This window comes from Metapseudomonas resinovorans, from assembly GCF_002003485.1.
Taxonomy (GTDB): domain Bacteria; phylum Pseudomonadota; class Gammaproteobacteria; order Pseudomonadales; family Pseudomonadaceae; genus Metapseudomonas; species Metapseudomonas resinovorans_D.
Window position 1 is genome coordinate 52,014 of the sequence record NZ_BDMA01000001.1, and the last position, 112,578, is coordinate 164,591.

General features: G+C 64.9%; 102 protein-coding genes and 2 pseudogenes (1 of these 104 cut by a window edge). 64 read left to right on the forward strand and 40 right to left on the reverse strand.

Features of this window, described 5'->3' with window-relative positions; genetic code table 11:
* From MnOB_RS00210 to MnOB_RS00225, 4 genes and pseudogenes are all read left to right on the forward strand, one after another.
* On the forward strand, positions 1-466 hold a 466-nt coding region (locus MnOB_RS00210; RefSeq protein WP_199824415.1), incomplete at its 5' end, for an L-serine ammonia-lyase, iron-sulfur-dependent, subunit alpha.
* 451 nt (positions 467-917) lie between these two features.
* Positions 918-1,226: pseudogene (locus MnOB_RS29865) on the forward strand (helix-turn-helix domain-containing protein); the annotation flags it as partial.
* Positions 1,227-1,773: 547 nt separating this feature from the next.
* Entirely contained in the window at positions 1,774-2,985 is a 1,212-nt protein-coding gene (locus MnOB_RS00220) for a M24 family metallopeptidase (protein WP_077520507.1), read from the forward strand.
* 294 nt (positions 2,986-3,279) lie between these two features.
* A complete protein-coding gene (locus tag MnOB_RS00225) occupies positions 3,280-4,623 on the forward strand; it encodes an MFS transporter (protein WP_077520510.1) in 1,344 nt (447 codons plus the stop codon).
* A 172-nt stretch (positions 4,624-4,795) separates the two neighbouring features.
* Here MnOB_RS00225 and MnOB_RS00230 read toward each other — a convergent pair whose 3' ends face one another.
* Positions 4,796-5,815: a GlxA family transcriptional regulator gene (locus tag MnOB_RS00230; protein WP_077520513.1), complete on the reverse strand. Its 1,020-nt coding sequence runs from the start codon at positions 5,813-5,815 to the stop codon at positions 4,796-4,798.
* 380 nt (positions 5,816-6,195) lie between these two features.
* Here MnOB_RS00230 and glyA point away from each other — a divergent pair, with 380 nt between their 5' ends.
* From glyA to fdhA, 7 genes are all read left to right on the forward strand, one after another.
* Positions 6,196-7,449, forward strand: a complete 1,254-nt coding sequence (glyA, locus tag MnOB_RS00235) for a serine hydroxymethyltransferase (RefSeq protein WP_077520516.1) — start codon at positions 6,196-6,198, stop codon at positions 7,447-7,449.
* 15 nt (positions 7,450-7,464) lie between these two features.
* Positions 7,465-8,715 carry a sarcosine oxidase subunit beta gene (locus MnOB_RS00240; RefSeq protein WP_077520519.1) on the forward strand — a complete coding sequence of 417 codons (1,251 nt, stop codon included), beginning with the start codon at positions 7,465-7,467 and terminating at the stop codon, positions 8,713-8,715.
* 133 nt (positions 8,716-8,848) lie between these two features.
* Positions 8,849-9,175, forward strand: coding sequence for a sarcosine oxidase subunit delta (locus tag MnOB_RS00245; protein WP_077520522.1), 327 nt, complete (start codon positions 8,849-8,851; stop codon positions 9,173-9,175).
* Positions 9,172-12,189 (forward strand): sarcosine oxidase subunit alpha, encoded by a 3,018-nt coding sequence (locus MnOB_RS00250; protein WP_077520525.1) that lies wholly within the window; start codon positions 9,172-9,174, stop codon positions 12,187-12,189. The genes MnOB_RS00245 and MnOB_RS00250 overlap by 4 nt, the downstream gene beginning before the upstream one ends.
* Positions 12,182-12,811, forward strand: a complete 630-nt coding sequence (locus MnOB_RS00255) for a sarcosine oxidase subunit gamma (RefSeq protein WP_077520528.1) — start codon at positions 12,182-12,184, stop codon at positions 12,809-12,811. Before MnOB_RS00250 ends, MnOB_RS00255 begins: the two co-directional genes overlap by 8 nt.
* Before the next feature lie 213 nt (positions 12,812-13,024).
* Entirely contained in the window at positions 13,025-13,888 is an 864-nt protein-coding gene (purU, locus tag MnOB_RS00260; RefSeq protein ID WP_077520531.1) for a formyltetrahydrofolate deformylase, read from the forward strand.
* A 183-nt stretch (positions 13,889-14,071) separates the two neighbouring features.
* Positions 14,072-15,271, forward strand: coding sequence for a formaldehyde dehydrogenase, glutathione-independent (gene fdhA, locus MnOB_RS00265; RefSeq protein ID WP_077520534.1), 1,200 nt, complete (start codon positions 14,072-14,074; stop codon positions 15,269-15,271).
* Between the two features lie 216 nt (positions 15,272-15,487).
* On the opposite strand, the gene MnOB_RS00270 is transcribed toward fdhA, so the two are convergent.
* A complete protein-coding gene (locus MnOB_RS00270) occupies positions 15,488-16,741 on the reverse strand; it encodes a peptidase MATCAP family protein (RefSeq protein WP_077520536.1) in 1,254 nt (417 codons plus the stop codon).
* Between the two features lie 250 nt (positions 16,742-16,991).
* Between MnOB_RS00270 and MnOB_RS00275 the strand changes: the two genes are divergently transcribed.
* Positions 16,992-17,669 carry a DUF2780 domain-containing protein gene (locus tag MnOB_RS00275; protein WP_077520539.1) on the forward strand — a complete coding sequence of 226 codons (678 nt, stop codon included), beginning with the start codon at positions 16,992-16,994 and terminating at the stop codon, positions 17,667-17,669.
* A gap of 19 nt (positions 17,670-17,688) precedes the next feature.
* Here the strand turns inward: MnOB_RS00275 and MnOB_RS00280 are convergent, their stop codons facing one another.
* A complete protein-coding gene (locus MnOB_RS00280) occupies positions 17,689-18,588 on the reverse strand; it encodes an acyltransferase (protein ID WP_077520541.1) in 900 nt (299 codons plus the stop codon).
* Between the two features lie 153 nt (positions 18,589-18,741).
* Here MnOB_RS00280 and MnOB_RS00285 point away from each other — a divergent pair, with 153 nt between their 5' ends.
* The 7 genes from MnOB_RS00285 (at position 18,742) to MnOB_RS00315 (ending at position 25,263) form a co-directional block, all read left to right on the forward strand.
* Positions 18,742-19,980 (forward strand): HD-GYP domain-containing protein, encoded by a 1,239-nt coding sequence (locus tag MnOB_RS00285; RefSeq protein ID WP_077520544.1) that lies wholly within the window; start codon positions 18,742-18,744, stop codon positions 19,978-19,980.
* 62 nt (positions 19,981-20,042) lie between these two features.
* A complete protein-coding gene (gene rloA2 / locus MnOB_RS00290; RefSeq protein ID WP_077520547.1) occupies positions 20,043-20,555 on the forward strand; it encodes a retropepsin-like aspartic peptidase RloA2 in 513 nt (170 codons plus the stop codon).
* A gap of 59 nt (positions 20,556-20,614) precedes the next feature.
* Positions 20,615-21,301 carry a two-component system response regulator CreB gene (gene creB / locus MnOB_RS00295; protein WP_077520550.1) on the forward strand — a complete coding sequence of 229 codons (687 nt, stop codon included), beginning with the start codon at positions 20,615-20,617 and terminating at the stop codon, positions 21,299-21,301.
* Positions 21,301-22,731 (forward strand): two-component system sensor histidine kinase CreC, encoded by a 1,431-nt coding sequence (creC, locus tag MnOB_RS00300; protein ID WP_077520553.1) that lies wholly within the window; start codon positions 21,301-21,303, stop codon positions 22,729-22,731. Before creB ends, creC begins: the two co-directional genes overlap by 1 nt.
* A gap of 186 nt (positions 22,732-22,917) precedes the next feature.
* A complete protein-coding gene (locus MnOB_RS00305; protein WP_077520556.1) occupies positions 22,918-23,352 on the forward strand; it encodes a CBS domain-containing protein in 435 nt (144 codons plus the stop codon).
* Between the two features lie 231 nt (positions 23,353-23,583).
* On the forward strand, positions 23,584-24,933 hold the full coding sequence (gene creD, locus MnOB_RS00310) for a cell envelope integrity protein CreD (protein ID WP_077520559.1): 1,350 nt from the start codon (positions 23,584-23,586) through the stop codon (positions 24,931-24,933).
* Between the two features lie 12 nt (positions 24,934-24,945).
* The gene (locus MnOB_RS00315; protein WP_077520561.1) at positions 24,946-25,263 is read left to right on the forward strand and encodes a hypothetical protein; all 318 of its coding nucleotides are present in this window, start codon (positions 24,946-24,948) and stop codon (positions 25,261-25,263) included.
* Between the two features lie 340 nt (positions 25,264-25,603).
* Here the strand turns inward: MnOB_RS00315 and MnOB_RS00320 are convergent, their stop codons facing one another.
* The 4 genes from MnOB_RS00320 to MnOB_RS00335 all read right to left on the reverse strand — a co-directional run bounded on the left by MnOB_RS00320 (position 25,604) and on the right by MnOB_RS00335 (position 29,996).
* Positions 25,604-26,227 carry a glutathione S-transferase family protein gene (locus MnOB_RS00320; protein ID WP_077520564.1) on the reverse strand — a complete coding sequence of 208 codons (624 nt, stop codon included), beginning with the start codon at positions 26,225-26,227 and terminating at the stop codon, positions 25,604-25,606.
* Positions 26,228-26,324: 97 nt separating this feature from the next.
* The gene (locus MnOB_RS00325; RefSeq protein WP_077520567.1) at positions 26,325-27,275 is read right to left on the reverse strand and encodes a Vgb family protein; all 951 of its coding nucleotides are present in this window, start codon (positions 27,273-27,275) and stop codon (positions 26,325-26,327) included.
* 85 nt (positions 27,276-27,360) lie between these two features.
* Positions 27,361-28,065, reverse strand: a complete 705-nt coding sequence (locus tag MnOB_RS00330; protein WP_077520571.1) for a 3'-5' exonuclease — start codon at positions 28,063-28,065, stop codon at positions 27,361-27,363.
* On the reverse strand, positions 28,062-29,996 hold the full coding sequence (locus tag MnOB_RS00335; protein WP_077520574.1) for a DUF294 nucleotidyltransferase-like domain-containing protein: 1,935 nt from the start codon (positions 29,994-29,996) through the stop codon (positions 28,062-28,064). Before MnOB_RS00335 ends, MnOB_RS00330 begins: the two co-directional genes overlap by 4 nt.
* A 248-nt stretch (positions 29,997-30,244) precedes the next feature.
* Here MnOB_RS00335 and MnOB_RS00340 point away from each other — a divergent pair.
* From MnOB_RS00340 to MnOB_RS00355, 4 genes and pseudogenes are all read left to right on the forward strand, one after another.
* Positions 30,245-30,676 (forward strand): annotated as a pseudogene (locus MnOB_RS00340) (response regulator); the annotation flags it as partial.
* Between the two features lie 285 nt (positions 30,677-30,961).
* Positions 30,962-31,393, forward strand: coding sequence for a PaaI family thioesterase (locus tag MnOB_RS00345; protein WP_077520580.1), 432 nt, complete (start codon positions 30,962-30,964; stop codon positions 31,391-31,393).
* Positions 31,393-31,800: a PaaI family thioesterase gene (locus tag MnOB_RS00350; RefSeq protein ID WP_077520583.1), complete on the forward strand. Its 408-nt coding sequence runs from the start codon at positions 31,393-31,395 to the stop codon at positions 31,798-31,800. Before MnOB_RS00345 ends, MnOB_RS00350 begins: the two co-directional genes overlap by 1 nt.
* Positions 31,801-31,862: 62 nt before the next feature.
* Positions 31,863-32,432 (forward strand): TetR/AcrR family transcriptional regulator, encoded by a 570-nt coding sequence (locus tag MnOB_RS00355; RefSeq protein WP_077520586.1) that lies wholly within the window; start codon positions 31,863-31,865, stop codon positions 32,430-32,432.
* Positions 32,433-32,491: 59 nt separating this feature from the next.
* Here MnOB_RS00355 and MnOB_RS00360 read toward each other — a convergent pair whose 3' ends face one another.
* Together MnOB_RS00360 and MnOB_RS00365 are read right to left on the reverse strand one after the other, a co-directional pair.
* Positions 32,492-34,012, reverse strand: coding sequence for an NCS1 family nucleobase:cation symporter-1 (locus tag MnOB_RS00360; protein ID WP_077520589.1), 1,521 nt, complete (start codon positions 34,010-34,012; stop codon positions 32,492-32,494).
* Positions 34,013-34,351: 339 nt separating this feature from the next.
* Positions 34,352-36,529, reverse strand: a complete 2,178-nt coding sequence (locus MnOB_RS00365) for a malate synthase G (RefSeq protein ID WP_077520591.1) — start codon at positions 36,527-36,529, stop codon at positions 34,352-34,354.
* A gap of 307 nt (positions 36,530-36,836) precedes the next feature.
* On the opposite strand from MnOB_RS00365, the gene MnOB_RS00370 reads away from it, so the two are divergent.
* Together MnOB_RS00370 and MnOB_RS00375 are read left to right on the forward strand one after the other, a co-directional pair.
* Positions 36,837-37,283: a GNAT family N-acetyltransferase gene (locus MnOB_RS00370; protein ID WP_077520594.1), complete on the forward strand. Its 447-nt coding sequence runs from the start codon at positions 36,837-36,839 to the stop codon at positions 37,281-37,283.
* 38 nt (positions 37,284-37,321) lie between these two features.
* Positions 37,322-37,840, forward strand: a complete 519-nt coding sequence (locus MnOB_RS00375) for a glycine cleavage system transcriptional repressor (RefSeq protein ID WP_077520597.1) — start codon at positions 37,322-37,324, stop codon at positions 37,838-37,840.
* A 121-nt stretch (positions 37,841-37,961) separates the two neighbouring features.
* Here MnOB_RS00375 and rarD read toward each other — a convergent pair whose 3' ends face one another.
* From rarD to MnOB_RS00400, 5 genes are all read right to left on the reverse strand, one after another.
* Positions 37,962-38,849: an EamA family transporter RarD gene (gene rarD / locus MnOB_RS00380; protein WP_077520600.1), complete on the reverse strand. Its 888-nt coding sequence runs from the start codon at positions 38,847-38,849 to the stop codon at positions 37,962-37,964.
* Between the two features lie 262 nt (positions 38,850-39,111).
* Positions 39,112-40,086 carry a serine/threonine protein kinase gene (locus MnOB_RS00385; RefSeq protein WP_077520604.1) on the reverse strand — a complete coding sequence of 325 codons (975 nt, stop codon included), beginning with the start codon at positions 40,084-40,086 and terminating at the stop codon, positions 39,112-39,114.
* A 170-nt stretch (positions 40,087-40,256) separates the two neighbouring features.
* Positions 40,257-41,021, reverse strand: a complete 765-nt coding sequence (locus MnOB_RS00390; protein WP_077520607.1) for a TOBE domain-containing protein — start codon at positions 41,019-41,021, stop codon at positions 40,257-40,259.
* A gap of 66 nt (positions 41,022-41,087) precedes the next feature.
* A complete protein-coding gene (locus tag MnOB_RS00395) occupies positions 41,088-41,816 on the reverse strand; it encodes a ComF family protein (protein WP_077520610.1) in 729 nt (242 codons plus the stop codon).
* Positions 41,817-41,840: 24 nt separating this feature from the next.
* Positions 41,841-42,134, reverse strand: coding sequence for a hypothetical protein (locus MnOB_RS00400; protein WP_077520613.1), 294 nt, complete (start codon positions 42,132-42,134; stop codon positions 41,841-41,843).
* A gap of 224 nt (positions 42,135-42,358) precedes the next feature.
* On the opposite strand from MnOB_RS00400, the gene bioB reads away from it, so the two are divergent.
* From bioB to MnOB_RS00450, 10 genes are all read left to right on the forward strand, one after another.
* On the forward strand, positions 42,359-43,417 hold the full coding sequence (bioB, locus tag MnOB_RS00405) for a biotin synthase BioB (RefSeq protein WP_077520615.1): 1,059 nt from the start codon (positions 42,359-42,361) through the stop codon (positions 43,415-43,417).
* Between the two features lie 98 nt (positions 43,418-43,515).
* On the forward strand, positions 43,516-44,697 hold the full coding sequence (bioF, locus tag MnOB_RS00410) for an 8-amino-7-oxononanoate synthase (RefSeq protein ID WP_077520618.1): 1,182 nt from the start codon (positions 43,516-43,518) through the stop codon (positions 44,695-44,697).
* Positions 44,690-45,415, forward strand: a complete 726-nt coding sequence (locus MnOB_RS00415; protein ID WP_077520622.1) for an alpha/beta fold hydrolase — start codon at positions 44,690-44,692, stop codon at positions 45,413-45,415. Before bioF ends, MnOB_RS00415 begins: the two co-directional genes overlap by 8 nt.
* Complete coding sequence (gene bioC / locus MnOB_RS00420; RefSeq protein ID WP_077520625.1) at positions 45,408-46,223, forward strand: malonyl-ACP O-methyltransferase BioC; 816 nt, start codon at positions 45,408-45,410, stop codon at positions 46,221-46,223. Before MnOB_RS00415 ends, bioC begins: the two co-directional genes overlap by 8 nt.
* 1 nt (position 46,224) lies before the next feature.
* Positions 46,225-46,920: a dethiobiotin synthase gene (bioD, locus tag MnOB_RS00425; protein WP_077520628.1), complete on the forward strand. Its 696-nt coding sequence runs from the start codon at positions 46,225-46,227 to the stop codon at positions 46,918-46,920.
* 12 nt (positions 46,921-46,932) lie between these two features.
* Positions 46,933-47,229: a hypothetical protein gene (locus MnOB_RS00430; protein WP_371578663.1), complete on the forward strand. Its 297-nt coding sequence runs from the start codon at positions 46,933-46,935 to the stop codon at positions 47,227-47,229.
* Between the two features lie 281 nt (positions 47,230-47,510).
* On the forward strand, positions 47,511-49,316 hold the full coding sequence (locus MnOB_RS00435) for a phenylacyl-CoA dehydrogenase (RefSeq protein WP_077520634.1): 1,806 nt from the start codon (positions 47,511-47,513) through the stop codon (positions 49,314-49,316).
* A gap of 174 nt (positions 49,317-49,490) precedes the next feature.
* On the forward strand, positions 49,491-50,786 hold the full coding sequence (locus MnOB_RS00440) for a GGDEF domain-containing protein (RefSeq protein ID WP_077520637.1): 1,296 nt from the start codon (positions 49,491-49,493) through the stop codon (positions 50,784-50,786).
* 108 nt (positions 50,787-50,894) lie between these two features.
* Complete coding sequence (locus MnOB_RS00445; protein ID WP_077520639.1) at positions 50,895-52,688, forward strand: acyl-CoA dehydrogenase C-terminal domain-containing protein; 1,794 nt, start codon at positions 50,895-50,897, stop codon at positions 52,686-52,688.
* A 186-nt stretch (positions 52,689-52,874) separates the two neighbouring features.
* Positions 52,875-54,653, forward strand: coding sequence for an acyl-CoA dehydrogenase C-terminal domain-containing protein (locus MnOB_RS00450; RefSeq protein ID WP_077520642.1), 1,779 nt, complete (start codon positions 52,875-52,877; stop codon positions 54,651-54,653).
* Between the two features lie 218 nt (positions 54,654-54,871).
* On the opposite strand, the gene MnOB_RS00455 is transcribed toward MnOB_RS00450, so the two are convergent.
* Positions 54,872-55,522, reverse strand: a complete 651-nt coding sequence (locus tag MnOB_RS00455; protein WP_077520644.1) for an endonuclease I family protein — start codon at positions 55,520-55,522, stop codon at positions 54,872-54,874.
* A 376-nt stretch (positions 55,523-55,898) separates the two neighbouring features.
* Positions 55,899-56,792 carry a LysR family transcriptional regulator gene (locus MnOB_RS00460; protein WP_077520647.1) on the reverse strand — a complete coding sequence of 298 codons (894 nt, stop codon included), beginning with the start codon at positions 56,790-56,792 and terminating at the stop codon, positions 55,899-55,901.
* Positions 56,793-56,895: 103 nt separating this feature from the next.
* Between MnOB_RS00460 and MnOB_RS00465 the strand changes: the two genes are divergently transcribed.
* Genes MnOB_RS00465 through MnOB_RS00480 form a run of 4 tightly spaced genes read left to right on the forward strand, consistent with a single transcriptional unit; the run spans position 56,896 to position 59,725 of the window.
* Positions 56,896-57,594 carry an MOSC domain-containing protein gene (locus MnOB_RS00465; RefSeq protein ID WP_077520650.1) on the forward strand — a complete coding sequence of 233 codons (699 nt, stop codon included), beginning with the start codon at positions 56,896-56,898 and terminating at the stop codon, positions 57,592-57,594.
* Positions 57,591-57,830 (forward strand): hypothetical protein, encoded by a 240-nt coding sequence (locus MnOB_RS00470; RefSeq protein ID WP_077520653.1) that lies wholly within the window; start codon positions 57,591-57,593, stop codon positions 57,828-57,830. The genes MnOB_RS00465 and MnOB_RS00470 overlap by 4 nt, the downstream gene beginning before the upstream one ends.
* Positions 57,823-59,019: an aminotransferase class III-fold pyridoxal phosphate-dependent enzyme gene (locus MnOB_RS00475; RefSeq protein WP_077520655.1), complete on the forward strand. Its 1,197-nt coding sequence runs from the start codon at positions 57,823-57,825 to the stop codon at positions 59,017-59,019. Before MnOB_RS00470 ends, MnOB_RS00475 begins: the two co-directional genes overlap by 8 nt.
* Before the next feature lies 1 nt (position 59,020).
* Positions 59,021-59,725, forward strand: coding sequence for a type 1 glutamine amidotransferase (locus MnOB_RS00480; protein ID WP_077520658.1), 705 nt, complete (start codon positions 59,021-59,023; stop codon positions 59,723-59,725).
* Positions 59,726-59,931: 206 nt separating this feature from the next.
* On the opposite strand, the gene MnOB_RS00485 is transcribed toward MnOB_RS00480, so the two are convergent.
* The 3 genes from MnOB_RS00485 to MnOB_RS00495 form a co-directional block, all read right to left on the reverse strand.
* Positions 59,932-60,726: a carbon-nitrogen hydrolase family protein gene (locus tag MnOB_RS00485; protein WP_077520661.1), complete on the reverse strand. Its 795-nt coding sequence runs from the start codon at positions 60,724-60,726 to the stop codon at positions 59,932-59,934.
* 15 nt (positions 60,727-60,741) lie between these two features.
* Positions 60,742-62,424, reverse strand: a complete 1,683-nt coding sequence (locus MnOB_RS00490) for a flavin monoamine oxidase family protein (RefSeq protein ID WP_077520663.1) — start codon at positions 62,422-62,424, stop codon at positions 60,742-60,744.
* 276 nt (positions 62,425-62,700) lie between these two features.
* Positions 62,701-63,471, reverse strand: coding sequence for an AraC family transcriptional regulator (locus MnOB_RS00495; RefSeq protein ID WP_077520666.1), 771 nt, complete (start codon positions 63,469-63,471; stop codon positions 62,701-62,703).
* 301 nt (positions 63,472-63,772) lie between these two features.
* Between MnOB_RS00495 and MnOB_RS00500 the strand changes: the two genes are divergently transcribed.
* The 6 genes from MnOB_RS00500 to MnOB_RS00525 all read left to right on the forward strand — a co-directional run bounded on the left by MnOB_RS00500 (position 63,773) and on the right by MnOB_RS00525 (position 71,326).
* Complete coding sequence (locus tag MnOB_RS00500) at positions 63,773-65,401, forward strand: APC family permease (RefSeq protein ID WP_077520669.1); 1,629 nt, start codon at positions 63,773-63,775, stop codon at positions 65,399-65,401.
* A 23-nt stretch (positions 65,402-65,424) separates the two neighbouring features.
* Positions 65,425-66,438, forward strand: coding sequence for an Ldh family oxidoreductase (locus tag MnOB_RS00505; protein ID WP_077520671.1), 1,014 nt, complete (start codon positions 65,425-65,427; stop codon positions 66,436-66,438).
* A gap of 41 nt (positions 66,439-66,479) precedes the next feature.
* A complete protein-coding gene (locus MnOB_RS00510; RefSeq protein WP_077520674.1) occupies positions 66,480-67,406 on the forward strand; it encodes a 4-hydroxyproline epimerase in 927 nt (308 codons plus the stop codon).
* 43 nt (positions 67,407-67,449) lie between these two features.
* Positions 67,450-68,397 carry a dihydrodipicolinate synthase family protein gene (locus MnOB_RS00515; protein WP_077520676.1) on the forward strand — a complete coding sequence of 316 codons (948 nt, stop codon included), beginning with the start codon at positions 67,450-67,452 and terminating at the stop codon, positions 68,395-68,397.
* A gap of 63 nt (positions 68,398-68,460) precedes the next feature.
* Entirely contained in the window at positions 68,461-70,038 is a 1,578-nt protein-coding gene (locus MnOB_RS00520) for an aldehyde dehydrogenase (NADP(+)) (protein WP_077520679.1), read from the forward strand.
* 4 nt (positions 70,039-70,042) lie between these two features.
* A complete protein-coding gene (locus MnOB_RS00525) occupies positions 70,043-71,326 on the forward strand; it encodes an NAD(P)/FAD-dependent oxidoreductase (RefSeq protein WP_077520682.1) in 1,284 nt (427 codons plus the stop codon).
* A 21-nt stretch (positions 71,327-71,347) separates the two neighbouring features.
* Here MnOB_RS00525 and MnOB_RS00530 read toward each other — a convergent pair whose 3' ends face one another.
* Complete coding sequence (locus MnOB_RS00530; protein WP_077520686.1) at positions 71,348-71,815, reverse strand: Lrp/AsnC family transcriptional regulator; 468 nt, start codon at positions 71,813-71,815, stop codon at positions 71,348-71,350.
* Between the two features lie 179 nt (positions 71,816-71,994).
* On the opposite strand from MnOB_RS00530, the gene MnOB_RS00535 reads away from it, so the two are divergent.
* A complete protein-coding gene (locus MnOB_RS00535; RefSeq protein ID WP_077520690.1) occupies positions 71,995-72,447 on the forward strand; it encodes a YMGG-like glycine zipper-containing protein in 453 nt (150 codons plus the stop codon).
* Here MnOB_RS00535 and MnOB_RS00540 read toward each other — a convergent pair.
* Positions 72,444-73,175, reverse strand: a complete 732-nt coding sequence (locus MnOB_RS00540) for a tellurite resistance TerB family protein (RefSeq protein WP_077520693.1) — start codon at positions 73,173-73,175, stop codon at positions 72,444-72,446. The two genes, MnOB_RS00535 and MnOB_RS00540, sit on opposite strands and share 4 nt — an antisense overlap.
* Positions 73,176-73,395: 220 nt before the next feature.
* Here MnOB_RS00540 and MnOB_RS00545 point away from each other — a divergent pair, with 220 nt between their 5' ends.
* Positions 73,396-73,653, forward strand: a complete 258-nt coding sequence (locus MnOB_RS00545; RefSeq protein WP_077520695.1) for a DUF2790 domain-containing protein — start codon at positions 73,396-73,398, stop codon at positions 73,651-73,653.
* Between the two features lie 436 nt (positions 73,654-74,089).
* On the opposite strand, the gene MnOB_RS00550 is transcribed toward MnOB_RS00545, so the two are convergent.
* Entirely contained in the window at positions 74,090-74,998 is a 909-nt protein-coding gene (locus tag MnOB_RS00550; protein WP_234358179.1) for an NmrA family NAD(P)-binding protein, read from the reverse strand.
* A 100-nt stretch (positions 74,999-75,098) separates the two neighbouring features.
* Here MnOB_RS00550 and MnOB_RS00555 point away from each other — a divergent pair, with 100 nt between their 5' ends.
* Positions 75,099-76,058, forward strand: coding sequence for an AraC family transcriptional regulator (locus tag MnOB_RS00555; protein WP_077520701.1), 960 nt, complete (start codon positions 75,099-75,101; stop codon positions 76,056-76,058).
* A gap of 124 nt (positions 76,059-76,182) precedes the next feature.
* Positions 76,183-78,267: a TonB-dependent receptor gene (locus tag MnOB_RS00560; RefSeq protein ID WP_077520704.1), complete on the forward strand. Its 2,085-nt coding sequence runs from the start codon at positions 76,183-76,185 to the stop codon at positions 78,265-78,267.
* A 344-nt stretch (positions 78,268-78,611) separates the two neighbouring features.
* On the opposite strand, the gene MnOB_RS00565 is transcribed toward MnOB_RS00560, so the two are convergent.
* Positions 78,612-79,184: a tetratricopeptide repeat protein gene (locus MnOB_RS00565; RefSeq protein ID WP_077520706.1), complete on the reverse strand. Its 573-nt coding sequence runs from the start codon at positions 79,182-79,184 to the stop codon at positions 78,612-78,614.
* A 131-nt stretch (positions 79,185-79,315) separates the two neighbouring features.
* Entirely contained in the window at positions 79,316-80,116 is an 801-nt protein-coding gene (gene dkgB, locus MnOB_RS00570) for a 2,5-didehydrogluconate reductase DkgB (protein ID WP_077520709.1), read from the reverse strand.
* A gap of 119 nt (positions 80,117-80,235) precedes the next feature.
* Here dkgB and MnOB_RS00575 point away from each other — a divergent pair, with 119 nt between their 5' ends.
* The 4 genes from MnOB_RS00575 (at position 80,236) to MnOB_RS00590 (ending at position 84,567) form a co-directional block, all read left to right on the forward strand.
* Positions 80,236-81,138 (forward strand): LysR substrate-binding domain-containing protein, encoded by a 903-nt coding sequence (locus tag MnOB_RS00575; protein WP_077520712.1) that lies wholly within the window; start codon positions 80,236-80,238, stop codon positions 81,136-81,138.
* Between the two features lie 166 nt (positions 81,139-81,304).
* Positions 81,305-82,594 carry an NAD(P)/FAD-dependent oxidoreductase gene (locus tag MnOB_RS00580; protein ID WP_077520714.1) on the forward strand — a complete coding sequence of 430 codons (1,290 nt, stop codon included), beginning with the start codon at positions 81,305-81,307 and terminating at the stop codon, positions 82,592-82,594.
* A 37-nt stretch (positions 82,595-82,631) separates the two neighbouring features.
* Positions 82,632-83,189 carry a helix-turn-helix domain-containing protein gene (locus MnOB_RS00585; RefSeq protein WP_077520717.1) on the forward strand — a complete coding sequence of 186 codons (558 nt, stop codon included), beginning with the start codon at positions 82,632-82,634 and terminating at the stop codon, positions 83,187-83,189.
* 25 nt (positions 83,190-83,214) lie between these two features.
* Entirely contained in the window at positions 83,215-84,567 is a 1,353-nt protein-coding gene (locus tag MnOB_RS00590) for a glutamine synthetase family protein (protein ID WP_077520720.1), read from the forward strand.
* Between the two features lie 415 nt (positions 84,568-84,982).
* Here MnOB_RS00590 and MnOB_RS00595 read toward each other — a convergent pair whose 3' ends face one another.
* The gene (locus MnOB_RS00595) at positions 84,983-85,882 is read right to left on the reverse strand and encodes a LysR family transcriptional regulator (RefSeq protein WP_077520876.1); all 900 of its coding nucleotides are present in this window, start codon (positions 85,880-85,882) and stop codon (positions 84,983-84,985) included.
* Between the two features lie 110 nt (positions 85,883-85,992).
* On the opposite strand from MnOB_RS00595, the gene MnOB_RS00600 reads away from it, so the two are divergent.
* Together MnOB_RS00600 and speB are read left to right on the forward strand one after the other, a co-directional pair.
* Positions 85,993-87,075, forward strand: a complete 1,083-nt coding sequence (locus tag MnOB_RS00600) for a polyamine ABC transporter substrate-binding protein (RefSeq protein WP_077520723.1) — start codon at positions 85,993-85,995, stop codon at positions 87,073-87,075.
* 69 nt (positions 87,076-87,144) lie between these two features.
* Complete coding sequence (gene speB / locus MnOB_RS00605; protein WP_077520726.1) at positions 87,145-88,107, forward strand: agmatinase; 963 nt, start codon at positions 87,145-87,147, stop codon at positions 88,105-88,107.
* A gap of 154 nt (positions 88,108-88,261) precedes the next feature.
* Here the strand turns inward: speB and MnOB_RS00610 are convergent, their stop codons facing one another.
* The 3 genes from MnOB_RS00610 to MnOB_RS00620 form a co-directional block, all read right to left on the reverse strand.
* Positions 88,262-89,818 (reverse strand): acyl CoA:acetate/3-ketoacid CoA transferase, encoded by a 1,557-nt coding sequence (locus MnOB_RS00610; protein ID WP_077520729.1) that lies wholly within the window; start codon positions 89,816-89,818, stop codon positions 88,262-88,264.
* Between the two features lie 142 nt (positions 89,819-89,960).
* The gene (locus MnOB_RS00615) at positions 89,961-91,349 is read right to left on the reverse strand and encodes a GntP family permease (protein WP_077520733.1); all 1,389 of its coding nucleotides are present in this window, start codon (positions 91,347-91,349) and stop codon (positions 89,961-89,963) included.
* A gap of 324 nt (positions 91,350-91,673) precedes the next feature.
* Positions 91,674-93,143 (reverse strand): sigma-54 interaction domain-containing protein, encoded by a 1,470-nt coding sequence (locus MnOB_RS00620; protein WP_077520735.1) that lies wholly within the window; start codon positions 93,141-93,143, stop codon positions 91,674-91,676.
* A 116-nt stretch (positions 93,144-93,259) separates the two neighbouring features.
* Between MnOB_RS00620 and MnOB_RS00625 the strand changes: the two genes are divergently transcribed.
* The gene (locus tag MnOB_RS00625; RefSeq protein ID WP_077520738.1) at positions 93,260-93,418 is read left to right on the forward strand and encodes a YqaE/Pmp3 family membrane protein; all 159 of its coding nucleotides are present in this window, start codon (positions 93,260-93,262) and stop codon (positions 93,416-93,418) included.
* Between the two features lie 119 nt (positions 93,419-93,537).
* On the opposite strand, the gene MnOB_RS00630 is transcribed toward MnOB_RS00625, so the two are convergent.
* Positions 93,538-94,386, reverse strand: coding sequence for an EamA family transporter (locus MnOB_RS00630; protein ID WP_352230855.1), 849 nt, complete (start codon positions 94,384-94,386; stop codon positions 93,538-93,540).
* A gap of 117 nt (positions 94,387-94,503) precedes the next feature.
* Here MnOB_RS00630 and MnOB_RS00635 point away from each other — a divergent pair, with 117 nt between their 5' ends.
* Positions 94,504-95,388: a LysR substrate-binding domain-containing protein gene (locus tag MnOB_RS00635; protein WP_077520741.1), complete on the forward strand. Its 885-nt coding sequence runs from the start codon at positions 94,504-94,506 to the stop codon at positions 95,386-95,388.
* A gap of 285 nt (positions 95,389-95,673) precedes the next feature.
* On the opposite strand, the gene MnOB_RS00640 is transcribed toward MnOB_RS00635, so the two are convergent.
* From MnOB_RS00640 to MnOB_RS00680, 9 genes are all read right to left on the reverse strand, one after another.
* Positions 95,674-96,453, reverse strand: coding sequence for a lysine/arginine/ornithine ABC transporter substrate-binding protein (locus tag MnOB_RS00640; RefSeq protein WP_077520744.1), 780 nt, complete (start codon positions 96,451-96,453; stop codon positions 95,674-95,676).
* A 25-nt stretch (positions 96,454-96,478) separates the two neighbouring features.
* Positions 96,479-97,666, reverse strand: coding sequence for an amidohydrolase family protein (locus tag MnOB_RS00645; RefSeq protein WP_077520747.1), 1,188 nt, complete (start codon positions 97,664-97,666; stop codon positions 96,479-96,481).
* A 23-nt stretch (positions 97,667-97,689) separates the two neighbouring features.
* On the reverse strand, positions 97,690-98,352 hold the full coding sequence (locus tag MnOB_RS00650; protein ID WP_077520750.1) for a flavin reductase family protein: 663 nt from the start codon (positions 98,350-98,352) through the stop codon (positions 97,690-97,692).
* 4 nt (positions 98,353-98,356) lie between these two features.
* Positions 98,357-99,862: an amidohydrolase family protein gene (locus MnOB_RS00655; protein WP_077520753.1), complete on the reverse strand. Its 1,506-nt coding sequence runs from the start codon at positions 99,860-99,862 to the stop codon at positions 98,357-98,359.
* Positions 99,859-101,055: an amidohydrolase family protein gene (locus MnOB_RS00660; RefSeq protein ID WP_077520756.1), complete on the reverse strand. Its 1,197-nt coding sequence runs from the start codon at positions 101,053-101,055 to the stop codon at positions 99,859-99,861. The genes MnOB_RS00655 and MnOB_RS00660 overlap by 4 nt, the downstream gene beginning before the upstream one ends.
* Before the next feature lie 74 nt (positions 101,056-101,129).
* Complete coding sequence (locus MnOB_RS00665; RefSeq protein ID WP_077520759.1) at positions 101,130-102,182, reverse strand: extracellular solute-binding protein; 1,053 nt, start codon at positions 102,180-102,182, stop codon at positions 101,130-101,132.
* Between the two features lie 49 nt (positions 102,183-102,231).
* Positions 102,232-103,023, reverse strand: coding sequence for an ABC transporter permease (locus tag MnOB_RS00670; RefSeq protein WP_077520762.1), 792 nt, complete (start codon positions 103,021-103,023; stop codon positions 102,232-102,234).
* Positions 103,023-103,937 (reverse strand): ABC transporter permease, encoded by a 915-nt coding sequence (locus MnOB_RS00675; protein ID WP_077520765.1) that lies wholly within the window; start codon positions 103,935-103,937, stop codon positions 103,023-103,025. Before MnOB_RS00675 ends, MnOB_RS00670 begins: the two co-directional genes overlap by 1 nt.
* A gap of 1 nt (position 103,938) precedes the next feature.
* Complete coding sequence (locus MnOB_RS00680; RefSeq protein ID WP_077520767.1) at positions 103,939-105,027, reverse strand: ABC transporter ATP-binding protein; 1,089 nt, start codon at positions 105,025-105,027, stop codon at positions 103,939-103,941.
* Positions 105,028-105,169: 142 nt separating this feature from the next.
* On the opposite strand from MnOB_RS00680, the gene MnOB_RS00685 reads away from it, so the two are divergent.
* Both MnOB_RS00685 and MnOB_RS00690 read left to right on the forward strand, forming a co-directional pair.
* Complete coding sequence (locus tag MnOB_RS00685) at positions 105,170-105,859, forward strand: GntR family transcriptional regulator (RefSeq protein ID WP_077520770.1); 690 nt, start codon at positions 105,170-105,172, stop codon at positions 105,857-105,859.
* Between the two features lie 8 nt (positions 105,860-105,867).
* A complete protein-coding gene (locus tag MnOB_RS00690) occupies positions 105,868-106,605 on the forward strand; it encodes an aspartate/glutamate racemase family protein (RefSeq protein ID WP_077520773.1) in 738 nt (245 codons plus the stop codon).
* A 240-nt stretch (positions 106,606-106,845) separates the two neighbouring features.
* On the opposite strand, the gene MnOB_RS00695 is transcribed toward MnOB_RS00690, so the two are convergent.
* Positions 106,846-107,160, reverse strand: a complete 315-nt coding sequence (locus MnOB_RS00695; RefSeq protein ID WP_077520776.1) for a helix-turn-helix domain-containing protein — start codon at positions 107,158-107,160, stop codon at positions 106,846-106,848.
* Positions 107,157-107,501: a type II toxin-antitoxin system RelE/ParE family toxin gene (locus MnOB_RS00700; protein WP_077520779.1), complete on the reverse strand. Its 345-nt coding sequence runs from the start codon at positions 107,499-107,501 to the stop codon at positions 107,157-107,159. The genes MnOB_RS00695 and MnOB_RS00700 overlap by 4 nt, the downstream gene beginning before the upstream one ends.
* A 223-nt stretch (positions 107,502-107,724) precedes the next feature.
* Between MnOB_RS00700 and MnOB_RS00705 the strand changes: the two genes are divergently transcribed.
* The 5 genes from MnOB_RS00705 to metE form a co-directional block, all read left to right on the forward strand.
* Complete coding sequence (locus tag MnOB_RS00705) at positions 107,725-108,108, forward strand: DUF2946 domain-containing protein (protein WP_077520781.1); 384 nt, start codon at positions 107,725-107,727, stop codon at positions 108,106-108,108.
* 190 nt (positions 108,109-108,298) lie between these two features.
* Complete coding sequence (locus MnOB_RS00710) at positions 108,299-108,682, forward strand: DUF2946 domain-containing protein (RefSeq protein WP_077520881.1); 384 nt, start codon at positions 108,299-108,301, stop codon at positions 108,680-108,682.
* A gap of 111 nt (positions 108,683-108,793) precedes the next feature.
* The gene (locus MnOB_RS00715) at positions 108,794-110,833 is read left to right on the forward strand and encodes a TonB-dependent receptor family protein (protein WP_077520784.1); all 2,040 of its coding nucleotides are present in this window, start codon (positions 108,794-108,796) and stop codon (positions 110,831-110,833) included.
* A gap of 190 nt (positions 110,834-111,023) precedes the next feature.
* Positions 111,024-111,794, forward strand: a complete 771-nt coding sequence (gene cobF / locus MnOB_RS00720; protein WP_077520787.1) for a precorrin-6A synthase (deacetylating) — start codon at positions 111,024-111,026, stop codon at positions 111,792-111,794.
* A 120-nt stretch (positions 111,795-111,914) separates the two neighbouring features.
* Positions 111,915-112,578: the 5' end (the start) of a 5-methyltetrahydropteroyltriglutamate--homocysteine S-methyltransferase gene (gene metE, locus MnOB_RS00725; protein WP_077520789.1), read on the forward strand. Its footprint extends 1,631 nt past the window's final position; the window shows 664 of its 2,295 coding nt (coding positions 1-664); the start codon lies at positions 111,915-111,917; its stop codon lies beyond the right edge, outside the window.

Consider the following 112,578-nt stretch of genomic DNA (forward strand, 5'->3'; position numbering starts at 1 on the left):
CATGCGCTTCAACCCCGAAGCCAATGACGACGACGTGGTGAATTTCCTCCTCGGCGCCGCCGCCGTCGGCATCCTGTGCAAAAAGAACGCCTCGATCTCCGGTGCCGAAGTCGGCTGCCAGGGCGAAGTCGGCTCGGCCTGCGCGATGGCGGCGGCCGGCCTGGCGGAAGTGCTGGGAGCGACCCCGGCGCAGCTGGAGAACGCCGCCGAGATCGGCCTGGAGCACAACCTGGGGCTGACCTGCGACCCGGTCGGCGGGCTGGTGCAGGTGCCGTGCATCGAGCGCAACGCGATCGCCGCGGTGAAGGCGATCAACGCCGCGCAGATGGCCCTGCGTGGCGACGGCGAGCACTTCATCTCGCTGGACCAGGTGATCCGCACCATGCGCGACACCGGCGCCGACATGCACGACAAGTACAAGGAAACTTCGCGCGGCGGCCTGGCCGTGAGCGCCGTGGAGTGCTGATGCCATGACCGCCTATCAAGCCCTGCCGCCGTCTGAACACTGCCTCCAATCCATCGGCTTCCTGTTGTTGGAGGACTGCAGCCTGATCGCCCTGGCCGGCTCACTCGAGCCACTGCGCCTGGCCAACCAGCAGCCCGGAGCGGGCCGTTATCGCTGGTGCATGCTGACGTTCGACGGCAACCCGGTGCGCGCCGGCAACGGCATGCAGCTGACGCCCGAAGGCAATCTCGCCGAGGCAAGTGCGTTGGACGCCCTGATTCTGTGCGGCGGCGACAGCGCTCCGCTCGCTCACGCCGGATTGCTCGCGCAACTCCGCGACCTGGCCGCCCGCGGCGTGAAGCTGGGCGCGCTGGAATCCGCCCGTGCACTGTTGCTCGAGGCCGGTGTGCTTCCGGGCAGCGAAAGTGTCCCGGCCTGGGCCAGCCGGATGACTTTGCGCGACGCCCTGGCCAGCGCCCAGCCCAAGCTGCAGGAGGTGATCGCGCTGATGGAGGCCAACCTGGAAGAGCCCATCGAGCTGGATGATCTGGCCAGCTTCATCGAGCTGTCCCGTCGTCAGCTGGAAAGGCTGTTCCAGAAGTACCTGCGCTGCTCGCCATCGCGCTACTACCTGAAACTGCGCCTGCTTCGCGCCCGCCAGCTGCTGCGCCAGACCGCGATGCCGGTGGTGCAGGTAGCCTTTGGTTGCGGCTTCCTTTCCCCGCAGAACTTCTCCAAGTGCTACCGCGAGCACTTCGGCATCCCGCCCAGCACCGAGCGGCTGGACAAGCCGCAGCTCTGCCGCGCCGCTATGCACTGAGATCCCATGGCACCACTTCGGGCCCGCCCGTGCCTGGCAGCACGGTTCGGGCCTGTTTTTTTGGTGGGCTGGGCTCGGAGTAGGGCGTTTCCCTTGTAGGGGCGAATTCATTCGCCAAGCAGGCCGAAGGTCTGCCAATGGGTGTAACAGGGGGCAGCTACGCCGCCCTTGGCGAATGACTTCGCCCCTACAGAAGAGCGGTAGTCCGCGCTAATCCCACCTTCCCTCACCCCCGGCCCCTCTCCCGGAGGGAGAGGGGTGACGCTAGATCATGCCCTTGCACGGACAGCTCCCTCTCCCTATGGGAGAGGGTTGGGGTGAGGGTGCCCAATCCCCCGCTCGCAGTCATCAAAGACACCTCGGATCGCAACCAAGCCACCCCAGCGGATCTGACCAATTTCGGGTCGGATTCGTACAAAAAGTGGCGGGGGGCTTCTGTTGCAATGCTGTCCAACGGCCCACTAATCCGGTGTGTCGAGTCAGTGGAAAACAACAAGGGTTCACCGCCATGCAAATGCCCAAGACGCTCCGCATCCGTAACGGCGACAAGGTCAAATCCACCTTCTCCGCCCAGGAATTCGCCAATCGCCACGCCAAGCTGCGCGCGCATCTGGCGGCGGAGAACATCGACGCTGCGATCTTCACCTCGTACCACAACATCAACTACTACTCCGACTTCCTCTACTGCTCCTTCGGCCGCCCCTATGCGCTGGTGGTGACCCAGGACGACGTCATCAGCATCAGCGCCAACATCGACGGCGGCCAACCGTGGCGCCGCACTGTCGGCACCGACAACATCGTCTACACCGACTGGCAGCGCGATAACTACTTCGTCGCCATCCAGCAGGCCCTGCCCAAGGCTCGTCGCATCGGCATCGAACATGACCACCTGAACCTGCAGAACCGCGACAAGCTGGCCGCGCGCTATCCGGACGCCGAGTTGGTGGACGTGGCCGCTGCCTGCATGCGCATGCGCATGATCAAGTCCGCGGAAGAGCACGTGATGATCCGCCACGGCGCGCGCATCGCCGACATCGGTGGCGCGGCGGTGGTTGAAGCCCTGCGCGACCAGGTGCCGGAATACGAAGTAGCGCTGCACGCCACCCAGGCCATGGTGCGCGCCATTGCCGACACCTTCGAGGACGTGGAGCTGATGGACACCTGGACCTGGTTCCAGTCCGGCATCAACACCGACGGCGCGCACAACCCGGTGACCACCCGCAAGGTGAACAAGGGCGACATCCTCAGCCTCAACTGCTTCCCGATGATCGCCGGCTACTACACCGCGCTGGAGCGCACCCTGTTCCTGGACCATTGCTCCGACGACCACCTGCGCCTGTGGCAGGTCAACGTCGAGGTGCATGAAGCCGGCCTGAAGCTGATCAAGCCGGGTGCGCGCTGCAGCGATATCGCCCGTGAGCTGAACGAGATCTTCCTCAAGCACGATGTGCTGCAGTACCGCACCTTCGGCTACGGCCACTCCTTCGGCACCCTCAGCCACTACTACGGCCGCGAGGCCGGGCTGGAGCTGCGCGAGGACATCGACACCGTGCTGGAGCCGGGCATGGTGGTGTCCATGGAGCCGATGATCATGCTGCCGGAAGGCCTGCCGGGTGCCGGCGGTTATCGCGAACACGACATCCTGATCGTCAACGAGAACGGTGCTGAGAACATCACCAAGTTCCCCTACGGCCCGGAGAAAAACATCATCCGCAAATGATCCAGCCCACGCCCGCGCAGAGCCGACCTCCTGCGCGGGCCGTGGTTACACGCATCACCACAACAAGAATCGACGCGCGGAATTCACGGGGCCCCGACCCCGCGCACGCGCCGCCCTTTGACTACCCGCTGCCGAACTACACGACATAACAATAGAGGTACAGGCGATGGTCAGGTTTATTGCAGGAACGCTCCCCTGGGGAGCGGCCGATAGTGTGTCTTTCAACAACGGTCGGGGCGCTCCCGTCCATAATCCAGGCATCCAGGTGCATCTCCCCAGCGAAGGGGGTGCCCGATGAGCCTATCCAACCAGTCCCTGGCCTACGGCCAGGCCGGCAGCCAGATGGCCAGCAGCGAGCGCAGCACCCTCCGTCGCGCGGCGACCGCCAGTTTCATCGGCAACTTCGTCGAGTGGTTCGACTACGCCGCCTACGGCTACCTGGCCGCGGTGATCGCGGTGGTGTTCTTCCCCGCCACCGACAAGACCACCGGCCTGCTGGCGGCCTTCGCGGTGTTCGCCATTTCCTTCATCATCCGCCCCATCGGGGGCATCGTCTGGGGTCATATCGGCGACCGTTACGGCCGGCGTAACGCCCTGTCCCTGTCCATCCTGATCATGTCCGGCGCCACCTTCTGCATCGCGCTGCTGCCGACCTACGCCCAGGTGGGCATGTTGGCGCCGCTGTTGCTCCTGCTGATCCGCCTGGTGCAGGGCTTCTCGGCCTCAGGGGAATACGCCGGCGCGGCGGCCTTCCTCGCCGAATACGCCCCGGACAACAAGCGCGGTTTCTACACCTGCCTGGTGCCGGCCAGCACGGCGGCAGGGTTGCTGTTCGGCTCGCTGTTCGCGGCACTGCTCTATTCGCAACTGGATACCGAGCAACTGCACAGCTGGGGCTGGCGCATTCCGTTCCTGCTGGCGGCGCCGCTGGGGCTGATCGGCCGCTACATTCGCCTGCACCTGCAGGACACGCCCAAGTTCCGTGAAATGGAGCAGGCGATGGAGCAGAAGGAAGCCGGGCACAAGGTGCCGATCCGCGAGCTTATGGGCGTGCACCGCAGGAAGGTGCTGGTGGCCATCGGCGTCACCTGCCTCAACGCGGTGGCCTTCTACCTGATCCTCAGCTACATGCCGACCTACCTCTCCACCGAGATGGGCATGACCGAGACCGACTCCTTCCTGGCGTCCACCGTGTCGCTGGCGACCTACATCGGTTTCATCTTCCTGATGGGCAAGCTGTCCGACCGTTTCGGCCGCAAGACCATGCTGATCGCCGCGTCATTGCTGTTCCTCGGGCTCACGGTGCCGCTGTTCGGTCTGCTGGAAGGGCAGGGCTTCGCCTTCATCCTGCTGATCCAGATCGCCTTCGGCCTGATGCTGGCGATGAACGACGGCACCCTGCCGTGCTTCCTCGCCGAGGTCTTCCCGACGCGGGTGCGCTACAGCGGCTTCGCCTTCAGCTTCAATACGGCCAACGCCCTGTTTGGCGGGACGGCGCCCTTCATCGCCACCTGGCTGATCAGCCAGACCGGCGACAAGCTCGCGCCAGCCTGGATGCTGGTGACGGCAGCGGCCGTGGCCCTGCTGGCGATGCTCTGCATCAGCGAGACGGCGCATAAGGCCCTGGCGGACGACTGAGGGCAGTCCTGAATAGAAAACGCCGCCCCCGAGAGGAGGGCGGCGTTTTTGTTTTGGCTGAAGGGGAGGCTCGATTTCCTTGTGGGGGCGAATTCATTCGCCAAGCAGACCGCAGGTCTGCCCTACGAGTCCGACGGGGCAGCTGCGCCGCCCTTGGCGAATGAATTCGCCCCTACAAATGCAACGGACTCTGCTTGCGCTCCCCGCGCGGCGAATGGCCGAAGAAGCGGCTGTAGCACTTGGAGAAGTGCGCCGGTGAGGCGAAGCCGCAGGCCAGGGCGATGTCGCGGACCTGGGATTCGCTGCGCAGCAGCAGGTCGCGGGCGCGGTTCAGGCGCAGTTCCAGGTAGTACTGGCTGGGGGTGCGGTCCAGGTACTTGTGGAACAGCCGTTCAAGCTGGCGTACCGACACTTCGTTGAGCTGCGCCAGTTCTTCAAGCTCCAGCGGTTCCTCCAGGTTGGCTTCCATGATCGCGACGATCTGGCTCAGCTTCGGCTGGGCGTGGCCGAGCTTCTGTCGCAGCGGAACGCGCTGTTGCTCGCGGGCGCCGCGCATGCGGTCGCAGAGCAGGAGTTCGGCGGCGCGGGTGGCGATCTCCACACCACCCGGCTCGCGGGCGATCAGTTGCAGGGTCATATCCATGGATGCCGTGCCACCGGAGCAGGTGTAGCGGTCGCGATCCAGCTCGAACAGCTGGTTGGAAATGACGATGCCGGGAAACTTGTCCTTTACCTGTTCGATGTCTTCCCAGTGCACCGTGCAGCGATAGCCCTTGAGCAGCTCGGCGCTGGCCAGCAGGTGACTGCCGGTGCAGATGCCGCCCAGCGCCACGTCGTGCTGGGACAGCTTGCGCACCCAGTTGAGCAGGCGCCGGTCGTAGCGAGTTGGCATGGGGTTGGAGCCGACGACGAACAGGGCGTCCAGTGCGGGGGCGTCCTCGAGGCTGTAGTCGGGGACCACGCGCATGCCATTGCTGGCTTGCACCGGCTCGTGGTCGGCGGCGATCAGCAGGGTACGGAATAGGGTGCGCTTGGCGGCCAGGTTGGCCATGCGCAGGGTCTCGATAGCCGAAGCGAAGCCGATGGTGGTGAAGTTGGGGATCAGCAGGAAACCGAAGGTCTTCACTGCGGCAGGCTGGGATTGGGCCTGGATTTCGTCGACGGACGGCGGCGCAAGATTCGCAACAGCCATGGGTTCTTCCTCCACTGCATCGACTGTCGTTTTTGGGTATTGGCGGGTGAGGCAGAAGTCGAAATGCAGTTCTGTCTTTTTATTGTTCTGCGGCGTGGGAGCAGGCCTGCGCCGGGGTCCAGCTTACACCCATTCCAAGCCCGCACCAGTGGCGTCCCTGCGCGATATCCGGGGGCTGGCGGAGAGGTCTTGGGTAATCGAACGGTTTTACCTCGCTGCCAGGGTAGGTTTGGGCATTTACACGTCGCAAACAGGCAAACGGGGTGTCGGACTAACTCGCACAATCGGCCGCAACAGGCTGGCACCGACCGTATTGCAGCGGCAGGCGCCAAGCCCCCAAAACAACAGAGACGACAGCGGGTTGTCGCAGGAGATCATCGATGTTCAGCAAGCAAGACCAGATCCAGGGTTACGACGACGAACTGTTCAGCGCGATTCAGGAAGAAGAGCAGCGTCAGGAAGACCACATCGAGCTGATCGCCTCGGAGAACTACACCAGCAAGCGCGTGATGGAAGCCCAGGGCAGCGGCCTGACCAACAAGTACGCCGAAGGCTACCCGGGCAAGCGCTATTACGGTGGCTGTGAGTTCGTCGACAAGGTCGAACAACTGGCCATCGACCGTGCCAAGCAACTGTTCGGCGCCGACTACGCCAACGTCCAGCCGCACTCCGGCTCGCAAGCCAACAGCGCCGTCTACCTGGCCCTGCTGAACGCCGGTGACACCATTCTCGGCATGAGCCTGGCCCACGGCGGCCACCTGACCCACGGCGCGAAGGTGTCGTCCTCCGGCAAGCTGTACAACGCCGTGCAGTACGGCCTGGACACCGCCACTGGCCTGATCGATTACGACGAAGTCGAGCGCCTGGCTGTCGAGCACAAGCCGAAGATGATCGTCGCCGGCTTCTCCGCCTACTCCAAGACCCTCGACTTCCCGCGCTTCCGCGCCATCGCCGACAAGGTGGGTGCGCTGCTGTTCGTCGACATGGCCCACGTTGCCGGCCTGGTCGCCGCTGGCCTGTACCCGAACCCGCTGCCCTACGCCGACGTGGTCACCACCACCACCCACAAGACCCTGCGCGGTCCGCGTGGCGGCCTGATCCTGGCCAAGTCCAACGAAGAGATCGAGAAGAAGCTGAACTCCGCCGTCTTCCCCGGCGCCCAGGGTGGCCCGCTGATGCACGTGATCGCCGCCAAGGCCGTGTGCTTCAAGGAAGCGCTGGAGCCCGGCTTCAAGGAGTACCAGGCCCAGGTGATCCAGAACGCCCAGGCCATGGCCAAGGTGTTCATCGATCGCGGCTACGACGTGGTCTCCGGCGGTACCGACAACCACCTGTTCCTGGTCAGCCTGATCAAGCAGGGCAAGACCGGCAAGGAAGCGGACGCCGCCCTCGGCCGCGCCGGCATCACCGTGAACAAGAACGCCGTACCGAACGACCCGCAGTCGCCCTTCGTGACTTCCGGCGTGCGCATCGGTACCCCGGCCATCACCAGCCGTGGCTTCAAGGAAGCCCAGAGCATCGAGCTGGCCGGCTGGATCTGCGACATCCTCGACCACCTCGGCGATGCCGACGTCGAAGCCCAGGTGGCCAAACAGGTCGCCGGCCTCTGCGCCGACTTCCCTGTCTACCGCTAATCCAGGAGTCCGAACATGCAACGTTATTCCGGCTTCGGTCTGTTCAAGCACTCCCTGAGCCACCACGAGAACTGGCAACGCATGTGGCGCAACCCGACGCCGAAGCCGGTCTATGACGTGATCATCGTCGGCGGTGGCGGCCATGGCCTGGCCACTGCCTACTACCTGGCCAAGGAATTCGGCGTGAAGAACGTCGCGGTAGTGGAGAAGGGCTGGCTGGGCGGCGGCAACACTGCGCGCAACACCACCATCGTCCGCTCCAACTACCTGTGGGACGAGGCGGCGCAGCTGTACGAGCACGCGATGAAACTGTGGGAAGGCCTGTCCCAGGACCTGAACTACAACGTGATGTTCTCCCAGCGTGGCGTCTACAACCTCTGCCACACCCTGCAGGACATGCGTGACTCGGCACGCCGGGTCAACGCCAACCGCCTGAACGGCGTGGATGGCGAACTGCTGGATGCGCGTCAGGTAGCCGAGGAGATTCCCTTCCTCGACTGCAGCAAAAGCACCCGTTACCCGATCATGGGTTCCACCGTTCAGCGTCGTGGGGGCGTGGCCCGCCATGACGCCGTAGCCTGGGGCTACGCTCGCGCCGCCGACGCCCTGGGCGTCGACCTGCTGCAGAACACCGAGGTGCTCGGTTTCCGCAAGCAGGATGGCGCGGTGATCGGTGTCGAGACCAATCGCGGCTTCATCGGCGCCAAGCGCGTCGGCGTGGTCACCGCTGGTAACTCCGGCCATATGGCCAAGCAGGCCGGTTTCCGCCTTCCGCTGGAATCCCACCCGCTGCAGGCCCTGGTGTCCGAGCCGATCAAGCCGATCATCCACAGCGTGATCATGTCCAACGCCGTGCATGGCTACATCAGCCAGTCGGACAAGGGCGACCTGGTCATCGGTGCCGGTATCGACGGCTACAACGGCTACGGCCAGCGCGGCTCCTACGGGACCATCGAGCACACCTTGCAGGCCATCGTGGAGATGTTCCCGATCCTCTCCCGCGTGCGCATGAACCGTCAGTGGGGCGGCATCGTGGATACCACTCCGGACGCTTGCCCGATCATCTCCAAGACCCCGGTGAAGAACCTGTTCTTCAACTGCGGCTGGGGCACCGGCGGCTTCAAGGCCACGCCGGGTTCGGGCCACGTCTTCGCGGCGAGCCTGGCGCGTGGCGAGATGCACCCGCTGGCCAAGCCCTTCTCCATCGACCGTTTCCATACCGGCGCACTGATCGATGAACACGGGGCTGCCGCGGTAGCGCACTGATCAAGCTCCCTCTCCTTCGGGGAGAGGGCTGGGGTGAGGGGACCGGCTACCGCGCCAAGGCCGACATCCCTCACCCCCGGCCCCTCTCCCAAGGGGAGAGGGGAGATAAAGAGATTCACCGGAGACCACCACCATGCTGCACATCTTCTGCCCCTACTGCGGGGAGCTGCGCTCCGAAGAGGAATTCCATGCCAAGGGCCAGGCGCACATCCCGCGCCCCCTGGACGCCAACGCCTGCACCGACGAGGAGTGGGGCGACTACATCTTCTTCCGCGACAACCCGCGCGGCATCCACCACGAGCTGTGGGTGCACGCCGCCGGCTGCCGCAAGTATTTCAACGCCACGCGCCACACCGTGAGCTACGAAATCCTCGAAACCTACAAGATCGGTGAGAAGCCCACTGTCACCGAGGCCAACGTCGGCGAGAAGAAAGCCGCGACCGCAGGAGTAACGGCATGAGCCAGGTCAATCGCCTTCCCAAGGGTGGTCGCGTCGATCGCAGCCAACCGCTGACCTTCACCTTCAACGGCCAGAACTATCAGGGCTTCGCCGGCGACACCCTGGCCGCCGCCCTGTTGGCCAACGGCGTCGATATCATCGGCCGCAGCTTCAAGTACTCCCGTCCGCGCGGCATCGTCGCCGCCGGTGCGGAAGAGCCCAACGCCGTGCTGCAGATCGGCTCCACCGAGAGCTCCCAGGTGCCGAACGTGCGCGCCACCCAGCAGGCCCTCTATGCAGGCCTGGTGGCGACCAGCACCAACGGCTGGCCGAGCGTGAACAACGACGTCATGGGTATCCTCGGCAAGGTCGGCGGTTCCATGATGCCGCCCGGGTTTTACTACAAGACCTTCATGTATCCGCAGAACCTGTGGCTGACCTACGAGAAGTACATCCGCAAGGCCGCTGGCCTCGGTCGTGCCCCTCTGGAAGTCGACCCGGATATCTACGACCACATGAACCAGTACTGCGACGTGCTGGTGGTCGGCGCCGGCCCTGCCGGTATCGCCGCCGCCCTGGCCGCCGGCCGCAGCGGCGCCCGTGTGATCCTGGCTGACGAGCAGGAAGAGTTCGGCGGCAGCCTGCTGGACACCCGTGAGACCCTGGACGGCAAGCCCGCCTCGGAGTGGGTGACCAAGGCCATTGCTGAACTGGCGAAGCTGCCGGAAGTGACCCTGTTGCCGCGCGCCACGGTGAACGGCTATCACGACCACAACTTCCTCACCATCCACCAGCGCCTGACTGACCACCTGGGCGAAGTCGCGCCCCATGGCCAGGCCCGTCACCGTGTCCACCGCGTCCGCGCCAAGCGCGTGGTGCTGGCCGCCGGCGCCCACGAGCGTCCGCTGGTGTATTCGAACAACGACGTGCCCGGCAACATGCTCGCGGGTGCCGTCTCCACCTACGTGAACCGCTACAGCGTGGCCCCGGGCCGCCAACTCGTGCTGTCCACCAACAACGATTACGCCTACCGCGTGGTGCTGGACTGGCTCGACGCCGGCCAGAAAGTGGTAGCCGTGGCCGACGCCCGCAGCAACCCGCGTGGCGCCTGGGTCGAAGAGGCCCGTGCCCGTGGCGTGCGTATCCTCACCGGCAGCGCCGTGGTCGAGGCTCGCGGCAGCAAGCGCGTCACCGGTGCCCGCATCTGTGCCATCGACCTGAAGAGCCACAAGGTCACCAGCCCCGGCGAAGTGGTGGACTGCGACCTGATCGCCAGCTCCGGCGGCTACAGCCCGGTGGTACACCTGGCGTCGCACCTGGGCGGCAAGCCGATCTGGCGTGAAGACATTCTCGCCTTTGTGCCCGGTGAAGGCTTCCAGAAGCGCATCTGCGCCGGTGCCGTGAACGGCGTGTTCGGTCTGGGCGATGCCCTGGCTGACGGTTTCGAGGTCGGTGCCAAGGCTGCGGCCGAAGCCGGCTTCAAGTTGGTCGAAGGCACCGTGCCGAAGACCGAGAAGCGCAAGGAAGAAGCGACCGTGGGCCTGTTCCAGGTGCCGCACGACAAGTCCACTTCCCGCGCGCCGAAGCAGTTCGTCGACCTGCAGAACGACGTCACCTCCGCCGGTATCGAACTGGCCACCCGTGAAGGCTTCGAGTCGGTCGAGCACGTCAAGCGCTACACCGCGCTGGGCTTCGGTACCGACCAGGGCAAGCTGGGCAACATCAACGGTCTGGCCATCGCCGCTCGCTCGATGGGCATCTCCATCGCCGAGATGGGCACCACCATGTTCCGCCCGAACTACACCCCGGTGACCTTCGGCGCCGTCGCCGGTCGTCACTGCGGCCACCTGTTCGAGCCCAAGCGCTATACCGCGATGCACCGTTGGCACCTGGAGCAGGCCGCTGAGTTCGAAGACGTCGGCCAGTGGAAGCGCCCGTGGTACTTCCCCAAGCGTGGCGAAGACCTGCACACCGCCGTAGCCCGCGAGTGCAAGGCCGTGCGTGACAGCGTGGGCATCCTCGATGCGTCCACCCTCGGCAAGATCGACATCCAGGGCCCGGATGCCCGCGAGTTCCTCAACCGCGTGTACACCAACGCCTGGACCAAGCTGGACGTGGGCAAGGCCCGCTACGGCCTGATGTGCAAGGAAGACGGCATGGTCTTCGACGATGGCGTGACCGCCTGCGTCGGCGAGAACCACTTCATCATGACCACCACCACCGGCGGTGCCGCCCGGGTGATGGAATGGCTGGAGATCTACCACCAGACCGAATGGCCGGAGCTGAAGGTGTACTTCACCTCGGTCACCGACCACTGGGCCACCATGACCCTGTCCGGTCCCAACAGCCGCAAGCTGCTGGCCGAAGTCACCGACATCGACCTGGACAAGGACGCCTTCCCCTTCATGACCTGGAAGGAAGGCCAGGTAGGCGGCGTTCCGGCGCGGGTGTTCCGCATCTCCTTCACCGGTGAGCTGTCCTACGAAGTGAACGTGCAGGCCGACTACGCCCTGGGCGTGTGGGAAAAAATCATCGAGGCCGGCAAGAAGTACAACCTGACCCCGTATGGCACCGAAACCATGCACGTACTGCGGGCCGAGAAGGGCTTCATCATCGTCGGCCAGGACACCGATGGCTCGGTGACCCCGGACGACCTGAACATGGGCTGGTGCGTTGGTCGCAACAAGGCCTTCTCGTGGATCGGCTGGCGCGGCATGAACCGCGAAGACTGCCTGCGCGAAGACCGCAAGCAACTGGTAGGCCTCAAGCCCATCGACCCGAACAAGGTGCTGCCGGAAGGCGCCCAGCTGGTGTTCGATCCGAAGCAGTCCATCCCGATGAAGATGGTCGGCCACGTCACCTCCAGCTACATGAGTTCGACCATGGGTTATTCCTTCGCCATGGCCGTGGTCAAGGGTGGCCTCAAGCGCATCGGCGAGCGCGTCTTCGCGCCGCTGGCCGATGGCAGCGTGATCGAAGCCGAAATCTGCAGCTCCGTGTTCTATGACCCGAAAGGGGACCGCCAGAATGTCTAACGTGAACGTCTACAAACAGCGCCCCGACTCCGCCCACGCCGAATCGCCGCTGTTCCATGCCGGCCTCGATGAGCTTGCACGCAAGGGCAAGAGCAGCGCAGGGGTGACCCTGCGCGAGAAGAAGCTCCTCGGTCACCTGGTGATCCGTGGCGACGCCAAGGACCCGGCCTTCGCGGGCGGCGTGCACAGCGCCCTGGGCCTGGAGCTGCCGGTGGCCCTGACCCTGGTGGCCAGTGGCGATACCTCGCTGCAGTGGCTGGGCCCGGATGAGTGGCTGCTGATCGTGCCGAGCGGCCAGGAGTTCGAGACCGAGCAGCGCCTGCGCAAGGCACTGGATGGCCAGCACATCTCCGTGGTCAACGTCAGCGGTGGCCAGACCATCCTCGAGCTCTCCGGGCCCAAAGCCCGCGAGGTGCTGATGAAGTCGACCCCCTACGACGTGCACCCGAGCAACTTCCCGGTGGGCAAGGCCGTGGGCAGCACCTTCGCCAAGGCCTCGCTGGTGATCCGCCATACCGGCGAAGACACCTGGGAACTGCTGATCCGCCGTAGCTTCTCCGACTACTTCTGGCTCTGGCTGCAGGACGCCAGCGCGGAGTTCGGACTGGCAGTGAAGGCCTGATCGGAAGCACGGATAGCCCCCTCTCCCTCTGGGAGAGGGTTGGGGTGAGGGATACCCCGTGCCACTCGGACCTTCCCTCACCCCCGGCCCCCGCTCTGCGCCCCGGCCAGATTGCTCCGCAATCTGGCGTTCAGGGGCACTGGAGGCGGTGCCTCCAAAAGCGTCCCCCTTCACCCCAGAGGGAGAGGGGAGATAAAACATCGGAGTCCGCATATGAGTCGCACACCCGATACCTGGATTCTCACCGCCCAATGCCCGAGCGTGCTCGGTACCGTGGATGCGGTGACGCGCTTTCTCTTCGAGCAGCGTTGCTACGTCACCGAACACCATTCCTTCGATGACCGGCTGTCTTCGCGCTTCTTCATCCGCGTCGAATTCCGCCAGCCGGACGACTTCGATGAGCAAGCCTTCCGCGCTGGCCTCGCGGAGCGCTTGGCGCCGTTCGACATGCAGCTGGAACTGACGCCGCCGGGCTATCGCGCCAAGGTGGTGTTGATGGTCTCCAAGGCCGACCACTGCCTGAACGACCTGCTCTATCGCCAGCGTATCGGCCAACTGGCCATGGACGTGGTGGCGGTAGTGTCCAACCACCCGGACCTGGAGCCGCTCGCCCGCTGGCACGGGATTCCCTATCACCACTTCCCCCTCGACCCGAACGACAAGCCGTCGCAAGAGCGCAAGGTGCTGCAGGTGATCGAGCAATCCGGCGCCGAACTGGTGGTGCTCGCCCGCTACATGCAGGTGTTGTCGCCCGAACTGTGCAAGAAGCTCGATGGCTGGGCGATCAATATCCACCACTCGCTGCTGCCCGGCTTCAAGGGCGCCAAGCCTTATCACCAGGCCTACCAGAAGGGCGTGAAGCTGGTGGGCGCCACGGCGCATTACATCAATAACGACCTCGACGAAGGCCCGATCATCGCCCAGGGCGTCGAGGCGGTGGATCACGCGCACTACCCCGAGGACCTGATCGCCAAGGGCCGCGACATCGAGTGCCTGACCTTGGCCAAGGCCGTCGGCTACCACATCGACCGCCGCGTGTTCCTCAACGCCAACCGCACGGTGGTGCTCAACGCCTGAACCCGTAGGGTGCGCTGTGCGCACCTTCGGGACCCATTGGTGCGCACGGCGCACCCTACTTTCACGGAACCCGCCTCTGCCAGGCTCCACCGGCGGGTTCCGGCAACAGACGCAAGCTCCAGTGCAAGGCCGCGTGGCCGTCGGTCGCGCCTTTGTGTTCACAACAACAACGGAGAATTACGCATGTCTGGTAATCGTGGTGTCGTTTATCTCGGTTCGGGCAAAGTCGAAGTCCAGAAGATCGACTACCCCAAAATGCAGGACCCTCGCGGCAAGAAGATCGAACACGGGGTCATCCTCAAGGTGGTCTCCACCAACATCTGCGGCTCGGACCAGCACATGGTGCGCGGCCGTACCACCGCCCAGGTCGGCCTGGTGCTCGGCCACGAGATCACCGGTGAGGTGATCGAGAAGGGTAGCGATGTCGAGAACCTGAAGATCGGCGACCTGGTTTCCGTGCCCTTCAACGTGGCCTGCGGCCGCTGCCGCTCCTGCAAGGAAATGCACACCGGCGTGTGCCTGACCGTCAACCCGGCCCGTGCCGGCGGCGCTTACGGCTATGTCGACATGGGCGACTGGACCGGCGGCCAGGCCGAATACGTGCTGGTTCCCTACGCTGACTTCAACCTGCTGAAATTGCCGGATCGCGACAAGGCCATGGAGAAGATCCGTGACCTGACCTGCCTCTCCGACATCCTGCCCACCGGCTACCACGGTGCGGTCACCGCCGGCGTTGGTCCGGGCAGCACCGTGTATGTCGCTGGCGCCGGCCCCGTCGGTCTCGCCGCTGCCGCCTCCGCCCGTCTGTTGGGCGCTGCCGTGGTCATCGTGGGTGACGTGAACCCGGTGCGCCTGGCCCATGCCAAGGCCGTCGGCTTCGAGATCGCCGACCTGTCGCTGGATACCCCGCTGCACGAGCAGATTGCTGCGCTGCTGGGTGAACCGGAAGTGGATTGCGCGGTGGATGCCGTGGGCTTCGAAGCTCGCGGCCACGGCCATTCCGGCGCCCAGCACGAGGCTCCGGCCACCGTGCTCAACTCGCTGATGCAGGTCACCCGCGTGGCCGGCAAGATCGGTATCCCCGGCCTCTACGTCACCGAAGACCCGGGCGCGGTGGATGCTGCCGCCAAGATCGGCGCCCTGAGCATTCGCTTCGGCCTCGGCTGGGCGAAATCCCACAGCTTCCACACCGGCCAGACCCCGGTGATGAAGTACAACCGCGCGCTCATGCAAGCGATCATGTGGGACCGCATCAACATCGCCGAAGTGGTGGGCGTGCAGGTCATCAGCCTGGACGACGCACCGCGCGGCTACGGCGAGTTCGATGCTGGCGTACCGAAGAAATTCGTCATCGACCCGCACAAGACCTTCAGCGCGGCCTGATCGACTGCAATACCCCGACGCCGTGGGTGTGACAGCCGCGGCGTCTGTCCCTCAAGGGGCCCTTCGGGGCCCCTTTTTTTACTCCGGGGCAGGCTTCCTTGTAGGGGCGAATTCATTCGCCAAGGGCTGCGAAGCTGCCCCCTGAGGCCTGACGGGCAGACCTGCGGTCTGCTTGGCGAATGAATTCGCCCCTACAGATGTTTTCGCCCCCACACCTCATTCTTCTTCCAGCTCGACAAAGCGCTCGAGACTCACCACATCCAGCTTGATCCGCCCGACGAAGGCGGAGAAGGCCAGGGTGGCGGCCAGGCGGCGCAGGTCGGCGGCCCAGGGTGGAACGTAGCGCGGCTGCTCCAGCCAGCCGGACTCGAACAGTGGCGCCAGGCGCACCACGTCGCCTGCGCTCATGCGCCCAGCGAACAGCTGGCGCAGCAGCTCCGGGCGGTTGTCGCGCACCGCTACGCGCAACAGGGTGTGCACGCCGAGCATGCCGATCACGTAGCAGGCGTCCTTGGTGAAAGCACCGCCACCGCGCACATCGGCCCCCCGGAACACGCGCTGAGTGGAACGGAATGACTCTTCTTCTGACTGTCCTGCCTCCAGGAAGCCCTTGAACACCTCGATGAAGTCGGCACCATCGAGTGCCTGCTGCACCGCCACCACCCGCAGGGCGATGCGGCGCAGGCGCTGGATGTCGATGCTGCCGGTGAGCAACTCGGCGAGCATGGCGATGCCTTCCTGGGTCAGGGTGGTGCGCGGTGCGCCAAGGGCCAGGCTGGTCAGGCGTTTCTGCGCCCGGCCGTTCAGTGCGGTGCCGACATGGACGAACGCCTCGTGTTGCAGCAGCTGGGCCTTGTCCAGCTCGGAAAAGAGTGCCGAAGCCCGCAGGCGGATACGCGTGGCGCCGGCAATGGCTTTGGAGGCGAGGTCCGGGTCCACCACGACGCGAACCTGGTCGGGACCGAAGAAGGCGTCCACTTCGGTGCGCATCCAGGTGGCGAATTCCTCGGCGGGAATGCAGGCATCGGTGGCCGGAATACAGCGACTGTCCAGCAGCGCGTCGGTGGTATCGAGGAAGAAACGCGCCGCATCCAGGGGCGTCATTTTCTGCCGTTCGTAGTAGTGGTCGGGACGCTGGTAGAGACGCGCGGAGAAGTCGCTGAAGGCCGGTGTACCGATGGCGCCGAGCATCTGCCCGGCGCAGGCATAACTGCGTGCGGTGGCGGCGAGGAAGGCGCCGGCCGGGTGGCCCGCGTCGCATTGGCCTGCGAGGGTTTCCAGGGATTCGATTTCGGTGCGGTGATCCCGGGGTTTCAGCGCCACATCCGGGAGCCTGGGTCGCCCGGCGCGCCAGTCGTCGAGAAAGCGTTCCTCAATGCCATCGGGCCAGGCGATGGCTTCCAGTACACGGATCTTGCGGGCGAGGCCGGGGAGGGCGGCATCGAGTTCGGCGATGCGGGTTTCGCTCATGGAGGCTGACCGGGGAGGGTGGTCTTTGAAGGCTAGTTCACGGGCAGGCGTGTGTTGGTCCGGTAGGGTGCGCTGTGCGCACCGAGACCCACGCGCGAGATTGCCGGTGCGCACAGCGCACCCTACGGGGATATTCTGCAACCGACGGACTGCCGGGAACGCAGACCCCGGTGCCGCAGTCATAGCTTCGAGCTTCCGCTCACCGGCCGGTACGCAGTGTTCCGGCGTGGATCATCTTCGAGGTCGACCTATGCACATTTCCCGAAGCCTGACTCTGGCAACCCTGCTGAGCCTGGCGGCCAGCCCGGTATTCGCCGTCACCCTGGGCGATGTCATTTCCGCCGCTGCAACCAGTGGAACGGGCAGTCAGGAGGACAGCGCGCCGGGTATCGCACCGGCGGAGTCGGCGGCCTTGCTGGGGCAATTGGGTAACCAGTTGAACATCACCCCGGAGCAAGCCATTGGTGGCCTCACTGCGTTGTTCGGCGTGGCGCGCAACAACTTGCCGGCCGACCAGTTCGCCCAGCTGGACCAGGCGGTGCCGGGCGTGGGCATGCTCACCGATCCCAATACCCAGGGCCTGCTCAGCAGCATCGGCGGCCTGCTCGGCCAACAGTCGGGCAATGCGCTGGGCGGTCAGCCGGGCGTGCTCGCCGGACAGCAGATGAACAACATGACGGACGTGGGCCAGGCCTTCGGTTCGCTTGGGATGGATAGCGGCCTGATTGGCCAGTTCGCCCCGCTGATCCTGTCCTTCCTGGGTCAGCAGGGGCTGGCCAACAACCTGCTGGAAAGCCTGGGCAATCTGTGGAAGTGGACCATTCCGCCAGTAACGCCGGGATTGCAGCAGGCACCCATTCAACAGACTCCGGTACAGCAGATGCCGGTCAATCCGGCTCCGGCTCCGGTGAGCGGCCTGTCGACCTGAGCCCTCATTCGAGGCCCGCTCAGCGGGCCTCTGGCAGTTCTCCGCGCAATTGGTTGATGCGCGCATCCTTCTCCAGCCAGAGCTGGCTGACCCACGTCTGCACGTACTGGCGGAATTTCCCGTCGTTCTCGTAATCACCCTGCCACAGGACGGGGTCCAGCGGACGCGTCTGGATGTCGATGATCACTTTCGGCACCCGGCCGGATAGCAGCGCCCAGAAACCCGGCACGCCCTCGCCGGGGTAGACCAGGGTGACGTCGAGAATGGCATCCAGCTGCTCGCCCAGCGCCGCCAGGACGAAGGCGACGCCGCCGGCCTTTGGCTTGAGCAGGTGCTGGTAGGGGGAGCCCTGGTTGGCGTGCTTCACCGGAGTGAAACGGGTGCCTTCGAGGTAGTTCACCACTGTCACCGGCATGCGCTTGAACTTCTCGCAGGCGGCTTTGGTGATTTCCAGGTCCTTGCCCTTCATCTCCGGGTGCTTGTCCAGGAAGGCCTTGCTGTAGCGCTTCATGAAGGGGTAGTCCAAGGCCCAGAAGGCCAGCCCGAGAAAGGGCACCCAGATCAGCTCTTTCTTCAGGAAGAACTTGAAGTAGGGCGCCTTGCGATTGAAGGCCTGGACCAGCGCGGGGATATCCACCCAGGTCTGGTGGTTGCTGATGACCAGGTAGGACGTGTCGCTGCGCAGCCCCTCGCCGCCCCGGATGTCCCAGCGGGTCGGGGTGAACGCGGCGAACACACGTTTGCAGTTTTCCGCCCAGGCCTCGGCGATCCACATCACGCCCCGGGAGCAGGCGTCGCGCAGGGCCTGGCCGGGCAGGATGAGCTTGAGCAGGGCAACGGCCAGCATCGGGCCGATCAGGATCAGGGTGTTGAGCAACAGCAGCAGGGTGTTGGCGATTCCGGTCAGCAACGGCCGCATGGGTCCTCGGCTCCTCGTCCTCTGGTGTGCGGGCCATGATACCCAGTCGCTGCCGATGCGACGAGCGGTCGGCCCCGGGTACGGGTGCCGGTGTGCAGCTGGCGGCGCTGGATTATGCTGTCGCCCTGATATCGCCTGCCTTGCGAAACCGTCGTGCTCAAACGAATAGCCGTGGCCGATCTGCGAATCGGCATGTACATCCAGGAGTTGTGCGGCTCCTGGATGGACCATCCCTTCTGGAAAACCAGCTTCCTCCTGGCCAGCGCCAAGGACCTGCAGCGCATTGTCGACAGCACCGTGGGCGAAGTCTGGATCGATACCGCCAAGGGGCTGGATATCGACGCGGGGGAAAGCACCGAGGAAGTCGAAGCGCAGGCCGAAAGCCAGTTTCAATCGGCAGAGGCGCAGCCCCAGGTCGAGCGTGCCGAGCCGGTCAGCCTGGAAGAGGAAGTGGGCCGCGCCCTCCAGCTGTGCGCCCGCTCCAAGCAGGCAGTGGTGGCGATGTTCACCGACGCTCGCCTGGGCCACGCCGTGGAGGTGACCCAGGCCGCCGCCCTGGTGGAGCAGATCACCGAATCGGTGATCCGCCATCCCAACGCCCTGATCAGCCTCGCGCGGCTGAAGACCAGCGACGAATACACCTACATGCACTCGGTGGCCGTTTGCGCCCTGATGGTGGCCCTGGCGCGCCAGTTGGGGATGGCCGAAGACCAGGTGCGCGAGGCGGGCCTGGCCGGCCTGCTGCACGACATCGGCAAGATGGCGGTACCGCTGGAGCTGTTGAACAAGCCGGACAAACTCACGGACGGCGAATTCACCGAGGTGCGCAAGCATCCTACGGCGGGCGCACGCATCCTGCTGGACAGCCGCCAGGTCAGCGCCGCCGTGCTGGATGTCTGCCTGCACCATCACGAGAAGTTCGATGGGACCGGCTATCCGCATCGTCTTGCGGGCGAGCGGATCAGCCTGCTGGCCCGAATGGGGGCGATATGCGATGTGTATGACGCCGTCACCTCCGACCGCCCCTACAAGAAGGGCTGGAGTCCGGCCGAGGCACTGCGCAAGATGGCCGAGTGGACCAAGGGCCACTTCGATTCCCATGTGTTCCAGGCCTTCGTCAAATCCGTCGGTATTTACCCCACCGGCTCACTGGTGCGTCTGGAAAGCGGTCGCCTCGGCGTGGTGCTCGAGCAGCATCCGCAGTCGCTGCTGACGCCCCGAGTGAAGGTGTTCTTCTCGGCCCGGTCCAAGGTGCCCATCCCCCAGGAAGTGGTCGACCTGTCTCGCGGTGATCGCATCGAAAGCCGCGAGTCGCCGGAGGATTGGGGCTTCAAGAAACTCGATGAACTCTGGAGCGGCGTGACAACCGGACGCGGCTCCCTCTTCGATTGATTCCGAACCATTGGCGTCCCAGCCAGTCCCAGAACCGTACCCCTCAACCAGGAGAGACTGCGTTGAAATCCCTGATTGCCCTGCTTGCCCTAGTGGCGCTCCCCGCCGTCGCCGCCGAGGACCCGAACATCTACGGTCGTTACGAATACGTGCGCCTGCCGGAAATCGGCCAGACCATGAAGGCCAAGATGGACACCGGCGCCCTGACCGCTTCCCTCTCAGCCAAGGACATCGAACGCTTCAAGCGCGATGGTGAGGATTGGGTGCGTTTCCGCCTCGCCACCAAGGACGCCGATGACACGGTGTTCGAGCATCGCCTGTCGCGCATGAGCAAGATCAAGAACCGCGCCGACGAACTCGGCGAGGAAGACGAGGCGCCCTCGGCGGAGATTTCCAAACGCCCGGTGGTGGACATGGAAATGTGCCTGGGTGGCGTCAAGCGCACGGTAGAGGTCAACCTCACCGACCGTTCCAGCTTCAACTACCCGCTGCTGATCGGCGCCAAGGCCCTGCGCGAGTTCAAGGCTGCCGTCTACGCCGGACGCAAGTTCACCGCCGGCAAGCCGCAGTGCTGATTGACGGGGAGAGGGCCGTGCGGCACTTTCCCCTGTCACCTCCATGAGCCGGGACGCCCATGCCGCACATCCTGATCGTCGAAGATGAATCGTCCATCGCCGACACACTGGTCTATGCCCTCGAGGCGGACGGCAACGCCACCACCTGGCTGAGCCTCGGCGGTCCGGCGCTGGAGCTGCTGCGCCAGCATCCGGTAGACCTGGTTATCCTCGACGTGGGCCTGCCTGACACCAGTGGCTTCGAACTGTGCAAGGCATTGCGGCGTTTCTCCGAGGTACCGGTGCTGTTCCTCACCGCGCGCAACGCCGAGATCGACCGCGTGGTCGGCCTGGAGATCGGCGCTGACGACTACGTGGTGAAACCCTTCAGCCCCCGCGAAGTGGCGGCGCGCGTGCGCGCCATCCTCAAGCGCACGGTCCCCCGTGAAGCGACCCCGGCGCCCACTGCCGGCGGGCCATTCCAGGTGGACGGCGAGCGTGTGCGCATTCATTACCACGGCCAGCTGCTCGGGCTGACCCGCCATGAATTCCGCCTGCTCCAGGCCCTGCTGGCGCAGCCCGAGCGCGTGTTCAGCCGCGAGCAGTTGCTGGATGCCCTGGGCGTCGCCGCCGACGCCGGCTACGAGCGCAACATCGACAGCCATATCAAGAGCCTGCGCGCCAAGCTGCGCCAGGTGGCGCCCAGTGCGGAACCCATCCAGACCCATCGCGGCCTGGGCTACAGCTATTCGCCGGATCACGCCTGATGCCGCTGGGCATTCGTATTTTCCTGGCCTATTTCCTCTTCGTCGGGTTGGCCGGCTGGTTCGTGCTCAGCACGGTGATGGATGAAATCCGCCCCGGCGTGCGCCAGACCACCGAAGAAACCCTGGTGGACACCGCCAACCTGCTGGCGGAAATACTTCGCGACGAAGTGCGCGCCGGCACCCTCGACCAGGGCCGCTTGCCCGAGCTGCTGCGCGCTTACGGCCAGCGTCAGCCAGGGGCGGATATCTGGGGTGTACGCAAGACGCAGGTGAACCACCGCATCTATGTCACCGACGCGCGTGGCGTGGTGCTGCTGGATTCCAGCGGCGCAGCGGTGGGGCAGGATTATTCGCGCTGGAACGACGTCTACCTGACCCTGCGAGGCCAGTACGGCGCCCGCTCCAGCCGGGAAGACCCGAACGATCCGGACTCCTCGGTGATGTACGTTGCCGCACCGATACGCGATGGCGAGCGCATCATCGGCGTCGTATCGGTCTCCAAGCCCAACGCTTCGCTGCAGCCTTATATCGAGCGTTCGCAGACTCGCCTGACCTGGTTGGGCGTCGGACTGATCGGCCTCGGCCTGCTGGTGGGCGGACTGCTTTCCTGGTGGCTGAGCCGCTCGCTCCGTCGCCTGCGCAACTATGCCCAGGCGGTGAGCGAGGGAGCGCGCGCGGAGCTGCCGGCCATGAGCGGCGGCGAGCTGCGCCAACTGGCGACTGCTGTGGAGCGCATGCGTACCCAGCTGGAAGGCAAGGCCTACGTCGAGCGCTACGTGCACACCCTGACCCACGAGCTGAAAAGCCCGTTGGCGGCCATTCGTGGCGCCGCCGAACTGCTGGAGGGCGAGATGCCGGCCGAGCAGCGGCAGCGCTTCGTGGCCAACATCGGCAATGAGGGCGCGCGCCTGCAGCAGCTGGTCGAGCGGCTGCTCAACCTGGCCCAGGTGGAGCAGCGCCAGGGGCTGGAGGAGCGGGTGCCGGTGCCGCTTCGCGAACTGGCCGAAGAGCTGTTGCACGCCCAGGCGGCGCGAATCGAAACGGCGGGCCTGAAGGTGGAGAACCGAATCGCACCAGGACTGTGCGCGACCGGCGAGCGCTTCCTGCTCAGTCAGGCACTCGCGAACCTCTTGGACAACGCCCTGGATTTCACCTCGCCCGGCGGCCTACTCCGGCTTGAAGCGGCGCAACAGGGCGACTGGCTCGAACTGCGCGTGTTCAACCAGGGCGAACCCATCCCCGAGTTCGCACTCTCGCGCCTCACCGAGCGCTTCTATTCCCTGCCGCGCCCTGCAACGGGGCGCAAGAGTACCGGCCTCGGCCTCAATTTCGTGCAGGAAGTGGCGGGGCTCCATGGCGGCGACCTTTGCGTGGCGAATGTCGAAGGCGGCGTGGAAGCCTGCTTGCGACTACCTGCCGTCGCGGATTGATATGCGGCTGCCGCCCGGCGACTTCGGTCGCATCGTGCATCGACTATAAATTGACCAGGACAACGCCCTGACTTTCGGCGGGTGTCGCCACCCTGTAACCAGGTTTTGGCTTGATTCTTGATTCGGTCGATTTGCAGAGCACCGAGCTTCGACTACAAGAACCACAGGCCCTTCAGGAGCTGCCGGATGAAAACCGTCGCCGAGATTCTCAGAGCCAAATCCCATACCCAACTGTTCAGCGTCGATCCCACCACCACCGTGTTGGAAGCTGCCCTGCTGATGGCCGAAAAGGACATCGGCGCGCTGGTGGTGATCCAGGGGGGCGAACTGGTGGGCATCGTCACCGAGCGCGACTTCGTGCGCCGCGTGGCTGCACTGGAGCGTTCGGCTTACGCCACCACCATCGAAGAAGTAATGACCTCCAACCTCTTCGTGGTGACCCCGCGCGACAGCAATCAGTACTGCATGCAGCTGATGACCGAAAAGAACCTGCGCCACCTGCCGGTACTGCAGGACGGCAAGCTGGTGGGCCTGCTCTCCATCCGCGACCTGGTACGCGACATCACCGCCGAACAGGAAAGCCTGATCCATCATCTGGAGCAGTACATTCGCGGGGCGTGATCATTTCATGAACACTTTGTAGGAGCGAATTCATTCGCGAAAGGGACGCACAGTGTCCCCAGGGAAAGAAGGGCAAGCTTCGCCTGCCATCGCGAATGAATTCGCTCCCACAAACAAGCCAATGGTTTGAATCCGTCGCCACGCTTTCCCCACACAGTCTCCACACATCCCCCATAAGCCCACCTCGTGCGCTCCCCAGACTCTCCTCATCCCGACACAAGGAGAGTCGCCATGACCCGAACCCTCGGATTCAAGCTGGGCACCATCGCCCTGTTGATGCTGTTGTTGATGATCCCGCTGATGCTGATCGATGGCCTGATCGGCGAGCGCCAGACCGCGCGTGATGGCGTGCTGGCGAACATTGCCCAGAGTTCCAGCTACAGCCAGCGGATCACCGGGCCGATCCTGGTGGTGCCTTACAAACGCACGGTGCGCGAGTGGAAGACCTACGAGCAGACCGGCCAGCGCCATCTGGAAGAACGCGAGGTGAGCAGCCGGCTGTACTTCCTCCCGGAGCGCTTCAACCTGACCGGCAGCGTCGACACCGAGCTGCGTGCGCGGGGCATCTACAAGGCGCGGCTGTACAAGAGCGACAGCCAGATCAGCGGGCAGATCCTCGTTCCGGCCAACTACGGCATCGGCGAAAACCTCGCGGACTACCGCTTCGAACAGCCTTTCCTCGCGGTCGGGATCAGCGATATCCGCGGCATCGGCAATGCGCTGAAGCTGCGCTTGAACGGCCAGACCCTGGACTTCCAGCCCGGCAGCGGCGACCGCCTGCTGAATGGGGGCGTGCATGTGCCGCTGGCGTCGCTGCAGGCGGGAGTCGTGCAGAGCCTCGACTTCGCCTTCGACCTCAAGCTGCAGGGCACCTCCAGCCTGAGCGTGACCCCGGTGGGCCGCGATTCGCGGGTGGAATTGAGTTCGACCTGGCCGCATCCGAGCTTCATCGGCGAGTTCCTGCCCAGCGAGCGCAGCATCGATGCCAAGGGCTTCAGCGCGACCTGGCAAACCAGCTTCTTCGCCACGAACCTGCAGGAAGCGCTGGCCCAGTGCACCGGTGGCGAGCAGTGCGACGCGTTCTACTCGCGGGACTTCGGCGTGAGTTTCGTCGACCCGGTGGACCAGTACCTGAAGACCGACCGCGCCATCAAATACGCCTTGTTGTTCGTCGCCCTGACATTCGCCGGTTTCTTCCTGGTGGAAGTGCTCAAGCGTCTGGCGGTGCACCCGGTGCAGTACGGGCTGGTGGGGATGGCCCTGGCGTTCTTCTACCTGTTGCTGCTGTCGCTGTCCGAGCACCTGGAGTTCGCCGTCGCCTATGTCATTTCCGCGTCCGCCTGTGTGGCGTTGGTGGGGTTTTACGTCAGCCATGTGTTGCACAGCTGGTTGCGCGGCGGCGGTTTCACCCTGGGACTGGCGGCACTCTACGGGATGCTCTACGGCCTGCTGAGCGCCGAGGACTACGCCCTGCTGATGGGCTCGCTGCTGGTGTTCGGCCTGCTCGCCTGTGTAATGGTGCTGACCCGCAAACTCGACTGGTACGGCGTCGGCCGTGCCCAGCCGGCCAGCGGCAATTGAGGAGGAACGGCCATGCGTGCACTGGTGCAATTCGGCGGCTGTTTCCTGCTTGGCCTGGTGATTTCGATCCTGCTCCTCGGCGGCCTGATGTTCGTCGGCGCCTTCGGTTTCATCGATCTCTGGCTGTTCACGGGGAAACCCCTGGCGGGGCTGGCCCTGTGGTTGTTCCCCGGTGGTTTCTGGCAAGGGCTGACCGGCGTGGTGGATGCCGCCCGCAATCCCGCGCTGCGGTCCTTTCTCGAACTCTGTGCGGCCCTGGGCCAGGGCGCGCTATTGCTGGCGGTGGGTTTCTTCCGCCTCTGGTACTGGCGCGCCGGAGGTGAGCAATGAGCTGGTTGGGGTTGCGTGAGGACCAGGCGAAGGGAGCCGAACTGGCCGCAAGGATCGCGAGGTTGTTTCCTCGGCCGTGGTTGCGACGCCAGCAACGACGTCTAACTGATTGGCATCCGCGACGACCGCCGTAGTTCGGCCTGGCATACGCCAACTACTGATGGACCGAGCTCGCGTAGTGGTGGATGGAAAAGCGCCATCCACCCTACATGGGAGATCCGGAAGTGGGAGGTGAGCCTTTGTAGGGTGGAAGTCGCTCTTCACTTCCACCAGCGGAGCCGTGATTGCGCTCGTGGTGGTGGATGGAAAAAGCGCCATCCACCCTACGGAACGCAGGGCGTCAGGGCGCCGGGGCGGTGGCTTTGAGAGAGGGGCGCTGGCTGGCCGTGGCGTACCAGGCGGCCAGTTTCGGGCAGTCGCGGCGCCAGTTGAGGTCGGGCATGCGGAAGTCCAGGTAGCCCAGGGCGCAGGCGGCGCTGATGGCGGCGACGTCGAAGCGCTCGTCCAGTTCGCCAGCGGATTTCTCGAAGCTTTCCAGGGCTCGGTCGATCTTGCCGCACTGGCCCAGCACCCAGTCGTCCCAGCGCTTGTCCTCGGGACGCAGGAAGGTTTCGTAGCGCACCAGGATGGCCGCATCCGTTACCGCGTCAGCCAGGGAGGCCAGGGTCATGCGCCGCCAGCGTTCCGCTCCCTCACGGGGAATCAGCGGCTGGCCAGCATGCTGGTGATCGAAATAATCGAGGATCACGCGGCTGTCGTGCAGCACGCTGCCGTCGGCCAATTGCAAGGCGGGGATCTTGCCGGCCGGGTTGTGCTCGTTCACATCGGCGCTGGGGTTGATCGGGGTGAGGGTCACGCCATGCAGCGTCACCGTATCCAGCTGACCGGTTTCGTGGAGCAGCACCATGACCTTGCGGACGTAGGGGGACGTGGGGGAGAAGAACAGGATCTGGCTGGCGCTCATGCGGATTCCTCGGCGTCTGCAGCGGTCAATGGCGCAGTTATACCGCATTGGAATGCCGCCGGGCATGTGGGGTCTGCTGTCGCACGGTGTCCGCTGATCAGTACCGGATCATCACCAGACGATCCTGGGCCGACTCGGCACCCCAGACTTCGCCGGTGCGCCCGGAGAGGTGGGTCACGCGGGCGGCGGGGCGGTCGTTGGGGAAGCTGGCGAAGATACGGCTGAACGGATTGAAGCGCAGGATCGCATTGGCGCGATAGTCGCTCAGCCATACCCGTTCCTGCTCATCGACGTACAGCGCATGGGCGTCGGCGTTGCTGCCCGGAATCTCCCAGCTGCTCCAGGTCTCTCCCAGTGGATCGAAACGACTCAGTCGCCCGCTGCCGGCTTCGCCGACCCAGAGGGTGCCGCGCGAGTCACTCCATATCAGGCGTGGGCCGGCACTTTCTTCCGGTACATCCACCAGGGTCGGGCTCCCGGATTCGGGGTCGATCCGGCCGATGTGCCGGGCTGTCTCATTGGCGTACCAGACTTCGCCATTGGGCGTCACGGTGATGCCTTTGGGACCGGGGCCACCCGGCGCTGGCCAGATTTGCAGGCTGTCGCTGGCCGGTCTGAAGGGCCCGAAGAAACCTCGCTGGCCGGTGAACCAGAGGTCGCCGTTGCGATCCATCGCCAGCCCTTCGAGGCCGATGCCGGTGGTGCTGCCCTTGAGGGGAAACGTGCGCACGGAGCGGTCTAGCGGGTCGACCCGTACCAGCGCATCCAGGCCGACGTCGGTGATCCAGGCAGCACCGTCCTGGTCCACCACCAGGGCGCGGGGCGAGGAACCCACGCCCAGGGTGATCAACTGGGTTTCGCCAGTCAGTGGATCGAGGAGGCCGACCGAGCCCAGGTGCTGGGCGGTGAACCACACGCGTCCGTCGGTGGCGGGGGCGACATCGCGCGGGCCGGTTCCCGTCGGAACCGGATAGTAGGTGACCTCCGCCGCCGTGGTTGTTGCGCAAAACAGCGAGGCGCACAGGGCGAGCACGTATGGTCGGATCATTGGGAAGACCTCCGCTTCCGGGAGTGGTCTTCAGTCGACGTTGGATCAGCGGAGAGGGTTCGAAGAAATCGACCGGGCGGTGCGTCTAGAGGGCGGGAGCGTGCTGCCGACGCTGCCAGCGCGCGAGGGCGGAGGCCAATGCTGCCGGGGTTTCCAGACCCTGGCGACGGGCTCGGCTGAAGAGGATCAGGGCGATCTCGGCGGTCACCAGGGCATCGGCGCTGGCGTTGTGGCGTTGCTGCACCTGCAGTCCGAAATACTCCACCCACTGGTCCAGGCCGCCATTGCGGATGCCGGATTCCGGGCAGAGCATGGGCGCCAGTTCGGCGATGTCGAGGAAGCAGTGGCGCAGTCTATGGTCGAGGTCCTGCTTGAGGGCGCGGCTCAGCATGCGCTGGTCGAAGGTGGCGTGGAAGGCCAGCAGTGGGCTGTCGCCGACGAACTCCATGAAGCCCAGCAGTGCCTCGGCGGGTTCCACGCCGGCTGCCAGTTCGCTCGGCGCGATGCCATGGATCAGCACGCTGGCGCTGAGCTTGCCGGTCTCGCGTTGAAGGGTGCATTCGAACTGGTTGCCAAGGTCGATGGCGCCGTCGTCGATGCTCACCGCGCCGATGGACAGTACGAGGTCCCGGCTCATGTTCAGGCCGCTGGTTTCCAGGTCCAGCACCACGAAGCGCTGTTGGCGCAGGGGGCGTTCGTCGAGCGTCTGCGGGTCGGGCAGGGCGTCGCGACGGGATGCGATATCCGGGGCCAGCGGCGTGCGACGGGAGAACCAGGGGAAACCATTCATAGCTGATAGCGTAGCGCCAGGCTGGATTGCAGGCGCTGGGCCTGTCGGAAGGACTCGCGCAGGATGCGCCGGTCCAGGTGGTTGAGGGTATCCGGGTCGAGCCGGTTGGAGTAGGGCAGGCCCTGCCGCGCTTGATGCTGGTGCTGCTGCATGCGGGTGAGCTGGATGAAGTGGTAGGCCTCTTCGTAAGCCGCGCCGTCGAGTGCATCCACCACCTCACGGGCCACCAGCTGACGCAGGCGCTCCAGGGTGCCGCTGGCGCTGATGCCGTTGGCCAGTGCCAGCAGCCGGGCACCGTCGACGAAGGGGGTGAGACCCTGGACCTTGAGGTCGAGGGTGTCTTTTTCAGCCCCCTTGCGCGCAACCACGAAATCACGGAACCGCCCCACTGGCGGTCGCTGGCGCAGGGCGTTGTCGGCCAGCATGCGCTGGAACAGGCTGTTGTCGGCCACCAGCACCAGCAGTTCCCGTTGCAGCGCGGCGCACCCTTCGCTGGGGCCCCAGACCGCGCGCAGGTCGAAGTAGATGGAGGAACCCAGCAGGTTCTCCGGCGTCGCTTCGCGGACGAAGCTGGCGAAGCGACGACTCCACTCGCTGCGGGACAGGCAGAGCTCAGGGTTGCCGGCCATGATCCCGCCCTTGCACAGCTCGAAGCCGCATTGTGCGAGGGACTGGTTGATGCGCTCGGCAAGCGGCAGCAGCCGGCCGCGAATGGCGGCGGCCTCCACCGCATCGGCCGCTTCGAAAAGGATGCCGTTGTCCTGGTCGGTATGCAGGGTCTGTTCGCAGCGGCCTTCGCTACCGAAGCAGAGCCAAGTGAAAGGAATGCCCGGGTCGCCCATCTCTTCGAGAGTCAGCTCAATGACCCGGCACACGGTGTGGTCGTTGAGCAGGGTAATGATGCGGGTGATCTGGGTGGAACTGGCGCCGTGGGCGAGCATGTTGTCCACCAGGCGCTGGATTTCTCCACGCAGGGCGGCAAGGGTTTCGACCCGTCCGGCGTGGCGGATGGTCCGCGCCAGGTGCACCAGGTCGACCCGTTGCAGGGAGAACAGGTCACGCTCGGATACCACCCCCAGCAGGCGGTTGTCGCTGACTACGCAAACGTGGGCGATGTGCCGCTCGGTCATGGCCAGGGCGGCGTCGAAAGCGCTGGCCTCCGGCGGCAGGTGGAACGGCGCCTGGGTCATGACTTCGGCGATGGGCTGGGCCAGGTCGGCGCTGGCATCGGCGATCACTCGTCGCAGGTCGCGCAGGGTGAAGATGCCCAGCGGCCGCTGCCTGGCGTCGACGATCACGATGCTGCCCACCTGTTGTTCGTGCATCAGCCGCACGGCGTCGCGCAAGGGCAGTTCCGGCAGGCAGGCGATGGGATGACGCACCGCCAGTTCACCCAGGCGGGTGTCCAGGGAGTACTGGGCGCCAAGGGTTTCCGTGGCGCGCAGCTGGACCTGCTGGTTGACCTGGTCGAGCAGGCTGCTGACGCCGCGCAGGGCGAAGTCGCGGAACGGGTTGGACAGGGCGAACAGTTTGATGAAGGCGGCCTTGCCCAGCAGCAGGCAGAAGGTGTCTTCGCCGGCCAGGTGTTCCGTGCGCGTCGCGCGCTCGCCGAGCAGGGCGGCCAGCGGGAAGCATTCGCCGCTGGCGATCTCGAACGTGGTTTCGGTGCCGCGCCGGGCCGAGTGCGGGCGTTCGCCCACCACGCGCCCCTGCTTGACGATGTAGAAATGCTCCACCGGCCCGTCCTGGGGCTTGATGATGGATTCGCCGGCGGCATAGAAGCGCAGCAGGCAATGCTCGACGAGGAAGGCGAGGTGGGCGCTTTCCATCTGATTGAAGGGCGGGTACTTCTGCAGGAACTCCATGGTGCCATGGACGTTCTGCATCACCGCTTGTTTGCCGGCCTGGGCGAAGGCATCTGCCTTGGTCATCTTGCTGCCCGTCGTTCTTGTTAGGAGAGCCATGCTGCGCGTGGCGGCAGGGGACACAAATTGGACGTAAGTCTAAGGGATGGGATGCAGATCGTCGGAAATCCCGATAGGCCACTACCGTTCGGCGGATGCTGCAATCTGCATGGGAACTTGCTTGCATTTTGCCTATCCGACCTGCGTACCCCGTGCTACAGCTAGTAGTGAGGGGAGTTGGGCCTGCTAGGGAAGGCCCCTTTGAGGACGACCCCATGAGTTACGGTGACCTGCTGAGCGACGCTGAGCTGCAAGCGCTTGATGAAATCATGCGCGTACCCAGCGCGCCGCCCAGTGTTCTGCTGGTGGATGACGACGAGTCCGGGCGCGATGCCCTGGCCGACGCCCTGGTTGCCCAGGGGATTCCGTGCATCACTGCTGACAGTGGCGAACAGGCGCTGGCTCTGCTGGTCACCCGTCCCTCCATCGGCCTGATGATCACCGAGTTGCACATGCAATGCGGCAGTGGCCTCGAAGTGGTACGTCAGGTTCGCCAGTCGGCACGGGCGACCCTCCCGGTCATCATCATTTCCGGCGACGCCGACGTGCAGGACGCCATTGAGGCAATGCACATGAAAGTGGTCGACTTCATGCTCAAGCCGGTGGACATGAGCCGCCTCACCAATTTGGTAAGCAACGAGATTGGCACCCCGCCAGAACCCAAGGCTCCGCCACCCGAGGTGCGGCCCAGGCCGGCGAAAGCGAAAGCCAAAGCGAAGGTCATCGCGCTGAAAAGCGCCTGAAAAAACCGCCACGGAAAGGCGGTTTTTTTATGTCTGCGCGGCGATCGGGGTGCTGACTACCCGTCCATTCACAATCTCTATTCAGCCTCGAAGCGCATTGCGTTTGGTTGGTTTCTGATCGAATTATTTAGACCGGTCTATATAAATAGCCCGGAAAGATCACTCTCCGCCAACAGAAGGATTCCAGCAATGGCACACGATCAAGGCATGCAGGAACGGCTTGAGGCCGTGATAAACGTCACCCCGTTCGCGCGAGTGATGGGCGCACGGGTCACTTCGATCGGGGGCGGCGCCGTCGAGTTCGAGATCGACGTGAAGCCCGAGTTGATGCACCAGCACCACGGCTTCGTGCATGGCGCCGTAGTTGGCTTCATGGCCGACAGCGCCTGTGCCTGGGCGGCGGCCTCGGTGGCGGGGGATGTGGTGACCTCCGAGTACAAGCTGAATCTGCTGGCGCCGGCGGTGGGCGAGCAATTGCTGGCGAAAGGACGAGTGGTGAAGTCCTCGGGGCGGGTACTGGTCGCTCTGGCGGAGGTCTTTGCGCTGCGAGGCGGGGAGCAGACTCTGGTCGCCATGGCGCTGGCGAGTGTGACCAAAGTTGGCGGCGAGGGTGGCCGCTGATGGAAAGCACGCTTCCTGCGGGTTATGCACCGCTGTTCCGCAGCAGCCCCTTTCTGGACCTGCTCGGATCGCTGTATTACCGCCGCGATGAAGAGGAGGGGATGGTCATTGCCCTGCGGGTTGAGCAGAAACACTGCAACCAGCGTGGCACCGCCCATGGCGGACTGCTCTGCAGCCTGGCGGATGTTGCTCTCGGCTATTCCACGGCCTTTTCCGGGGAGCCTCCGCTGCACATGGCAACGGTCAATCTCCGCGTGGATTTCTGCGGTGCGGCCCGCCTGGGGGATCTGCTTGAGGTGCGAACGCGCATCGAAAAGATCGGCCAACGCCTGGCCTTCGCCAGCGCGGCGATCGACGCGGGAGAACAGCCGGTAGCCCGCGCCAGCGCCGTGTTTCATATTCCCTGACGCTGGGGCATCCTTGGCGCGCGCCGGCCAGGCGGCGCGCCGTTCCCGGATGGAGAGATGTCTTGCCGAAAAAATCCAACGCCGCCGACCGCGTAGTTCGAGCCACCGCCTCGTTGTTGGCCAGCCGCGGCTATTTCGGTACAGGCCTGGGCGACATCATCGCCCGCTCGGAGACGCCCAAGGGCTCGCTCTACCATTACTTTCCCGACGGCAAGCCGGCGATCGTCAGTGCCGCCGTCGATTTCGTCGCCGACGAGGTGCTGCAGCACCTCGACCATGCCGGCGAGAGGGCTCCGCACGCCCGCAATGCCCTACGTCGTTTTACTGCGACCTTGCGAGGCTGGTTGGAGGCTTCGGCGTTCGCCGAGTCCTGCCCGATTTTCGCCACGACCCTGAGCATTGACGACGAGTTGCAACAGGTCCACCTGCGCTGTCGCAGGGCCTTGCAGGCCTGGCAGGGGAGTTTCGAGCGGTCATTGTGTGCCGATGGTCTGGACAGCGTTTCGGCCCACAGTCGGGCCTGGCTGATCATCGCGGCTCTGGAAGGGGCACTGGGGATCGCCAAGGCGCAGCAATCTCTGGTCGCGCTGAATCTGGTGGAAGAAGAGCTGCTGGGCTTGCTGCCAGGGTAGTCAGGCGGGGTTGTCAGGAACTGCTGGGGGCCGGCGACCTTGCGCCTGCCCCCCATGCCTCAGTGGTGCGCGCTGTCCACTGCGATCTCTTCACCGGAGACATCCAGGTGCTCGGTGCGGCGGTCGGCGATGGCGTAGTGGATCAGTGCACCAAGGCCGGCGCCGAAGAACCAGGAGAACTGCGACAGCGACTCGAAGGCCGGTACCAGTGCCAGCACGATGGCGATCAGCGCCGAGGGAACGAACGCCGCTACTGCGCGCAGGTTGATGCCACGGCGATAGTGGTAGGCGGCGTCGCTGCTTTCGCTGTAGAGCTCCGGCAGGTTCACCCGGCCACGGCGCACCAGGTAGTAATCGGTGACGATGATGCCGTACAGCGGGCCGAGCAGGGCGCCGAGGCCGCCGAGGAAGTACAGGATCACCGCCGGGCTGTTGTACAGGTGCCAGGGCAGGATGAGCACGGCGATGGTGGCGCTGAGCAGGCCGGCGCGCCGGAAGTTCAGCAGCTTCGGCGCCAGGTTGGTGAGCACATAGGCCGGGGCGACGAAATTGGCCATGATGTTCACCGCCACGGTGACGATCAGGAAGGCCAGGCAGGCCAGCACCAGGCCTGCGGTGTTGGGGATGCTGGCGACAATCTCGGTCGGGCTCTGCACCAGCTTGCCGTCGATGCTGAATTGCGCGCCGGCGAGTACCACCGCGATCACCGCGAAGCCCAGCATGTTTACCGGCAACCCCCAGAAGTTGCCCACGCTGATGGTGCGGCGGTCCGGGCAGTTACGGGTGAAATCGCAGAAATTGAGAATCATGGTGCCGTACAGCGACACCCAGAGTGCGGCCGCGCCCAGCACCTTCAACCACATCGTCGAGCCCGTGAAGCCTTCACCGGTGGACCAGGTGATGGAGAAGCCGCTGCGCTGGTACATCCAGAAGGCCAGGGCGGCGAAGGTCACGAGAATCACCGGACCGGCGAAGGATTCGTAGCGGCGCACCATTTCCATGCCATAAGCGAAGATCGCCAACTGCACCAACCAGATGCCGAGGAAGGTGATCCAGCCGAGTGTCGACAGTCCGAGAATCGAATCCTGGTCGAGTGCGCTCAGCCCCGGCGCCACGGCCGCCAGCAGCACGCGCAGGACGACCGAGGCCAAATAGGTCTGGATGCCGAACCAGGCGATGGCGATGACCGCGCGGATCAGTGCCGGAATCTGTGCGCCGTGGATGCCGAAGCTGATCCGGCACATCACGGGGTAGGGCAGGCCGGTCTTCTGGCCCATGTAACCGGACAGGTTCATAAGGCCGTAAATCACCAGCGCGCCGAGGGCGAATGCCGCGAGGATCTGTGCGCCACTCATGCCCAGGGCGAACAGGCCGATGGCGAAGGAGTAGTTGGCGATGTTGTGCACATCGTTGGTCCACAGCGCGAACAAGCTGTAGCGCCCCCAGCTGCGGTTGGCCGCGCGGGTCGGCGCCAGATCGGCGCTGTACAGGCGCGGACTCAGGTCCACCGCACCGGGAGCGGCCGAATCGACCTTGGGGGGATCGAGCTGGGTAACAGCGGAAACGGGAGTGGGCGCCATGGGGCCTCCGTGAATTTGTGTGCACTGTTTTTGTGTTTTTTGTATGCAAGCCAGTTTCGTGCCACCCGGAGCCGGCGCTTATCCCTACACAGAGATTGGCCCTTTCGTGCACCACTAGAGGTCATCGCCAGCCCAGTTCTGGCGCCCCTTACGTCCATCTATCGGATAATTGTCTTTATATTTCATTGACTTGAAAGTCAGCTTTGCATGGGTAAGTGGAGCTTCGGGAATGGGGATTTTGTACACAAAGTTTGTATGCAAGCGTTACGTCGACGCCCGCCCGACTTTTCTGCAGGCAATAAAAAACCGCCCCGAAGGGCGGTTTTTCATGGGCAGGTCTTAGAGACCGTTCTTCGCCTTGAACTCGCGGCGACGACGGTGCAGGACCGGCTCGGTGTAGCCGTTGGGCTGCTTGGTGCCTTCCACTACCAGTTCCAGCGCGGCCTGGAAGGCCACGTTGTCGGCGAAGTTCGGCTCCATCGGACGATACAGCGGGTCATTGGCGTTCTGGCGATCCACCACGGCGGCCATGCGCTCCAGGCTCTCGACGATCTGCGCCTGGCTGACGATGCCATGGCGCAGCCAGTTGGCCAGCAGCTGGCTGGAAATACGCAGGGTGGCGCGGTCTTCCATCAGGCCGACATCGTTGATGTCCGGCACCTTGGAGCAACCGACGCCCTGGTCGATCCAGCGCACTACATAACCGAGGATGCCCTGGGCGTTGTTATCCAGTTCGTTCTGGATCTCTTCGCGGGTCCAGTCGGTGTTCGGCGCCAGCGGGATGGTCAGGATGTCATCCACGGAGGCCGCGGAACGCTTGGCCAGTTCGGCCTGACGGGCGAACACGTCGACCTTGTGGTAGTGCAGCGCGTGCAGGGTAGCGGCGGTCGGCGACGGTACCCAGGCGGTGTTGGCGCCAGCCAGCGGGTGGCCGATCTTCTGTTCCAGCATGGCGGCCATCAGGTCCGGCATGGCCCACATGCCTTTGCCGATCTGCGCTTTGCCCTGCAGGCCGGTCGCCAGGCCGACGTCGACGTTGTTGTTCTCGTAGGAACCGATCCACTTCTCAGCTTTCATGGCGCCCTTGCGCACCATGGCGCCGGCTTCCATGGAGGTGTGGATTTCGTCACCGGTGCGGTCGAGGAAGCCGGTGTTGATGAACACCACGCGCTCGGCAGCGGCCTTAATGCAGGCCTTGAGGTTGACGGTGGTGCGGCGCTCTTCGTCCATGATGCCGACCTTCAGGGTGTTGCGCGGCAGGCCCAGGACGTCTTCCACGCGGCCGAAGATTTCGGTGGCGAAGGCCACTTCTTCAGGGCCGTGCATTTTCGGCTTCACGATGTACATCGAGCCGGTGCGGGTGTTCTTGCGGCTGGTGTTGCCCTTCAGGTTGTGCAGGGCGATCAGGCCGGTGAACAGGCCGTCTTGGATACCTTCCGGTACTTCGTTGCCAGCGGCGTCGAGGATGGCCGGGTTGGTCATCAGGTGACCGACGTTACGCACGAACAGCAGGGAGCGGCCGTGCAGGGTCAGCTCGGAGCCGTCAGCCTTGGTGTAGGCGCGGTCCGGGTTCATGGTGCGGGTGAAGGTCTGGCCGCCCTTGCTGACGGATTCAGCCAGGTCGCCCTTCATCAGGCCGAGCCAGTTGCGATAGACCACGACCTTGTCGTCGGCATCGACGGCGGCGACGGAGTCTTCGCAGTCCATGATGGTGGTCAGCGCGGATTCCATCAGCACGTCTTTCACGCCGGCGGCGTCGGTCTGGCCGATGGGGCTGGTCGGGTCGATCTGGATCTCGAAATGCAGGCCGTTGTTCTTCAGCAGCACGGCGGCCGGCTTGGCGGCGTCGCCCTGCAGGGCGATGAACTGGGCGGCGTTCTTCAGGCCGACTTCGCTGCCATTCTTCAGGGTCACGGCCAGGCGACCGTTCTTCACGGTGTAGGCGGTGGCGTCGACGTGGGAAGCACCTTCCAGCGGCGCGGCTTCGTCGAGGAAGGCGCGGGCGAAGGCGATCACCTTGTCACCACGGACCTTGTTGTAGCCCTTGCCCTTCTCGGCGCCGCCTTCTTCGCTGATGGCGTCGGTGCCGTAGAGGGCATCGTAGAGCGAACCCCAACGGGCGTTGGCGGCGTTCAGGGCGAAGCGCGCATTCATCACCGGCACAACCAGCTGCGGGCCGGCCATGGTGGCGATTTCTTCGTCGACATTCTGGGTAGCGGCCTGGAAGTCTGCCGGTTCCGGCAGCAGGTAGCCGATCTCCTGGAGGAACGCTTTGTAGCTCACAGCGTCGTGGGCCTGGCCGGCACGTGCCTGGTGCCAGGCATCGATCTTGGCCTGCAGTTCATCGCGTTTGGCGAGGAGGGCTTTGTTCTTCGGAGCCAGGTCGTTGATGACGGCTTCCACACCGGCCCAGAACTTTTCGGCCGCAATGCCGGTTCCGGGGATGGCTTCGTTATTCACGAAGTCGAACAGGACTCTGGCGACCTGAAGGCCACCGACTTGAACGCGCTCAGTCATTGCTTGCCTCACTCTGCTCAATATCCGCTCGGACCGGGGGTTTCCCTTCTTGTAGTCCGAAGCGCGGCATACTACATGAAGCCGTTGTGAAAATCAGTGGGGTCGCGTCGCTATGCGACTAAAAGCTGGTTTACGGTCACAACGGCGGGCAGAATGTTCGCAAAAAAATGACGCTTTGTTCCAGTTAAATCTGAAAAATGTACACGATTTATTTTTCATTAGAACTGCGACAGGCCGTCGCACGGGATTCCGCGCGGGCTTTCCGGCGCTTTCCTATACTCCAGCGCATTCTTCCCGGAGTTCTTCCATGTCTGTAAATGCCGCCACGTTCAGCGATCTTGACGATCTCTCCCTGCTTTTCGCCGGCTACCTCGATTTCTATCAGGTGCCGAGGCCCCAGCCGGACATCCGTGCGTTCCTCGAACAGCGGCTGGATCGCGGTGACTCCACGTTGTTCATCGCCCGTGGTGACGGTGGCGCCCCTCTCGGGTTCACACAGCTCTATCCCTTTCTCTCGTCGCTGGCGCTGGCACCGGCCTGGTTGTTGAGCGATCTTTATGTAGTGCCCGCCGCCCGGCGCCAGGGCGTGGGCGAAGACCTGATGAACGCTGCCCGCGCCCATGCCGAACGCACCGGCGCTTGCGGCATCCAGTTGGAAACCGCGAAGACCAATCTTGCCGGCCAGGCGCTTTATGAACGACTCGGCTATGTGCGGGACGAGATTTACTTCACCTACTGGCTGAGCCTGGCCTGAGGCCGGGCGCCGGTTCCCCTACCGATAAGGAGTCGAGCGTGGATCATCTGGTACTTACCGTCATCGCGGCGGACCAGCCCGGGCTGGTGGAACGCGTCGCGCAGTGCATCGCCGCCCACGGCGGCAACTGGCTGGAAAGCCGCATGTCGCGCATGGCCGGGCAATTCGCCGGGATATTGCGCGTAGCGGTCCCGGCCGAAGGCTACGACGAGCTGGTGGAGGGATTGCAGGGCCTCAGCGCCCACGGCATCCGCGTGATGCTGGCACAAAGCGGTATCGAGCCGGCCTGCACCTGGAAGCCGATCCTGCTGGACCTGGTGGGCAACGACCGGCCGGGCATCGTCCGAGACATAACCCGCCTGCTGACGGAACTGGGCGTGAACCTGGAAAGCCTCATCACTGAAGTGATGCCCGCCCCCATGAGCAGCGAACCGCTGTTCCACGCCGAAGCGGTGCTGGCAGTGCCGTTGACGCTGTCGCTGGAAGTTCTGCAGGCCAAGCTGGAAACCCTGGCCGATGACCTGATGGTGGAGCTGAACCTGCATCAGGAGAAGTGAGCGCTTTGGCGCATGCCGCGCTTGTCTGAACTCGCGAAGCCCAACGTGCCCCTTCAAGGGCGTTCGTTGGGCTTCGCTTCGCTCTGACGGAACGCCGCCCGCACCAACCTACGGTAGCGCCTCAGGAGTTACGGCGGAGGGTGAGCCAGGCGTCGACGCTGTAGATCGCCAGACCCGCCCAGATGAAGCAGAAGGCGAGCAGCTTGCTCGGGTCGAAGTGCTCGTCGAACAGGAAGATCGCCTGCAGCATCACCAGGGTCGGTGCCAGGTACTGGAGGAAGCCCAGGGTCGTGTAGGGCAGGTGACGGGCAGCGGCGTTGAAGCACACCAGCGGCACCAGCGTGATGGGGCCGGCGGCGAGCAGCCAGAGCGCCTCGGAACTGGTCCAGAAGCTTGCCTGCGTGGACGCTGCCTCCGGGCTCAGCAGCAGCCAGCCCACTGCCAGCGGCAACAGCAGCCAGGTTTCCACGACGAGGCCGGGCAGGGCGGCCACCGGTGCCTGCTTGCGAATCAACCCATAGAAACCGAAGGTCAGTGCCAGGGTCAGGGAGACCCAAGGCAGTGCGCCGACCTGCCAGATCTGCTGGGCCACACCGACGGCGGCAAGCAGCACGGCGACCCATTGCAGGCGACGCAGGCGCTCGCCGAGGATCAGCATCCCCAGCAGCACATTCACCAGCGGGTTGATGTAGTAGCCAAGACTCGCTTCCAGCATGCGCCCGTTGTTCACCGCCCAGACGTATACCAGCCAGTTGCCGGCGATCAGCATGCCGCTGGCGGCCAGCACACCGAAGCGCTTGGGATTTTCCCGCAACTCGCGGAACCAACCGGGATGCTTCCACACCAGCAGCAGTGCCGCGCCGAACAGGGCTGACCACAGCGCGCGATGAACGATGATCTCCAGCGCCGGAACGTTCTGGATGACTTTGAAATAGAGCGGAAAGAGTCCCCAGATGATGTAGGCGGAGAGCCCCAGAATGTACCCGCGGCGCGGGTCGGCGGTGGCCATGGAATGTCCTTGCTTAGGCAGCTATCGAGTGGTGCGACATTCTAGTTGGCGCCGTCACGAGTTGTCTGTGCGCTCAGGTTTTTTCAGCGGGGCCGTGCAAGCGAAACACGTAAGGGGTTCTTTACGGTCGGGAGCAGGTGGCGCCTGTTGTAGGGGCGATTTCAATCGCCAAGCGGGCCGAAGGTCCGCCCTGAGAGGCCCCACGGGGCAGCTGCGCTGCCCTTGGCGAATGAATTCGCCCCTACAGGAGGTGAGGAGGGGCTCAGAACAGCTTCAACGGTTCTTCGTCCAGCGCCGAGAGTTGCTCGCGCAGGGTGAGGATCTGATCGCCCCAGTAGCGTTCGCTGCCGAACCAGGAGAAGTGCATGGGGAAAGCCGGATCGTCCCAGCGGCGGGCGATCCAGGCGCTGTGGTGCATCAGGCGCAGGGCGCGCAGGCCCTCGATCAGCGGCAGCTCGCGCGGGTCGAAGTCGTGGAACTCCTGGTAGCCATCCATCAACTCGGATAGCTGGCCGAGGCGCTCGTGACGTTCACCGGCCAGCATCATCCAAAGGTCCTGGACTGCCGGGCCCATGCGGCAGTCGTCGAGGTCGACCATGTGGTAGACGTCGTCGCGGCATAGCAGGTTGCCGGGGTGGCAATCGCCGTGCAGCCGGATCGGCTGGTAGCGCACTTCGGCAAACAGCTTGTCCAGGCGCTTGAGCAGGTCGCGGGCCACCGACTCATAGGCTGGCAGCAGGCTGCGGGGAACGAAGTTGCCTTCCAGGAGGGTAGCCAGCGATTGGTGACCGAAGTTGTCTACCGCCAGGGTTTCGCGGTGTTCGAACGGGCGCGTGGAGCCCACTGCATGCAGGCGCCCAAGGAGCTGGCCGAGGCGATAGAGCTGGTCCAGGTTGCCCGGTTCCGGCGCGCGGCCGCCGCGGCGGGGGAAGAGGGCGAAGCGAAAGCCGGCATGTTCGAACAGGCTTTCACCGTCGCGTTGCAGCGGCGCCACCACCGGTACTTCGCATTCGGCGAGCTCGGCGCTGAAGCTGTGCTCTTCGCGTATCGCCGCGTCGCTCCAGCGTTGCGGGCGGTAGAACTTGGCAATCAGCGGCTCGGCGTCCTCGATGCCCACCTGGTAGACGCGGTTCTCGTAGCTGTTCAGCGCGAGGATGCGCATGTCGCTGAGGAAGCCGAGGCTTTCCACTGCGTCGAGTACGAGGTCGGGGGTGAGCTCATCAAAAGGGTGGGACATAGGAAACTCCGGCAGCAAGGCGCCCAGTCTATCCCCGGGAGCGATTTGCTGCGCGTCGGAATAACTGCGTTGCAAACGGCTTCGGACTGCTCATTTACAACTCGTAAACTCCGCGTCCTCAGCCGCTTGCGCCTTGTTCTTCTCTAGCTCGCGAAATCGCCCGCTGAGCTTCAGAGCGCGGTGCCGAGCAGCACCTGGCCGGCGGCGAATTGAGCGCGCACCGCGTGGCCGGTCTTCAGGCCAAGCGCGGCCAGCCGCTCGGGTTCGACCAGGGCGCAGAGGGTCTGGCCGCTGGCGAGGGCGATGCGCACTTCGCTGGGGCCGTCATCAGCGTCGAAGATTTCTTCGATCCGGCCCTCCAACTGGTTCAAGGTTTCGTCTGCCTGTTCGGAAATGGTCTGAAGCCGCAACCAGCCCGCCTTGATCAGGGCGACCACGCTGCGTCCCGGGGCCAGTTCCAGCTTCTCGGTGCTGTCGTGGGTGATCTGTGCCGCGAGGCAGGTACCGCCGGCCAGTTCGACGCGCACCAGGTCGTTGCGCCCCCTTGATTCGATGTCGAGAACGCGGCCGCTCAGCTGGTTGCGTGCGCTGGTGCGCAGCATCAGGCGGCCGAGCAGTTCCAGGTCCCGCTCGCTTTCGGCGCTTTCCAGCAGGCGCGCTTGCAGGCTTTGCAGGCGCTTGTAGAGCGCCAGCAGGCGTTCCCCTTCGGCCGACAATCGCGCGCCACCGCCGCCCTTGCCGCCCACCGAGCGTTCCACCAAGGGGCGTTCGGCGAGGTTGTTGAGCTCGTCGATGGCGTCCCAGGCGGCCTTGTAGCTCAAGCCCGCAGCCTTGGCGGCGCGGGTGATGGAGCCTTGCACGGCGATCTGTTCCAGCAGGGCCAGGCGCTGCGGGCGGCGGGTGAGTTGCTGGGTGAGGGCACTGGTCAGGCTCATGGGCGGATGGGTTCCTCCGGGCTTCTGGCGCGCAGGCTGCTCCCGCGGGTGCGCCACGTCAAGACTTCAGCGGTCGCCGGGACGGGGCGTGCGCGCGAGGCAGTAGACGTCCACCCGCGAGGCTCCCGCGCGCTTCAGCAGGCGGGCGAGGAAATGCGCAGTGGTGCCGGTGGTCAGCACGTCATCCACCAGGGCCAGATGCTGGTCTTTCACGTCGGCGAGAACGTCCAGGGCGAACGCACGTCGCAGGTTGCGGCGCCGTTCGGCCGCGTCCAGCCCCTGCTGGGGCGGGCCGTCCTCGATGCGCTGTAGCCATCGCTCCTGCAACGGGATATGCAGTTCGTCGCTCAGCCAGCGTCCCAGCATCTGTGCCTGGTTGAAGCCGCGTCGACGCAATCGGGGGGCTGCCAGAGGTACGGGCAGTAGCGCCCGTGGCCGGGGCAGGCCCTCGTTGAACGCATGGGCGAGGTGACGCGCCAGCAACTCCCCCAGCAAGCGCCCCTGGGGCCAGTTGCCCTGGTGCTTGAAGCGGGTAATCAGGCTGTCTACCGGAAAGCCATAGCGCCAAGGCGCTTCAACCCGGGTGAACGGCGGCGGGCGCTTCAGGCAATCGCCGCAGGGCAGCCCATGGGTGGGCAAGGGCAGGGCACAAACGGAGCAATGTCCGTTGAGCCAGGGCAGCTCCGCTTCACAGCCGCTGCAAATCGGCAGGGCGTCGCCCGGCGCGTGGCAGAGCAGGCAGGCGGGTGTGTGGAGAAGCCAGGCCGGCCGTAGCCGGGCGAGCAGTGCGAACATGGTCCCCTCCGTGGGACATGCGGTTCAGACGATCAGCCAGCTCATCACCACCAGTCCGAGGAAAGTGAGCACCAGGCCGCCGATGATGGACTTGCGAATGAAGGCGCGGATGCCGCTGTAGAGCAGGAGCAGGCCGATAACCAGCAGGAACAGGCTGAAGAAGGACACGTCCATGCCGATGGCCCGCGCCAGGCCGTTGAAAAAATCGTCGATGGCCTGGCCAATGCCGCCGAGCACGCCTGAAAGCAGGTCGACGACGAAGCGGATGACGGTTCCGATAATCTGACCCAGCCACTCAAAAAATCCTTCGGTGCGCATTGCAGTGTGATGCTCCTTCAGCGGCGAGCTGCCCTGGATTTGAGCCTCGCCGGTGATTCTGGTTCATTGATCGATCTGGCTAATAAATAATCAATTGTCAACCTGTGTCGCAAATCTGGTTGACAGCGTCATAGCTCAACTTATGATGCCCTAAGCCTGAATTCCCGGACTCCCGGTCCGGGTATCCCTGACAAAGGCGCCCTACAGCGTCGAAGGAAACCTACATGAGCGCAACCGCATCCATCGCTACCCGCCACGATTGGTCCCTCGCTGAGGTGAAGGCGCTGTTCGAGCAGCCGTTCAACGACCTGCTGTTCCAGGCCCAAATCGCTCACCGGGCACACTTCGATCCGAATCGGGTACAGGTTTCCACCCTGCTGTCGATCAAGACCGGCGCCTGCCCGGAAGACTGCAAGTACTGCCCGCAGTCCGGCCACTACAACACCGGCCTGGACAAGGAAAAGCTGATGGAAGTGCAGAAGGTCCTCGAGGCCGCTGCCGAAGCCAAGGCCATCGGCTCCACACGCTTCTGCATGGGCGCTGCCTGGAAGCATCCTTCGGCGAAAGACATGCCTTACGTCCTGGAAATGGTCAAAGGCGTGAAGAAGCTTGGCCTGGAAACCTGCATGACCCTGGGCCGACTGGACCAGGAGCAGACCCAGGCGCTGGCCGAAGCTGGCCTCGACTACTACAACCACAACCTGGATACCTCGCCGGAGTTCTACGGCAACATCATCACCACCCGCACCTACAGCGAGCGTCTGCAGACCCTGGCCTACGTGCGCGAAGCGGGGATGAAGATCTGCTCCGGCGGCATCCTCGGCATGGGCGAGTCGGTGGACGACCGCGCCGGCCTGCTGATCCAGCTGGCCAACCTGCCGGAGCATCCGGAGTCGGTGCCGATCAACATGCTGGTGAAAGTGAAGGGCACTCCGCTGGCGGAAGAGAAGGACGTCGATCCGTTCGATTTCATCCGCACCCTGGCGGTCGCCCGGATCATGATGCCGAAGTCCCATGTGCGCCTGTCCGCCGGCCGCGAGCAGATGAACGAGCAGATGCAGGCCCTGGCCTTCATGGCGGGCGCCAACTCGATCTTCTATGGCGAGAAACTGCTGACCACCAAGAACCCGCAAGCGGACAAGGACATGCAGCTGTTCGCGCGCCTCGGCATCAAGCCGGAAGAACGCGAAGAGCATGCCGACGAAGTGCACCAGGCTGCCATCGAGCAAGCCCTGGTCGAGCAGCGCGATTCGCAGATGTTCTACAACGCCGCCTCTGCCTGATACCGCGTTATCGAACCCTGTAGGAGCGAGCTTGCTCGCGAAGGGCGGCTCCTGCAGGTTCGCCAGCACGCTGGCTCCTAAGAAAAACCGAACCGCCCATGCCTTTTGATCTCGCCTCGCGCCTCGCCGCCCGCCATGCCGACAACCTCTATCGCCAGCGCCCATTGCTGGAAAGCCCCCAGGGGCCGGAGGTGGTGGTGGACGGCCGCCCCATGCTGGCCTTCTGTTCCAACGACTACCTTGGCCTGGCCGCCCATCCCGAGGTGAAGGCTGCCTTGCAGTCTGGCGTGGAGCGCTGGGGGGCCGGAGGTGGCGCTTCGCATCTGGTGATCGGCCATAGCGGACCGCATCACGATCTCGAACTGGCCCTGGCCGAGTTCACCGGCAGGCCTCGCGCACTGCTGTTCTCCACCGGCTACATGGCCAACCTGGGCGCGGTCACCGCGCTGCTGGCCAAGGGCGATACCGTGCTGGAGGACCGTCTCAACCACGCCTCCCTGCTGGATGCTGGACTGCTCTCCGGGGCGCGCTTCTCGCGCTATCTGCACAACGACGTCGGCAGCCTGGAAAGCCGTCTGGAGAAAGCCGAGGGCAATACGCTGGTCGTGACCGATGGCGTCTTCAGCATGGACGGCGACCTCGCGGAACTGCCGGCCATCTGCGCCGCCGCGAAAGCCCGTGGTGCCTGGGTGATGGTGGACGATGCCCATGGCTTCGGGCCGCTGGGGGCCAATGGCGGCGGCATCGTCGAGCATTTCGGCCTGGGCCTGGAGGATGTACCGGTGCTGGTCGGCACCTTGGGCAAGGCCTTCGGTACCGCTGGTGCATTCGTCGCCGGTAGCGAGGAGCTGATCGAAACGCTGATCCAGTTCGCCCGCCCCTACATCTACACCACCAGCCAGCCCCCGGCGGTGGCCTGCGCCACCCTGAAAAGCCTGGAGCTGCTGCAGCGCGAAAACTGGCGCCGTGAGCACCTGAACGCCCTGATCCGTCGCTTCCGCGAAGGCGCGACCGAAATCGGTCTGACGCCGATGGACAGCCCGACACCGATCCAGCCGATCCTGGTCGGTGACAGCGCCCGCGCCATGGAACTGTCCGCCATGCTGCGCGAGCGCGGAATCCTGGTCGGCGCCATTCGCCCGCCCACCGTGCCGGCCGGCAGCGCGCGACTGCGCGTCACTTTCTCCGCCGCCCACAGCGAAGAGCAGCTTGAATCCTTGCTGAGTGCCCTGGCGGAATGCTGGGAGAAACTGGCGAAGGAGAATGCCCCCGATGCGTGAGCGCCTGATTCTGCTGCCAGGCTGGGCCATTGGCCCCGCCGCCCTCGAACCCTTGCGCGAAGCTTTGCTGGAGCGCGCGCCGCACCTGGTGGTTGAGGTCGAGCCGCTGCCCGCCCTGGAACAGGCCGGTGCCTGGCTCGATGAGCTGGATTCCCGCCTCGCCACCGACAGCTGGCTGGCCGGCTGGTCGCTGGGTGGCATGCTCGCCGCGCAGCTGGCTGTGCGCCGGGGCGGTGCCTGCCGTGGCCTGATCGGCCTGTGCAGCAACATGAGTTTCCGTGATCGCGACGACTGGCCCTGCGCCATGTCCCAGGAAGTCTTCGCGGCTTTCCACGAGGCTTGCCGTCTCGATCCGGCACAGACCCTCAAACGCTTCACCATGTTGGTGGCCCAGGGCGCTCGGGACGCCCGCACCCTGGCCCGACAGCTGCAGGTCACCCAGGTGCCCACCGAACCCAAGGTGCTGGACGCGGGCCTGCGCTTGCTGGATGTGCTGGATATCCGAGCGGCTATCCAGGGGTACGGCGGACCGCAACTGCATCTGTTCGCCGGGCGCGATGCGCTGGTGCCAGCGACCGCCGCCGATGCGCTGCTGGAATGGCTGCCGGATGTGGAGGTGCAGGTATTTGCCGACGCCAGTCACGGCCTGCCGCTGGAGAGGCCGGACGAGGTCGCCGCGGCCATCCTCGGGTTCATGCGTGAGGGTGATGATGTCTGACGCCCGAAACGCTAAAGACGCCGAGGGCCATCTGCCGGACAAGCGCCAGGTAGCGGCTTCCTTCTCCCGCGCGGCGGACAGCTACGACAGCGTTGCTGCACTGCAGCGGGCGGTTGGCAACGAACTGCTGCGCCGGCTGCCGGAAGGCTTCACGCCGGACAACTGGGTGGATATGGGCTGCGGCACCGGCTACTTCTCGCGGGCTCTGGCCGAGCGATTCCCGCAAAGCGACGGCCTGGCGCTGGACATCGCCGAGGGCATGCTGCGCCACGCCCGTCCGCAGGGCGGCGCCAAGCGATTCGTCGCCGGCGATGCCGAGCACCTGCCGCTGGCCGGCGGCACTCAGCAATTGATCTTCTCCAGCCTGGCCGTGCAGTGGTGCGCCGACTTCGCCGCCGTGCTCGCCGAGGCCCGCCGCGTGCTGCAGCCGGGTGGCGTGTTCGCCTTCAGCAGCCTGTGCGTCGGCACCCTGCAGGAGTTGCGTGACAGTTGGCAGGCAGTGGACGGCTTTGTCCACGTCAACCGCTTCCGTCGCCTGGAGGATTACCAGGACCTCTGCGCCGCCAGTGGCCTGCTTCCACTGGAACTGGACAGTGAGCCCCAGGTATTGCACTACGCCGACCTGCGCACCCTCACCCACGAACTCAAGGCCCTTGGCGCGCATAACCTCAATCCGGGCCGCCCCGGCGGGCTCACCGGGCGGGCGCGCATCCTCGCGCTGGTGGAGGCTTATGAGCGCTTCCGCCAGTCACAGGGCCTGCCGGCCACCTACCAGGTGGTCTACGGCGTCATGAAAAAGGAAGACTGACATGCCAGTGGCCTATTTCGTCACCGGTACCGACACGGAGATCGGCAAGACCACCATCGCCGCGGGCCTGCTCCATTGCGCTCGGTCCCGGGGACTGTCCACGGCGGCGGCGAAGCCGGTGGCGTCAGGTTGCGAAGAAACCGCCGACGGCCTGCGCAACAGTGACGCGCTGGCGCTGTTGGGCGAATGCTCGTTGCCTCTGACTTACGACGAGGTCAATCCGCTGGCTTTCGCGCCGGCCATCGCACCGCACCTCGCCGCTCGGGAAGCGGGCGTCCAGTTGGACGTCGATGCGCTTGCCGCTCCGGTGCGCCGTGTGCTGGCGATGGGTGCCGACTTCAGCCTGGTTGAAGGCGCTGGCGGTTGGCGTGTCCCGCTGGCGGGGCAGGCCAATCTGTCCGACCTGCCCATCGCCCTCGGCCTGCCGGTGATCCTGGTGGTCGGTGTGCGCCTAGGCTGCATCAATCACGCCGTGCTGACTGCCGAGGCCATCCAGCGCGACGGCCTGACCCTGGCCGGCTGGGTGGCCAATGTGGTCGCCCCGCACACTTCTCGCCTGGAAGAGAATCTTGCGACCCTGGCCGAGCGCCTTCCAGCACCCTGCCTGGGCCGTGTACCACGCCTGGACGAGGCGACTCCGGCCGCTGTGGCTCGTCATCTCGACCTGGCACCGTTGGGCGCACTCATCCGACGTTGATTGCGCAAGACGATGCCGGCTGCTTCAATTGCCGGCATCGTCCATCGAGCTTCGGTATCCGACATGGAAATCCAGGGAAGTGGCTTCAGCGCAGGACTCGGCGCCATCCAATCCGGCCAGCGCATGATCCAGCAGGCAGCCGGTGAAATAGCCAGCAAGACTGTCAGCGGCGAGGGGGCTCAACAACCAGCCGACCTCACCAGCATCCTGCTCGCCCTGGAGGCCGGCAAGGTCCAGGCCGAGGCCGGCAGCATGGTCGCCAAGGCCACCGACCAGATGATCGGCAGTCTCATCGATACCTTCGCCTGATCCCCCCAAGGGCCGCTTAACGCGGCCCTTTTTTCATCCGCTCCTTCCTGACTCGTTCCGGCGCTGTCGCGCTGTTTCTTGATCTTTACTGTCTTCAGGCAGGGCCTTCGGCTGTCTGCCAGGGAGATGACCGGTCGGTCGGGCGCAGCGCTTGACAGCGAATTAGCATAAACGTATGTTTCAAACGCCTGTTTGATTGCTCTCGCAATTACCACAAGATGCCGTTAGCGACCGGCGCTCCGGTCAGCTGAACCAGGAACCCACTGCAGAGGTTTACCGCTATGCCTGATTACAAGGCCCCCTTGCGTGATATTCGCTTCGTTCGTGACGAACTGCTCGGCTACGAAGCGCACTATCAGAGCCTGCCTGGCTGCCAGGACGCTACCCCGGACATGGTCGACGCCATCCTTGAAGAGGGTGCCAAGTTCTGTGAGCAGGTGATCGCTCCGCTGAACCGTGTGGGTGACATCGAAGGCTGCACCTGGAGCGAGTCCGGCGTTAAGACCCCGACCGGCTTCAAGGAAGCCTACAAGCAGTTCGTCGAAGGCGGCTGGCCGAGCCTGGCCCATGACGTCGACCACGGCGGCCAGGGTCTGCCGGAATCCCTCGGCCTGGCCATCAGCGAGATGGTCGGCGAGGCCAACTGGTCCTGGGGCATGTACCCCGGCCTGTCCCACGGCGCGATGAACACCCTGTCCGCCCACGGCACCGACGACCAGAAGCACACCTACCTGACCAAGCTGGTATCCGGCGAGTGGACTGGCACCATGTGCCTGACCGAACCGCATTGCGGTACCGACCTGGGCATGCTGCGCACCAAGGCCGAGCCCCAGGCTGATGGTTCCTACAAAGTCACCGGCACCAAGATCTTCATCTCCGCCGGCGAACACGACATGGCCGACAACATCGTTCATATCGTCCTGGCCCGCCTGCCCGATGCACCGGCCGGCACCAAGGGTATCTCCCTGTTCATCGTTCCGAAGTTCATGCCCACTGCCGAAGGCAATGTGGGCGAGCGCAACGCCGTTTCCTGCGGCTCCATCGAGCACAAGATGGGCATCCACGGCAACGCCACCTGCGTGATGAACTTCGACGGCGCTACCGGTTTCCTGATCGGCCCGGCGAACAAAGGCCTGAACTGCATGTTCACCTTCATGAACACCGCTCGCCTGGGTACCGCGCTGCAAGGCCTGGCCCACGCTGAAATCGGTTTCCAGGGTGGCATCAAGTACGCTCGCGATCGTCTGCAGATGCGTTCCCTGACCGGCCCGAAAGCGCCGGACAAGGCTGCCGACCCGATCATCGTCCACCCGGATGTGCGTCGCATGCTGCTGACCATGAAGGCCTTCGCCGAAGGCAACCGCGCCATGGTCTACTTCACCGCCAAGCAGGTGGACATCGTCAAGTACAGCCAGGACGAAGAGCAGAAGAAAGCCGCTGACTCCCTGCTGGCCTTCCTGACCCCCATCGCCAAGGCCTTCATGACCGAAGTGGGCTTCGAGTCCGCTTCCCACGGCATGCAGATCTACGGTGGTCACGGCTTCATCAGCGAGTGGGGCATGGAGCAGAACCTGCGTGACTGCCGTATCTCCATGCTGTACGAAGGCACCACCGGTGTTCAGGCTCTCGACCTGCTGGGCCGCAAGATCCTGATGACCCAGGGCGAAGCGCTCAAGGGCTTCACCAAGATCGTGCACAAGTTCTGCCAGTCCAATGAAGGCAACGACGCCGTCAAGGAATTCGTCGAGCCGCTGGCCAAGCTGAACAAGGAGTGGGGCGACCTGACCATGAAGGTCGGCATGGCTGCCATGAAGGATCGCGAGGAAGTGGGTGCCGCTTCGGTGGATTACCTGATGTACTCCGGTTACGCCTGCCTGGCCTACTTCTGGGCCGACATGGCTCGCCTGGCTGCCGAGAAGCTGGCTGCCGGCGAAGGCGATGCTGCCTTCTACAAGGCCAAGCTGCAGACCGCGCGCTTCTACTTCAAGCGCATCCTGCCGCGTACCCGCACCCACGCTGAAACCATGCTGTCTGGTGCCAACAACCTGATGGACCTGGCCGAAGAAGATTTCGCCCTGGGTTACTAAGGTTCGGTGCTACACGAAAAGCCCGCCATCTGGCGGGCTTTTTCGTTGTACGAACCGTCTTCGCGTCGGGATATGGAGAAGTTCGCACTGGCCTCGTGCTTTGTGATTCGCGCCTGTGCAATCATATCGCCACCTCGATTTTTCCCCGTCTTTCGAACCCCAGGATCAGACCTCGTGCGGCCTCGTGCGTCCTATCGCGTCAGCCATTTCCTGCCTCCCTTGTCGTTGGTGGTCGGGGGCGGAGTGGTGGGCTCGCTGTCGGGAATGAACGAGTTCTTCACCTCCTTGTTCAATGTGCTTCCGACCCTGCTCCTCTTGCTGGGTGGCGCCTTTTGCTCGGCCTACGGTCGCGTGCGCCAGGTGGCGCTGCTGCTGGTGGTCTACCTGGCCTACTACCAGTTGGATACCCAGGTTGACTACTACCAGGCCGAGCGGGTGGTTCGGGAGGACGCCGGACTGGTCTTCCATCTGACCAGCCTGCTGCTGCCCCTGCTCTATGGCCTGTATGGCTGCTGGGAGGAACGCACCCACCTGTTGCAGGATTTCGTTGCGCGGGGCGCGGTGTTGATGGCCGTGCTCGGCGTGGTGGTAGCGCTCGGCAGCAGCTACCCGGATGCGATGCTGGGCGTGATCGGCAAGATCTACTGGCCCTTGCTGCATGGCGGCTGGATGACCCTGGTGCAACTCGCCTACCTGGCGTTCGCCATTGCCCTGGTGGCACTGATAGTCATCTATGTGCGTCAGCCTCGACCGCAGCATGCCGCGCAATTGCTCGGACTGTGCGGCCTGCTCTGGATGCTGCCCAAGACCTTCATGCTGCCCCACGCGCTGCACGTGATGAGCAGCCTGGTGATGCTCGCCCTCACGGCCTCGGTGGTGCAGGAGGCCTACCAGATGGCTTTCCGTGACGAGCTCACCGGCCTGCCCGGTCGTCGCGCGCTGAACGAGCGGTTGCGGCGTCTTGGTCGCAACTACGTGCTGGCGATGACCGACGTCGATCACTTCAAGAAATTCAACGACACCTACGGCCATGACGTGGGCGACCAGGTGCTGCGCCTGGTGGCCAGCCGCCTGCGTAAGGTCGGTGGTGGCGGCAAGGCCTATCGCTACGGCGGCGAGGAATTCACCATTCTCTTCCCCGGCAAGTCGGTGGACGACTGCATGCCGCATCTGGAGGCCGTGCGCCAGGCCATCGAGCAGTATCAGATGCACCTGCGAGACCCGGTTAGCCGACCGAAGAGCGACGACACCGGCCGTTCCCGGCGAGGTGCTGCCAGCGGGCAGGCGGTGTCGGTGACCATCAGCATCGGCGTGGCCGAGCGGGATGCCGAACAACGGACGCCGGAAGAGGTGATCAAAGCCGCTGACCAGGCGCTCTACAGTGCCAAGAGCGCCGGGCGTAACCGGGTCTTCCGTCACGGCGAGAATCGTCGTGGCGCGGTGCGGGTCAAAAGGGTCGCCCGTAGCTGAGGCAGCCAGTTATGACACTGCATTCAGCATCGGCAGCGTCATTGTGAGCAGGGCAGGGGCGCAGTAGGGTCAGACGATCGAGTGCTGCCCTCACAAGGAGAATCTGCCATGCCCGAATACAAGGCCCCACTTCGCGACATCCGTTTCCTCATCGACGAAGTCTTCGACTACCCGGCCAGCTACGCGGCACTGGGCGCCAGCGATGCCACACCGGACATGGTTGCCGCCATTCTCGAGGAAGGCGCCAAGTTCTGTGAGCAGGTGCTCTCGCCCATCAACCGCTCCGGCGATGAAGAAGAGTGCCAGTGGCGCGACGGCGTGGTGACCACGCCCAAGGGCTTCAAGGAAGCCTTCGCCCAGTACGTCGAAGGCGGCTGGAACGGCCTGGCGGCGGACCCGGCCTACGGCGGCCAGGGCCTGCCCCATTCCCTCGGACTGATCATCAGCGAGATGGTCGCCTCGGCCAACCAGTCCTGGGCCATGTACCCGGGCCTGACCCACGGCGCCATGTCGGCGATTCACGCCCATGGCACCGAAGAGCAGAAGCAGACCTACCTGACCCGCCTCACTGAAGGCCGCTGGACGGGCACCATGTGCCTGACCGAGCCCCATTGCGGCACCGACCTCGGCATCATCAAGACCCGCGCCGTGCCACAGGCCGATGGCAGCTACGCGATCTCCGGCACCAAGATCTTCATCTCCGCCGGCGAGCACGACATGAGCGAGAACATCGTCCACCTGGTGCTGGCCAAATTGCCCGACGCGCCGGCCGGCACCAAGGGCATCTCCCTGTTCATCGTGCCCAAGTTCCTCCCGGCCGGAGAGGGCGTTGGTGAGCGCAACGCCGTTTCCTGCGGCTCCATCGAGCACAAGATGGGCATCAAGGCTTCGGCGACCTGTGTGATGAACTTCGACAGCGCCAAAGGCTTCCTCATCGGCGAGGCCAACAAGGGCCTGAACTGCATGTTCACCATGATGAACCATGCGCGCCTGGGCACCGGCATGCAGGGCCTCTGCCTTGGCGAAGCCAGCTACCAGGGCGCCGTGCGGTACGCCAATGACCGTCTGCAGATGCGTGCCCTCACCGGGCCCAAGGCGCCGGACAAGGCGGCCGACCCGATCATCGTGCACCCCGACGTGCGCCGTATGCTGCTGACGATGAAGGCCTTCAACGAAGGCAACCGCGCGCTGGCCTATTTCACCGCCCAGCAACTGGACATCGCCCATCGCAGCGACAGCGCCGAGCAGCGCGAAGAAGCCGAGAACCTGCTCGCCTTCCTCACCCCGATCTGCAAGGCATTCATGACCGATTCCGGTCTCGAAGCCACCAACCTCGGCATGCAGGTGTTCGGCGGCCACGGCTACATCCGCGAATGGGGCATGGAACAGCTGGTGCGCGATTGCCGCATCGCCCCCATCTATGAGGGCACCAACGGCATCCAGGCGCTCGACCTGCTAGGCCGCAAGGTACTGGGCAGCCAGGGCAAGCTGCTGCGCGGCTTCACCAAATTGATTCACAAGCTCTGCCAGGCCCAGGCCGAGCACCCGCGATTCAAGGCGCAGGTAGCCGAGCTGGCGCGCCTCAACCAGCAGTGGGGCGAGTTGACCCAGAAGGTCGGCATGGCCGCCATGAAGAACCCGGACGAAGTGGGCGCCGCCGCGCTGGATTACCTGATGTACTCCGGCTACATCACCCTGGCCTGGTTCTGGTTGCGCATGGCCCTGGTGGCGGAAGCCAAGCTGCAGGCGGGCGAGGGCGACAGCGCCTACTATCAGACCAAGCTGGCGACCTGCGACTTCTACTTCAAGCGCCTGCTGCCGCGCACCGAGGCCCACCGGGCGGCGGTGGAGGCAGGCAGCGATTGCCTGATGCAGTTGCCTGCGGAGAACTTCTCGCTCTGACCCGCCGATGGACGGTTCGAAGGCCCGCCTGGAGCGGGCCTTTTACTTTCTACCGGGGTGCGTGACCGACTGCGACTGTATAGTCACTAAGTGACACTATGTCTCCAAAAAGTTGTTCATGTACACTCCGGGTCTATCCGTGAAACCGGCCCCACTGGCCACCTGTGAGTGATTACGAGGTTTGCAATGGCTGACTACAAAGCGCCCCTGCGCGATATGCGCTTCGTCCTCAATGAAGTCTTCGAGGTCGCCAAGCTCTGGGCTGAGCTGCCTGCCCTGGCCGAAGTGGTCGACGCCGATACCGCCTCCGCCATCCTGGAAGAAGCCGGCAAGGTCACCGGCGGCGTGATCGCCCCGCTGAACCGCAGCGGCGACGAAGAAGGCTGCCAGTGGAAAGATGGCGCCGTGAGCACCCCGGCCGGCTTCCCCTCGGCCTACAAGACCTACGCCGAAGGCGGCTGGGTCGGCGTGGGCGGTGACCCCGTATTCGGCGGCATGGGCATGCCCAAGGTGATCTCCGCCCAGGTGGAAGAAATGGTCAACGCGGCCAACCTGTCCTTCGGCCTGTACCCGATGCTGACCGCCGGCGCCTGCCTGTCGATCAACGCCCACGCCAGCGAAGAGCTGAAGGAAAAGTACCTGCCGAACATGTACGCGGGTGTCTGGGCCGGCTCCATGTGCCTGACCGAACCGCATGCCGGTACCGACCTCGGCATCATCCGCACCAAGGCCGAACCCCAGGCCGACGGCAGCTACAAGATCACCGGCACCAAGATCTTCATCACTGGCGGTGAGCACGATCTGACCGAGAATATCATCCACCTGGTACTGGCCAAGCTGCCGGATGCCCCGGCTGGTCCGAAGGGCATCTCGCTGTTCCTGGTGCCGAAGGTGATGGTCAACGCCGACGGTTCGCTCGGCGAGCAGAACGCCGTTTCCTGCGGCTCCATCGAACACAAGATGGGCATCAAGGGTTCGGCCACCTGCGTGATGAACTTCGACGGCGCCACCGGCTACATCGTCGACGCCCCGAACAAGGGGCTGGCCGCCATGTTCACCATGATGAACTACGAGCGCCTGGGCGTTGGTATCCAGGGCCTGGCCTCCGGCGAGCGTTCCTACCAGAGCGCCGTGGAATACGCCCGCGAGCGTATCCAGAGCCGCGCGCCGACCGGCCCGGTCGCCAAGGAAAAGGCCGCTGACCCGATCATCGTCCACCCGGACGTGCGTCGCATGCTGCTGACCATGAAAGCGACCAACGAAGGCGGTCGCGCCTTCTCCAGCTACGTCGCCATGCAGCTGGACACCGCCAAGTTCAGCGAAGACCCCGTCGTGCGTAAGCGCGCGGAAGAAATGGTCGCCCTGCTGACCCCTGTGGCCAAGGCGTTCCTGACCGACCTCGGCCTGGAAACTACCATTCACGGCCAGCAGGTCTTCGGCGGCCACGGCTTCATCCGCGAGTGGGGTCAGGAGCAGCTGGTGCGTGACGTGCGCATCACCCAGATCTACGAAGGCACCAACGGCATCCAGGCCCTCGACTTGGTGGGCCGTAAGGTGGTGGCCAGCGGTGGCGCGTTCTACAAGCACTTCGCTGACGAGATCAAGGCCTTCGCCAACGGCGCTTCCGCGGATCTGGCTGAGTTCACCGAGCCGCTGAAAGCGGCCGTCGCCAACCTCGACGAGCTGACCGCGTGGGTCTTGGATAGCGCGAAGAACAACCCGAATGAAATCGGCGCCGCTTCGGTGGAGTACCTCCACGTGTTCGGCTACACCGCCTACGCCTACATGTGGGCCCTGATGGCCCGCGCTGCCCTGGGGAAAGAAGGTCAGGACGACTTCTACGCCAGCAAGCTCGGCACCGCGCGCTTCTACTTCGCCCGCCTGCTGCCGCGCATCCACTCCCTGACCGCCTCGGTGAAGGCCGGCAGCGAGTCGCTCTACCTGCTGGACGCTGAGCAGTTCTAAGCGCTACCCGGCAGACACAAAGCCCCGCAATTGCGGGGCTTTGTGTTTTCAGGGGATGCCTTTCTGTAGGGGCGAATTCATTCGCGAAGGTCCGCACTGCGGCCCCGTAGGTTGTCGCCGAGGAACGAGGCCCAACGGCGCGGGGTGAGTCCGCAATGTCGGGTTTCGCAAGCTCTACCCAACCTACGAAAAGCGAGAACTGCTTCCCTGTGGAAGCATCAAGGCTCCAACGAATCCGCCAGCGTCGGATCGTCGATAAAACGGTTGCGATTGCCCTGGATTGATTCGATCTTGCTGTTGCGCGCGCGTTCCTCGTCATCCACCGGGTCCAGGCGGTTCCACTGCTGGAACATCTGCAACTGCCCGACGATGGGCAGGCCGTATTCCGTATGCATGTAGAAAATCGCTCGTGCCACGTTGCCCTTGGCCGCGTCGCGGGGCTCCACCAGTTGGTACGCGGATTTGAAGTCGCAGTCGGCCAGCGTGCTCTGACTGCCTTCGCCCACAGTGCCGAACAGGGCGTTGCGCCGCGCCAGTTCGATGCGCGACTGGTCCGGGTAGAGGTTGTGCAGGTCGGCAAGCATGTAGGGGTACTGCGGATTGGCAACCTGGCATTGGCTGTCGGTGACGCAGCGCAGTGCGCTCTTGATCTGCTTGGCGCTGTACACCGGGCTCGCGCTGAGCAGGCCGCTCGGAGCGCTGAAGGCCTTGCCGCAATAAAGCGTGACACCGCCGCCAGCGTAGAGCTGTTGCCAGAAGGCCTGCTCGACCGCGGCCTTGGGATCGGCCAGGCGGTCCTGGCCGCCGGCGTATGCATGGCTGGCGGCCGTGGCCGCCAGGCAAAAGAGGGCAGTAACAACTGGGCGCATGGTAATGACCCTGGGACCGCCGTGTCGGGGTCTGTAGTTCTTGTAGGACAAAACGAGTCTAACAATACAGTCAGGGGCAAACCAAGACCAACCGATCGCTTGCTTGGTTGCGCCTTTAGGTTGCAACGGCAGTCAGCTAATTCCGAAATCGTGTAAGCATTGGCTTACAAGCGCTGGTGGCTATGGCTCCTTTCGGACACTGGTGGCGGGGATTAATCTTCAAACCATTGGACGTCGCGCAGGAAGCGCATTGCAAAACAGGGATACGCCGGATTTCCGCCAGGATGGCGGTCAGATCAGGGATGTCGGGACACAGTCTGCAAAACCTCGCTTCGGCGAGGTTTTTCTTTTTCTGCGTTGCGCAAAGCCCGCCAGATCAATAGTCCTTCGGCCCCACCGCTCTTTCGAGCATCGAGCGCAGCAGCTCCAGGGTCGCCTGCTGGCGCTGGGCATCGCGGAACACCAATCCCACCTTCAACGGCACCCGTGGCTCACTCAGGGGTTTCCACAGCAGCCGCTGGTTGGCGTGCATCTGCCGCGCGCGGCCGGGCAACACCGTGGCCAATAGGGTGTGCGGCAGGCTGTCGAGGATGCCCGCCATATGGTTCAGCTCCGCCTGCACATGTGGGCGGCGGCCGAGCAGGGCGAGCTGCTCCTGCCAGATCTGCCGGATGCGGAATTCTTCGCCGAGCAGGAGCATCGGCAGTTCAGCCGCCTGGCTCAGGGAAACCTTCTTGAATTCCTTCAGCGGGTGCTCGGTGGGAATCACCAGCTGCAACTCATCTTCGTAGAGCAACTGGCTGTGCAGCCCCGGCTGGCGCGGCGGCAGGAAGCCGATGCCGATGTCGAGGTTGCCGGTCAGCAGGCGACGCTCGATATCCAGCCCCGACAGCTCGTAGATCTGCACCACCAGCTGCGGCTGCGCCTCGCGCAGGCGTTCCAGCAGCAGGGGGACCAGCGCCGCATTCACCGTTTGCAGTACGCCGATAGCCAGGCTGCGCGGCGACTGGCCACGGAAGCCGCGCAGGGCTTCGCGGGCGCGCTCCAGCCCATCCAGCAAGGGCAGGGCGTGGCTATACAGGGTGTGCGCGGCCAGGGTCGGCAGCAGGCGTTTGCCGCTGCGTTGGAACAGGCTGACGTCCAGGCTCTGTTCCAGCTGGCGGATCTGCTGGGAAAGTGCGGGTTGCGACAGGCTGAGGCGCTCGGCGGCTCGACCGACATGGCCTTCCTCGTAGAGCGCGACGAAGTAGCGGAGCTGACGAAAATCCATAAGCGTTACTTATCGATAAAGCAGGAAAATCGAAATGGCCCATGATGCTTTCAGTCCATAGCCTATGCGGCGTAGAGACTGTTTCTCGCGCTGGAGAGGGCGAATGTCAGCGATTGTCGTCAATGGGGTTTTCATAGGTAAAGCCGAAGATATAGGTGGCGGTTTGTCCAGCGCAATCGACAAGCAGCCGATCGACCACCGCCTCTGGCTCTGGCCCCAGGGGCTGGGCAGTGACGAGCAGGGCGATCCACGCTTTCACGGTGGCCCGGAACGGGCCCTGCACCACTATCCGGCCGAGCATTACGAATACTGGCGCAAGCATTTCCGCGACGTCGACTGGAAGGCGCCAAGTTTCGGCGAAAACCTTTCCACCTACGGCCTGACCGAAGACCAGGTGTGCATCGGCGACATCTTCCGCTGGGGACAGGCCTTCATCCAGGTCAGTCAGCCGCGTTCGCCCTGCTATCGCCTAAGCCGGCGCTGGGGAATTCCCGACCTGCCGCAAAGGGTGCAGGAAACCGGCCGCTGCGGCTGGTTCTACTGCGTGCTGCGGCCCGGCTTCGTCAGCCAGGAAGATTCGCTGGAACTGATCCAGCGCAGCTACCCCGGCCTGACCGTCGCCCACGCTATTCAGAGCTACTTCCACTACCCGCTGGAGCACGCTGGCCTGCAACAACTGCAGCAGTGCGAGGCGTTAACCGGTCGCTGGCGCGATACCATTGCCAGGCGCCTCACCACCGGCCTGGTGGAAGACTGGAATGCGCGCTTGCAGGGCTTGCCGCTGGAGGGGATGCGCGCATGAGCGACTACCGCATAAGCCTGCGTCGTGACGACGTGCTGTTCGCCGAAATCAGCGTGAGCCAGGCGCGCTACGTGGAAATGACCCACGAGATGCGCAAGCGCTTCCCGCGCGAGGAAGGTTTCAGCCTGCACATCGAGCACCGTCGGGAACTCCGCCGCATCCTCGAACAGGGCCCGGACGGCCTGCGCCTGCTGGGCATTGAGTATCGCCATGAAGAGGTGTCCGAACATGCGTGACGCCCTCGCCGACCTGCGCCTGATGAAGACCGTGGAACGACCCACACAGCTGTTCGTGCGCGGCCAGGGTTCCTGGCTCTGGGATTCCGAAGGCCATGCCTTCCTGGACTTCACCCAGGGCTGGGCAGTGAACAGCCTCGGCCATAGCCCCAGCGTCGTAGTGAATGCACTCAAGCGTCAGGCGGAGAGCCTGATCAACCCCGGCCCGGCCTACTACAACCGCGGCATGCTCGAACTGGCCTCGCGCTTGTGCCAGGCCAGCGGCAGCGACCAGGTGTATTTCCTCAACAGCGGTGCCGAGGCCAACGAAGGGGCGATCAAGCTGGCGCGCAAGTGGGGCCAGCTGCATCGGGGCGGCGCCTTCGGCATCGTCACCGCGAGCAACAGCTTTCACGGCCGCACGCTGGCCACCATGTCGGCTTCCGGCAAGCCGGCCTTCGAAGCGATGTTCGAGCCCAAGGTGCCCGGTTTTACCAAGGTCCCCTACAACGACCTCGAGGCCCTGGCCGCTGCCGTGGACGCGGCGACGGTGGCGGTGATGCTGGAGCCTGTACAGGGCGAAGCCGGCGTTATCCCCGCCACGCTGGATTACCTGCAGGGTGCAGAGCGCCTGTGCCGCGAGCGCGGCGTGCTGCTGATCCTCGATGAAGTGCAGACCGGCATCGGCCGTTGCGGCACCTTGCTGGCGGAAGAGCTGTACGGCATTCGCGCCGACATCATCACCCTTGGCAAGGGACTGGGTGGGGGTGTGCCCCTGGCCGCGCTGCTGGCCCGTGGCAACGCCTGCTGCTTCGAGCCGGGCGAGCAGGGCGGTACCTACCACGGCAACGCCCTGATGACGGCCGCCGGCCTGGCGGTGCTGAACACCGTGCTGGAGCCTGGCTTCCTGGAACAGGTGCGCGACGTGGCCCAGCACCTGCGCGAAGGCCTGGCGCGGGTGTCCCGTCGCCACGGTCATGGTCCCCTGCGTGGCCACGGACTGATGGTCGGCCTTCCACTGATCCACCAGTCCGCGCCCCTCGTGGCGCGGCATGCTTTCGCCGAAGGGCTGCTGATCAATGCGCCGCAGCCCGACTGCCTGCGCTTCACCCCGGCGCTGACGGTAAGTCGCGCCAATGTCGATGAAATGCTCAAGCGCCTGAACCGCGCCTTCGCCCTGGCCAAGAGCAAACCCCTGGAAATCGCCTGACATGCGCGTTGCCATCCTGCAGCATGCCCCCTTCGAAGGCCCCGGCCGCATCCAGCAGTGGCTCGACCTGCGCGCCGCGCGGGTTCGCGTGCATAACCTCTACGCCGAAGTTGGCCTGCCCGGGCCTGACGATTTCGACCTGCTGATCGTCATGGGCGGCCCCATGAGCGTGCATGACGAAGCGGAGCTTCCTTGGCTGAAGGCCGAGAAGATGCTAATCCGCAAGGCGCTCGATGCGGGCAAGCGCGTGCTGGGCATCTGCCTCGGTGGTCAATTGCTGGCCCAGGCGCTGGGCGCGGAGGTGCGCAAGGGCGAGGCGGAGATCGGCTGGTGGCCGATGGAAAAGCGCGCCGAGGCAGACCATTCGCCACTGGGCCGCATGCTGCCGCAGCGGCTGTTGGCCATGCATTGGCACGGCGAAACCTTCGACCTGCCGCCCCGTGCGATTCCTCTTTACGGGTCGGCGGCCTGCGCCAATCAGGGGTTCATCTTGGGAGAGCGTGCCATTGGCCTGCAATGCCATCTGGAAAGCACGCCGGAAAGCATCGAGGCGATGTTGGAAGCCTGCGCGACGGATCTGGAGCTACCCGGCTCAGTGGAGGACGCGACCGCCATCCGTGACGGCTTCCCCCATTGCAGCGCCTTGGCGCCCACCCTGTTCCGTCTGCTGGATTACCTCACTGGGCCGCATGCTTCACTGACCTAACGGCAAAACTTGTAGGGGCGAATTCATTCGCCATGCAGGACGAAGTCCTGCCCTGTAGGAGCGAATTCATTCGCGAAAAGGGATCGACGACGAGCAAGCCTGCAACCACCCTCATCTGAACGCAGCCCGCCCCGGCCCCTCTCCCAGAAGGAGAGGGGTGACTATTGGCTCACCCTTGGCACAGTCCTGTGGGGCAATCCCTGGCCTTACAGCAATGGGCGATACAACTCCGCCCGCCGATCCCTGAGGTAGGTCAGGCTCTGCCGCGAGGCCTCCAGCTTGTCACGCTTAAGGTCGGCGAACGCCAGGGTTTCTTCACGGCCGCAGATCGCGGCCTGGCTGCCGTCCGGCGCGCACACGCTGGAAAGGCCGCAGTAGCGGATTTCCCCCTCGGCGCCGCAATAGTTGGCGTAGGCCAGGTAGCACTGGCTTTCGAAGGCGCGGGTGCGGACGAGCACATCGCAAACGAAATCGTACGGCTCCATGTTGGCGGTCGGAACCAGCACCGCATCGGCGCCGGCGAGTGCCAGGCGGCGGACGTTCTCGGGGAACTCCACGTCGTAGCAGATCAGCATGCCCAGCTTCCAGCCGTGCAATTCCACCAGTGGATAGTCGTCGCCGCCGGCGCTGAACATGCTCCTGTCCAGCTCACCGAAGAGGTGGGTCTTGCGGTAGTTGCCCAGGCGCTGGCCCTTGGCGTCGATCAGTTGCACCGAATTGAAGATGGCGCCTTCGACGCTACGTTCCGGATAGCCATAGAGGATGGCGATGCCCTGCTCTCGGGCGATCTCGGCAATCCGTCCGGCCCAGGCGCCGTCGCAGGGTTCGGCCAGGGCGCTGACCGCTTCCGCGCCGATGTTGTAGCCGCTGAGGTACATCTCCGGCGTGACCAGCAGCTGTGCGCCGCGTCGGGCCGCCTCGGCCGCCCGCAGCTGCAGGCGATCGAGGTTGGCCGCCGGGTCGCGCGGCAGCGGTGGACATTGGAAGAGGGCGATGCGCATGGAGCGTCTCCTAGCTCAGTCCGGCAGGGCGATGGGGCCGAGTTCGGCGAAGCAGTCGCCGGGGCCGGGGTTCTCGGGCGAGGTGCTGCCACCGAAGTGCTTCATGATGCCCCAGACCGCGTTGAGCGAGGTCTGCACCGCGCCTTCCACCCAGGCCGGGGTCCAGGACACGTCGTCACCGGCGATGAAGATGCCGCGCTGTTCGGCGGGCATGTCGTCCTGCACGAAGTGCGCGTACATGCGCTGGTTGTAGCGGTAGTGGCCCGGCAGCGCGCCCTTGAAGGCGCCGAGGAAGTGCGGGTCGGACTCCCAGGAAATGGTGATCGGGTCGCCGATGATGTGGCCGGCGATGTCCACGTCCGGGTAGATCTTCTTCAGCGCATCCAGGGCCAGCTTCACGCGCTTCTCCACCGGGTGCGGCAGCATTTTCAGCGCGTCGCTCATCCACGAGTAGGACAGGCAGATCACGCCTGGCTTGTCGTCGCCGTTGTCGAACAGGTAGGTGCCGCGCGTGAGACGGTCGGTGAGGGTCATGCTCAGGGTGTCGCGGCCGGTTTCCGGATTCTTGTCCATCCAGAACGGGCGATCGACCATCACGAAGGTCTTGGACGACTGCATGTAGCGGGTGCGGTCCAGGGCCATCCACATTTTCTGCGAGAAGAGTGATTCCTCGCATTCGATCTGGGTAGTCAGCAGCCAGCTCTGGCAGGTGGCGAGCACGGCAGCGTAATGACGGGTGTCACCCCAGTTGTCGGTGACGGCGAGGCTGCCATCGGCGGCCCGGGCGATGCGCTTCACGCCGGGACGCGGTGCGCCGTTGTGCAGGGACGCGAGGCTGGTGCCCGCCGGCCAGTGCACGCATTTCTCGGGGACGTGGCGCCAGATGCCCATGGGCACTTGCTGCACGCCGCCGACGATCAGGTGCTGGTTGTCGTCGCAGGCGGTCATCACCACGCGGAAGATTTCCAGCATCGAGTTGGGGAAGTCCGAGTCCCAGCCGCCGGTGCCGAAGCCCACCTGACCGAACACTTCGCGGTGATGGAAGGACAGCTTGGCGAAAGCCTTGGAGCTGGCTACGAAGTCGTAGAAGGTGCGGTCGTCCCACAGAGGTACCAGGGTGTCCCACAGCTCCTTCAGGCGCTTCACATCGCGGTCGCGAATGGCCTGCTGGATGTCGCCGAAGCGGGCGCCGTCCTCCAGTGCATCGGCCCAGGCGTCGGCCACTTCCTGGAAGAGTGCCGGCAAGTCGGTCATCTTCTCGGCGTAGTAGGTCTTGCCCTCCAGGTCGATGACCGTGCTGCCCGAAGCCGGGGTCAGCGGGTTGGGAAAGGGCTGGGTCTTGAGGCCGAGCATGTCCACGTAGTGGTAGAAGGCGGTGGAGGACGCCGGGAAACGCATGCCGCCCAGCTCCGCGATGATGCCGTCGGTGCCTTCGAAGGTCTGCGAACGCAGGCGCCCACCCATTTTGGAGGCTTCGTACACCACGGGCTTCAGGCCCAGCTTCATCAACTCGTAAGCCGCCACCAGCCCGGCGATACCGGCGCCGACGATGGCTACCTCGGCACCCTGCTGTTCAGCCGGGATGCTCCCCAGGCCCGCGGGATGTTCGATCCAGTCATCGAAGGCGAAGGGGAAGTCCGGACCAAAAATGGTGATGGGTTTCTTGCCGTCGGCGGGGTGGCGATTGTTGTTGTTCATGCTGGACCTTGAAGGCTTGTGGAAGAGCGGCCCGTTGGGCGCGGTGGGGCCATTCTAGGGAGCGTCGTTTTCGTCCATAAGATGCAAAGTGTCGTCATTTGGAATGCTGGCAATACAAAGTGACGATGAAAAAGTTCGTAGTGACGAAGCTGCTTCACGCGTCCCTTTCCCAGGCTAGTCGGCGAGAGAAGAAACCGTAGGGTGAGCTTGCTCGCGAAGGGGCGCTGCCCATGTTGACCCTGTCCGGCGTGCCCGGAAAGGGCTGCATCCGCAGCGCTATCGGCTGGCCGCGGTCGCCTGCCGATACTGCCGGGGTGTGAAACCGGTCAGCAGCTTGAACTGCCGGCTGAATGCGCTGTGGTCGGTGTAGCCGCACTGCAGGGCGACTTCCGTGATCGGCAGATCGGTCTGCAACAGCCGATGCGCGTGCTCGAGCCGCGCCTTGTTGATCATCTGTCGTGGAGTCAGGTGGAACACACGCTTGCAGTAGCGTTCCAGCTGGGCGACGGAGATGCCGGCGATACGCGTCAGCGTGTCCAGGGTGATGGGCTCGTGGAAGTGCGTGCGGATGTGTTCGTCCACTGCGGCGAGACGCTCATAGGCTGGGTGCGTGTGGCTGGCGGACTGCAGGTCCATCGAGATGCCCGCCAGGCCGATGATCTCGCCTGCGCGACTATGCAAGGGGCGCTTGTGCGTCAGGCACCAGCCCGGCTCCCGGCTGCCATACAAGTGCAGCTCCAATTGGTCTTCCAGCACCTGGCCCTGTTCCAGCACTCGCCGGTCCTGCTCGGTGTAGCCAGGGCCGAATTGTGCGGGGAACACCTCGGCGCTGGTCTTGCCCAGCAGGGGCTTCAGGCCACAGCGCTGGACCAGCGTGCGATTGGCCATGACGTAACGTGCCTGGGCGTCCTTGATGAAGATCGCTGCGCTGGAGATCGCATCCAGCATCGGCAGCAGCATCTGCACGCTCGCGAGCAGTTCATCCATGGTTTCCGGGCGCTTCAGATCGCTCTCTGAGCAGAGTGCCGCAAGTGCGCCACGCGACATCATTTCCATCCTCCCCATGGTTGGCCGGCGATGCCCACGCCGGCAGCTTGCCCCAGGGCCAGCGGCCTGTCGAGCGCGAACCGGAACGGGCTGCGCCGCTGTCCGGACTGTGCTGATTTCGTCACCCGAAGCGGGGAAAGGCATCAAGCGCGAAGGCGCGTCGCCCGTCCACTCTATGGCCATCGCCCCGGTCGGCGAACCCAGGGAATACGCACTCACCAAGGGGCAGCATCGACACGCCTATCCCAGCCCCGAATGGCAATCCACCAGCCCATCCAATAACTCACAAGAAGGCGACGCGATGTCCGGAAAATTCAAGAAGCAACTCTCGTTGATGGACCTGACCTTCATCGGCCTGGGGGCCATCTTCGGCTCCGGTTGGCTATTCGCGGCCAGCCACGTCTCGGCGATCGCCGGCCCGGCGGGGATCATCTCCTGGTTACTCGGCGGGTTCGCCGTACTGCTGCTTGGCATCATCTATTGCGAACTGGGTGCAGCGTTGCCGCGTGCCGGCGGCGTGGTGCGGTATCCGGTGTTCTCCCATGGCCCGCTGCTGGGCTATCTGATGGGGTTCATCACCCTGATCGCCTTCTCCAGCCTGGTGGCGATCGAAGTGGTCGCCTCCCGTCAGTACGCGGCAGCCTGGTTCCCGGCGTTGACCGAGGCGGGCTCCAGCGCCCCGACCATCCTCGGCTGGCTCGTGCAGTTCGGCCTGCTGTGCCTGTTCTTCTGGCTCAACTACCGCAGCGTCAAGACATTCGCCAGGGCCAACAACCTGGTCAGCGTGTTCAAGTTCATCGTGCCGCTGCTGGTCATCGGCGTGCTGTTCGCCTTCTTCAAGCCGGAGAACTTCGTGGCCCAGGGTTTCGCGCCCTTTGGCCTTTCGGGCATCGAGATGGCGGTCTCCGCGGGCGGCATCATCTTCGCCTACCTGGGGCTCACGCCGATCATCTCGGTGGCCAGCGAGGTGAAGAATCCGCAGCGCACTATCCCCATCGCGCTGATCCTCTCGGTCCTGCTCTCCACCGCCATCTATGTGCTGTTGCAACTGGCCTTCCTCGGCGCCGTGCCCACGGAAATGCTGGCCAACGGCTGGGCCGGAATCTCCAAAGAGTTCGCCTTGCCGTACAGGGACATCGCCCTGGTCCTCGGCGTGGGCTGGCTGGCCTACCTGGTGGTCGCTGATGCGGTGATCTCACCCAGCGGTTGCGGCAACATCTACATGAATGCCACTCCCCGGGTCGTCTACGGCTGGGCGCAGACCGGCACCTTCTTCAGGATCTTCACCCGCGTAGACGAACAGTCCGGCATCCCGCGCCCGGCGCTCTGGCTGACCTTCGCCCTGTCGGTGTTCTGGACCCTGCCGTTCCCCTCCTGGGAGGCCCTGATCAACGTGGTGTCGGCCGCGCTGGTGCTGAGCTACGCCGTGGCTCCGGTGACCGTCGCTGCTTTGCGCCGCAACGCCCCCGATATGCCGCGCCCGTTCCGGGTAAGGGGCCTGGGCGTGATGGGGCCGCTGTCCTTCGTCATCGCTGCGCTGATCGTCTACTGGTCAGGCTGGAGTACCGTGTCCTGGCTGCTGGGCCTGCAGATCCTGATGTTCGTGATCTACCTGCTGTGTCGGCGCTTCGTGCCCACCGAGCACCTGAGCCTGGCCCAGCAGGTGCGCTCGTCCGCGTGGCTGATCGGCTTCTACGCCATCACCCTGCTGCTCTCCTGGCTCGGCAGTTTCGGCGGCCTGGGCGTGCTTGGCCATCCCTTCGACACCCTCGCCGTGGCCGCCTGCGCCACCGCCATCTACTACTGGGGCGCGGCCACCGGCGTGCCGGCCGAGTTGATCCTTCTCAGTGGCGAGGATGAAAGCGAGGAGGGTACCGACACCGAAACGAGCCTGCATCCAGCCACGGCCCGCACCCAGGCCTCGTCCTGATGTCCAGCGAAAGGAGTACGGATATGAGCGACCTCATCAACCTCAGCCTCGAGCAGGTCCATGCCCTGGCGACGCGCGCGCTGACCCACAACGGTATGGGCGAGGACCATGCCCGCGCCATTGCCGACACCATCACCCGGGGGCAGCGCGACGAGTGCCATTCCCATGGCCTCTACCGCGTCCTGGTGTGCGTGCATTCGCTGCGCTCCGGCAAGATCGACCCGCTGGCGCGACCGACGCTGAGCCGGCTCGCGCCCGCCGTCGTCAGCGTCGATGCCCACCGAGGCTATTCGCTGCTGGCGTTTCAGAGCGGCCTGCCGCTGCTGGTGGAACAGGCCCGTGAACTGGGCGTCGCCGCCCTGGTCATCCGCAACTGTTTCCACTTTTCCGCGCTTTGGCCGGAGGTGGAAGCCATCGCCGTCGAAGGGCTGGTCGGGCTGGCGATGACCCCCAGCCACGCCTGGGTGGCGCCGGAGGGCGGCAGCAGGGGTGTATTCGGCACCAACCCCTTGGCCTTCGCCTGGCCACGGAAGGACCGCGAGCCCTTCGTCTTCGATTTCGCCACCAGCGCCATCGCACGGGGCGATATCGAGTTGCACGCCCGGCAGGGCAAGCCCATCCCCCTGGGTTGGGGCCTGGATGCCGAGGGGCTGCCCACCACCGATGCGCGAGCTGCGCTGGAGGGGGCCATGCAGACCTTCGGCGGGCACAAGGGCTCGGCGCTCGCCGCCATGATCGAGCTCATGGCCGGCGCGCTGATCGGCGACATGACCAGCGCCGAGTCCCTGGCCTTTGATGCGGGTGCCGGCGCCACGCCCTGCCACGGCGAGCTGCTGCTGGCCTTCGACCCTGCCCGCTTCCTCGGCGACGCAATGGACGACGGCCAGCGGCGCGCCGAGCAACTGTTCGCCGCCATCACCGACCAGGGCGCACGTCTGCCGTCTCAGCGCCGTTTCGCGGCCCGCCAACGCAGCGAGCGTGATGGCGTCTGGGTGGGGCGAGCCCTGCTGGACGACATCGAGCGGCTGATGGCCTAGCAAGTTCCCCGAACCTTCCCGGCCACTGAATGGACCAGCTCATGAAGCGCGTACACGTCATCGACTCCCACACCGGCGGTGAACCTACCCGCCTGGTGATGAAAGGCTTTCCCGAACCGGCCGGCGATACCCTGGCCGAGCAGCGCGATGCACTGCGCGAACGGCATGACCACTGGCGCCGTGCCTGCCTACTCGAACCACGGGGCAACGACGTACTGGTGGGCGCCCTGTACTGCCCGCCGGTATCACCCGGTGCCACGTGCGGGGTGATCTTCTTCAACAACGCCGGCTACCTCGGCATGTGCGGCCACGGCACCATCGGCCTAGTCGCCTCCCTGCATCACCTGGGGCTGATCGGTCCGGGCGAGCACCAGATCGACACGCCGGTGGGCACGGTCAGCGCCACCCTGCATGAAGACGGTGCCGTGACCATCGGCAACGTACCGGCCTACCGCTACCGCCGGCAGGTGCCGGTCGAGGTCCCCGGGCACGGCCTTGTCCACGGCGACATCGCGTGGGGCGGCAACTGGTTCTTCCTGGTGTCCGAACACGGCCAGCGGCTGCAACTCGACAACGTCGAAGCCCTGACTGCGTTCACCTGGGCGATGCTCAGGGCACTGGAAGCGCAAGGCATCCACGGCGAAGGCGGCGCGCTGATCGACCACGTCGAGCTCTTCGCCGATGACGACGAAGCCGACAGCCGCAACTTCGTCATGTGCCCGGGCAAGGCCTACGACCGCTCGCCCTGCGGCACCGGCACCAGCGCCAAGCTGGCGTGCCTGGCGGCCGATGAAAAGCTCGCGCCCGGCCAGACCTGGGTCCAGGCCGGCATCACTGGTAGCCGCTTCGAAGGCCACTACGAACCGGACGGAGAACGCATCCGCCCCTTCATCACCGGCCGCGCCTACCTGACGGCCGACAGCACCCTGCTCATCGACGAACAGGACCCCTTCGCGTGGGGCATCTGAGCCTCCACGCCTTCTTCATCCCCCTGCACCAAGGAGCAGAACAATGAACGACAGCATCTTCACCGGTTGCATTCCCGCCCTGATGACGCCGTGCACCGCCGAGCGCACGCCGGACTTCGACGCCCTGGTCGCCAAGGGCCGCGAGCTGATCGATATCGGTATGAGCGCGGTGGTCTACTGCGGCTCCATGGGCGACTGGCCGCTGCTTAGCGAAGCCCAGCGCCAGGAAGGCGTGGCGCGACTGGTGAAGGCCGGCGTGCCCACCATCGTCGGCACCGGTGCGGTCAGCACCCGCGAGGCCGTTGCCCATGCCGCGCACGCCGCCAAGGTGGGCGCCCACGGACTCATGGTGATCCCGCGCCTGCTCTCCCGCGCCGCCTCGCCCGCCGCGCAGAAGGCCCACTTCTCCGCCGTGCTCGGCGCCGCCCCCACGCTGCCGGCGGTGATCTACAACAGCCCCTACTACAGCTTTTCCACCCGCGCCGACCTGTTCTTCGAGCTGCGCGGCCAGTTCTCCAACCTGATCGGCTTCAAGGAGTTCGGCGGCGCCGCCGACATGCGCTATGCGGCCGAGCACATCACCTCCCGCGACGACGAGGTGATCCTCATGGCCGGTGTGGATACCCAGGTGTTCCACGGCTACGTCAACTGCAACGCCACCGGCACCATCACCGGCATCGGCAACGTGCTGCCACGCGAGGTGCTGCAGCTGGTGGCGCTGAGCCGGCAGGCTGCCAAGGGTGATACCCGCGCGCGTCGCCTCGCCCTGGAGCTGAGCGCGGCGCTGGACGTGTTGTCGTCCTTCGACGAGGGCTGCGACCTGGTGCTGTTCTACAAGTACCTGATGGTGCTCAACGGCGACCGCGAATACAGCCTGCACTTCAACGAGAGCGACGCGCTCAGCGACTCCCAGCGCCGCTACGCCGAGCAGCAGTACGGGCTGTTCCGCCAGTGGTACGCCAACTGGTCGGTGGAGCAGAACCTCGTCTGACCCAGGCCCGCCGCGGAGCACCCGCTCCGCGGCGGAGCGCACCCCGCACAACCAGGAAGCACCATGAAACTGACAGGCAACATGCTGATCGGCCGCCAGGCCGTAGCCGGCAGCCGCGAAGCGATCCGCGCCATCGATCCCGCCACCGGCACCCCGCTCGAACCCGCCTATCCCGGTGGTAGCCAGGCCCAGGTGGAGCAGGCCTGCGCCCTGGCCTGGGCGGCCTTCGCCGGCTACCGGGAAACCTCGCTGGCGGCGCGCGCCGGGTTCCTCGAAACCATCGCCGAGGAGATCGAAGCGCTGGGGGACGAACTGATCCAGCGCGCCGTGGCCGAAACCGGGCTGCCCCAAGCGCGTATCCAGGGCGAGCGCGGCCGAACTTGCCAGCAGCTGCGCACCTTCGCCCGCACCGTGCGCTCAGGCGAATGGCTGGATGTGCGGGTCGACACGGCCCAACCGGATCGCCAGCCCCTGCCACGCCCAGACCTGCGCCAGCGCCAATTGCCCCTGGGGCCGGTGGCGGTGTTCGGCGCCAGCAACTTTCCCTTGGCCTTCTCCGTGGCCGGCGGCGACACCGCCTCGGCGCTGGCGGCCGGCTGCCCGGTGGTGGTGAAGGCCCACGGCGCACACCCCGGCACCAGCGAACTGGTGGGGCGTGCCGTGGCCCGTGCCGCGGAGCGTTGCGTCATGCCCGAGGGCGTGTTCTCGCTGCTGTTCGGCGCCGGGCGGGAAGTGGGCATCGCCCTGGTCAGCGACCCGCGCATCAAGGCCGTCGGTTTCACCGGCTCGCGCAGCGGCGGCCTGGCCCTGTGCCGGGCGGCCCAGGCCCGGCCGGAGCCGATTCCGGTGTATGCGGAGATGAGTTCGATCAACCCGGTGTTCCTACTTCCCGCCGCCTTGCAGGGCCGTAGCGAGGGCCTGGCCCAGGGCTTCATCGCCTCGCTGACCCAGGGTGCCGGACAGTTCTGCACCAACCCTGGCCTCGTGATCGCCCGCCGGGGCGCGGCACTGGATGCCTTCATTGCGGCGGCCGCCGAGCAACTGCAGAGCAGCCCAGCACAGACCATGCTCACGCCGGGCATCTTCGACGCCTTCGAAACCGGCGCCGGCGCGCTGGCCGGGCACGCCGAGGTACGGAGTGTGGCCATCGGGCTACCGGGCGATGGCCCCAACCGCTGCCAGGCGCAACTGTTCGTCACCTCTGCCGAAGCCTTCCTGGCCGACCCGGCATTGCAGGCCGAGGTCTTCGGTGCGGCCGCGTTGATCGTGCAGTGCCGCGACGAGGAGCAGATACGCGAAATCGCCGAGCACTTCGAAGGCCAGCTCACAACGACCCTGCACCTGGACGAGGCGGACTTCGACGCCGCCCGGGCCCTGCTGCCGACCCTGGAGCTCCAGGCCGGCCGCGTGCTGGTCAACGGCTGGCCGACAGGCGTCGAGGTGTGCGACGCCATGGTCCACGGCGGCCCGTTCCCGGCCACCTCGGACGCGCGCAGTACCTCGGTAGGCACCGCCGCCATCCGCCGTTTCCTGCGGCCAGTCTGCTACCAGGGCTTCCCGGATGACCTGCTGCCCACCGAGCTCAGGCAAGACAACCCCCTGCGGCTGCGACGCCTGCTCGATGGCCAGAGGGAGGCATAGCGCCATGGCAATCGCTTCCGCTCCCGTTCAGGCCGAGATCGATATCGCGGTGGTCGGCGCCGGCATCATCGGCGTCGCCTGCGCCCTTCAACTGGCCCGGCAGGGCAAGCGCGTCCTGGTCATCGACCCGCAAGGGCCGGGGCAGGGCGCCTCGTTCGGCAACGCCGGGCACCTGGCCACCGAGCAGGTCTTTCCCATCGCCGACCTGTCGATCCTCAAGCGACTGCCGGCGATGCTCATGGACCCCATGGGCCCGCTGCGTCTGGACTGGAAGTACCTGCCGTTCGCCTTGCCCTGGTTCACGCGCCTGCTGCTCAACCTGCGGTCGGCGCCCTTCCAGCGCACAATCTCCGGCCTGCGCGGGCTGAACGAAGCCAGCTTGCGGGCCTGGCAACGGCTGCTGGCGGTTATCGAACGCCCCAGTCTGCTGAAGGAGGACGGCTCGCTGCTGATGTACGAGCGCCCCGAATCCCGTCAGGCGCTCGAAGCGCTACAGGCCCGCATGGCCGGGCAGGGCGTGCCGGTGGAGTTCTGGGAGTCGGGGGCGGTGCACGATGCCGCGCCGCAACTGAGCGAGCGGATACGCGGCGGGTTGTTCTTCCCGAGTACCGGGCACTTCATCGACCCGTTCCGAGTGGTCTGCGAACTGGCCAATGCCGCCGAGAGGCTGGGTGTTCGTTTCCTCCATCAGCGCGTGCTCGGTGGGCAGTTGCTCGAGGATGGCGTCGCGCTGAGCACCGGGGAGGGCAGCCTGCGGGCCCGCCAGGTGCTGATCGCTTGCGGCGCCCACTCGGCCGGGCTCACCTCCGGGTTGACCGGCAAGCGGGTACCGCTGGATACCGAGCGGGGTTATCACCTGATGTTGCCCCAGGAGCACGGGCGGCTGCCGTTCGCCGTCACCTCGCTCGAGCGCAGGTTCATCATGTCGCCAATGGCCGGCGGCCTGCGTCTGGCCGGCACCGTTGAGTTCGCCGGTTTGGCGCGATCACCGAACATGGAGCGCGCCTGGCAGTTGCTCCGCCTCGGCAAGGGACTGTTCAGCCGCGAACTGAATGCCGAAGGGGCAACCCCCTGGATGGGATTTCGGCCATCCCTGCCGGACTCGCTGCCCATCATCGACCGGGTGTGCGAGGGGCGGGTGATGCTCGCTTTCGGCCACCAGCACCTGGGGCTTACTCAGGCAGCGATCACCGCCGAGCACATCGCCGGGTTGGCGGGGCTGCCGGCAGCGGTGGGCCCGTCGCACTGTCTGCCGGACCTGGCTCCTTTCCGGCTGGATCGCTTCTGAGCGGAGGTCGCTGTGGCGGCGTCAGGTGGCTGGCGGCGCCAGCGGCTGGCCGCGGTCGATCTTGCAACTGAGGATGATCGAGGTGGTGGTCTTCTCCACCCCGTCCACGCTGCCGATCAGGTCCAGCAATTCGTCGAGGCGCTCGGGGGAGTCGGCGCGCAGCCAGGCGACGTAGTCGAACTCGCCGCTCACCGCGCAGAGCACCTGCACTTCCGCCATGCCGGTCAGGCGTCGCAGCACGTCCTTGCCGCTGCGCGGTTTCACCGTGATCCCCACGTAGGCCTGCAGGCCGCCATCGGCCACGCGCCGGCCCAGGCGCACGCCGTAGCCGGTGATGACCTGCGCCTTCTCCAGCCGTGCCAGGCGCGAGGTCACCGTGGTGCGTGCGATGCCCAGCCGCCGGGCGAGCGTGGCCACGCTCTCGCGGGCGTTGATCTGCAGGGCGGCGATCAGCTGGCGGTCGATTTCATCGAGGGGCAGGTCGGACATGGAATGGCTCGGTGCGATTGGGTGCGTAGAGGTTAGCGGGTGCGCAAGGCTACCTGAAGCCGATGGACCGCGCCCATTGGTCGGCATCGCCGTCGCATTGCCCGGAGCCGAACCAGACTGAACTCCACATGGTCGGAGACACGTCGGCCCCATCCACTTCCTTCGAGAGCCTCACCTCCATGATCTCCTTCGCCCCTTGCCGCTGGACCCTGCTCGCCTCGCTCATCTGCCTGCCCGCCTTCGCCGAAACCGTGGTGCCGCTACAGGGCCAGACCCAGCAACAGGTCCAGCAAGATATCGCCAACTGCCAGGCCCAGGCCGGCAGCTCCACGAGCACTACCACCTCCAACCCGAGCGGCGGTCGAGTCCGGGGCGCCGCGACGGGGGCCATGGCCGGTGCCGTCGTTGGCCAGGCGCGCAGCAACGACTACGACCGTATCGATGACGATCTGCAGAAGGAGTACCGGCAGGAAAAAGCCAAGGACGCTGCGGTGGCCGGTGCCGTGGTCGGCGGTTCGCGTCAGCGCCAGGAGCGCAGGCAGGACCGCCGCACCAACGAGCAGGCCAGCAGCACGGCGTCGTCGGCCTATACGAGTTGCCTGCAGCAGCGCGGCTATCAGGTAACACCCTAGGCAGTGCCGCGCGCCTGCTGCTCCAGCTGGGCCTGCAGGTTCGGATCGAGCCTGAGCTGATAGGCCAGTTCGTCCAGGTAGGCGCGTTCGGCGGATTGCTGGTCATCCACCAGCATCACGCTGGCCAGGTACATCTCGGCCGCCATACCGGGGTCCGATGCGGCCTGCGCCACTTCGGCGGCGTCCAGCGGCCGTTGCACTTCCTGGTCCAGCCACGCCTGCAATTGCGGGTCGTCGGTGTGCCGGGAAATCTCGGCATAGATGGCCTGTTTTTCCTGCTCGTCGATGCGGCCATCGGCCTTGGCGGCAGCGATCAGTGCGCGGAGGATGGCCAGGCTGTGGTCATCGGCCTCGGCACCGGAAAGCTGGTCCACCGTGCTGATCGCCTGCTGGGGTGCGGAAGACTGCTGGCGTTGCCAGGCCTGGTACGCCTGGAAGGCCATCATGCCGAGGGACGCCAGCGCGGCGTAATTCGGTCCTCCGGAACGCCCGCCACCGCCACCCATCGAACCGCCGCCCATGGAGGCACCGCTCTGGCCTCCGCCGAGGATGCCGCCGAGCAGGCCGCCCAGTCCGGCATTGGCGCCGCCGCCACCTCCCATGAGACCGCCCAGCAGGCCACCGAGCCCGCCCAGAGGGTCCTGCGACGCCATGCCCGCGTCGCCCCGTTGCGCTGCCCCGGCCTGGCCGGACCGCAGTAATTGTTCGAGCAGATCACTGGTGTTCATGGCCTCGTCCTCGCGGTGGCCGTTTTCCGGTCAGGGAACGATAGACCCGGCCAGAAGCGGGGGCATGACCGTCGGGCGGCGAAGATTGTTGCGCGCTACGGAAAAGCGCTTTCAGCAAAGGCGTCTTTTTCCCGCGCCTTGCCTGGAGTCGAATTGGCACATCGGCCGAAAGCGCATCGCCAGCGATGCCGGGGCCTTCCAGGCAAACAGGAGAACCACCGTGAACCGTGCAATTACCACCAGTACCACCTTGCTGCTCGCCTTCCTGGCCAGCGGCAGCGTCTTCGCGGCTAAATCCGCCGAGGCCGTGCCCTACAGCTACGGCATGCCGCTGGACGTCGCCCGAGTCATCTCCATCGACGAGCCGAACTCGCTGACCTGCGAGACCATCCAGGCGAAGATGACCTACGTCGATTCCCAGGGCGAAGAGAAATCCGTGACCTACCTGAAAGAGTCCAGCGCCTGCGCCAACAGCTGATGCGAGGCCGTGAATCGTCCGGCACCAGACTTGGCAGGACTGTGTCCTGCACAGCGATTGAAATCGCCCCCACAGGGTTTGTGCACAGCCAGACCAAGGCGCCAGTGAGGCAGGGCGGTGCAGGCGCGAGTCACCCCTCTCCATTCAGGGAGAGGGGACGGGGGAGAGGGGGCCGGCCAGCTCCGAGCAACCCCCCCATCGCGAATGAATTCGCTTCTACAAGAGCAAGGCAGCCCTGCGGCCTGCTTGGCGAGTGAAATCGCCCCCACAGGGTTTTTGCACAGCCAGACCAAGTTGTCAGTGAGGCAGGGCAGTGCAGGCGAGAGTCACCCCTCTCCATCTAGGGAGAGGGGCCGGGGGTGAGGGGGGACCGGCCAGCTCCGAGCAACCCCCCATCGCGAATGAGTTCGCCCCTACAGGGTTGGCCACCCGCTAGTCACCCCACCACCTCCGCCACATACGCCTCGAACGACGTCGCCGTGGTGTTCTCCGGCCGCCGCCCCTCCAGCGACTTCACCGTCCGTTCGTTGATGCCATGGGCCAGTTCCGCATAGAGCTCGGCGAGATTGGCCGAGAACCCTGCCTCCTGCAGCATCCCCGCCATTTCGTCGTAGGGCAGTTGCACGTAGGGCAGGTCCGGCCGGCCCATATGCTCCCCGAGGATGCGCGTCGCCTCGCCGTAGCTGATGTCCCGCTGTCCTAGCAGTTCGCGTACCTGCATCCCGTGCCAGTCACGGTCGAGCAGCGCGGCGAGGGCCGCATCGGCGATGTCCTTCGAGGCGATCATCGGCACCGGCACGTCCGCGCCGACGCCATCGGCCACCAGGCCGTGCTGTTCGATCATGTACAACGCCGGCAGCAGGTTCTCGAAGAAGGCCCCGGCACGCAGGATCAGCACATCCACGCCCGTCAGTTCGCGCAGCCGCACTTCCTGCTCATGCATGCTGGCGATGGGACCGTTACCCGAAGCCCGTTCGGCACCGACGCTGGAAAGCGCCACCACGCGGCGTACTCCGCTGTCGCATATCGCCTTGACGATGGCTTCGCCCACTTCCGCCTGTTGTGCCATGTAGTCGACTACCGATGGGTCGTAGGGCAACAACGTGTAGACCACGTCGGCCTCGCGAAAGGCTTCGGTCAGGTAGGCCGAATCGTTCGGCTCGCCTGCCATCACGTCGGCCCCGGCGCCCTTGAGCGCGGCCAGGCGTTCAGCCGACCGCCCCAGCGCACGAACGGATTCACCCGCGTTCAGCAGTTGCTCGACGATGCGTTTACCGGTGTGCCCGGTGGCGCCCATTACCGTGATCATCTTGTCCTCCTGGTCGCGCTTGTCTGTTCGGCACATGCCTGAGCGCTTGGGTTCTAGTCTCGGACGAGCGTGTTGGACGAACAATGATTGTTGGTCGATGATTCATGATCATTCGTCCAGAGATGAGCAAACCCCCATGGACCCAAATGCCCCGTGGCAATTCCGCGATCCCTTGGGCGAGGCGCTGCACCTGCTGCGCATGAGCGGGACGCTCTATTGCGCGTCGGAATTCACCGCGCCTTGGGGGCTGGGGCTGCCGCCGATGGAGGACTGCCTGATGTTCCATGTGGTGACATCCGGCGAATGCTGGCTCGACGTGGGCGGGTATGAACCGCTGCTGCTGAGGGCGGGCGACCTGGCGCTGGTGCCCCATGGTCACGGCCATAGCCTGCTGAGTGGCAAGGGCGTGGCGGCAGTGCCGTTGTTCGACCTGCCACGGGAATGCCTGAGCGAGCGCTACGAGATCATCCGCCATGGTGGCGGTGGGGCGCCGGTGAGCCTGGTCTGCGGCGCGGTCCGCTTCGACCATCCGGTTGCCCGGCAACTGGTGCGCTTGCTGCCGGCGTTGCTGCATGTGGAGGCGGCCAGCGCCGAGCACGCCGACTGGTTGCAGGGCACCTTGCGCTTCATGCGCGACGAAGCCCGTGCGCTGCGCCCTGGAGGTGAGACGGTGGTGACGCGACTGGCCGACATCCTGGTGATCCAGGCCATTCGCGCCTGGATCGAGCGCGATCCGGCCGCCCAGAGCGGCTGGCTCGGTGCCTTGCAGGACCGCCAGATCGGCCGCGCTATTGGCCTGATCCACCGCGACCCGGCGCGAGACTGGAGTCTCGTGTCCCTGGCCGAAGCCGCCGCCATGTCGCGCTCCGCCTTCGCCGCGCGCTTCACCGCCCTGGTGGGCGAACCGGCCATGCAATACCTCACCCGTTGGCGCATGAACCTGGCCCTGAGCTGGTTGCAGGAAGGGGAAGTGGCCATCGCGGTCCTGGCCGAGCGTCTGGGCTACCAGTCGGAAGCCGCTTTCAGCCGCGCATTCAAGCGCTGCCATGGCATGGCGCCCGGTGCTGCACGGCATGCCACGAAAATCAATCGGTAAAATTTACTATCTGCGAATTATTTACATTTGATTTACAAATGCTAATTGTTACCATTTGTTCTTTCTTCCAACGATCAAGGAACTCGTGGTGGCTAGAAAGCGTATTGCCCCGGCATCTCTGCCGATGCTGGGCCTGCTGGTAATTCCCGCTGTCCAGGCTGAAACCCAAGAGGCACTGGCCATTCCGGCGACCTCAGTGACCAGTGCTTACGAGCAGCAAAGCTACAAGGCCACCGAGAGCCGTAGCGCGCTGAAGATCGACGCGCCGCTGCGCGACATTCCCCAGACCGTCAACGTGGTGCCTGAGAGCGTGATCAAGGATCAGGGCGCCCAGTCGATGGAAGACGTCCTGAAAAACGTTCCCGGCATTGGTCTTTCCAACGGTGACGGCCAGCGCGACCAGGTCACCATTCGCGGCTTCAGCGCCATCGGCGACATGTTCATCGACGGCATCCGTGACGATGCGCTGTACTTCCGCGACCTCTCCAACATCGAGCGCGTCGAGGTCATCAAGGGCCCGGCCGCGGTGCTTTACGGGCGTGGTTCTTCCGGTGGCCTGATCAACAGCGTGAGCAAGAAGCCTGGCTTCGATCCCAAGCAGGAGCTGGGCGTCAGCTTCGACAGCGAAGGTAAGCGCCGCACCCAATTCGATGCCGGTTGGGCCGATCAGCAGCAGCGTGACAAGGCGTTCCGCGTCACCGGCGCTTTCGAAGACAGCGACACCTTCCGCGACGATGGTTACATCGACCGCAAGGCCATTGCGCCGTCCGCTTTCTTCAAGCTGTCTGACGACCTCGAGCTGAACCTCGGGGCCACCTACCTCTACGACAAGCGCCTGATCGATTTCGGTATTCCCGCCCTCGGTGATCGTCCAGTACACGTCGATCGCGAGAAGCGCTTCGGCTCCGGCGACGCGGACCAGGATTACGCCCGCAGTGAGGTGTTCTCCTTTACCGCCGGCCTGGACTACCGGATCAACGACGAGCTGACGCTGAGCAACACCACCCGCTACTACCGCTACGACCTGGACCGTAACAACACCCTGGCCGACAGCAGCCCGACCCGCTTCGTCACCGCGCCCAACGGCGAGCTGCTGGTGAAGCTGAACCGTGGCAACGTGGCGCGTGATGAGTACGGTGTGTTCAACCAGACCGAACTGAAGCAGCAGGCCCAACTGGCCGGGATGCAACACAGCCTGCTCTATGGCGTCGAGCTGGGTCACCAGGACAAGTACCAGCGCGTGTTCAGCCAGAACAACGTGGCCCAGGTGCCGGTTTACCGCGACGCCCTGGTTCCGGTGCCGGAGCACGCCAGCACGCTGTCCTCCAAAGGCACCAACTTCCAAGACACCGCCGGCTTCTACGTGCAGGACCTGATCGAGCTGACCTCGCAGTGGAAGGCGCTGCTCGGTGTGCGCTACGACATCTTCGGCCAGGAGTACGACGACGATCGCGTGCAGAACGTCGATCTCGATCGCACCGACAAGACCTGGAGCCCGCGTGCCGGCCTGGTGTTCCAGCCGGACCAGATCCAGTCCTACTACGCCTCGGTGAGCCGTGGTTATCAGCCGTCGGGTGAAGTGTTCGCCCTGGCGCCGACCAACCAGCATCTCGAACCCGAGGAAACCACCAACTACGAGGTGGGTGCCAAGTGGGACCTGCTCGACAACCGCCTCTCGGTCACCGCCGCGGTGTTCCGTCTCGAACGCACCAACATGAAGACCACCGACCCGACCACCAACCTGACGGTGCTGGCCGGTGAGCAGCGTACCGACGGTTTCGAAGCGACCTTCAGTGGCCAGATCACCGAGAAGTGGAACGTGTACGGTGGCTACGCCTACCTGGACGCGGAAATCACCAAGTCCACCAACAAGACCAATGGCGTGCCCAACGAAGGTCAGACGCCGACCCTGACGCCGCGCAACAGCGCCAACCTCTGGGTGGTGCGCTCGCTGACCCCGGAATGGCGTCTCGGCATGGGCGCCAACTATGTGGATGACCGCTACACCGCACTGGACAACAAGGTCGTGATGCCCAGCTACACGACCTTCGACGCGGCGCTGCTGTACAACCTTCCGCAATGGGACATGGCACTGCGTCTGCACAACGTGTTCGACCGCGATTACTACGCCTCGGCCCACGGCTCGGTGGACCTGATCACCCCCGGCGCGCCCCGTACCCTGGAGCTCAGCGCCAACTATCGGTTCTGATCGAAGTGCGAAAGAAAACGCCCGGCTCTTGCCGGGCGTTTCTGTTTTCCAGGCAGCGAATTGTTGGGTTTCGCTGCGCTCTGCCCAACCTACAAGAGCCGGTTCGGTGCCGTAGGTTTTGGCTGAGGTATGCGAAGCCCAACTCTCCCGCAAGAAAAGCCCGGCTAATGCCGGGCGTTTTTCGGGGGGAATCTTCGACCCGCTTGGCGAATTGCCCCACAGGCAAAGCGGTCGCCTGGAGAGTCACCCCTCTACCTCTGGGAGAGGGGCCGGGGGTGAGGGTGTTTACTGGCCTACTCGGTGCCATCCCAGTTCGCGAATGAATTCGCCCCCACAAGATCGACTCAATTCGTCTGCAGTCTCTTCAGCGCCTCGCAGCTCGGCGGGTACTGCTTGTCGCAGGCACTCTGGAACAGCGCGCGCGCCTGATTGGGGTCCTGTTTCAGGCCTTCGGCGCCCTGTGCATACATGCTGCCCAGCACGTGCTGCGCCATGGCATTGCCGGCGGCGGAGGCCTGGCTGAGGTACTTGTGCATGGCGCGCTGGTCGGCGAAGGCGGGATCGGCGCGGCCGGTGTAAAGGAAGGCGAGACTGAACGCCGACTGGGAATGCCCCTTGTCCGCGGCCTGCTTCCACCAGTACTCGGCCTGCTTGAGGTCCTTCTGCGGTTTGCCCACGAAGTACAGGCTGCCGAGCTGGTACTGCGCGTCGGGGTCGCCACGTCCGGCCTGTTGCTTGAGCCGTTCGAGTTCGCTGGCTTGCTGGTCCTGCGGCGTGGTCGCCGGGGCCTGGGGTTGGCCGGCTGGCGGCGTGGCGGACTGTTGTTGCTGTTGCTGTTGCTGTTGCTGCGTGCATGCACCCAGCAGGGCGAGTACGGCGATGCAGGCAAGTCGCGGCAAGGCGCGTTGAATGGACATGGGCGGAGTTCTCCCTCACAGATCAGGGAGGAGGGTAGTTGCATCCGCCGACCCCGTCACCCTACGCAGCGGAGGTAGTCGGTGCGTAGGGTGGATGTCGCCTTTTACATCCACCGTTCCACGGCCGACGCTCAATCCCAGTTCGGCGCGAACCCCGGGTTGGCCAAACGCTCGCCGCGGTCCAGGGTCGCGATGGCCGCCATCTCCGCCTCGGTCAGCACGAGGTCCTGGGCCAACAGGTTGCTGGCGAGGTTGTCGCGGCGGGTGGAAGAGGGGATGACGGCGAAGCCTTGCTGCAGCAGCCACGCCAAAGCGACCTGGGCCGGTGTGGCGTCATGGGCGGTGGCAATGCCCTGGATCACCGGGTCCTGCAGCACCTTGCCGTAGGCCAGCGGCATGTAGGCGGTGAGGTGGATGCCCTGGTTGCGGGCGAACTCCACCACCTTGCGGTTCTGCAGGAACGGATGGATCTCCACCTGGTTGGTGGCGATGGCTTCCGTGCCCACGGCGTCGATGGCCTGCTGCATGTGCGCGACGGTGAAGTTGGAGATGCCGATCTGCCGCGTCAGTCCGCGTGCCTTGGCTTCGGCCAGGGCGCCCATGTATTCGGCCACCGGGATGGCGTCGTCGGGGCTGGGCCAGTGGATCAGCGCCAGGTCCAGTTGGTCCACGCGCAGCTTGGCCAGGCTTTCTTCCAGGCTCTGGATCAGGCGGTCGGCGGCGAGGTTCTCCGTCCAGACCTTGGTGGTGACGAACAGTTCGTCGCGGGGGACGCCACCTTCGGCGATAGCCTGGCCGACTTCGGCCTCATTGCCGTAGATCTGCGCGGTGTCGATGTGGCGGTAGCCCAGCTCCAGGCCGTTGCGGACCGAGTCGATCACCTGCTGGTCCTTGAGGCGGAAGGTGCCAAGACCGAGTGCGGGAATGCTCATGGGGAATTGCTCCTGTTCAGTCGAACGCGCCCGATGGGGCCAATGGCGCACAGTGTCGCCGCTCGACTCATGCGGAAAAACCGGCTATCAAGCCAAAGATATTTGCGCGGGAGTCATGAATGAAAACCACCCTGGACGAGCTGCAAGCCTTCACTGCTGTGGTCGACAGCGGCTCCATTACCGCCGCCGCCGAGCAACTGGTGCAGACCGCTTCGGGCGTCAGCCGTGCCCTTAGCCGCTTGGAAGACAAGCTCGACGTCACCTTGTTGCGCCGCACCACCCGGAGGTTGGAGCTGACCGAAGAAGGCGAGGCATTCCTGGCCCAGGCGCGGCGCATCCTCGCCCAGGTCGAAGAAGCCGAAGAACAGATGGCCCTGCGTCGGCAGAAGCCGGCCGGTCGCCTGCGAGTCAACGCCGCTTCGCCCTTCATGCTGCATGTGCTGGTGCCGCTGGTGGCGGGCTTTCGTGAGCGCTTTCCGGAGATCGAACTGGAGCTGCATACCAGTGACCAGATCATCGACCTGATCGAGCACCGCACTGATGTCGCGCTGCGACTGGGCACCCTTCGAGATTCTTCCCTTCATGCCCGCCCCCTGGGCGGCAACCGCATGCGCATCCTGGCCAGCCCCGCCTACCTGGCGGCCCACGGCGCACCGAAGACAGTAGATGAATTGCAGCAATGCTGCCTGCTGGGTTTCACCCATCCGGACAGCCTCAACTTTTGGCCACTGCGCCATGCCCAGGGAGATAGCCTGCAGATCACCCCGACCGTCAGGGCGTCCAGTGGCGAAACCCTGCGTCAGCTGGCACTGGAAGGTATCGGCATCGTCTACCTGTCGGACTTCATGACCCATGCCGATCGCGCTTCTGGCCGACTCGTGCAAGTGCTCGTCGACGCGACGGTCGAGCACCGTCAGCCGATCAATGCCGTCTACTACCGCAACACCGCGCTGGCTTCGCGTATCACCTGCTTTCTGGACTATGTAGCCGAGTGCCTGAAGGAGCAGGTCTGGACGCGGTAGGGTTCACCCGTCCGTCCGTAATTTCGATCACCTGTCGCCCGCAATGCCTATAACTTCGCGGCGCTCTGGTTGTGGTGTTGTTTATTTCAAACAAATGCCTTGGCTGCGTGAATATTTTTGTGTAGATTTTCATGAAATTTACAAATCAAAAGTTCACGAGGCACCCATGTTCAAGCAGTCCGCCCAGCATGTCGGCACCTACTACGCCCAGACCTACCCCGGCAGCATTCCCCTGCGCCCGATTCAGTCCGGTAGCGAAGAGACCGATGTCCTGATCATCGGTGCCGGCTTCAGCGGTTTGCATACCGCTCTGCGTCTTGCGGAAGCCGGCAAGCGCGTGACCCTGCTGGAAGCCAGTCGCGTGGCCTGGGCAGCCTCCGGGCGCAATGGCGGGCAGGCGCTGCTGGGCTGGTCCTGCGATATGCCGCCGCTGGAGAAGGCACTGGGACTGGAACGTACTCGCCGGTTGTGGGACAGCATGCGCTGGGCCGCCGATGAGATGCGCGAGCTGCCGGTGCGCCACGGCTTCGACGTGGACTACCGCGTCGGCAGTCTCTGGACCGCCGTGATGGAACGTCGGGTGAAGTCCCTGGAAGAAGCCCAGGAAGACGCCATCCACAAATGGGGCTACGACCGTATGCGCCTGCTCCGCCGCGACGAACTGTCCGAGTGGATCGACAGCCCACGCTACCAGGCTGCGCTGTACGACCCGGAAGCCGCCCACCTCAATCCGCTCAAGCTGGCCCAGGGCCTGGCCGCCGCCATCGAAGCCCGGGGCGGACGCATCTACGAACAGAGCCAGGTGCTCGAATACCGCGAAACGCCCTCCGGCTATGTCGCCCGTACCGCCCAGGGCGAAGTGCGCGGCAGCATCCTGGTGATGGCCTGCAACGCCTACGTCGACCGCCTCGATCGCCGTCTCTCCAGCCGCCTGCTGCCCGTGGGTTCCTACCAGGTGGCTACCGCACCGCTGGATGCCGAGCTCGCGCAATCGCTGCTGCCGAAGAACAGCTGCGTGATCGACAACCAGTTCGTGCCCGATTACTTCCGCCTCACCCCGGACCATCGCCTGCTGTTCGGCGGCGGCTGCACCTACCTGGGTGGCCTGCCCAAGGATGTGCCGGCGGCCACGCGTCCGTACCTGGAGCGCGTATTCCCGCAGCTCAAGGGCGTGGAGATCGAATTCGGCTGGGGCGGCCACATCGACGTCAGCATGAAACGCACCCCGGACATCGGCCGCGAAGGCTCGCGCTATTGGCTGCAGGGCTTCTCCGGCCACGGAATCCTGCCCACCCTGGCCGGCGCCAAGGCGGTGAGCGACGCCATCCTCGGTAATGACGAGCTGCTCGACCTCTACCAGGCCATCGGCAACCCGCGCTTCCCGGGCGGCTCCCTGCTGGCGGCGCCACTGGAAGCGGCCGGCAAGGCCTATTACCGCTTGAGGGATGTGATTTAAGGTCGCGCCTTTCGAGTCCGGCAGCCGGAGTTCCCAAATGGACAAGCAAGACGAAATCGAAAGCCTCGCGATCCTGATTCGCGACCTGCGCAAGCACAAGAACGTGACCCTCGGGGACCTCGCCACGCGTATCGATCGCTCGGTGGGCTTCCTCTCCCAGGTGGAACGAGGGCTGTCGCGTCCGACGGTGGCCGACCTGACCGCCATCAGCGAGGCGTTGGGCGTACCCACGACCTACTTCTACAACCTGAGCAAACCTCGCGAGACGCCCTGGGTCACCCGCCCGGGCGAGCGTCGCACGCTCTACTACGCCGGTGGCATTACTGACGTGCTGGCCTCGCCGACCATGTCCGGCGGCTTTTCCATGCTGGAAAGCCATTTGGAGCCCGGCGCCACCAGCGGCGAAGGGCACCTGGACGACAGCTCGGAGCAGGGAGGATTCGTCCTCGAAGGCGAGCTGACGGTCTGGTACGGCGACGACGCCGCACCGGTGACGCTTTACCCCAACGACAGCTTCCAGCTGCCGCCCCATGCCCAGTTCCGCTACGCCAATCTTTCCGACAAACCGACGCGAGTCCTGTGGGTCTTCACCTGAGACCCCAGCTCGCAGGACAGCAGTGATGACCACAACAAACCAGTACCCCGACCTGCTCAGCGAAGTACGTGCCTTCCGTGCCCAGTATCCGGAAGTCCGCTACATCGACCTGATCTGCCTGGACATTCCCGGCCACTTCTACGGCAAGCGCTACCCCGTGGAAATGGTGGAGAAAGTCGCGGCAGGCAGCCCGCTCAAGGTGCCGCAGAACTGCGTGCTGTTGGGCACCCAGGGCGGGCTCTACCCGATTGGCGACTACTGCTTCGCAGACGGCGACCCGGACGCGCCGCGCCGCCTGGTGCCCGGCACACTGAAACCGGTGCGCTGGGAGAAGGAGCCGCTGGGGCAGATGCTCATCACCTCCGACGGTACTGAGGCCCCCATCGAGTTCGAACCCCGTGAGGTGCTGGCGCGGGTACTGCAGCGCCTGGAAAAGCGTGGCATCCGCCCGGTGGTGGCCTTCGAACTGGAGTTCTACCTGTTCGACCGCAAGCTCAAGGACGGCCTGCCGCAGTTCCCCCGCGACCCGCTCTGCGAGGACGAGGACGACCAGCCGAACATGCACATCGAGCGCCTGTCGCGCTTCTCCAGCGTGCTGCACGAGATGGTTGACGCCGCCAACGAGCAGGGCGTCGCCGCCAACGTCATCACCGCCGAACTCGGTCCGGGCCAGTTCGAAATCAACTTCGGCCATTGCGACGACGGCCTCAAGGCCGCCGACTGGGCCGCCCTGTTCTGCCGCAGCACCCGTGGCGTCGCTCTCAAGCACGGCCATCGCGCGACCTTCATGAGCAAGCCTTACCTGAACGCGCCGGGCAGCGGCATGCATGTACACGTGAGCCTCTACGACCGGGACGGCAATAACCTGCTGGCCGCCAACGACCAGCGCCCGCTGCGCCACGCGGTGGCCGGCTGCCTCGATCTGCTGCCGCACTGCATGCCGATCTTCGCCGCCAACCACAACGCGTTCCGCCGCTACGGCGCGATGGTCAACGCCGCCAGCCGCGCCAGCTGGGGCTTCGAGGATCGCGATGCATGCATCCGCATCCCCGAATCCGATGGTCGCAACCTGCGCATCGAACACCGCCTGGCAGGCGCTGACGCCAACCCCTACCTGGTACTGGCCGCCATCCTCTCCGGCATGGAACACGGCCTGGATGCCGCCCGCGACCCCATCGCGCCGCTCAACGAAGACCGTGAAAGCGGCATCGATTTCCCCAAGGACATGCTCACCGCCGTCGCCGCTATGCGCAGCCACCCCGTGGTAAACGAAGGCCTGGGCAGCGAGTTCGTGATGGTCTACTGCGAGAACAAGCGCCAGGAGTACCTGGACTTCATGAACGAAGTCAGCGCGCGGGAGTATCGTTGGTACATGTAACCCCGTAGTCCTGCCTTCTCGGCGAATGAATTCGCCCCTACAGGACTGCGCCTGAATCGACCCAGGCACAGACAGCCCCCTCTCCCTCTGGGGCGAGGAGGCACGTCTTTGGAAGCACCGCTTCCAGTGCCGATGAGCGCCTGAGCGCGAAGCGATCAGGCTGGGGCGCGAAGCGGGGTTGGGGTGAGGGCAGTTTCCGGCCAGCTCAGTGCCAGGCCGTTTCGCGAATGAATTCGCTCCTACAAGGGCAGGGCTGCGCCCTGCTTGGCGATTGAAATCGCCCCTACAGGCACGGTGGTGCACGGAGAGTCACCCCTCTCCTCTTCAGGGAGAGGGGCCGGGGGTGAGGGCAGCTTCCGGCCTGCGCGGTACCAATCCATTTCGCGAATGAATTCGCCCCCACAAAAAAATCGCCCTACACATCCCCGAACGCAGCCAGCAAATCCTCCACGAACGCCATCTGCGCCTCGCTCGGTTGTCGCCCGCGATGGCTGCTGAGGTGGAAGTTGACGCGGTAGCCGGTCTGCTCCGGCAGCAAGGCCCGCAGCTGTCCGCTGGCCTCCCAGGGCGCGGCGATGTGTTCCGGCAGGTAGCCGATATGCGCGCCTGACAGGATGAAGGCCAGGCTGCACTCGACCTGCTCGGTGCGGGCGCTGCTCGGGCCGCTCTGGAAGGGCTCCATTGCCTCGCCGAAGCGATAGGGGTGCTGCACCAGGTCGTAGCGCGAAAGGTCATCAAGGCTGACTGGGTCGCGGTGAAACAGCGGGTGTCCGACGGCGCAGTAAAGGCGCTCCTGCTCGCCGAACAGGGGCTGATGGTCCAGCGCCGCCTGGGTCCTGGAGAAGTAGCCGATCGCGAGGTGCAGCTGGTCCTGCAACAGGCGTCGCTCCAGCTCGGCTGGCATGGCGCTGATCAGCTCGAAATGCACCGCCTGGTTGCGTTGCCGGAAGCGCCCGATCGCTTTACCGAGCCTTTGCAGCACCTGATTGTCCAGCGCTTCGGAAAGGCCGATACGCAGCTCCCCCAGGAGCAGCCCGGACATGCCCCGCGCTTCACCCTTGAAGGTCTCAATGGCACCGAACAGCTTGCGTGTGGCCGCCAGCACCTGCTCACCCTTGGGCGTCAAACGGAAGCCGGCCTTGCCGCGTTCGCAGAGGCGGAAGCCCAGTCGCGTTTCCAGCTTGGCCATCTGCGTGCTGATGGTGGACTGACCGATCCCCAGCTCGCCCTGGGCTGCACTGAAGCCGCCGCTTTCCACCACCGTGACGAAGATGCGCAGCAATTGCAGGTCGAGGTCGTGGAGCTGGCTGAGCATGGCGACACCAAACATTGATGAACGTAGATGCCAAAGTAGAACACTTCATATTTATTCAAAGCAAAGCCCGGCGCAGCATGGCCCCACCTGCAATCCCCCAGGAGCCCATCATGCGTTGTCCCTTGTTGCTTGCCGCCCTGTTCGCCTGTGCCTTGCCGGTACATGCCGAAGACAAGGTGCTGAACCTCTACAGCTGGTCGGCCTACATTCCGGAAAAGGCCCTGCAAGGCTTCAAGGACGAAAGCGGCATCGAGGTCAAATACGACATCTTCGACAGCGCCGAAGCCCTCGACGCCAAGCTGCTGACCGGCGGCAGCGGTTACGACGTCGTCTTCCCCGCCAGCAGCGGCCTGGCCCGCGCCATCCAGGCCAAGGCCGTGCAGCCGGTTCAGCGCGAGCGCCTGACGAACTTCGCCAACCTCGACCCCGAGCTGCTGGCCAAGCTGGCCACCGTCGACCCCGACAACCGCTTCGGCGTGCCCTACACCTGGGGTACCGTGGGGCTGGGCATCAACAAGGAAGCGGTTGAGAAGCGCATCCCCGATGCCCCGCTGAACAGTCTCGACCTGCTGTTCAAGCCCGAGTACGCCAGCCGTCTGAAGGATTGCGGCATCGCCGTGATCGACTCGCCGCAGGAGGTGATCAGCGTCGCCCTGCATTACCTCGGCAAGGACCCCTACAGCACCGACAAGACCGACCTGAAGGCCGTGCAGGAATTGTTCGCGCAGTTGCAGCCCAACGTGCGTTACGTCGGCGCCGGCAAACACATCAACGACCTGGCCAAGGGCGATATCTGCCTGGCCCTCACCTACAACGGCGATGCCGCCATTGCTGCCGACCAGGCGCGCCAGGCGAAGATGCCCTTCGAGGTGATCTACCGCATTCCCCGCGAGGGCACGCTAATCTGGTTCGACACCATGGTCATTCCTGCCGACGCGCCGCACCCTCAGGCCGCCCACGCCTTCATCGACTACATGCTGCGTCCCGAGGCCATCGCCGAGCTGACCAACAGCCAGTTCTTCGCCAACGCCAACAAGGCTGCCACCCCGTTGCTGACGCCGGACGTGGCCGGTGATCCAGACATCTACCCGAGCAAGGAGGTGCGCGACCGCCTGTTCGGCGAGCGAATCCAGTCCCTCAAGGACCAGCGCGCCCGCACCCGCCTCTGGACCTCGTTCCGTACCCAGTACTGAGTCGCCTTCAACCACCCTCACCCCCAGAGGGAGAGGGGAGCATAAGAACCCTGATGGGAGCCCGATAAGATGGACCACGCCTTCGACAACGACCAGGCCATTACCCGCGATAGCCTTTATGGCACCGCTGCCGAATCCACCTACGCCGGCATCACCAGCTTCATGCGCCGCCGCTACAGCCGCGACCTGCGCGGCGTCGACCTGGTGGTGAGCGGGGTGCCCTTCGACACCGCCACCACCAACCGTCCCGGCAGCCGCTTCGGACCGCGCGCCATTCGCGCCGCCTCGGTGCAGATGGCTTGGGCGCGGCATTTCCCCTGGGAATTCGACCCCTTCGATCACCTGGCGGTGATCGACTACGGCGACTGCTCGTTCGACCACGGCACCCCGCAGGACACCCCGGAAACCATCCAGGCCCATGCGGCGCGCATCCTCGAATCCGGCGCGGCCATGCTCACCCTGGGCGGCGACCACTTCATCAGCTACCCGCTGCTGAAGGCCCACGCGGCGAAACACGGTCCGCTTTCGCTGATCCACTTCGATGCCCACAGCGACACCTGGCCGGACGACGAGGTGAAGCGCATCGACCACGGCACCATGTTCTATCACGCCGCCCGCGAGGGCTTGGTGGACCCCTCGCGCTCGGTGCAAGTCGGCCTGCGCACCACCAACGACGACGTGATGGGCTTCCAGGTGCTGGACGCCCGCGAGGTGCATCGCCACACGCCCGAACAGATCGCCGAGCGCATCCGTGCAAGGGTGGGGGACAATCCGGTTTACCTGACCTTCGACATCGACTGCCTCGACCCCGCGTTCGCCCCCGGCACCGGCACGCCGGTCTGCGGCGGGCTGTCCAGCCACCAGGCACTGGAAATTCTCCGGGGCCTGCGCGGCATCAACCTGGTGGGCATGGATGTGGTGGAAGTGGCCCCGCCTTACGACAACGCCGAAGTCACCGCCCTGGCTGGCGCGACCCTGGCGATGGAGATGGTCTGCCTGTATGCGGCGCGGCATAAGTTGGGGATGCGCTAGGCGCGACGGCCGGGCCATGACCTGTAGGAGCGAGCTCTGCTCGCGAACGTACCCGCGCAAAAGCTTCGCGAGCAGAGCTCGCTCCTACAAAGGCACTACGTGCTCCGAAAAAAGACGCGGGCTCAAGACGAGCCCGCGTTTTCACGCACGAAATCTATCGACCAATCAGCTCACGCAACCCAATCCGCGCCTCGCGGAACAACCGTGCATCCATCAACTTCGGCTCGCGCACGATCGGGCGGAAATCCATGCGTTGCAGGATGTCCCGTTCCAACTCCACGCCCGGTGCAATCTCGATCAACTCCAGCCCTTCGGGCGTCAGGCGGAACACGCAGCGCTCGGTGACATAGAGCACCGGCTTTCCGGATTTCGCAGCCAGGCGACCGGCGAAGGTACGGTGTTCCACCTCGCCGACGAACTTGCGTACCTCGCCGTCCTGCACGATGCGCAATGCACCGTCCTCGATGCGGATGTCTTGCGTCCCTGCACTGAAGGTGCCGACGAAGACCACCGCCTTGGCGTTCTGGCTGATGTTGATGAAGCCGCCGGCGCCGGCCAGACGAGTGCCGAATCGCGAGACGTTGAGGTTGCCTTCGGCGTCCGCCTGGGCGAGGCCGAGGAAGGCGATGTCCAGGCCGCCGCCGTCGTAGAAGTCGAACTGGTAGGGCTGGTCGATCAGCGCGCTGTGGTTGCTCGCTGCACCGAAGTCCAGGCCTGAGGCGGGCACGCCGCCGATCACGCCGGGCTCGGCGGTCAGGGTCAGCAGGTCGATCACCCCTTCCTCGGCGGCGACCGCTGCGACCCCCTCCGGCATACCGATGCCCAGATTGACCACCGCCCCCGGCGGCAGCTCCAGTGCGGCTCGGCGGGCGATCAGCTTGCGCAGGTCCAGCGGCATCGGCGCCAGGCTGTCCACCGGAACCCGCACCTCGGCGGCAAAGGCCGGGTTGTAGTGGGTGGCGAAGGTCTGCTGGTGGTTTTCCGGGTGGGCCACCACCACGCAATCCACGAGGATGCCGGGAATCTTCACCTCACGTGGATTCAGCGAACCGCGCGACACCACGCGCTCCACCTGGGCGATCACCAGCCCGCCGGAATTGCGTGCGGCCATGGCGATGGCCAGGCTCTCGATGGTCAGCGCCTCGCGCTCCATGGACAGGTTGCCGTCCTCGTCGGCGCTGGTGGCGCGGATCACCCCGACGTCGATGGGGAAGGCCTTGTAGAACAGGTAGTCCTCGCCCTCGATGGGCATGCGCCGCACCAGTTCCTCGGTGGTCCGCGCATTCAGTTTGCCGCCGCCGAACTCGGGGTCGACGAAGGTGCCGAGGCCAACCCTGGACAACTGCCCCGGCTTGCCCGCAGCGATGTCGCGGAACAATTGTGAAATCACGCCCTGGGGCAAGTTGTACGCCTCGATGCGGTTCTCCACGGCGAGCTTCTGCAAGCCCGGCACCAAGCCCCAGTGGCCGCCGATCACGCGGCGTACCAGGCCTTCATGGGCCAGGTGGTTGAGGCCACGGCCCTTGCCGTCGCCTTGCCCTGCGGCATACACCAGCGTCAGTCCTTGCGGTGCCTGTTCTGCGGCGAAGCGCTGTTCCAGGGCGATGGCGATTTCCTCGGCGAAACCGATGCCGACGAAGCCCCCGGTGGCGAGGTTGGCGTTGTCCGGAATCCTGGCCACCGCTTCGGCGGCGCTCATCACTTTGCTCATGGGGTTCCTCGAGCTATGCAAACAGGGTGTTGAAACTGTAGGGGCGAATTCATTCGCCATGCAGTCCGAAGGACTGCCCTTGGGGCCGCTTCGCGACCCTTGGCGAATGAATTCGCCCCTACAAAGAGCGGCCTGTGCAGCATCAGAAACTGCCGAACGCGGTACCCAGCACGATCACCAATACCAGAGGCACCACTGGCAGCAGGGCGCTGGTCATGAACACGTACTTGTAGGAGTCGCGGTGGGTCAGTTTGCAGATGGCCAGCAGGGTGATCACCGCGCCGTTGTGCGGCAGGGTGTCGAGGCTGCCGGAGGCCAGGGCGGCGACGCGGTGCAGCAGCTCGGGGCTGATGCCGGCGGCGTTGGCCATTTCCAGGTATTGGGCGCCGAGGGCCTTGAGGGCGATGGACATACCACCGGAGGCCGAGCCGGTGATGCCGGCCAGGGCGCTGACGGTCAGGGCCTCGGACACCAGCGGGTTGCCCGGCGCCACGTTGAGCAGAAGGTCGCGGAGCACCACGAAGCCGGCCAGTGAGGCGATCACACTGCCGTAACCCACTTCGGAAGCGGTGTTGAGCACCGGCAGCATGGCGCCGAAGGTGCCGTCGTTGACGCTCTTCTTCAGGTTGACCCAGCGCCGCCAGTGCAGCACCACCAGCAGCAGAATGGCGGCGGTGAGGGCGATGATGATGGCCCAGATACCGATCACCGAGCGGGCGTCCTGCAGGCCGCCGAATTCCGGTTTGGCCAGGTAGCTGGTGTCGAGGCCGGGCAGGTAGACCTTGGCCATCAGGAAGTTCAGCACGATCACCACCAGGATCGGCAACAGCGCCACCCAGAAGCCGGCGCCCGGCTGGTTGTCCTGCCCGTGCGGATCGTCGGCGTGGTCGCCGTAGCCTTCACCGGCGGCAATCAGCTTGCGGGCCTCGTTGCTCAGCCACCAGGAACCCAGGGCGAAGATCACCACGCCGGCCAGCAGACCGAGGCCGGGTGCGGCGAAGGTGTCGGTGCCGAAGAAGGGGATCGGGATGGCATTGGTGATGGCCGGGGTGCCGGGCAGCGCCGTCATGGTGAAGGTAAACGAGCCCAGGGCGATGGCGCCCGGCAGGATTCGCTTGGGAATGCCCGCCTCGCGGAACAGCGCCGCGCCAATGGGATAAACCGCGAAGGCCACCACGAACAGCGAGACGCCACCGTAGGTGAGGATGCCGCAGGCGATGACGATGGCCAGCACGGCACGGGAGCTGCCGATCTTGCTGACGATGCCGTGGGCGATGGCGCGCGCCGAGCCGGAGTCGTCCATCAACTTGCCGAAGATGGCGCCGAGCATGAACAGCGGGAAGAACTGGATCAGGTAGCCGCCGAGCGCCTTCATGAAGACCTGGGTGTAGGTCGGCAGCAGCATCGCGGCATCACCCGCGAACAACACGGCGAGCAGGGCCAGCAGGGGTGCGAGAAACAGGACGTTGATGCCTCGGTAGGCGAGGTACATCAGCAGAACGAGAGAAATCAGGATGCCTAGGGTGCCCATGGGGACTTCCTTCTTGTTGTTGTTTTCCGCTGCGTCGGGGCGGCGGGTGGAAGGCGTTAGAGCGAAAGCTGTGCCAAGTGCGGAGGGAAGGGCCTGGATGGCTCTGGGATTGGGTTACAGGGAGTTTGGGCAGTGGTGCTGCGAAGTGATTTGTCCATTCATTTGGACGATGTCCAGATTTATGTACATTCGAAGTGTCCAGATATTTGGACGTTCAGGGTTCGCAGAACTCTGTAGGGGCGAATTCATTCGCCAAGCAGGCCGAAGGTCTGCCCTGTGGGTTTGCCGGGGCCGCTTCGCGTCCCTTGGCGAATGAATTCGCCCCTACAGAGATGAGGTCGCGCCCAACCCATGCACCTGCAACTTGTTGTACAGACTCGCCCGGGCGATGCCGAGGCGCTCGGCGGCCTGGGTGCGGTTGCCATTGCAGGCCGCCAGGGCGGCGAGGATGGCCTGGCGTTCGGCGGAGGCGATGCTGTCGGCCAGGGGGCGGACATCGCCTGTCATGAGTGCGGGAGTGGGTACGGGGGTGGTCGCCGGCAGTGGATTCACCAGCAGACTGCGCAGGGACTCGGCACTTAGCGGACCGGCGTCACTGAGCATCTGTGCGCGCTCCAGCAGGTTGCGCAGCTCGCGCACATTCCCCGGCCACGGCTGGGCCTGGAGCAACTGCATGGCGCTCTCGGTCAGTTCCAGGGGAGGCTGGCCGGAGCGGCTGGCGATATCGTCCAGCAGGTGCTCGATCAGTGCCGGCAGGTCCTCGCGGCGGTCGCGCAGGGGCGGCAAGCGCAGGGCCAGCACGTTGAGGCGGTAGTAGAGGTCTTCGCGGAATTGCCCGGCAGCCACTCGGGCTTCCAGGTCAACATGGGTGGCGGCAATCACCCGTACGTTCAGCGCCTTCACCTGGTTGGAACCCAGCGGCTCCACTTCCTGCTCCTGCAACACGCGGAGCAGCTTCGCCTGCAGGGGCATAGGCAGGTCGCCGATCTCGTCGAGGAACAGGGTGCCGCCGTCGGCCAGCTCGAACTTGCCGGCGCGGGCGCGTTTGTCGGCGCCGGTGAAAGCGCCAGGGGCGGTGCCAAAGAGTTCGGCTTCCACCAGGGATTCGGGAATCGCCGCCACGTTCACCGCAACGAAAGGCCCGTTGGCGCGCAGTGACAGGTTGTGGATGCCCTGGGCCAGCAGTTCCTTGCCGGTGCCGGTTTCACCGCGCAGCAGCACGGTGGCGTCCAGTTGCGCGGCGCGGCGGGCTTGGCGCTTGACCTCGGCAGCGGCGGCGCTGCTGCCGATGAAACCGGCGATGGTATAGCGGGCGCGGCGGGCCTTGGCCAGTTCGCGCTGGGCGGCGGCGAGTTGGGTCTGCAACTGGTTGTATTTGGCCATGACCGGCTGCAGATGGCGGGCGCGGTCGAACAGCACGAAGCCGAGCGCCCCCACCAATGTGCCGTCTTCATCGCGCAGCGGAATGCGGGTGACCACGAAGTGCTCGTCGCCGAAGGCCATCAGGTCGAGCATGCTCGGCTGGCCGTTCTGCACCACTTCGCGCAGGCGGCTGGCGGGCAGCACTTCCTCGATTTCCTTGCCGAGGACGCTGCGCGGGTCGCGGATGCCGACCTTCTCGGCGTACTTGTCGTTGATCCAGACGATTCGTGCCTGGCGATTCACCGCGATGGTGCCTTCGCACTGGGCATTGAGGTGATCGAATAGCAGCGGCATCGCCACTTCGCGGAAGCGTTCGGGAGAGACGCCGATGACCAGACCGTTGTGGTCGATGTCTTCGCTGGCGATGGGCATGGCAGGGCATCCGGCTGAAACATCAGGCAGCGATTATGGGGGTGTGCCGGATGAACGCCTAGCCTGTACTAAGGTCGGTATCCAGGCGTACGGCCTTTCACAAAAGGAGCAACTACATGGACCTTCTCCGCATCCTCATCGCCATCCTCCTGCCGCCGCTGGGCGTGTTTCTGCAGGTGGGCTTCGGCGGCGCCTTCTGGCTGAACATCCTCCTGACCCTGCTGGGCTACATCCCCGGCATCGTCCACGCGGTGTACATCATCGCCAAGCGGTAGGAAGGGGCAGGCGTTTCACCATTGATGGGTTTCGCAAGCTCTACCCATCCTACGCACTGAGTGAAGCTCAGAGCTCTTCGTAGGATGGTGTAGAGCGGAGCGAAACCCATCGAGCGGCGTCAGTCCACCATCTTGATCAGCAGGATGCCGGCGGTGACCACGCAGGCAGCGAGGATGCGGCGGATGCCGAAGGGCTCCTTGAACACCAGGTTGGCGATGATCGCGGCGATGATCACGCTGCTTTCGCGCAGGGCGGCGACTTTGGCCACGTTGTCCAGGGTCATGGCGAACAGCACCAGGCCGTAGGCCACGCAGTAGTTGAAGCCGCCGAACAGGCCGATGCGCCAGTTCTCGCGGGCGAAGCGCAGGACGAGCGGGCCACGGCGCATCCAGGCCACCACCGGAATAGTCATGCTCTGCATCAGCGTCAGGTACACCACGAACTGCAGCACGCTGTCGGCACGGCGCACTCCCTGGGCATCGATCAGCGTGTAGAGCGCCACCCCGGCGCCGGCCAGCGCGGCGCAGCCGAGGGCCTTCAACGCATTGGACTCCAGGCGGGTGGAGAGCAGGCTGAGGATGCCCACGGAAATCAGCACGACGCCCAGCAGCATGGCACTCGACAGGTGCTCACCGAACACCAGCCCCGCGCTGAGCGCCACCAGTAGCGGCGGCAGGCCGCGCACCACCGGGTAGACTTGGCCGAAGTCGCCGAAGTGGTAGGCGCGGATCAGCAGCAGCCGATAGAGCGTGTTCACCACAACCGACAGGCCGATCAACCCCCAGACCACCAGCGGCGGTGGGCCCACCAGGGGGAGCAGGGCAATGCTGAAACAGAAGGCGACGCCATCCACCAGCGCCATGGAAGAAAGCCGGTCGCTGCCGGCCTTGATCACCGCGTTCCAGCTCGCGTGCATCAGCGCGGAAATCAGGACCACCAGCGTGGCGAGGTCGTTAGTGGCGAGCACGGAAAAACTCCAGCGGCGAGATGAACGGGGAGATGCGGCGTAGCGTGCGGGTTCATCGATCCATCATTCAAATCGTTTATCGTTATCCGTCGAATAAGTCTTGCTGATGGTGTAGCCATGAACCTGTTCCAGCTCCGCGCCTTCGATGCGGTGGTCCGCGAGGGCAGCTTCACCCGCGCCGCTGAGCGCCTGTGCATCAGCCAGCCGGCGGTGACCGGGCACGTGAAGGCACTGGAGGAGCATTACCAGGTGCAGCTCTTGCGCCGCAGCGCCCGGCAGGTGGAACCCACCGAACTGGGCCGGCGCCTGGCCGCCATCAGCCATCAGTTGTTCGCTCTGGCGGACCGTGCGGAAGACCTCCTGGATAGCAGCCAGGCGCTGACGTCGGGTCGCCTGGATCTCGCGGCCGACAGCCCGCACCTGGTCATGCCCCTGCTGGCGCGGATGCGCGAGCGCTACCCCGGCGTGCGCATCAACTTGCGCCTGGGCAACACCCAGGACACCCTCACGGCGCTGTACGGCGAACGGGTGGACCTGGCGCTGGTCAGCGATATTGCGCCGCGCGCCGGCCTGCACCTGCTACCGCTGGGGGAAGCGCGGCTCTGCCTGCTACTGCCGGCGGCGCATCCCTGGGTTGGCCGCCGCGATGAAGTGGCGCTGAACGAACTGCGGGGCCAAGTACTGCTGCAACGAGAGCCCGGTTCACTGACCCGGCGCACCTTCGAGCGGGCCTGCGCCAACCAGGAGCTGGAGTTGCCGGCAGACCTAGAGCTGAACAGCCGCGAAGCGATGATCGAGGCGGTAGCCGCCGGGATCGGGGTAAGCATCCTCTACGACCAGGAGGTGCCCAAGGACCCCCGGGTGAAGGTGCTTCCGCTCAAGGGCGAAGGGATGGTGAGCCGGCATTTCCTCGCCTGCCAGCAGCGGCACGCGGAGTTGCGGGCGGTGAAGGCGTTCTTTGAAATCACGGGGGATACCCTCTCCCCCAACCCCGCTCCCTAAAGAGAGAGGGGAGCCTAGCCGTGCCATGAGTCGCCATGGCACGGGTAGGGTGCGCCGCGCGCACCGGTGTCGAATATCGCGCGGTGGCGATCCCGCATCTGGTGCGCGCAGCGCACCCTACGTCTGGATAGTGCACGGTGAGCCTGGCCGTGCCATGAGTCGCAACGGCATGGGGTAGGGTGCGCCGTGCGCACTGGTGTCGAATGTCGCGCGGTGGCGATCCCGCACGCGGTGCGCGCAGCGCACCCTACGGTCTGGATGGTGTGCGGGGTATGAGCCTGAGCCTCACTGAATCAACTTGCTGACCTCGCCCTGGGGAAAGTAGCTGTCGTAGATCTTCTGGTAGGTGCCGTCGCGGCCGATGTTGATCAGGGACTGGTTGAAGCGGTCACGCAGGGCCTCGTTGCCTTTGCGGAAGGCGATGCCGGCGCCTTTGCCGAAGTATTCCTCTTCGTCGTAGCTCGGGCCGTTGAAGGCGAAGTCCTTGCCGCCTTCGCTCTGCAGGAAGTTTTCCTTGAGGTTGATGGCGTCGGCCATCATGGCGTCGACGCGGCCGGAGATCAGGTCCAGGTCGGCTTCCTGTTGCGAGCCGTACTGCACCATCTGCACACCGCGCGGCACGAGTTTGTCCTGCACGTAGCGGGCATGCACGCTGCCGCGCAACACGGCCACGCGCAGGCCGTCGAGGCGACCCTCGGCAGTGATCTCGGGGCGGTCCTTGCGGGTGACGAAACGGGCCGGGGTCTTGTAGTAGCTCTGGCTGAAATCGACCACCTTGAGACGGACTTCGGTGACGGTCATCGACGACATGATGGCGTCGATCTTCTTCACCCGCAGCGCCGGGATGAGGCCATCGAAGGGCTGCTCGACCCAGGTGCAGGTGACTTTCATCTCCGCGCAGAGCGCGTTGCCGACTTCGATCTCGAAGCCGGCCAGGCTGCCGTCGGCTTTCTTGTAGGAGAAGGGCGGGTAGCTGGCTTCGACGCCAATGCGCAGGCTGTCCTGGGCCATGGCCTGGGTACCGGCGAGCAGGGCGAGGACGCCGACGAGAAGGTGCTTTTTCATGCTGGATAATCTCGGGTGGGTAAGTTCAGTGGGCGAGGAAGTGACCGTCGCGGGCAATCAATCGACCCTTGCTGATCACGCTGCGGCGGTGGGTTCGGGACACCACGGCTTCGGCGACATTGCGCACCGGCAACAGGACGCCGCTGGCGTGGCAGCCCGGTTCCAGTCCGTAGTGGGCAAGCCCTAGTGAGCGGGCGCCGTTGACCGTGGCCGCGCGCAGGCAGGCGACTATTTCCTCGTCACGGCGCAGGTTGAAGCGGAAGGCCAGGAGCATGGCGCGTTCGAGCATGTCGCCATTGCCCATGGGGGACCAGGCGTCGCGGATGCCATCGGAGCCGAGACAGAGGCTCACGCCGCGCGCGTCCAGTTCCAGGTAAGGCGGCACTTCGATATCCGCCGGCGCGGTGCTGACGATGGAAATGCGCTGCGCCGCCAGGCGTTCGGCAATGGCCTGGAGACGCGCTGGCCGGGCCTGGCCCAGGCAGAAGGCGTGGCTGATCGCGACCCGTCCCTGCAGCTGATGGCGCTCGGTGAAGTCGATGATGCGCTCGATCTGCCAGAGGCCCAGTTCGCCTTCGTCGTGCAGGTGGATGTCGACGCCGCGCTGGTGGGTGCTGGCCAGTTCGAACACCCGAGTGAGGTGCGCGATGGGGTCGTTGTCGATGCCGCAGGGGTCGAGCCCGCCGACGTTCTCCGCCCCCATGAGCAGGGCCTGTTCCAGGGCGTCGACGGTGCCCGGATCGCGCAGCAGTCCGGTTTGCGGGAAGGCCACGAACTCCATGTCGATCAGGTCGCCGAAGTGCTCGCGCACCCGCAGCATGGCTTCCAGGTGGCGGCTGCCGAGTTGGGCGTCGACGTCCACATGGCAGCGGAAGTGCAGCGAGCCGTGGGCGATGCATTCGCGGATCAGCGCACTGGCACGTTCCTCGATCGGTGTGTCGATGCTGCTCAACAAGCTGCGTTCATTGGCGATGCGCTGGCTCAGGCTGTCGCCGGCGGCGTGGCTGTGCCAGTCCTCGCCCCAGAGGGTCTTGTCGAAGTGGGCATGGGCCTCCACCAGCGGCGGCAGCATGATCTGTCCGTTGCCTTCCACCAGCACCGATTCGGGGGCTCGCGGCAACGGTGGGCTCAGCGCGGCGATGCGGCCGTTCTCGACGGCGATATCCACCGCTGCGCCGCCCCATGGGCGGACCTGGGTAATCCATTGGGTCATCTGGTGTTCTCGAAAAAAAGGGGTCAGCGGGCTGGCGGCCACTGGCGCTCGCCGCCGTGGGGATCGTCGCGCCAAGCCTGCAGGGAACGCGTCGGCAGATCGAAATACTCCCGCGTGCGCGCATAGCCGTGGCCGCCCATGCGGCCGATGGCGTCCAGGCCGAGCTGGTCGATGTAGAGGGTGGCGGGGTCGATCAGGTCGTCGCGCACGTGAACCATCAGCACTTCACCGAGGATGATTTCCCGCGACTGGCCGATGGACAGTCCCATCATCCGCCGGCACTCCAGGGCGACCGGTGCTTCGGCAATGTAGGGGCAGCCGACACGGCTGCCGGGCAGTGCAGTGAGCCCCGCTGCCACCAGTTCGTCGAAGCCGGGTTCGAAGGGCACGGCGCAGACGTTCATGGCTTCCACCAGGGCATCGTTGACGATGTTCACAGTGAATTCCTGATTCAGCTGGGCATTGCGTGTGGTGTCCTTGGGTCTGAGGTCGGCGTGGTTTTCCACCCCCAGGGCAAGGATCGGCGGGTCGGCGGAGAGGGCGTTGAAGAAGCTGAAGGGTGCGGCGTTGGCACAGCCTTCGGTGTCCACCGTAGTGACCAGGGCGATGGGCCGGGGCACCACGCTGCCAATGAGTATCTTGTATTTCTCGCGGGGGCTCAGTTTGGCGAAGTCGAAGCTCAGCATGGCGTCATCTCTTGTCGTCGTTCGGGCTGGCGAGGGTGCAGAGCGGGCGTTCCGCGCTCCAGGCGTCGGCGAAGGGAATTGCCGGCTGGAACAGGGTGCGCCAGTCGGGTTGGCCGAATGCCCGGTTGGCATGGCTTTGCATCAGCCTGTGGAACTGCCGTTGGGCCTGTCGTTGCAGGTCTCGGTAGTCGATGCCGTTGACCTGGCCGTCCTGCATCACGCAGCGGCCGTCGATCCAGCTGGCGATGCAGTCGTCGCCGCGGCCGGCGAGGATCAGGTTCTTCAGCGGGTCGAACAGCGGGCCCAGGTGCAGGCCGTCGAGGCTGAAAACAGTGATGTCGGCCTTGGCACCAGGTGCCAGGCGGCCGAGGTCGTCGCGCCCAAGTGCTCTGGCGCCGCCGAGGGTGGCGGCGTTGTAGAGGTCAAGGGCGGAGGTGCTGGCGCTACCGCCTTCCTTGAGCCGCGCGATGTTCAGGCCCTGGCGCATGTTGTCCAGCAGGTCCGCCGGCCAGGTATCGGTGCCGAGGGCGAAGTTGACGCCGTGGGCGCGGTAGCGGCCAAAGGAATCGAGTGCCTCGCCGTCACGGGCAAACACCACCGGGCAGTGCACCAGGCTGGCTCCGCTATGCGCCAGGCGTGCGAGGTCGTCGTCGCCTTCGATGTAGATGCCGTGGGGCAGCACGGCGCGTGGGCCGAGCAGGTCCAGCTCCTCCAGCCAGGCCAGGGGCGCCTTGCCGCGCAGCGCCTTGACCAGCGCGACCTCGCCAGGACCCTGGCAGCAATGCAGGCGTACCGGTGCGGCCAGTTCACGGCTGAGGGCGGCGGTGCGTTGCAACAGCGCCGGGGTGCAGGTCTGGATGCGGTCGGGCAGCAGGGCGCCACGGATCAGCCCACCCTGGGTGCCATCGAAGTCGCGGAAGAAGCGCTCGGCAGCGTCCAGCCCGGCCAGGCCGCGCGCTTCGTCCCAGTGTTCGGCGCGGCTGCCGTCCGCCTGCAGGTACTGCATGCCGCTCATGTAGCAGGGGCCGAGGTAGGTGCGCAGACCCAACTCGGCGGCGACGCCGGCCACGGCGGCGAATTCGTCGTAGGTTTCCGCCCACTCCCGGTAGTACATGGAGGTGATCGGCATGGCGGTGGTGATGCCATTGCGGATCAGCTGGGTGAAGGCGTAGCGGTACTTGAAGACTTCCTCATCGAAGCTGTAGCTCTCCTTCGGCCCACGGGCGAGGTATTCCGCCGACCACATGCGGCCCATGGCGTTCTCGTCGCCGTTGTCCAGGCAGAGCACGGTGGAGTCGAGGTCGCCGAGCGCGTCGAGGTCGATGAAGCCGGGACCGAGCAGGGCGTTGCCGTAGTCGATCCACTGGTCCACCGGGCCGGGAAAACCCCGTCCGACGAAGAGCACGCGCGAGCCTTCGATCACCACTTCGCCGTCGCGCCAGAGCACATGGCGCGTCCCGTCGAAGCCGACCACGCAGCTGGCTTTCAGGCCGATGCGGGGTGCGCTCACAGGCGGCTCTCCAGCAGGCGGCCCTGGGCGGCGATCAGCTTGCCGGCGCGGTAGACCTGGCGAGGCGGCCGCGTGACCACGGCTTCGCCCAGGCTTTGCGCGTCCATCAGCAGGAAATCCGCAGTGCCGCCGATGACCAGGCCGTGCTCCGCCAGGCCAAGGGCCTTGGCGCCGTGCTGGCTGGCAGCATCGAAGGCGGTGGCCAGTTCTTCGTCCTTGTTCAGGTCGAAGCGGAAGGCCAGGAGCATGGCGCGTTCGAGCATGTCGCCATTGCCCATGGGGGACCAGGCGTCGCGGATGCCGTCGGAGCCCAGGCAGAGGTTCACGCCGGCCTCGTGCAGGGCGAGGAAGGGCGGCACAGAACAGTCGGCGGGCGCCGAGCTCATCAGCGAGATGTTCAGCGCGGCGAGGCGTTCGGCCAGGGGCTTCACCTGGCTCCAGGGCGCCATGCCCAGGCAGTAGGCGTGGCTGATCATCACGCGGCCCTGGCGGTTGAATCGCTCGGTGTAGTCGGCGATGCGTGCGATCTGCCAGAGGCCCAGCTCGCCCTTGTCGTGCAGGTGGATGTCGACGCCCCGGTCGAACTCGCTGGCCAGGCCGAAGACGATGTCGAGCTGGGCGATGGGGTCGTTGTCGATGCCGCAGGGATCGAGACCGCCGACGTTCTCGACGCCCAGGCCCATGGCCTCGCGCATCAGTTCGGCGGTGCCGGGGCGGCTGACCAGTCCGGTCTGCGGGAACACCACCAGCTCCAGGTCGATCAGGTCGCGGTAGCGCTCGCGCAGGGCTTGCATGGCCTCCACGTGGCGCAGGCCGAATTCGGGGTCGATGTCCACGTGGCAGCGCATGGTCAGCGAGCCACGGGCGATGCAGTTCTCCAGCAGTGCGCCGGCGCGCTCGGCAATGGGCGCGGTGACCTCGCGCAGCACGCGGCGCTCGTTGGCGATGTAGTCCTTCAGCGTCGGACCGGCGCTGTTGGGACGCCAGGGCTGGCCCCAGAGGGTCTTGTCGAGGTGGATATGGCTTTCCACCAGGGCGCAGGTCATCAGTTGGCCGGCGCCATCGATGTCAGCGGCGGCGAGCGGCGCATCACTGGCAGGACGGCGCTCGGCGAAGCGGCCGTTCTGGATGAGGAAGTCTTCAGCCGCGCCGCCGAAGGGGCGGACGTTGCGCAGCCAATAGGTGTCGGTCATGGGGACCTCGTGGGTAGTTCTACAGGGACGTAGGATGGGTTTCGCTTCGCTCTACCCATCCTACAAAAGCGATATCAGCCCTTGAGCTTGGACCAGATGCGGTCCTGCAGCTCGCGGGCCTGGTTGCTGCATTCCTTCTCTGGGCGCAGGCGTTCGGCGAACTCGTCGGGCATGTTGATGGCGTCCATCACCTTCCACTTCTTGTCCAGCAGCGCATCGCTGTCGACGCCATTGGCGTAGGCGATGGCGTTGGACACCGCGGCGGCGTTCTCGGGCTTCATCATCCAGTCGATGAACACCTTGGCGTTGCCCGGGTGCGGCGCACTCTTCGGCACGGCGAAGTTGTCCTGGAACATGGCCACGCCTTCACGCGGGTAGACGTACTTGATGGTGCTCTTCTGCAGCGTGGCGCGGGCGGTGGAGCCGTTCCAGTTCTGCATCATGATCACTTCGCCCGAGGCCATGCGGTCCACGGTGTTGTCGGAGCTGTACATCTTCAGGAAGGGCTTCTGCTTCTGCAGCAGTTCGAGGATGCGCTTGGCGTCCTGCGGGTTCTCGGTGCACTCGTCGACGCCCAGGTAATGGCTGGCGGCGTTGATCACGCTGCTCGGCGTATCCAGCGCGGCGAGCTGACCCTGCAGTTCAGGACGCGGCTCGAAGAACTCCTTCCAGGACTCCTCCAGCTTGCCGCCCGGCACCCGTGCGCTGTCGTAGGAGAAGCCGGTGGTGCCCCAGAGGTAGGGCGCCGAGTACTTACGGCCGGGGTCGAAGTCGGGGTTGCGGAAGGCCGGCTTCACATGGGCAAAGTTCGGCAGGGTGGAGGTGTCGATTTCTTGCAGCAGGCCCTGTTCGATCAGGGTGCGCATGATCGAGTGCGACGGCACGATCACGTCGTAGGCGGCGCCGCCTGCCTGGAGCTTGGCCAGCAGGGTTTCGTTGCTGTCGTAGCCGTCCATGGTGACCTTGATGCCGGTTTCCTTCTCGAACTTGGCGAGCAGCTCCACCGGGTAGTAGTCGGTCCAGTTGTAGAAGAACAGCTCCTTGGGCTCGTCCGCCTGGGCGGCGGTGGCGGCGAAACAGCTGAGGGCGAATCCGGCTACCCCATGACGCAATGCTTTCAACTTCATTGTTTTTCTCCGGGTTGAAGAACAGGTTGGGCAGTGGTGGAACAAGGGATCAGGTGGTTGCCTTGCCGCGCTGGCCGAGCCAGTAGGAGAGCATCACCAGGACGATCGAGATCACCAGCATCAGGGTCGAGATTGCGTTGATCTCGGGGGTTACCCCGGCCTTGATGGCCGAGAAGATGTAGACCGGCAGCGTCGTCGAGCCGGGGCCCGCGACGAAGAAGGTCATAATGAAGTCGTCGAGGCTGACCACGAATGCCAGCACCGCGCCGGACAGCACCGCCGGGAACAGCAGCGGCAAGGTCACCCGGCGGAAGGTGTGGAAGGGGTTGGCGTAGAGGTCGTTGGCGGCCTCCAGCAGGCTCTTGTCGAGGTCGTTCAGGCGGGCGCGGATCGGCAGGTAGGCGAAGGGGATGCAGAAGCCGATGTGGGCGACGATCACCGTCAGCAGGCCGAGCTTGATGCCGAGTGCCATGAACAGCAGCAGGGTGGCCACGGCGGTGACGATCTCCGGCAGGATCAGCGGCAGGTTGATCCCGCCTTCCACCATCTTCTGGCCGTAGAACGGCCTGTAGGTGGCCAGCGCCGCCAGCAGCGCGATGGCGGTGGCGCAGACGGTGGCGATGCCGGCGACTATCACCGAGTTCAGTGCCGCCGCCTGGATCGACGGGTTGGCGAGGATGCGCCCGTACCAGGCGAAGGAGAACTCGGTCCACACCGTGGCGGTGCGGTTGGCGTTGAAGCTGTAGGCGATCAGCACCAGGATCGGCAGGTACAGATAGGCCAGCACCAGCAGGCTGGTTTCGCGTGTCAGCGGCAATTTCTTCAGGTGGTTGGCAATCATCAGCGGGCTCCCTGGCGGACGGCCTTGGCGGCTTTCTTGGCGTAGAGGGCGTAGAGCACCAGGGCCAGCAGCATCAGCCCGAGCAGGAGGAAGGACAGCGAGCTGCCCAGCGGCCAGTTGCGGGCGGTGCCGAACTGCTGCTGGATCAGGTTGCCGATCATCAGGGTCTTGCCGCCGCCGAGGATGGCGGGGGTGATGAAGGCGCCGAGGCTCGGCACGAACACCAGCAGGGAGCCGGCGACCACGCCCGGCATGGACAGCGGCAGGATCACCCGGCGCAGGGCTTTCCAGCGGTTGGCGCCGAGGTCATAGGCGGCTTCCACCAGGCGCCAGTCGAGCTTCTCCAGGGTGGAGTAGATCGGCAGGATCATGAACGGCAGGAAGCTGTAGACCAGCCCGACGACCACGGCGAAATCGTTGTACAGCAGGGTGATTCCACCGGCCTGCGGGAACAGCGCGTTGAGGCTCTGGGCCAGCCAGCCGTGCTCGCGCAGGATGATCAGCCAGGCGTAGTTGCGGATCAGCAGGTTGGTCCAGAAGGGGATGGTGATCAGCAGCACCATGATGTTGCGCGAGCGCTCGCTGAGGCTGCTCATCCACAGCGCCACGGGGAAGCCGAAGAGGAAGCACAGCAGTGTCGTGCCGCCGGCTTGCAGCACCGAGCGCAGCAGGGCCTGGGCGTAAACCCAGTTCAGCTCCAGGTTGCCATCGAAATCCTCCTGGAAGAACAGCTGCACGTAGCTCTGCCAATGCCAATCGGCGCTCCAGTCGACGCCGCCATAGAGGTTGCGCGGCAGCAAGCTGATGTAGCCCATGATGCCCAGCGGGACGGCGATCAGCCCGAGCAGGGTGAGCAGCACCGGGCTCAACAGCAGCAGCCGGTTGAGGCTGGGGGAGGTGGCGCTGACGCTCATCTCAGGCCTCCATAAGCAGGCAGGCGTGGGGCGGCAGGTGCACGGCCACGCTCGAACCCACGGCACGGGCGCTGGTGGCGCCTTCGTTGCTTTCACGCAGCATCACCTTGGCATCGTTGGCCAGGCGGCACTGGTAGAGCGTGGCCGTGCCGACGTAGAGGACGGCTTCGACCACCGCGCGCAGATGGTGGGGCTGCGACGGGTCCACCAGTTTCGAGCGCTCCGGGCGGAAGGCCAGTTGGGCCGTGCCGGCGCGGGTGTTCGCGTCGCTGGCGCAGGGAATCTCCACCGGGATGCCGTCGGGGCGGAACAGGTTGCCGTTCTGCGGGCATTGGCGCAGCTGGCCGGGGAGGAAGTTGATGTCGCCGATGAAGTGCGCGACGAAGTGGTGTTGCGGGCGTTCGTAGATGTCGTTGGGGGTGCCGATCTGCAGGATCTTGCCGGCGGACATCACCGCAATGCGGTCGGAGAGGGTCAGCGCCTCTTCCTGGTCGTGGGTGACGAAGATGAAGGTGATGCCGGCTTCCTGCTGAACGCGCTTGAGCTCGACCTGCATTTCCTTGCGCAGCTTGAGGTCCAGCGCCGACAGCGGTTCGTCCAGCAACAGCACGTCCGGGCGCGGTGCCAGGGCGCGGGCCAGGGCCACGCGTTGCTGCTGGCCGCCGGAGAGTTCAGCGGGGCGACGGCGGGCCAGGTGTTCCATCTGCACCAGGGCCAGCATTTCCTTGACCCGCCCGGGAATGGCGTTGCGCTCCAGCCCCTGCATCTCCAGGCCGAAGGCGATATTCTCGGCCACGCACATATGCGGGAAGAGCGCGTAGTTCTGGAAGACGGTGTTGACCCGGCGCTTGTAGGGTGGGAGCTGGTCCACGCGCTGCCCGCCGATTTCGATGGAGCCCGAGCTGACCTGCTCGAAGCCGGCGATGGAACGCAGCAGGGTGGTCTTGCCGCAGCCCGATGGGCCGAGGAGGGTAAAGAACTCGTTGTGGCGGATGCTGACCGAAACGTCGTCGAGCGCTGGCGCCACTTCGGGATCATCGGTGTAGCGCTTGCTGACGCGTTGCACCTCGATGGAGGACGTGTGCTTCATAATGGTGCATTCCTCTTGTTTTTGTATGCAAAAATTGAATGCAATCTAGAAATACTCGGATTATGCTGACAACGCAACCGGGTTTTTCTGCCTGCTTGTTTCTCGCAGCACCTGGGTTGCACACGCATTTACGGAGTCACGAATGGCAGACAAGAAGCTGGAAACCACGGTGGACCGCGTCTACCAGGGGGTTTACCAGGCCATCAGCAACCGCTCGCTGCGGCCTGGCATGAAACTGGGGGAAGCGTCCCTGGCAGAGCTGTTCAATGTGAGTCGCACTTCGGTGCGGGCCGCGTTGAAGCAACTGGAGGCTGACGGCCTGGTCTCCTCCGAACCCAACAAGGGCTGCTGGGTCTCACTGCCGAGCGACGAAGAGATCCGCTCGCTGTTCGAAACGCGGCGCCTGATCGAGATCGGCATCGTCACCGAGCTCTGCCGACGTCGGGACAGCGCGGCCATGCAGGACATGCGCGAGCACCTGCTGCTGGAGGAAGAGGCGCGGCGCAATCATGACCACCAGCGGTTGATCCATCTGCTCGGCGAGTTCCACATCAAGCTCGCCGAGGCGCTGAACAACCCGGTGCTGCTGGACTGGTTCCGCAAGCTCATCTCGCGCGCCTCGCTCTATGTCGCCGCCCTCGACGACGAGCGTCATGACGCCTGCCGCGATGACGAGCACCTGCGCCTGATCGAGTTCATCGAGGCGGGCAACCAGAACGCCGCCATCGAACTGACCTGCTTCCACCTGGCGGCCATCGAAACCGCCATCGTCGAGTCGGCCGGCAAGCTCAAGGCCAACTACCACCCGCTGAAACACCTGATCGAGACCTGACCTCGGCCATGAAAATCCAGCTGATCAACCCGAACACCAGCGTCGCCATGACCGCCAGCCTGGCCGAGGCCGCCAGCCACCTGCTGCGCCCCGGCAACCAGTTGTTGGCCGTGACCAACGGCGCCGGCCCGGCCTCCATCGAAGGCCACTACGACGAGGCGCTTTCCGTGCCCGGGTTGCTTCAGGCCATCCGCGATGGCGAGCGGGACGGAGTCGAGGGGCATGTGATCGCCTGCTTCGGCGACCCCGGCCTGCTGGCCGCGCGGGAGATCGCGCGGTTCCCGGTGATCGGTATCGCCGAAGCGGCCATGCACCTGGCCACCTGGGTCGCCACCGGCTTCAGCATCGTCACCACCCTCGGCCGCACCAAAGTCATCGCCCGGCACCTGGTGGAGCGCTACGGCTTCCACCAGCACTGCCGGGGCATTCACGCTGTGGAGATTCCGGTGCTGGCGCTGGATGAGGACCCGGATGGGCTGTTCCGCATCATGCGTGCTGCTTGCCTGGAAGCGCTGGAGCGAGATGAGTCGGGCGCTATCGTCCTTGGTTGTGCCGGCATGAGCCATCTGGCGCAGGGACTCCAGGAAGAGCTGGGCGTACCGGTGATCGACGGCGTCAGCGCTGCGTTGAAGATGGTGGAGATGCTGGGTGAACTGCGCCTTTCCACCAGCAAGCGCGGCGACCTGGATTTCCCTCTGCCCAAGCCTTATGCCGGCTTCTTGCGGAACTTCGCGGTAGGGGCGTGAACGGACTTGCGAGGGGCTTTTACTGTGGGGCTGCTGGGGTGAAGATTCTCCCCTCGAGCAGCTCATGGCGTTTGTGCATTCCGCTCGTGTTCGGGGGATTCCACTTCCAGCCGCAACCAAGGCTGCGACGTGGGAGGACGCAACCGATGCTCCTTGTGAGCCGAATAGGAGGGCTTATTCGGCTCATCAGATGAGCCGAATAGAGAAACGCCGGGCGCTGCCGGGTAGGGCGAGACGGACTCAGGCCAGGCTCGCCAAGTGCTCCATGGTCTCGGGGTACTGTTGCACCAAACGGATCAGCGTGGTGGCCTGGGCATTGGGCTTGGCTCGCCCTTGCTCCCAGTTTTCGAGGGTGCGCGGGTTGGTGCGCAGGTACATGGCGAACACAGGGCGAGACATATTCAGCTGCTCACGCAGCGCGACCAGTTCCTGGGCCGATACTTCGCGAAGCTCCGGCAGCCTGAGCCGATGAACTTTCAGGGTGGCCTTGCCTTCGCGCACTTCGGCGAGCGCTTCGAGGCCTTCCTGTAGTTCGGCAAAGATGTCCCGTTTCATGTCCTGGTCCTCGCCTTGAGCTCGGCTTCAAGCATTTGCTTCAACACCTTCTTCTGCTGTTCGGTCAGGTCGTCGCGGACATCCTTGCCATACAGGGTGAACAACCAGAATTGGGACCCGCCGAGCCACCAGTAGTAGATAACGCGGATGCCGCCACGTTTTCCCTTGCCCCGCCGCTCATCCGCGAAGCGCAGCTTGCGCAGTCCGCCGGTGCCCTGGATGAGGTCGCCTATCTCGGGTTGAACCAACAGCAGATGCTGCAGGGCGGTGAAGGAGTCGTCATCCAGATAGTCCGCCCGGTAGCGCTGGAAGGGCGGCAGTTCCACGAAGAGTGCGTCCATGTTCTCTACGTAAGTTGCGTATAGATTGTTCGCGCTTCCCCGAAGGGTCAAGCGCTCAGATGGAGGCGCCACCTTATCTGGCCCTTCGGGAAGCCAGGATCCGAAGTAAATGGCGGACTTGGATGAGGTTCGAGTCGGAAAGAACGAAGCTGTGCACTGCGTCAACGCACCGCACGCAGGCCCGGCTTCCAGCGCTGCAACCCCGGTGCTAGAGTCGCCGCCCATGAAAATCGCCCGCCCTGACCGCTCGCTGATTGCCTGGATGCTCTATGCCTGCGTCCTGTTCAATCTGTTCGCCTGCGGGCTGCACCACGGGCAGGCGATGGGCCTGGAGTTGAGCGGCCTCGGTGGCGCGTTCTGCTCCGGCCAGTCCAATGCCGGCCCGAGTCTCGATGGCGACCAGGGCGGTAGCGCCGCCAGCGGCTGGTCCGGCGTTTTCAAATGCCCGTTGTGCGGGACGATCCCCCTGGCGATAGCCGCGCTGTTCGCCCTGGTCTGGCTGTTGGGCGTTCGCGATGCCCACCCGAGCACCTTCGAAACGCGGCGCAAGGCGCCCCCGCGCTATCTCTGGCCTTCGGCCAATCCTCGCGCCTCTCCGCTCCACTGAATCCGTCGCCGGTACGCCCGGCTTTGCACTCGACGACCGAATTGCCTCCTGGCCTGACGTACACGCAGGAATGCTGGATGGCCGGTGCGCACGGGTGTGCGGTGCGCTGGAAAAGCGCATCTATGCTGAGTCTGAAACCAGTCCGACCAAGGCCCCATCAGGGTCAGGAACATGATGGATGGAACCAGGCATGACTGAACTGGATGCCTTCCGACGCAACCGCTCGCTGATTGCCTGGATGCTCTATGCCTGCGTCCTGTTCAATCTGTTCGCTTGCGGTCTGCACCACGGGAAGGCGATGGGGCTGGAACTGAGCGGCCTGGGTGGTGCGTTCTGCTCAGGCGAATCCAATGCCGGGCCGAGCCTCGATGGCGATCTGGACGGCAGTTCTGCCAGTGGCTGGTCCGGCGTTTTCAAATGCCCGCTGTGCGGGACGATCCCTCTGGCAATGGCCGCGCTCTTCGTGCTGGCCTGGCTGCTGGGCGTGCGCGATGCCCGCCCCATTACCTTCGAACCGCACCACAAGACTTCACCCCGCCACACCTGGCCCACCGCCAACCCCCGCGCTCCCTAGCCGTCTTTGCGCTGTCTGTTTCCCGCTGTGACGCCGGGCGCATGCCCGTGCGCGATGCGGGGCCTTGCAACACCCGACAAGACTGCCAATACAAGACCCAAGGAGTGCGCCATGCGCCAATTTCCCTTGCTGAGCCTGCTCGCCCTGAGCGTGAGCCTGGCCAGTTTCGCCCATGCCGAGCACGTAGAACTCGGCAAGACTGTCGTGATGGACGAATACCGTCGCGACCCGACTTCGCCGACCATCGCCGAGAAGAAAGAAGACTTCTCACACATCCCCGGCGGCGCCGGCGTGGTGGATGCCGAGACCTACAAGAGCGGCCGCAGCAGCACCCTGCAGGACGCCCTAGGGATGGCGACCGGGGTGTTCATCCAGCCGCGCTTCGGCGCCGAGGAAGCGCGCCTATCCGTTCGCGGTTCCGGCCTGCAGCGCACCTTCCATGGCCGTGGCCTGCTGCTGATGCAGGACGGCGCGCCGGTCAACCTCGCGGACGGCAGCTTCGACTTCCAGACCATCGAACCCTTGGCCACCGACCACATCGAAGTGCTGCGCGGCGCCAACGCCTGGCGTTACGGTTCGGCCACCCTGGGCGGCGCCATCAACTTCGTCAGCCCCACCGGCAAGACCGCACCGCCGGTGACCTTGCGAGCGGAAGGCGGTAGCTTCGGCTATCAGCGAATCTACGGCGCGGCGGCGCAGGACTTCGGTGACTGGGATGGCTTTGTCAGCGCCAACGGCTACAGCCAGGACGGCTACCGCGATCATTCCCGACAGGACAACCAGCGCTATTTCGCCAACCTGGGCGGGCGCATCAACGACCGCCTCTCCACGCGCTTCTACCTGACCCATGTGGAGTCCGACTCGGACCTGCCGGGCAATCTGACCCTGGCGCAGATGCGCCGCGATCCGAAGCAGGCGGCGCCGGGCAACATCACCGGCGACCAGCAGCGCGACTTCAATCTCGATCGGCTGGGCAATATCAGCGTCCTGCAGCTGGACGACGGCCACAGCCTGGAGTTCGCCAGCTTCTACAGCACCAAGTCGCTGTTCCACCCGATCTTCCAGGTGCTCGATGTCGACAGCGAGGACTACGGCCTGCGCGTTTCCCACAAGTGGATGAACGAGCAGGGCTGGCGCTGGACCGGCGGCGTGGAGGCCAGCCAGGGGCGCAACTGGGATTCGCGCTACGTCAACGTCGGGGGAGAGAAAGGGCGCAAGGTCAACGAGCTGCACCAGACCGCACGCAACCTCAATGCCTTCGGTGAACTGGAGATGCCTCTGGCCGAGCGTTGGGCGTTGATCGGCGGCCTCGCCTGGCTGCACCAGGAGCGCGACGTGGATGACCGCCTGAGTTGCAATGCCTTCGTCACGGCCTTCTGCCTGCCCCAGGATGAGTCCTTCAACAAGAGCTACCTCGGCCGAATCGGCCGCATCGGTTTGCGCCACGACCTGAGCGAGGAGATGCAGCTGTTCGCCAACATCAGCCAGAGCTTCGAGCCGCCGACTTTCAGCGAGCTCACCGGTGGCCAGGTGGTGACCGCCAACGATGCGCAGAAGGCCAATACCGTGGAAGTCGGCATGCGTTGGCAACGGGATAGCGTGGACATGGACCTGGCGGTCTACCGCAGCGAAATCCGCGACGAGCTGCTGGCACTGAACGATGCCGATGGCCAGCCGCTGGGCACGGTCAACGCCGACCGCACCATCCACCAGGGCATCGAACTGGGCGGCGCCTGGACCATCGGTCAGGTCGTCCTGCGCGGGCAGTATCTGTTCAACGATTTCCGCTTCGACAACGACGATACATACGGCGACAACCGCCTGGCGGGCCTGCCGCGCCAGTTCATCAAGGGCGAGGCCTTGTGGCAGCGCGAAGGCTGGTACGCCGGGCCGACTTTCGAGTGGGTGCCGACCCACTACAACGTCGATCAGGCGGAAACCCTCTACGCCGATGGCTACGCCATCTGGGGGCTCAAGGCGGGCTACCGTCCGGGCGAGGGATTCGGCTTCTTCGTTGAGGGACGCAACCTGTCCGACAAGACCTACGTCGCCACCACCGGGGTGATCGCCGACGCCCAGGGCCGTGACAGTGCGCAGTTCCTGCCGGGCGATGGCCGGGCGGTCTATGCCGGCCTGGAGTGGCGGATGTGATCGCGGCGCCGGGCGTCTTGAGTCCCGGCGCCGAGCCCCTGCCCAACCGGTGACGGCAGGAGGGCAGGGGGGCGCAAAAGTCGTTGACAGCGACGGGCATCGCGACGACCTTTGCGCTCCCACACCTCCTGCCGTCTGCTGCTTCGAATGCAGTGGCAGGCGGTGCTTTTGCCCACCACGGATCTACCCCATGAAGAAGCTGCTCATCATCGGCATCGGCGCCGGCAACCCCGAGTACATCACCATCCAGGCCGTGAAGGCGCTGAACCAGGTTGATGTGTTCTTCATCATGGACAAGGGCAACAGCAAGGAAAAACTCATCCACCTGCGCCAGGAAATCTGCGAGCGCTACATCACCGAGCGTGACTATCGATTCGTCGAGGCCAGCAGCCCCGAACGTCAGCGCGAGGGTGACGACTATCGGGCTAATGTCAGGGACCTGAACCTGGCCAAGCAGCAGGTGTTCGAGCGCCTGATCGACGAAGAACTGGCCGATGGCGAGTGCGGGGCCTTCCTGGTCTGGGGCGATCCGTCGCTCTACGACAGCACCATCCGAATTCTGGAATCCATCCTCCGGGGCGGCCGGCTCCAGTTCGAGTTCGACGTGATCCCCGGGATTACCAGCGTCCAGGCGCTGACGGCCCGTCACAAGGTGCCGCTCAACCGCATCGGCAAGTCCGTCCAGATCACCACGGGCCGGCGGCTGGCAGAGGGCTTCCCGGAGAACGCCGACAGTGTCGTGGTGATGCTCGATGCGGAAGATACCTACCAGCGGTTGAATGATCCGCAGCTGGAAATCTACTGGGGTGCCTACGTGGGCACGCCGGACGAAATCCTCATTTCCGGCAAGCTCAATGAAGTGGCCGATGAGATCAAGCGGGTGCGGCACGACGCTCGCGAGGCCAATGGCTGGATCATGGATACCTACTTGCTGCGTCGCTCGGATGGCGTCGACGACTGATGGGGCAGTGCGGCTCTGATCATGAGTAAAACTTGAGTTCATAGCGAAATAATTGAGTTTTACTCATTGTGCTGCTGCGCCTGACAATTCCTTCATGAATTTTCAATGGAGGAATTTCCCATGGCATTGGCACACAACCTCGGCTTCCCGCGTATCGGCGGAGATCGCGAACTGAAGAAGGCTCAGGAAGCCTTCTGGAAGGGCGAGCTGGACGAAGCCGGCTTGCGTGCGGTTGGCCGCAAGCTGCGTGCTGAGCATTGGCAGATCCAGAAGGACGCCGGGATCGACCTGCTGCCGGTCGGCGATTTCGCCTGGTACGACCAGGTGCTGACGCACTCCCTGACTTTCGGCGTCATCCCCGAGCGCTTCCGTGGCCACGGCAACGCCAAGCCGACCCTGCAGACCCTGTTCGGCATGGCCCGTGGTGTCAGCGACAGTTGTTGCGGCGGCGCCCACGCGCAGGAAATGACCAAGTGGTTCGACACCAACTACCACTACCTGGTCCCCGAGTTTTCCGCTGACCAGCAGTTCGCCCTGAGCTGGGAGCAATTGTTCGAGGAAGTAGCTGAAGCCCAGGCCCTTGGTCACAGCGTGAAGCCGGTGCTCATCGGCCCGCTGACCTACCTCTGGCTGGGCAAGGCCAAGGGTGGCGAGTTCGACAAGCTGGACCTGCTGGAGCGCCTGCTGCCGCTGTATGGACAGATCCTCCAACGTCTCGACGCCCAGGGCGTGGAGTGGGTGCAGATCGACGAACCGATTCTCGTGCTCGACCTGCCCCAGGACT

What these genes read in the sequence shown, in the direction of transcription:
- MnOB_RS00615 (WP_077520733.1), bottom strand. Translation starts at nt 91,349, where the DNA reads ATGGGCACCCTAGGCATCCTGATTTCTCTCGTTCTGCTGATGTACCTC.
- MnOB_RS00330 (WP_077520571.1), bottom strand. Translation starts at nt 28,065, where the DNA reads ATGAATGGTTTCCCCTGGTTCTCCCGTCGCACGCCGCTGGCCCCGGAT.
- MnOB_RS00580 (WP_077520714.1), top strand. Translation starts at nt 81,305, where the DNA reads ATGTTCAAGCAGTCCGCCCAGCATGTCGGCACCTACTACGCCCAGACC.
- MnOB_RS00635 (WP_077520741.1), top strand. Translation starts at nt 94,504, where the DNA reads ATGAACCTGTTCCAGCTCCGCGCCTTCGATGCGGTGGTCCGCGAGGGC.
- bioB (WP_077520615.1), top strand. Translation starts at nt 42,359, where the DNA reads ATGAGCGCAACCGCATCCATCGCTACCCGCCACGATTGGTCCCTCGCT.
- MnOB_RS00700 (WP_077520779.1), bottom strand. Translation starts at nt 107,501, where the DNA reads ATGGACGCACTCTTCGTGGAACTGCCGCCCTTCCAGCGCTACCGGGCG.
- MnOB_RS00645 (WP_077520747.1), bottom strand. Translation starts at nt 97,666, where the DNA reads ATGACCCAATGGATTACCCAGGTCCGCCCATGGGGCGGCGCAGCGGTG.
- MnOB_RS00360 (WP_077520589.1), bottom strand. Translation starts at nt 34,012, where the DNA reads ATGGCGCCCACTCCCGTTTCCGCTGTTACCCAGCTCGATCCCCCCAAG.
- MnOB_RS00550 (WP_234358179.1), bottom strand. Translation starts at nt 74,998, where the DNA reads ATGTGCCGAACAGACAAGCGCGACCAGGAGGACAAGATGATCACGGTA.
- MnOB_RS00445 (WP_077520639.1), top strand. Translation starts at nt 50,895, where the DNA reads ATGCCCGAATACAAGGCCCCACTTCGCGACATCCGTTTCCTCATCGAC.
- MnOB_RS00465 (WP_077520650.1), top strand. Translation starts at nt 56,896, where the DNA reads ATGTCAGCGATTGTCGTCAATGGGGTTTTCATAGGTAAAGCCGAAGAT.
- MnOB_RS00280 (WP_077520541.1), bottom strand. Translation starts at nt 18,588, where the DNA reads ATGCGGCCGTTGCTGACCGGAATCGCCAACACCCTGCTGCTGTTGCTC.
- MnOB_RS00530 (WP_077520686.1), bottom strand. Translation starts at nt 71,815, where the DNA reads ATGTCCGACCTGCCCCTCGATGAAATCGACCGCCAGCTGATCGCCGCC.
- MnOB_RS00555 (WP_077520701.1), top strand. Translation starts at nt 75,099, where the DNA reads ATGGACCCAAATGCCCCGTGGCAATTCCGCGATCCCTTGGGCGAGGCG.
- MnOB_RS00600 (WP_077520723.1), top strand. Translation starts at nt 85,993, where the DNA reads ATGCGTTGTCCCTTGTTGCTTGCCGCCCTGTTCGCCTGTGCCTTGCCG.
- MnOB_RS00305 (WP_077520556.1), top strand. Translation starts at nt 22,918, where the DNA reads ATGAAAACCGTCGCCGAGATTCTCAGAGCCAAATCCCATACCCAACTG.
- glyA (WP_077520516.1), top strand. Translation starts at nt 6,196, where the DNA reads ATGTTCAGCAAGCAAGACCAGATCCAGGGTTACGACGACGAACTGTTC.
- MnOB_RS00705 (WP_077520781.1), top strand. Translation starts at nt 107,725, where the DNA reads ATGAAAATCGCCCGCCCTGACCGCTCGCTGATTGCCTGGATGCTCTAT.
- MnOB_RS00240 (WP_077520519.1), top strand. Translation starts at nt 7,465, where the DNA reads ATGCAACGTTATTCCGGCTTCGGTCTGTTCAAGCACTCCCTGAGCCAC.
- MnOB_RS00470 (WP_077520653.1), top strand. Translation starts at nt 57,591, where the DNA reads ATGAGCGACTACCGCATAAGCCTGCGTCGTGACGACGTGCTGTTCGCC.
- MnOB_RS00540 (WP_077520693.1), bottom strand. Translation starts at nt 73,175, where the DNA reads ATGAACACCAGTGATCTGCTCGAACAATTACTGCGGTCCGGCCAGGCC.
- MnOB_RS00435 (WP_077520634.1), top strand. Translation starts at nt 47,511, where the DNA reads ATGCCTGATTACAAGGCCCCCTTGCGTGATATTCGCTTCGTTCGTGAC.
- purU (WP_077520531.1), top strand. Translation starts at nt 13,025, where the DNA reads ATGAGTCGCACACCCGATACCTGGATTCTCACCGCCCAATGCCCGAGC.
- MnOB_RS00505 (WP_077520671.1), top strand. Translation starts at nt 65,425, where the DNA reads ATGAGCGACCTCATCAACCTCAGCCTCGAGCAGGTCCATGCCCTGGCG.
- MnOB_RS00565 (WP_077520706.1), bottom strand. Translation starts at nt 79,184, where the DNA reads ATGTCCATTCAACGCGCCTTGCCGCGACTTGCCTGCATCGCCGTACTC.
- MnOB_RS00675 (WP_077520765.1), bottom strand. Translation starts at nt 103,937, where the DNA reads ATGAGCGTCAGCGCCACCTCCCCCAGCCTCAACCGGCTGCTGCTGTTG.
- MnOB_RS00665 (WP_077520759.1), bottom strand. Translation starts at nt 102,182, where the DNA reads ATGAAGTTGAAAGCATTGCGTCATGGGGTAGCCGGATTCGCCCTCAGC.
- MnOB_RS00595 (WP_077520876.1), bottom strand. Translation starts at nt 85,882, where the DNA reads ATGCTCAGCCAGCTCCACGACCTCGACCTGCAATTGCTGCGCATCTTC.
- MnOB_RS00640 (WP_077520744.1), bottom strand. Translation starts at nt 96,453, where the DNA reads ATGAAAAAGCACCTTCTCGTCGGCGTCCTCGCCCTGCTCGCCGGTACC.
- MnOB_RS00325 (WP_077520567.1), bottom strand. Translation starts at nt 27,275, where the DNA reads ATGATCCGACCATACGTGCTCGCCCTGTGCGCCTCGCTGTTTTGCGCA.
- MnOB_RS00535 (WP_077520690.1), top strand. Translation starts at nt 71,995, where the DNA reads ATGATCTCCTTCGCCCCTTGCCGCTGGACCCTGCTCGCCTCGCTCATC.
- MnOB_RS00255 (WP_077520528.1), top strand. Translation starts at nt 12,182, where the DNA reads ATGTCTAACGTGAACGTCTACAAACAGCGCCCCGACTCCGCCCACGCC.
- MnOB_RS00275 (WP_077520539.1), top strand. Translation starts at nt 16,992, where the DNA reads ATGCACATTTCCCGAAGCCTGACTCTGGCAACCCTGCTGAGCCTGGCG.
- MnOB_RS00455 (WP_077520644.1), bottom strand. Translation starts at nt 55,522, where the DNA reads ATGCGCCCAGTTGTTACTGCCCTCTTTTGCCTGGCGGCCACGGCCGCC.
- MnOB_RS00560 (WP_077520704.1), top strand. Translation starts at nt 76,183, where the DNA reads ATGCTGGGCCTGCTGGTAATTCCCGCTGTCCAGGCTGAAACCCAAGAG.
- rarD (WP_077520600.1), bottom strand. Translation starts at nt 38,849, where the DNA reads ATGGCCACCGCCGACCCGCGCCGCGGGTACATTCTGGGGCTCTCCGCC.
- MnOB_RS00250 (WP_077520525.1), top strand. Translation starts at nt 9,172, where the DNA reads ATGAGCCAGGTCAATCGCCTTCCCAAGGGTGGTCGCGTCGATCGCAGC.
- MnOB_RS00500 (WP_077520669.1), top strand. Translation starts at nt 63,773, where the DNA reads ATGTCCGGAAAATTCAAGAAGCAACTCTCGTTGATGGACCTGACCTTC.
- MnOB_RS00220 (WP_077520507.1), top strand. Translation starts at nt 1,774, where the DNA reads ATGCAAATGCCCAAGACGCTCCGCATCCGTAACGGCGACAAGGTCAAA.
- MnOB_RS00370 (WP_077520594.1), top strand. Translation starts at nt 36,837, where the DNA reads ATGTCTGTAAATGCCGCCACGTTCAGCGATCTTGACGATCTCTCCCTG.
- MnOB_RS00680 (WP_077520767.1), bottom strand. Translation starts at nt 105,027, where the DNA reads ATGAAGCACACGTCCTCCATCGAGGTGCAACGCGTCAGCAAGCGCTAC.
- MnOB_RS00650 (WP_077520750.1), bottom strand. Translation starts at nt 98,352, where the DNA reads ATGCTGAGCTTCGACTTCGCCAAACTGAGCCCCCGCGAGAAATACAAG.
- MnOB_RS00715 (WP_077520784.1), top strand. Translation starts at nt 108,794, where the DNA reads ATGCGCCAATTTCCCTTGCTGAGCCTGCTCGCCCTGAGCGTGAGCCTG.
- MnOB_RS00480 (WP_077520658.1), top strand. Translation starts at nt 59,021, where the DNA reads ATGCGCGTTGCCATCCTGCAGCATGCCCCCTTCGAAGGCCCCGGCCGC.
- MnOB_RS00625 (WP_077520738.1), top strand. Translation starts at nt 93,260, where the DNA reads ATGGACCTTCTCCGCATCCTCATCGCCATCCTCCTGCCGCCGCTGGGC.
- MnOB_RS00515 (WP_077520676.1), top strand. Translation starts at nt 67,450, where the DNA reads ATGAACGACAGCATCTTCACCGGTTGCATTCCCGCCCTGATGACGCCG.
- fdhA (WP_077520534.1), top strand. Translation starts at nt 14,072, where the DNA reads ATGTCTGGTAATCGTGGTGTCGTTTATCTCGGTTCGGGCAAAGTCGAA.
- MnOB_RS00450 (WP_077520642.1), top strand. Translation starts at nt 52,875, where the DNA reads ATGGCTGACTACAAAGCGCCCCTGCGCGATATGCGCTTCGTCCTCAAT.
- MnOB_RS00525 (WP_077520682.1), top strand. Translation starts at nt 70,043, where the DNA reads ATGGCAATCGCTTCCGCTCCCGTTCAGGCCGAGATCGATATCGCGGTG.
- bioC (WP_077520625.1), top strand. Translation starts at nt 45,408, where the DNA reads ATGTCTGACGCCCGAAACGCTAAAGACGCCGAGGGCCATCTGCCGGAC.
- MnOB_RS00590 (WP_077520720.1), top strand. Translation starts at nt 83,215, where the DNA reads ATGACCACAACAAACCAGTACCCCGACCTGCTCAGCGAAGTACGTGCC.
- MnOB_RS00510 (WP_077520674.1), top strand. Translation starts at nt 66,480, where the DNA reads ATGAAGCGCGTACACGTCATCGACTCCCACACCGGCGGTGAACCTACC.
- MnOB_RS00475 (WP_077520655.1), top strand. Translation starts at nt 57,823, where the DNA reads ATGCGTGACGCCCTCGCCGACCTGCGCCTGATGAAGACCGTGGAACGA.
- MnOB_RS00335 (WP_077520574.1), bottom strand. Translation starts at nt 29,996, where the DNA reads ATGACCAAGGCAGATGCCTTCGCCCAGGCCGGCAAACAAGCGGTGATG.
- MnOB_RS00270 (WP_077520536.1), bottom strand. Translation starts at nt 16,741, where the DNA reads ATGAGCGAAACCCGCATCGCCGAACTCGATGCCGCCCTCCCCGGCCTC.
- MnOB_RS00225 (WP_077520510.1), top strand. Translation starts at nt 3,280, where the DNA reads ATGAGCCTATCCAACCAGTCCCTGGCCTACGGCCAGGCCGGCAGCCAG.
- speB (WP_077520726.1), top strand. Translation starts at nt 87,145, where the DNA reads ATGGACCACGCCTTCGACAACGACCAGGCCATTACCCGCGATAGCCTT.
- MnOB_RS00585 (WP_077520717.1), top strand. Translation starts at nt 82,632, where the DNA reads ATGGACAAGCAAGACGAAATCGAAAGCCTCGCGATCCTGATTCGCGAC.
- MnOB_RS00415 (WP_077520622.1), top strand. Translation starts at nt 44,690, where the DNA reads ATGCGTGAGCGCCTGATTCTGCTGCCAGGCTGGGCCATTGGCCCCGCC.
- MnOB_RS00230 (WP_077520513.1), bottom strand. Translation starts at nt 5,815, where the DNA reads ATGGCTGTTGCGAATCTTGCGCCGCCGTCCGTCGACGAAATCCAGGCC.
- MnOB_RS00710 (WP_077520881.1), top strand. Translation starts at nt 108,299, where the DNA reads ATGACTGAACTGGATGCCTTCCGACGCAACCGCTCGCTGATTGCCTGG.
- cobF (WP_077520787.1), top strand. Translation starts at nt 111,024, where the DNA reads ATGAAGAAGCTGCTCATCATCGGCATCGGCGCCGGCAACCCCGAGTAC.
- MnOB_RS00315 (WP_077520561.1), top strand. Translation starts at nt 24,946, where the DNA reads ATGCGTGCACTGGTGCAATTCGGCGGCTGTTTCCTGCTTGGCCTGGTG.
- creB (WP_077520550.1), top strand. Translation starts at nt 20,615, where the DNA reads ATGCCGCACATCCTGATCGTCGAAGATGAATCGTCCATCGCCGACACA.
- MnOB_RS00245 (WP_077520522.1), top strand. Translation starts at nt 8,849, where the DNA reads ATGCTGCACATCTTCTGCCCCTACTGCGGGGAGCTGCGCTCCGAAGAG.
- MnOB_RS00495 (WP_077520666.1), bottom strand. Translation starts at nt 63,471, where the DNA reads ATGTCGCGTGGCGCACTTGCGGCACTCTGCTCAGAGAGCGATCTGAAG.
- MnOB_RS00660 (WP_077520756.1), bottom strand. Translation starts at nt 101,055, where the DNA reads ATGACCGACACCTATTGGCTGCGCAACGTCCGCCCCTTCGGCGGCGCG.
- MnOB_RS00685 (WP_077520770.1), top strand. Translation starts at nt 105,170, where the DNA reads ATGGCAGACAAGAAGCTGGAAACCACGGTGGACCGCGTCTACCAGGGG.
- MnOB_RS00520 (WP_077520679.1), top strand. Translation starts at nt 68,461, where the DNA reads ATGAAACTGACAGGCAACATGCTGATCGGCCGCCAGGCCGTAGCCGGC.
- MnOB_RS00430 (WP_371578663.1), top strand. Translation starts at nt 46,933, where the DNA reads ATGCCGGCTGCTTCAATTGCCGGCATCGTCCATCGAGCTTCGGTATCC.
- MnOB_RS00485 (WP_077520661.1), bottom strand. Translation starts at nt 60,726, where the DNA reads ATGCGCATCGCCCTCTTCCAATGTCCACCGCTGCCGCGCGACCCGGCG.
- bioD (WP_077520628.1), top strand. Translation starts at nt 46,225, where the DNA reads ATGCCAGTGGCCTATTTCGTCACCGGTACCGACACGGAGATCGGCAAG.
- MnOB_RS00695 (WP_077520776.1), bottom strand. Translation starts at nt 107,160, where the DNA reads ATGAAACGGGACATCTTTGCCGAACTACAGGAAGGCCTCGAAGCGCTC.
- MnOB_RS00400 (WP_077520613.1), bottom strand. Translation starts at nt 42,134, where the DNA reads ATGCGCACCGAAGGATTTTTTGAGTGGCTGGGTCAGATTATCGGAACC.
- creD (WP_077520559.1), top strand. Translation starts at nt 23,584, where the DNA reads ATGACCCGAACCCTCGGATTCAAGCTGGGCACCATCGCCCTGTTGATG.
- MnOB_RS00350 (WP_077520583.1), top strand. Translation starts at nt 31,393, where the DNA reads ATGGAAAGCACGCTTCCTGCGGGTTATGCACCGCTGTTCCGCAGCAGC.
- MnOB_RS00395 (WP_077520610.1), bottom strand. Translation starts at nt 41,816, where the DNA reads ATGTTCGCACTGCTCGCCCGGCTACGGCCGGCCTGGCTTCTCCACACA.
- MnOB_RS00670 (WP_077520762.1), bottom strand. Translation starts at nt 103,023, where the DNA reads ATGATTGCCAACCACCTGAAGAAATTGCCGCTGACACGCGAAACCAGC.
- dkgB (WP_077520709.1), bottom strand. Translation starts at nt 80,116, where the DNA reads ATGAGCATTCCCGCACTCGGTCTTGGCACCTTCCGCCTCAAGGACCAG.
- MnOB_RS00620 (WP_077520735.1), bottom strand. Translation starts at nt 93,143, where the DNA reads ATGCCCATCGCCAGCGAAGACATCGACCACAACGGTCTGGTCATCGGC.
- creC (WP_077520553.1), top strand. Translation starts at nt 21,301, where the DNA reads ATGCCGCTGGGCATTCGTATTTTCCTGGCCTATTTCCTCTTCGTCGGG.
- MnOB_RS00690 (WP_077520773.1), top strand. Translation starts at nt 105,868, where the DNA reads ATGAAAATCCAGCTGATCAACCCGAACACCAGCGTCGCCATGACCGCC.
- MnOB_RS00365 (WP_077520591.1), bottom strand. Translation starts at nt 36,529, where the DNA reads ATGACTGAGCGCGTTCAAGTCGGTGGCCTTCAGGTCGCCAGAGTCCTG.
- MnOB_RS00490 (WP_077520663.1), bottom strand. Translation starts at nt 62,424, where the DNA reads ATGAACAACAACAATCGCCACCCCGCCGACGGCAAGAAACCCATCACC.
- MnOB_RS00345 (WP_077520580.1), top strand. Translation starts at nt 30,962, where the DNA reads ATGGCACACGATCAAGGCATGCAGGAACGGCTTGAGGCCGTGATAAAC.
- MnOB_RS00320 (WP_077520564.1), bottom strand. Translation starts at nt 26,227, where the DNA reads ATGAGCGCCAGCCAGATCCTGTTCTTCTCCCCCACGTCCCCCTACGTC.
- MnOB_RS00385 (WP_077520604.1), bottom strand. Translation starts at nt 40,086, where the DNA reads ATGTCCCACCCTTTTGATGAGCTCACCCCCGACCTCGTACTCGACGCA.
- MnOB_RS00575 (WP_077520712.1), top strand. Translation starts at nt 80,236, where the DNA reads ATGAAAACCACCCTGGACGAGCTGCAAGCCTTCACTGCTGTGGTCGAC.
- bioF (WP_077520618.1), top strand. Translation starts at nt 43,516, where the DNA reads ATGCCTTTTGATCTCGCCTCGCGCCTCGCCGCCCGCCATGCCGACAAC.
- MnOB_RS00460 (WP_077520647.1), bottom strand. Translation starts at nt 56,792, where the DNA reads ATGGATTTTCGTCAGCTCCGCTACTTCGTCGCGCTCTACGAGGAAGGC.
- MnOB_RS00390 (WP_077520607.1), bottom strand. Translation starts at nt 41,021, where the DNA reads ATGAGCCTGACCAGTGCCCTCACCCAGCAACTCACCCGCCGCCCGCAG.
- MnOB_RS00610 (WP_077520729.1), bottom strand. Translation starts at nt 89,818, where the DNA reads ATGAGCAAAGTGATGAGCGCCGCCGAAGCGGTGGCCAGGATTCCGGAC.